General features: G+C 59.6%; 97 protein-coding genes, 10 pseudogenes and 1 riboswitch (2 of these 108 only partly in view). Of the genes and pseudogenes, 56 read left to right on the forward strand and 51 right to left on the reverse strand.

Annotated elements, in window-relative coordinates:
* Positions 1-1,501, reverse strand: the 5' portion of a protein-coding gene (locus tag EB230_RS31435) for a histidinol-phosphate transaminase (RefSeq protein ID WP_172374774.1). It extends 206 nt beyond the left edge of the window; 1,501 of the gene's 1,707 nt are visible here — the first part of the coding sequence; its start codon is at positions 1,499-1,501; its stop codon lies off the left edge, out of view.
* A 166-nt stretch (positions 1,502-1,667) separates the two neighbouring features.
* Here EB230_RS31435 and EB230_RS31440 point away from each other — a divergent pair, with 166 nt between their 5' ends.
* On the forward strand, positions 1,668-2,975 hold the full coding sequence (locus EB230_RS31440) for an alkaline phosphatase family protein (RefSeq protein ID WP_172374776.1): 1,308 nt from the start codon (positions 1,668-1,670) through the stop codon (positions 2,973-2,975).
* A gap of 38 nt (positions 2,976-3,013) precedes the next feature.
* Here EB230_RS31440 and asnB read toward each other — a convergent pair whose 3' ends face one another.
* The 14 genes from asnB to EB230_RS31510 form a co-directional block, all read right to left on the reverse strand.
* Positions 3,014-4,906: an asparagine synthase (glutamine-hydrolyzing) gene (gene asnB, locus EB230_RS31445; RefSeq protein WP_172374778.1), complete on the reverse strand. Its 1,893-nt coding sequence runs from the start codon at positions 4,904-4,906 to the stop codon at positions 3,014-3,016.
* Positions 4,907-4,938: 32 nt separating this feature from the next.
* Positions 4,939-5,853, reverse strand: a complete 915-nt coding sequence (locus tag EB230_RS31450) for a class I SAM-dependent methyltransferase (RefSeq protein WP_172374780.1) — start codon at positions 5,851-5,853, stop codon at positions 4,939-4,941.
* A gap of 30 nt (positions 5,854-5,883) precedes the next feature.
* Positions 5,884-6,483, reverse strand: a complete 600-nt coding sequence (locus EB230_RS31455) for a phosphatidylcholine/phosphatidylserine synthase (RefSeq protein WP_172374782.1) — start codon at positions 6,481-6,483, stop codon at positions 5,884-5,886.
* Positions 6,480-7,298 carry a phosphocholine cytidylyltransferase family protein gene (locus EB230_RS31460; RefSeq protein ID WP_172374784.1) on the reverse strand — a complete coding sequence of 273 codons (819 nt, stop codon included), beginning with the start codon at positions 7,296-7,298 and terminating at the stop codon, positions 6,480-6,482. Before EB230_RS31460 ends, EB230_RS31455 begins: the two co-directional genes overlap by 4 nt.
* Positions 7,299-7,328: 30 nt before the next feature.
* Positions 7,329-8,519 carry an aminotransferase class I/II-fold pyridoxal phosphate-dependent enzyme gene (locus EB230_RS31465; RefSeq protein ID WP_172374793.1) on the reverse strand — a complete coding sequence of 397 codons (1,191 nt, stop codon included), beginning with the start codon at positions 8,517-8,519 and terminating at the stop codon, positions 7,329-7,331.
* Between the two features lie 47 nt (positions 8,520-8,566).
* Positions 8,567-9,475 carry a phosphoenolpyruvate mutase gene (gene aepX, locus EB230_RS31470; protein ID WP_172374797.1) on the reverse strand — a complete coding sequence of 303 codons (909 nt, stop codon included), beginning with the start codon at positions 9,473-9,475 and terminating at the stop codon, positions 8,567-8,569.
* Positions 9,476-9,972: 497 nt separating this feature from the next.
* Positions 9,973-11,028, reverse strand: coding sequence for an LLM class flavin-dependent oxidoreductase (locus EB230_RS31475; RefSeq protein WP_172374799.1), 1,056 nt, complete (start codon positions 11,026-11,028; stop codon positions 9,973-9,975).
* A gap of 13 nt (positions 11,029-11,041) precedes the next feature.
* Complete coding sequence (locus EB230_RS31480; protein WP_172374801.1) at positions 11,042-11,236, reverse strand: hypothetical protein; 195 nt, start codon at positions 11,234-11,236, stop codon at positions 11,042-11,044.
* A 40-nt stretch (positions 11,237-11,276) separates the two neighbouring features.
* The gene (locus EB230_RS31485; RefSeq protein WP_172374803.1) at positions 11,277-12,917 is read right to left on the reverse strand and encodes an SDR family oxidoreductase; all 1,641 of its coding nucleotides are present in this window, start codon (positions 12,915-12,917) and stop codon (positions 11,277-11,279) included.
* 184 nt (positions 12,918-13,101) lie between these two features.
* The gene (locus EB230_RS31490; RefSeq protein WP_172374805.1) at positions 13,102-13,641 is read right to left on the reverse strand and encodes a nuclear transport factor 2 family protein; all 540 of its coding nucleotides are present in this window, start codon (positions 13,639-13,641) and stop codon (positions 13,102-13,104) included.
* 212 nt (positions 13,642-13,853) lie between these two features.
* The gene (locus tag EB230_RS31495; RefSeq protein WP_172374807.1) at positions 13,854-14,099 is read right to left on the reverse strand and encodes a ferredoxin; all 246 of its coding nucleotides are present in this window, start codon (positions 14,097-14,099) and stop codon (positions 13,854-13,856) included.
* A 42-nt stretch (positions 14,100-14,141) separates the two neighbouring features.
* A complete protein-coding gene (locus EB230_RS31500; RefSeq protein ID WP_143976883.1) occupies positions 14,142-15,359 on the reverse strand; it encodes a cytochrome P450 in 1,218 nt (405 codons plus the stop codon).
* Positions 15,360-15,376: 17 nt separating this feature from the next.
* On the reverse strand, positions 15,377-15,562 hold the full coding sequence (locus EB230_RS31505; protein ID WP_172374809.1) for a hypothetical protein: 186 nt from the start codon (positions 15,560-15,562) through the stop codon (positions 15,377-15,379).
* 1,143 nt (positions 15,563-16,705) lie between these two features.
* Entirely contained in the window at positions 16,706-16,867 is a 162-nt protein-coding gene (locus tag EB230_RS31510) for a hypothetical protein (protein ID WP_170136873.1), read from the reverse strand.
* On the opposite strand from EB230_RS31510, the gene EB230_RS31515 reads away from it, so the two are divergent.
* Both EB230_RS31515 and rpoN read left to right on the forward strand, forming a co-directional pair.
* Positions 16,857-17,405 (forward strand): peroxiredoxin, encoded by a 549-nt coding sequence (locus EB230_RS31515; RefSeq protein ID WP_172374811.1) that lies wholly within the window; start codon positions 16,857-16,859, stop codon positions 17,403-17,405. The two genes, EB230_RS31510 and EB230_RS31515, sit on opposite strands and share 11 nt — an antisense overlap.
* A 74-nt stretch (positions 17,406-17,479) precedes the next feature.
* Entirely contained in the window at positions 17,480-18,934 is a 1,455-nt protein-coding gene (gene rpoN / locus EB230_RS31520) for an RNA polymerase factor sigma-54 (RefSeq protein ID WP_109671364.1), read from the forward strand.
* On the opposite strand, the gene EB230_RS31525 is transcribed toward rpoN, so the two are convergent.
* From EB230_RS31525 to EB230_RS31540, 4 genes are all read right to left on the reverse strand, one after another.
* A complete protein-coding gene (locus EB230_RS31525) occupies positions 18,931-19,578 on the reverse strand; it encodes a nitrogen fixation protein NifQ (RefSeq protein WP_109671363.1) in 648 nt (215 codons plus the stop codon). The genes rpoN and EB230_RS31525 overlap by 4 nt on opposite strands.
* Positions 19,575-19,892, reverse strand: coding sequence for a ferredoxin III, nif-specific (gene fdxB / locus EB230_RS31530; protein WP_109671362.1), 318 nt, complete (start codon positions 19,890-19,892; stop codon positions 19,575-19,577). The genes EB230_RS31525 and fdxB overlap by 4 nt, the downstream gene beginning before the upstream one ends.
* A complete protein-coding gene (locus EB230_RS31535) occupies positions 19,889-20,092 on the reverse strand; it encodes a CCE_0567 family metalloprotein (RefSeq protein ID WP_109671407.1) in 204 nt (67 codons plus the stop codon). Before EB230_RS31535 ends, fdxB begins: the two co-directional genes overlap by 4 nt.
* A gap of 627 nt (positions 20,093-20,719) precedes the next feature.
* Positions 20,720-22,615: an ABC transporter ATP-binding protein gene (locus EB230_RS31540; protein WP_246738997.1), complete on the reverse strand. Its 1,896-nt coding sequence runs from the start codon at positions 22,613-22,615 to the stop codon at positions 20,720-20,722.
* Between the two features lie 34 nt (positions 22,616-22,649).
* On the opposite strand from EB230_RS31540, the gene EB230_RS31545 reads away from it, so the two are divergent.
* From EB230_RS31545 to EB230_RS31605, 13 genes are all read left to right on the forward strand, one after another.
* A complete protein-coding gene (locus EB230_RS31545; protein WP_172374815.1) occupies positions 22,650-22,805 on the forward strand; it encodes a hypothetical protein in 156 nt (51 codons plus the stop codon).
* Between the two features lie 523 nt (positions 22,806-23,328).
* Positions 23,329-24,585, forward strand: coding sequence for a cysteine desulfurase NifS (gene nifS, locus EB230_RS31550; protein ID WP_172374817.1), 1,257 nt, complete (start codon positions 23,329-23,331; stop codon positions 24,583-24,585).
* Positions 24,566-24,949 (forward strand): nitrogenase stabilizing/protective protein NifW, encoded by a 384-nt coding sequence (nifW, locus tag EB230_RS31555; RefSeq protein ID WP_172374819.1) that lies wholly within the window; start codon positions 24,566-24,568, stop codon positions 24,947-24,949. Before nifS ends, nifW begins: the two co-directional genes overlap by 20 nt.
* Positions 24,950-25,133: 184 nt before the next feature.
* Complete coding sequence (locus EB230_RS31560) at positions 25,134-25,985, forward strand: electron transfer flavoprotein subunit beta/FixA family protein (RefSeq protein WP_172374821.1); 852 nt, start codon at positions 25,134-25,136, stop codon at positions 25,983-25,985.
* 20 nt (positions 25,986-26,005) lie between these two features.
* A complete protein-coding gene (locus EB230_RS31565; protein ID WP_107652871.1) occupies positions 26,006-27,112 on the forward strand; it encodes an electron transfer flavoprotein subunit alpha/FixB family protein in 1,107 nt (368 codons plus the stop codon).
* A gap of 11 nt (positions 27,113-27,123) precedes the next feature.
* On the forward strand, positions 27,124-28,431 hold the full coding sequence (locus EB230_RS31570; RefSeq protein WP_172374823.1) for an FAD-dependent oxidoreductase: 1,308 nt from the start codon (positions 27,124-27,126) through the stop codon (positions 28,429-28,431).
* 12 nt (positions 28,432-28,443) lie between these two features.
* Positions 28,444-28,743 (forward strand): ferredoxin family protein, encoded by a 300-nt coding sequence (locus tag EB230_RS31575; protein WP_109671357.1) that lies wholly within the window; start codon positions 28,444-28,446, stop codon positions 28,741-28,743.
* 158 nt (positions 28,744-28,901) lie between these two features.
* Positions 28,902-30,662 (forward strand): nif-specific transcriptional activator NifA, encoded by a 1,761-nt coding sequence (nifA, locus tag EB230_RS31580; protein ID WP_172374825.1) that lies wholly within the window; start codon positions 28,902-28,904, stop codon positions 30,660-30,662.
* Between the two features lie 249 nt (positions 30,663-30,911).
* Positions 30,912-32,393 (forward strand): nitrogenase cofactor biosynthesis protein NifB, encoded by a 1,482-nt coding sequence (gene nifB / locus EB230_RS31585; protein ID WP_172374835.1) that lies wholly within the window; start codon positions 30,912-30,914, stop codon positions 32,391-32,393.
* A 32-nt stretch (positions 32,394-32,425) separates the two neighbouring features.
* Positions 32,426-32,620 (forward strand): 4Fe-4S dicluster domain-containing protein, encoded by a 195-nt coding sequence (locus EB230_RS31590; protein WP_027056561.1) that lies wholly within the window; start codon positions 32,426-32,428, stop codon positions 32,618-32,620.
* Positions 32,621-32,710: 90 nt separating this feature from the next.
* Positions 32,711-33,037, forward strand: coding sequence for a nitrogen fixation protein NifZ (locus tag EB230_RS31595; protein ID WP_143976583.1), 327 nt, complete (start codon positions 32,711-32,713; stop codon positions 33,035-33,037).
* Complete coding sequence (gene nifT, locus EB230_RS31600) at positions 33,034-33,246, forward strand: putative nitrogen fixation protein NifT (protein ID WP_097574884.1); 213 nt, start codon at positions 33,034-33,036, stop codon at positions 33,244-33,246. Before EB230_RS31595 ends, nifT begins: the two co-directional genes overlap by 4 nt.
* A gap of 41 nt (positions 33,247-33,287) precedes the next feature.
* Entirely contained in the window at positions 33,288-34,196 is a 909-nt protein-coding gene (locus EB230_RS31605; protein WP_109671353.1) for an SIR2 family protein, read from the forward strand.
* A 1,040-nt stretch (positions 34,197-35,236) separates the two neighbouring features.
* On the opposite strand, the gene EB230_RS31610 is transcribed toward EB230_RS31605, so the two are convergent.
* From EB230_RS31610 to EB230_RS31620, 3 genes are all read right to left on the reverse strand, one after another.
* On the reverse strand, positions 35,237-36,190 hold the full coding sequence (locus EB230_RS31610; protein WP_172374837.1) for a GDP-L-fucose synthase: 954 nt from the start codon (positions 36,188-36,190) through the stop codon (positions 35,237-35,239).
* A gap of 87 nt (positions 36,191-36,277) precedes the next feature.
* Positions 36,278-37,378, reverse strand: a complete 1,101-nt coding sequence (gmd, locus tag EB230_RS31615; protein ID WP_172374839.1) for a GDP-mannose 4,6-dehydratase — start codon at positions 37,376-37,378, stop codon at positions 36,278-36,280.
* A gap of 142 nt (positions 37,379-37,520) precedes the next feature.
* Positions 37,521-38,510 carry a nodulation protein NodZ gene (locus EB230_RS31620; RefSeq protein WP_109671349.1) on the reverse strand — a complete coding sequence of 330 codons (990 nt, stop codon included), beginning with the start codon at positions 38,508-38,510 and terminating at the stop codon, positions 37,521-37,523.
* Positions 38,511-38,972: 462 nt separating this feature from the next.
* Here EB230_RS31620 and EB230_RS31625 point away from each other — a divergent pair.
* Positions 38,973-39,350 (forward strand): annotated as a pseudogene (locus EB230_RS31625) (IS481 family transposase); the annotation flags it as partial.
* A gap of 91 nt (positions 39,351-39,441) precedes the next feature.
* On the opposite strand, the gene EB230_RS31630 reads toward EB230_RS31625, so the two are convergent.
* Together EB230_RS31630 and EB230_RS32885 are read right to left on the reverse strand one after the other, a co-directional pair.
* Positions 39,442-40,608, reverse strand: a complete 1,167-nt coding sequence (locus EB230_RS31630) for an FAD-binding oxidoreductase (protein ID WP_172234410.1) — start codon at positions 40,606-40,608, stop codon at positions 39,442-39,444.
* 133 nt (positions 40,609-40,741) lie between these two features.
* Positions 40,742-40,915 (reverse strand): annotated as a pseudogene (locus EB230_RS32885) (methionine adenosyltransferase domain-containing protein); the annotation flags it as partial.
* Between EB230_RS32885 and EB230_RS32890 the strand changes: the two are divergent.
* Entirely contained in the window at positions 40,881-41,108 is a 228-nt protein-coding gene (locus tag EB230_RS32890; RefSeq protein WP_172370972.1) for a hypothetical protein, read from the forward strand. The pseudogene EB230_RS32885 and the gene EB230_RS32890 overlap by 35 nt on opposite strands.
* Positions 41,109-41,356: 248 nt before the next feature.
* Here EB230_RS32890 and EB230_RS31645 read toward each other — a convergent pair.
* From EB230_RS31645 to EB230_RS31655, 3 genes and pseudogenes are all read right to left on the reverse strand, one after another.
* Positions 41,357-41,950: pseudogene (locus EB230_RS31645) on the reverse strand (IS3 family transposase).
* Between the two features lie 66 nt (positions 41,951-42,016).
* Positions 42,017-43,384 (reverse strand): sigma-54 dependent transcriptional regulator, encoded by a 1,368-nt coding sequence (locus EB230_RS31650; RefSeq protein WP_172374841.1) that lies wholly within the window; start codon positions 43,382-43,384, stop codon positions 42,017-42,019.
* Positions 43,381-45,234 (reverse strand): sensor histidine kinase, encoded by a 1,854-nt coding sequence (locus tag EB230_RS31655; protein WP_172375232.1) that lies wholly within the window; start codon positions 45,232-45,234, stop codon positions 43,381-43,383. Before EB230_RS31655 ends, EB230_RS31650 begins: the two co-directional genes overlap by 4 nt.
* A 276-nt stretch (positions 45,235-45,510) precedes the next feature.
* On the opposite strand from EB230_RS31655, the gene EB230_RS31660 reads away from it, so the two are divergent.
* The 3 genes from EB230_RS31660 (at position 45,511) to nifA (EB230_RS31670) (ending at position 50,668) form a co-directional block, all read left to right on the forward strand.
* Positions 45,511-46,944, forward strand: a complete 1,434-nt coding sequence (locus EB230_RS31660; protein ID WP_172374843.1) for a dicarboxylate/amino acid:cation symporter — start codon at positions 45,511-45,513, stop codon at positions 46,942-46,944.
* Between the two features lie 318 nt (positions 46,945-47,262).
* Positions 47,263-48,294, forward strand: a complete 1,032-nt coding sequence (locus EB230_RS31665) for a LacI family DNA-binding transcriptional regulator (RefSeq protein ID WP_006333923.1) — start codon at positions 47,263-47,265, stop codon at positions 48,292-48,294.
* Between the two features lie 631 nt (positions 48,295-48,925).
* On the forward strand, positions 48,926-50,668 hold the full coding sequence (nifA, locus tag EB230_RS31670; protein WP_172374845.1) for a nif-specific transcriptional activator NifA: 1,743 nt from the start codon (positions 48,926-48,928) through the stop codon (positions 50,666-50,668).
* A 15-nt stretch (positions 50,669-50,683) separates the two neighbouring features.
* On the opposite strand, the gene EB230_RS31675 is transcribed toward nifA (EB230_RS31670), so the two are convergent.
* Together EB230_RS31675 and panB are read right to left on the reverse strand one after the other, a co-directional pair.
* On the reverse strand, positions 50,684-51,199 hold the full coding sequence (locus EB230_RS31675; protein ID WP_209444691.1) for a pantoate--beta-alanine ligase: 516 nt from the start codon (positions 51,197-51,199) through the stop codon (positions 50,684-50,686).
* A gap of 191 nt (positions 51,200-51,390) precedes the next feature.
* Entirely contained in the window at positions 51,391-52,236 is an 846-nt protein-coding gene (gene panB / locus EB230_RS31680; protein ID WP_027056574.1) for a 3-methyl-2-oxobutanoate hydroxymethyltransferase, read from the reverse strand.
* Positions 52,237-52,414: 178 nt separating this feature from the next.
* Between panB and EB230_RS31685 the strand changes: the two genes are divergently transcribed.
* The 4 genes from EB230_RS31685 to nadC all read left to right on the forward strand — a co-directional run bounded on the left by EB230_RS31685 (position 52,415) and on the right by nadC (position 56,834).
* A complete protein-coding gene (locus EB230_RS31685; protein WP_027056575.1) occupies positions 52,415-53,374 on the forward strand; it encodes a membrane protein in 960 nt (319 codons plus the stop codon).
* Between the two features lie 64 nt (positions 53,375-53,438).
* Positions 53,439-54,413, forward strand: coding sequence for a quinolinate synthase NadA (gene nadA / locus EB230_RS31690; RefSeq protein WP_172374847.1), 975 nt, complete (start codon positions 53,439-53,441; stop codon positions 54,411-54,413).
* Entirely contained in the window at positions 54,410-55,951 is a 1,542-nt protein-coding gene (locus EB230_RS31695) for an L-aspartate oxidase (RefSeq protein WP_172374849.1), read from the forward strand. Before nadA ends, EB230_RS31695 begins: the two co-directional genes overlap by 4 nt.
* Before the next feature lies 1 nt (position 55,952).
* Positions 55,953-56,834: a carboxylating nicotinate-nucleotide diphosphorylase gene (gene nadC / locus EB230_RS31700; protein WP_109671345.1), complete on the forward strand. Its 882-nt coding sequence runs from the start codon at positions 55,953-55,955 to the stop codon at positions 56,832-56,834.
* Between the two features lie 118 nt (positions 56,835-56,952).
* On the opposite strand, the gene EB230_RS31705 is transcribed toward nadC, so the two are convergent.
* On the reverse strand, positions 56,953-57,276 hold the full coding sequence (locus tag EB230_RS31705) for a hypothetical protein (protein WP_172374851.1): 324 nt from the start codon (positions 57,274-57,276) through the stop codon (positions 56,953-56,955).
* A 47-nt stretch (positions 57,277-57,323) separates the two neighbouring features.
* Here EB230_RS31705 and bioB point away from each other — a divergent pair, with 47 nt between their 5' ends.
* Genes bioB through panD form a run of 6 tightly spaced genes read left to right on the forward strand, consistent with a single transcriptional unit; the run spans position 57,324 to position 62,856 of the window.
* Positions 57,324-58,319, forward strand: a complete 996-nt coding sequence (bioB, locus tag EB230_RS31710; RefSeq protein ID WP_172234422.1) for a biotin synthase BioB — start codon at positions 57,324-57,326, stop codon at positions 58,317-58,319.
* Complete coding sequence (locus EB230_RS31715) at positions 58,316-59,455, forward strand: 8-amino-7-oxononanoate synthase (RefSeq protein WP_172374853.1); 1,140 nt, start codon at positions 58,316-58,318, stop codon at positions 59,453-59,455. The genes bioB and EB230_RS31715 overlap by 4 nt, the downstream gene beginning before the upstream one ends.
* An 11-nt stretch (positions 59,456-59,466) precedes the next feature.
* Positions 59,467-60,102, forward strand: coding sequence for a dethiobiotin synthase (gene bioD / locus EB230_RS31720; RefSeq protein ID WP_027056582.1), 636 nt, complete (start codon positions 59,467-59,469; stop codon positions 60,100-60,102).
* The gene (locus EB230_RS31725) at positions 60,102-61,367 is read left to right on the forward strand and encodes an adenosylmethionine--8-amino-7-oxononanoate transaminase (RefSeq protein ID WP_109671403.1); all 1,266 of its coding nucleotides are present in this window, start codon (positions 60,102-60,104) and stop codon (positions 61,365-61,367) included. Before bioD ends, EB230_RS31725 begins: the two co-directional genes overlap by 1 nt.
* Positions 61,364-62,347 carry a beta-ketoacyl-ACP synthase III gene (locus EB230_RS31730; protein ID WP_172374855.1) on the forward strand — a complete coding sequence of 328 codons (984 nt, stop codon included), beginning with the start codon at positions 61,364-61,366 and terminating at the stop codon, positions 62,345-62,347. Before EB230_RS31725 ends, EB230_RS31730 begins: the two co-directional genes overlap by 4 nt.
* A 56-nt stretch (positions 62,348-62,403) precedes the next feature.
* Positions 62,404-62,856, forward strand: coding sequence for an aspartate 1-decarboxylase (gene panD, locus EB230_RS31735; protein ID WP_097576706.1), 453 nt, complete (start codon positions 62,404-62,406; stop codon positions 62,854-62,856).
* 989 nt (positions 62,857-63,845) lie between these two features.
* Here panD and EB230_RS31740 read toward each other — a convergent pair.
* From EB230_RS31740 to EB230_RS31755, 4 genes and pseudogenes are all read right to left on the reverse strand, one after another.
* A complete protein-coding gene (locus EB230_RS31740) occupies positions 63,846-64,436 on the reverse strand; it encodes a NodA family N-acyltransferase (RefSeq protein WP_097576708.1) in 591 nt (196 codons plus the stop codon).
* A gap of 483 nt (positions 64,437-64,919) precedes the next feature.
* A pseudogene (gene fabG / locus EB230_RS31745) lies at positions 64,920-65,656 on the reverse strand (3-oxoacyl-[acyl-carrier-protein] reductase).
* 322 nt (positions 65,657-65,978) lie between these two features.
* A pseudogene (locus tag EB230_RS31750) lies at positions 65,979-67,154 on the reverse strand (beta-ketoacyl-[acyl-carrier-protein] synthase family protein).
* A 27-nt stretch (positions 67,155-67,181) separates the two neighbouring features.
* Positions 67,182-67,457 carry an acyl carrier protein gene (locus EB230_RS31755; protein ID WP_097576709.1) on the reverse strand — a complete coding sequence of 92 codons (276 nt, stop codon included), beginning with the start codon at positions 67,455-67,457 and terminating at the stop codon, positions 67,182-67,184.
* Between the two features lie 809 nt (positions 67,458-68,266).
* Here EB230_RS31755 and groES point away from each other — a divergent pair.
* Positions 68,267-68,563, forward strand: coding sequence for a co-chaperone GroES (gene groES, locus EB230_RS31760; protein WP_006333965.1), 297 nt, complete (start codon positions 68,267-68,269; stop codon positions 68,561-68,563).
* Between the two features lie 65 nt (positions 68,564-68,628).
* Entirely contained in the window at positions 68,629-70,293 is a 1,665-nt protein-coding gene (gene groL / locus EB230_RS31765) for a chaperonin GroEL (protein WP_172374857.1), read from the forward strand.
* An 88-nt stretch (positions 70,294-70,381) separates the two neighbouring features.
* Here the strand turns inward: groL and EB230_RS31770 are convergent.
* Together EB230_RS31770 and EB230_RS31775 are read right to left on the reverse strand one after the other, a co-directional pair.
* A pseudogene (locus EB230_RS31770) lies at positions 70,382-70,587 on the reverse strand (transposase); the annotation flags it as partial.
* Positions 70,588-70,789: 202 nt separating this feature from the next.
* Complete coding sequence (locus EB230_RS31775; RefSeq protein WP_097576030.1) at positions 70,790-71,647, reverse strand: sterol desaturase family protein; 858 nt, start codon at positions 71,645-71,647, stop codon at positions 70,790-70,792.
* 609 nt (positions 71,648-72,256) lie between these two features.
* On the opposite strand from EB230_RS31775, the pseudogene EB230_RS31780 reads away from it, so the two are divergent.
* Positions 72,257-72,605, forward strand: a pseudogene (locus EB230_RS31780) (DDE-type integrase/transposase/recombinase); the annotation flags it as partial.
* Positions 72,606-72,904: 299 nt separating this feature from the next.
* On the forward strand, positions 72,905-74,398 hold the full coding sequence (locus EB230_RS31785; protein ID WP_051355484.1) for an NAD-dependent succinate-semialdehyde dehydrogenase: 1,494 nt from the start codon (positions 72,905-72,907) through the stop codon (positions 74,396-74,398).
* Between the two features lie 73 nt (positions 74,399-74,471).
* Here EB230_RS31785 and EB230_RS32520 read toward each other — a convergent pair whose 3' ends face one another.
* The 3 genes from EB230_RS32520 to EB230_RS31800 all read right to left on the reverse strand — a co-directional run bounded on the left by EB230_RS32520 (position 74,472) and on the right by EB230_RS31800 (position 77,554).
* Positions 74,472-74,693: a hypothetical protein gene (locus tag EB230_RS32520; protein WP_133117242.1), complete on the reverse strand. Its 222-nt coding sequence runs from the start codon at positions 74,691-74,693 to the stop codon at positions 74,472-74,474.
* A gap of 465 nt (positions 74,694-75,158) precedes the next feature.
* Positions 75,159-75,848 carry a transposase gene (locus EB230_RS31790; protein WP_109666679.1) on the reverse strand — a complete coding sequence of 230 codons (690 nt, stop codon included), beginning with the start codon at positions 75,846-75,848 and terminating at the stop codon, positions 75,159-75,161.
* A gap of 620 nt (positions 75,849-76,468) precedes the next feature.
* A complete protein-coding gene (locus EB230_RS31800; protein ID WP_109666676.1) occupies positions 76,469-77,554 on the reverse strand; it encodes a cytochrome-c peroxidase in 1,086 nt (361 codons plus the stop codon).
* 787 nt (positions 77,555-78,341) lie between these two features.
* On the opposite strand from EB230_RS31800, the gene EB230_RS31805 reads away from it, so the two are divergent.
* Entirely contained in the window at positions 78,342-78,602 is a 261-nt protein-coding gene (locus EB230_RS31805) for an XRE family transcriptional regulator (RefSeq protein ID WP_027033144.1), read from the forward strand.
* A 1,014-nt stretch (positions 78,603-79,616) separates the two neighbouring features.
* Here the strand turns inward: EB230_RS31805 and EB230_RS31815 are convergent.
* The gene (locus EB230_RS31815) at positions 79,617-81,032 is read right to left on the reverse strand and encodes a mannose-1-phosphate guanylyltransferase/mannose-6-phosphate isomerase (RefSeq protein WP_172374863.1); all 1,416 of its coding nucleotides are present in this window, start codon (positions 81,030-81,032) and stop codon (positions 79,617-79,619) included.
* Positions 81,032-82,465 (reverse strand): phosphomannomutase, encoded by a 1,434-nt coding sequence (locus EB230_RS31820; RefSeq protein ID WP_172374865.1) that lies wholly within the window; start codon positions 82,463-82,465, stop codon positions 81,032-81,034. The genes EB230_RS31815 and EB230_RS31820 overlap by 1 nt, the downstream gene beginning before the upstream one ends.
* Before the next feature lie 520 nt (positions 82,466-82,985).
* On the opposite strand from EB230_RS31820, the pseudogene EB230_RS32900 reads away from it, so the two are divergent.
* The 11 genes and pseudogenes from EB230_RS32900 to EB230_RS31870 all read left to right on the forward strand — a co-directional run.
* Positions 82,986-83,107 (forward strand): annotated as a pseudogene (locus EB230_RS32900) (hypothetical protein); the annotation flags it as partial.
* Positions 83,108-83,191: 84 nt separating this feature from the next.
* Entirely contained in the window at positions 83,192-83,344 is a 153-nt protein-coding gene (locus EB230_RS32905; RefSeq protein ID WP_246707503.1) for a hypothetical protein, read from the forward strand.
* Positions 83,345-83,989: 645 nt separating this feature from the next.
* Positions 83,990-84,688, forward strand: a complete 699-nt coding sequence (gene queC / locus EB230_RS31830) for a 7-cyano-7-deazaguanine synthase QueC (RefSeq protein WP_172374869.1) — start codon at positions 83,990-83,992, stop codon at positions 84,686-84,688.
* On the forward strand, positions 84,688-85,044 hold the full coding sequence (gene queD, locus EB230_RS31835) for a 6-carboxytetrahydropterin synthase QueD (RefSeq protein ID WP_044548957.1): 357 nt from the start codon (positions 84,688-84,690) through the stop codon (positions 85,042-85,044). Before queC ends, queD begins: the two co-directional genes overlap by 1 nt.
* Positions 85,041-85,778, forward strand: a complete 738-nt coding sequence (queE, locus tag EB230_RS31840; protein WP_027033137.1) for a 7-carboxy-7-deazaguanine synthase QueE — start codon at positions 85,041-85,043, stop codon at positions 85,776-85,778. The genes queD and queE overlap by 4 nt, the downstream gene beginning before the upstream one ends.
* A 274-nt stretch (positions 85,779-86,052) precedes the next feature.
* Positions 86,053-86,169, forward strand: a riboswitch (TPP riboswitch).
* 103 nt (positions 86,170-86,272) lie between these two features.
* Complete coding sequence (thiC, locus tag EB230_RS31845; RefSeq protein WP_172374870.1) at positions 86,273-88,108, forward strand: phosphomethylpyrimidine synthase ThiC; 1,836 nt, start codon at positions 86,273-86,275, stop codon at positions 88,106-88,108.
* Positions 88,105-89,106, forward strand: coding sequence for a glycine oxidase ThiO (gene thiO / locus EB230_RS31850; RefSeq protein ID WP_172374872.1), 1,002 nt, complete (start codon positions 88,105-88,107; stop codon positions 89,104-89,106). Before thiC ends, thiO begins: the two co-directional genes overlap by 4 nt.
* Complete coding sequence (gene thiS, locus EB230_RS31855; RefSeq protein WP_019863212.1) at positions 89,075-89,272, forward strand: sulfur carrier protein ThiS; 198 nt, start codon at positions 89,075-89,077, stop codon at positions 89,270-89,272. Before thiO ends, thiS begins: the two co-directional genes overlap by 32 nt.
* 2 nt (positions 89,273-89,274) lie before the next feature.
* Positions 89,275-90,048 carry a thiazole synthase gene (locus EB230_RS31860; RefSeq protein WP_172374874.1) on the forward strand — a complete coding sequence of 258 codons (774 nt, stop codon included), beginning with the start codon at positions 89,275-89,277 and terminating at the stop codon, positions 90,046-90,048.
* Complete coding sequence (locus EB230_RS31865) at positions 90,045-90,650, forward strand: thiamine phosphate synthase (protein ID WP_172374876.1); 606 nt, start codon at positions 90,045-90,047, stop codon at positions 90,648-90,650. Before EB230_RS31860 ends, EB230_RS31865 begins: the two co-directional genes overlap by 4 nt.
* Positions 90,641-91,411 (forward strand): PfkB family carbohydrate kinase, encoded by a 771-nt coding sequence (locus tag EB230_RS31870; RefSeq protein ID WP_172375234.1) that lies wholly within the window; start codon positions 90,641-90,643, stop codon positions 91,409-91,411. The genes EB230_RS31865 and EB230_RS31870 overlap by 10 nt, the downstream gene beginning before the upstream one ends.
* Positions 91,412-91,668: 257 nt before the next feature.
* Here the strand turns inward: EB230_RS31870 and EB230_RS31875 are convergent, their stop codons facing one another.
* From EB230_RS31875 to EB230_RS31885, 3 genes and pseudogenes are all read right to left on the reverse strand, one after another.
* A complete protein-coding gene (locus EB230_RS31875) occupies positions 91,669-92,691 on the reverse strand; it encodes an LLM class flavin-dependent oxidoreductase (protein ID WP_172374878.1) in 1,023 nt (340 codons plus the stop codon).
* 123 nt (positions 92,692-92,814) lie between these two features.
* Complete coding sequence (gene hisC / locus EB230_RS31880; RefSeq protein ID WP_172374880.1) at positions 92,815-93,924, reverse strand: histidinol-phosphate transaminase; 1,110 nt, start codon at positions 93,922-93,924, stop codon at positions 92,815-92,817.
* A 477-nt stretch (positions 93,925-94,401) separates the two neighbouring features.
* Positions 94,402-94,620 (reverse strand): annotated as a pseudogene (locus EB230_RS31885) (GAF domain-containing protein); the annotation flags it as partial.
* A gap of 391 nt (positions 94,621-95,011) precedes the next feature.
* On the opposite strand from EB230_RS31885, the gene EB230_RS31890 reads away from it, so the two are divergent.
* A protein-coding gene (locus EB230_RS31890; RefSeq protein WP_246738999.1) for an IS3 family transposase occupies positions 95,012-96,165 on the forward strand; the annotation gives its coding sequence in 2 pieces (ribosomal slippage) (positions 95,012-95,231 and positions 95,231-96,165; 1,155 coding nt in all).
* Positions 96,166-96,291: 126 nt separating this feature from the next.
* Here EB230_RS31890 and EB230_RS31895 read toward each other — a convergent pair.
* Entirely contained in the window at positions 96,292-97,038 is a 747-nt protein-coding gene (locus EB230_RS31895) for a hypothetical protein (protein ID WP_172374882.1), read from the reverse strand.
* Positions 97,039-97,234: 196 nt separating this feature from the next.
* Here EB230_RS31895 and EB230_RS31900 point away from each other — a divergent pair, with 196 nt between their 5' ends.
* A complete protein-coding gene (locus EB230_RS31900; protein ID WP_172374884.1) occupies positions 97,235-99,406 on the forward strand; it encodes a nuclease-related domain-containing protein in 2,172 nt (723 codons plus the stop codon).
* Positions 99,407-99,427: 21 nt separating this feature from the next.
* On the opposite strand, the gene EB230_RS31905 is transcribed toward EB230_RS31900, so the two are convergent.
* The 3 genes from EB230_RS31905 to EB230_RS31915 all read right to left on the reverse strand — a co-directional run bounded on the left by EB230_RS31905 (position 99,428) and on the right by EB230_RS31915 (position 102,002).
* The gene (locus EB230_RS31905; protein WP_006334038.1) at positions 99,428-100,228 is read right to left on the reverse strand and encodes a TIGR02391 family protein; all 801 of its coding nucleotides are present in this window, start codon (positions 100,226-100,228) and stop codon (positions 99,428-99,430) included.
* 167 nt (positions 100,229-100,395) lie between these two features.
* Complete coding sequence (locus EB230_RS31910) at positions 100,396-101,385, reverse strand: hypothetical protein (protein WP_172374886.1); 990 nt, start codon at positions 101,383-101,385, stop codon at positions 100,396-100,398.
* A gap of 71 nt (positions 101,386-101,456) precedes the next feature.
* Positions 101,457-102,002 (reverse strand): DUF6650 family protein, encoded by a 546-nt coding sequence (locus EB230_RS31915; protein ID WP_006334046.1) that lies wholly within the window; start codon positions 102,000-102,002, stop codon positions 101,457-101,459.
* Between the two features lie 270 nt (positions 102,003-102,272).
* On the opposite strand from EB230_RS31915, the gene EB230_RS31920 reads away from it, so the two are divergent.
* The 5 genes and pseudogenes from EB230_RS31920 (at position 102,273) to EB230_RS33065 (ending at position 108,279) form a co-directional block, all read left to right on the forward strand.
* Entirely contained in the window at positions 102,273-105,035 is a 2,763-nt protein-coding gene (locus EB230_RS31920; RefSeq protein ID WP_246738891.1) for a UvrD-helicase domain-containing protein, read from the forward strand.
* 164 nt (positions 105,036-105,199) lie between these two features.
* Positions 105,200-105,653: pseudogene (locus EB230_RS31925) on the forward strand (MucR family transcriptional regulator).
* An 830-nt stretch (positions 105,654-106,483) separates the two neighbouring features.
* Positions 106,484-106,924 (forward strand): hypothetical protein, encoded by a 441-nt coding sequence (locus EB230_RS31930; RefSeq protein WP_056565892.1) that lies wholly within the window; start codon positions 106,484-106,486, stop codon positions 106,922-106,924.
* Positions 106,925-107,167: 243 nt separating this feature from the next.
* On the forward strand, positions 107,168-107,656 hold the full coding sequence (locus EB230_RS31935; RefSeq protein WP_172374888.1) for a hypothetical protein: 489 nt from the start codon (positions 107,168-107,170) through the stop codon (positions 107,654-107,656).
* Positions 107,657-108,024: 368 nt separating this feature from the next.
* Positions 108,025-108,279, forward strand: a complete 255-nt coding sequence (locus EB230_RS33065; protein WP_171883371.1) for a hypothetical protein — start codon at positions 108,025-108,027, stop codon at positions 108,277-108,279.
* Between the two features lie 49 nt (positions 108,280-108,328).
* Here the strand turns inward: EB230_RS33065 and ggt are convergent, their stop codons facing one another.
* The 3 genes from ggt to EB230_RS31955 all read right to left on the reverse strand — a co-directional run bounded on the left by ggt (position 108,329) and on the right by EB230_RS31955 (position 113,653).
* Positions 108,329-110,068 carry a gamma-glutamyltransferase gene (ggt, locus tag EB230_RS31945; protein WP_172374890.1) on the reverse strand — a complete coding sequence of 580 codons (1,740 nt, stop codon included), beginning with the start codon at positions 110,066-110,068 and terminating at the stop codon, positions 108,329-108,331.
* 98 nt (positions 110,069-110,166) lie between these two features.
* Positions 110,167-111,459: an L-rhamnose catabolism isomerase gene (gene rhaI, locus EB230_RS31950; protein WP_172374892.1), complete on the reverse strand. Its 1,293-nt coding sequence runs from the start codon at positions 111,457-111,459 to the stop codon at positions 110,167-110,169.
* Positions 111,460-111,550: 91 nt separating this feature from the next.
* Complete coding sequence (locus tag EB230_RS31955) at positions 111,551-113,653, reverse strand: bifunctional rhamnulose-1-phosphate aldolase/short-chain dehydrogenase (protein ID WP_056565875.1); 2,103 nt, start codon at positions 113,651-113,653, stop codon at positions 111,551-111,553.
* A gap of 184 nt (positions 113,654-113,837) precedes the next feature.
* Between EB230_RS31955 and EB230_RS31960 the strand changes: the two genes are divergently transcribed.
* On the forward strand, positions 113,838-114,641 hold the full coding sequence (locus tag EB230_RS31960; protein WP_056565871.1) for a DeoR/GlpR family DNA-binding transcription regulator: 804 nt from the start codon (positions 113,838-113,840) through the stop codon (positions 114,639-114,641).
* A 48-nt stretch (positions 114,642-114,689) separates the two neighbouring features.
* Positions 114,690-115,343 carry the 5' portion of a rhamnose ABC transporter substrate-binding protein gene (gene rhaS / locus EB230_RS31965; protein WP_056565868.1) on the forward strand. It continues 342 nt past the right edge of the window, so 654 of the gene's 996 nt are visible here — the first part of the coding sequence; the start codon lies at positions 114,690-114,692; its stop codon lies off the right edge, out of view.

The raw sequence follows: 115,343 nt of genomic DNA on the forward strand, positions 1-115,343 counted from the left end.
TTTCAGGCAGCCGGCACAAGATGAAATTCGTTTGCGAAGGTACGACGTCGAGGCCCGGTACCGTCCGCAGCTCCTCGATGAACAGCTCTCTATCTTCTCGCAACATCTCTAGACTGTGTTCCAGTTCCTCTGCGAATTCGGGAAGCAGGAACAGTGTGTATTCCGCAATACCGTTAATGTTCCACAGCGGCAGTTTCCGGCGCACGGCGGCAACGAGCGCGGGATCGCCAGCCATGAGGTAGGCGAGCCGGATTCCGCCAAGTCCGAAGACCTTTCCAAGGCTCTTCACCACGATCAAATTGGCACAGGACGGCACCAGAGTCTCAACGCTGTTTGATCGGCCATCAGCGGGGAAATCAATGAACGATTCATCCACGATCAGCCGCCGCCCTCGAGATCCCAGGGCCTCCGCCAGCCATGCCACGTCAGCATGATCAACAAGTCGACCGGTCGGATTGTTTGGATTAACAACGATTGCCGTATCCGCGCCTGTCGCCAGTACGAATTCCAGGAAAGCTCGAACGTCGAGATCGAAATAGGGCGGGGTGAGGACGAAGTTGTTCTTTTGTTCGTCATCGAGTGGTGTTTGAAAGCCGGCGAACGTCGGCACGGGAATCGCAATTGTTGGGTTCAGCGTTGAATAGAGCGCCTGGATGAGATCGGTCACCCCGTTTCCGACTGCAATAAAGTCCGGCTGCTGCGAGGTCATCGTGCCAACAACTGAAGCGATATCGATCTGCTGAGAAGGATAGCATGTCAACACGCCTTCGAGCCTCGCCGCCAGCCGATCGTAAAAAGTCTTGGGAGGGAAGCGGGTATTGCAAAGAAGCATGTGCTCGGCGATTGGCTTGCGCCAATAACCTCCGACGCTCGTTTCCAGACGCCGCAGCACGTTCTCCTTGTCACACCGAAATTCCGCGATGGATGCGTCGACACCGTCGCAAATATCGAGCAGCTTGGAGCCAACATTCAGCACATTGTCAGGCAACGCTACGTCCAGCTGGGACAGGCCCGCGACTAACGTACTCAAGGCCTGATGCAGAGATGCCGCGGCGCGGCTTTCGGCCAGAAGATTGCGTAGAACATCAGCACTCAATCGATAAATCCCGGTCGGAGCGTCGGGCCGCCAAGCGGAGCCGCGCAAACCTTTGTTGACATCGATACCGTCAAGAACCTCACTGTCGAAAAGCGGCGTTCCCCATATCAGGAGGGTATCGCCATCATGTTGGCAAAACTTCTCAATGAGATCGCCGTCATGCGCGTCGTGCCACGAAAGCGTATTTGTGCTGTCCTGCAGGCGGAACCCATCGAATGTGCCGCTGCTCAAGTTTTCAACGAGAGTGACATCTTCAATGCCGTTTTCGACACAGGCGTTGACGAGACGGTCCAAGAGCGGCTGACCGTTGATAGGAACCAACGGTGCATCGTAGCTGCCACTCCACAGATGTATTTTTGGCCCTGCGAAATCGAGGATAAAAATAGCACGGGTCGTATCGGCCATCTCGGACTCCTTTCTTCTGAAGGAAACAAAATGAGCGCGTAGAAGCGCCCATTCCCAAAATCAAAACGACCCACTGGCGCTCGAAGTATCCCGTGATGCGTTCATACCGGCGTCATCCGAAGCCTATAGGGGGCTTTGGTTTCGATCGGTCTCTTCCAGGTGCAACATGACCCACACCAATCCATCCAGGCCTACCGCTCGTTTTCAGACGCCTGCCTCGATAAAGCCGCGCGCTCCTACGAAAGCGATTCTGATCCTCATGGACGGCGTAAGCGCGGACTATTTCGAAAAGCACAAACATCGGTTGCCGACGCTTCTTCGTTTGGCAGGAGACGGTCTGTCCATCACTCGCCTGCGCTCAACGGTGCCGGGAACGTCGATGCCGGGGCGCGCAAGCATGCTAACCGGCGCGGCGCCTCAAGCGAACGGGATCTACGGAAACCACATTGTGCGAGATGGCTCGTTTGTCTGCGCCGACGCGTCTGATCTGCGGGTTCCGACCATTGCAAAGCTTGCCAAAAATAGCGGGCTTGATGTCGCGTCCATCGGCGCTGGGTTGATCGACCCAGCCGATTGCGATGTCTTCGTGCCGGCCTGGTGGGAACGAGGGTTTCTCCAGGGAAGCCGGTCATTTAAGAGCCTGCCCGAAAACCGCATCGCTCGCTCGCGCATGATCAAAGATCCAAATGGACGGTTGCGAGCCGCCGGCGTGCTCGATCTCTTCGGCTTCCCGTCCAGTAGTGACACCGTTGCGAGCACTCCTCTCGTTGCGGGCCTGGCCGCGGATCATCTCATGATCGGGGCTGCAGGAGCGCTGGCTTGCTCGGAGAACCCGCCTGATCTCATTTTGACCGAGATCGACATGACGGATTCGATTCAGCATCAGTTCGGATACGAAAGCGAGGCGGCGCATTGGTCTATCGCCGCGGCCGACATGATGATTGGCGCTCTCATCGAAGGACTGAGGCGAGTCGGGCGGGAAGACGATTACGCGATCGTAGTCGCAAGTGACCATGGACATAGCGCCGTCCACACAACCATTTATCCGGATGCGATCATCCCTGACTTGCTTTGGGAAAGTGAAGGAGCGACGCTCCATGTCCTGGTTGACGGAGCTCATGACCGCAGAATCGCAGACGGACTGTTGGCGCGCTTCCAAGTGGAGCCGTGGTCGAGCGACCATGTTCCGGTAAATGAACGTGATTGCATAGCGACCTATGTCGCACCTCCTGGACACTCCTTCGAGGAGACCGTTGGAGACACGCAAGAAGCTGGCCCGACGGGCAGACCTCGATACTTGTCCACCCACGGTTTCCGGCCGGGCAGCGCGGAGGACGATCGGATATGCCTGTTGAGCATCCCTGGAATGCAACCTTGCAATATTGCCTGGGGCTCCGCTGAAGAGTTCACGCCAACCATTGCTCAGATCTTGGGATTGTCCGACGCCCCGTTTTCGGCAAAGGGTCTTCTGTAAAATGCCCGCAAGCGACCGCCTGCGGGCTCGCATATTCGTCATGAGAATACCTCTTTGAAGAATATCCCAAGGTTGGCCAACAGCCAGAACTTCCGGCCAAACGAGTCTGAAGGATTTCGTCGTCCGGCCTCGAACCAACGCCGCAAAGCAGCAGGATCGAACAAATCTCCCAGTGGAGAGTCCTTATCAAACAGCAGCCTTCGATATTCCGTTGCTCCCTCGCCAACGGCCCACTGACCCAGTGGCAGTGGAAATCCCATCTTTTTGCGAGATAGAACAGATCTGGGCAAGACGCTCCGGTATTCCCTTCTTAAGGGGAATTTTGAGACATCGAGACGTTCGCTGAAGGAAGCAACCGGATGCCACAGTGCCTGGACCGAAGCGATTGGAGACCTCCACCTCAACCGCTGTGAGCCGGGCATCGCCATTGCGGCGGTAACGAGCTGGTGATCGGTATAAGGAACGCGAGCTTCAAGCCCAGCCGCCATTGTGGTGTTGTCAACCATTTCCAGCAATGCGGGCAAATGCGTAGAGACGAGAACATATGAGATCTTGCTAAAGAAATCTCCGCCGGCCTCTGCAAATTGAGTCGAGAAGTGATCGAACAGAGCCATCTCGTGCTCCCTTCGTATCCGCCCATCGATGGCAAGCGAGCGGATTTCATCGGTCGGGAAGTAGCTGTAACGCGCCAGGAAGAACTGCAATTGACTGCAATGGACGTCGAGTCCGAGGCGCCAGCGTGCGACCTGGGCAAGAGCACGTGGTAATGCGGCGATGATCTTGCTTCGATTGTAATCATACGGCGTACGGAACAATCGGCTGTAGCCAGCAAAAATCTCATCGGCACCCTCGCCGGTGAGGACGACTTTGTGCTCCTTCGAAATCGCCTTTGCGAGCGTAAACATTGCGATTTCGTTATGCATCCCAAGCGGATGTCCACGCAGGCGAACCAGCTCTGACACAGCGTTGATATCGGAAGGTTCTCCAATTGGAACGACCCGGTGAATGAGCCCGAATTCAGCGGCGACCTCCATCGCATAAGCCGTCTCGTCATAATCGGGGGTGTCGACCTTGCCGGTATAGCAAATCGGACGGATTTGGGAGCGGGCGGACGCCTCATAGGCGAGGATGCTCGAGTCAAGTCCACCGGACAACAATGCGGCGACCGGTACGTCAGCCACCAGTTGACGTTCGACGGCGCTTCCAAGGAGTCTGCTTATGTCGGAATAGTCCGGCTGCGATCGCGAAATGCGCTCGGACAGATTCCACCAACGCTCCGACGTGTGTCGCCCGTTTGTTATTTCGAGGAGATGGCCGGGCTCTAACTTGGAAATCCCGGTAAACAGCGTCCTGGCGCCGACAACCGCGCGATAGGAAAGAAAACTGAGCGCGCCGATCATGTCGGGCCCGCGCATTACGCCCGGCCAGCGAATGAGAGCGTTCGGCTGCGATGCAAACAGAAGCCCAACATCGCAAATCGTGTAGTAGAGGGGTTTTACCCCCAAACGATCTCGGGCGATGAGAACAAGCGAGTTCCGGGGATCGAAAAGCGCGAAGGCAAACATCCCGTCAAGGCGGTTTAAGAATGACTTTCCCCAAGCAATATAGCTAAGAATTAGAACCTCGGTGTCGGACACCGTCGAAAAGGAAAAGCCCATATCCCTCAATTCAGCTTTAATTTCCCGATAGTTGAATATCTCGCCGTTGTACGTTACCACCACTCCGGTATTGTCATCGCGATAGGGCTGATTGGCGCGAGAATGAGCGTCGACAATCGATAGCCGTCGATGCGCGAATGCGACCGATTGATTAATGTATAGGCCGCTGGCATCAGGCCCGCGATGAGCGAGAGCCTCAGCGCAACGCTCAACGGCCTCAGCACAAACGGGTGTTCCCTCGTTTTTGAGGACTATCCCAAAGATTCCGCACATTGGGGTCGCTCTCTTGGCACGAATAACGCCAACTACGTGCTCGGCTTTTCGCCGATCATCTGGATGCAGCCATCGCCGAACCAGAAGCGGGCCAGCGGGTGGTCGTAATAACGGTACATCGGAGCGAGAAAGCGCCGAAGATTATGGAAATTTTTTGTATACCTTGAGATCCTGCGGATCTTCTCGAAGCCGCACTCGCCATACCAGCCTCGGATTTGCAGCTCTGTGAAGGCGAACCCGTGATAGGTCGGCGCCTGGAAACGATCCCGGATCGTCACGAACAAATCATCATCAAAAAGACTCCGAAAGAATTCGTTTTCGCCAAGTATATATTCTTTCTCTTCGCCGTCCTTTATTTGCAACAGCCAGTTGATGGCTTGGCCTGCGGTGGATGCATCCAGATTGTCAATGGAACTGCGGAATTGTTCGTCGCTTTGGTAGAGTTCTCGCAAGTGATTGATGCATCGGTAAATGACGCCGTTGGCGGTACCCATAATCGTCAAAAAGAAGCTGCCGCCGGGGCGGGTTACACGGGCAAGCTCTTCAAAGCCTTTTTTCGGATTGCTGGTGTGCGGCAAAACCCCTGCGCAATGGACAAAATCGAAACTGAAGTCGTCAAACGGCAGATCGAGCACACTGCCAGCGACCAGTTCCGAGCGCGGCCCAAATCGGCTGAGCCGTTTGCGCGCGCAATCCATCCAATCATTGCTCAATTCAAGCGAAACAACGTTTCGTGCCCCCTTGTCGAGAAACGCATAGGACGCATTCGCGTTGGAGCCGCAGCCCGCGTCCAGGACATCAAGACCGCGGAAGCTACCGGTAGGCAGGCCGAAATATTCCTCCTCGATTAGAGAGACCAACCTGTCGAATATGTGGTCGTCATTCTCCTGCTGGCGCTGGTAGCGATCAAAGACGGTGCGAGTTTCGGCCTCGAAAGAGTTTTCCATGTATTCTCTTCCCTATAGCTACAAACTGATTCACTTTGTGAGTAAGGCGACAGATCCGGCTGCGGCGAGTGTAAGGTTACCCAAGCGCAACGCACTGCCGGTACCTGGAAATTTGAAGTTTGAAAGATGCAGGACCGACAGCACAAAACCTGCCCCGATCAATAGGTTGCCCAGGCCTTGCACGGGCAAGTGATGGTCGGCGACGAAGAGGAACGCCAACACGAAGAGATTATTGTTCAACGGCAATCCTCTGCCGAATCCGTCAGCGTCCAGTCCGAACGTCGAAAAATAGCTGAGGCGCAGAGCCCCTGACAGGATGAGGCAGTAGGCAGCCAACAATGCGGGAACGGAGAACGCGTTGAAGGACAAAATCAGAACCGCTGGAAAGACGGCTGCGTAGACCAAATCAAGCAGCCCGTCCAACGCGCCACCCAGCTGTGCCATCAAAGCGGACCGGTTCGGGGAACTCTTCGCGACCATGCCGTCGGCATCATCTGCCAAAAGAGCCCACAAGCCGAAACAGATGCCAATCTCGAAGCGCCCGATCAAAGCAAAGTAGATCGCCGTGGTGGCCAAGATCAGCCCAAGGGCCGTAATGGCATTTGCAGCGTCGAACAGATAGCGGATCATCCTCCTACCCCCGCCACGGCGGCCGGCGCGTCGGCACGATGTCTGTGAGGTCGCTCGAAGGCGAAAATCCTTTCCGCTACCCGCAGGTCCTGTTCACTGTCGATCTCGTACCATCGCAAATCGTCACATCGCGCCGCGGCGAGTTGCAGTCCGCGCTGCTCGATGAGATGCGCGAGCAGCTCCTCGGTATAGGCTTTGATTGCGCCCGAGCCGATCAGGTCGTGGAGGACCGGGACGATCACCGTTTGGAGTTCGGCGCCAGAGAACCGGGTGAGGTTCATCATCTTGAAGAGCACCGGGGTGCCTGATGCCAGATTTGCCGCCGTCTGCTTCAACCGGACTTCGGATATGAAGCCGTCGCTGGAAAGGACGGCCGCGGATCCTTCCATGGATGGCTCGAAGGGCGCGACCGCGGCGGCATTGGGCGCCTCGACCCTGATCAGGTGGCGCAGTGCATCTTCTTCGAAGAAGACGTCACCTTCGAGGAGATAACAGTCGCCGGAAAGAAGCGTGTCGCGTGCCAGCCAGAGCGAGTACGCGCTCCCTGTCTTGTCGAAGACTGAGGACTCGACATAGTTGATGTCAAGTCTGCCGAAGCGTTTGCCACAGGCATGGCGAATGGCATCCTTGCGATAGCCGACAACAATCGTCACCTCTTCGACTCCCACCGCCTGAAGGTTCCACAGTGCATTGTGAAGTATCGGTGTGCCGTTGACTTCGACGAGTGGCTTGGGACACAGATCGGTCAGCGGACGCAGGCGGGAGCCGAAGCCAGCAGCGAGAATGACGGCTTTCCTGGGAGCAGCGGGAGGCATCTCATTCACCTCTTTCGTTGTGTTGCGGTGTCATTTCCAGGCGTTGAGGAATTTGACGAGCCGGGCCAGGCCGGTCGCGAGTTTTTCAGGTGGAATTCCATAGGACAGGCGCAGGCCGGCGGGGTCGCCGAACGCGGTGCCCGACACAGCTGCGACGCCAGCTTCGGCAAGCAGACCCGTCACGATATCGTCGGCTGTCGTTGAGGCGCCGTCTTCCGATCCCGGTCGCAGCAGATGGGAAAGGTCGAGATAGAAATAAAAGCCCCCTTGCGCGCTGGCGACCGGTACACGCGTCAACGAAGCAAGCACGTCGAGACCGACCCGTCTGGCGCTTGTCAGGCGTGAGCGCAGCTTGCCTTCATAGTCCGAGCCACCCCTTTGCAAATGGGCGAGCACCGCGTGCTGGGCAATTACGTTTGGATTCGAGGTGGTGTGCGATTGCAGGGCCTTGACGGCATTGATCACCTCTTTTGGACCCGCCAGATAACCGATGCGCCAGCCGGTCAATGCCAGTGATTTGCTGAAGGAATTGACGATCAGCGCGCGTGCTCGAATTTCGGGAGCGACCGAGACGATTGGATGGTGGGTATGACCCCCGTGCACGAAGTCGCCATAGCACTCGTCGAAAATGATCCACAGGTTGCGGCTTACCGCCAATTGAGCGATGGCCATCAGGGTCTCAACATCGTAGACCGCACCGGCCGGATTGCTGGGCGTGTTGATGACGATCGCCCGCGTGCGCTCAGTGACCGCGTCCTTGATGTGCTCGGGGCGCGGGACGTAACCGTTGGATTTGGTGTCGACGAAGACTGGTGTGCCGCCGGCGATTAGCACCTGGGCCGGAAACGTTGTCCAGTAAGGCGCCGGGATGATGACCTCGTCGCCCGGGTTTAGCAGCACCATTGCGGCATTGAACAAGGCCTGCTTTGCTCCGGACGTCACGGCAACTTCCTCGGCCTTCCAGATCTGTCCGGTATCGAGGGAGATCTTCCGCGCCAGTGCCTCACGCAGCTCCACCATGCCAACCGTATCGGTATAGCGATTGACGCCCTTATTGATGGCATCGATCGCGCCGTCGCGAATCGTGGGAGCAAGCTCGCTCCAGATCTCGCCGGCGGTCAGATCGATGATCTCCTTGCCAGCATCGGCCGCCGCTTTTGCGGCAGCGCGCGCCGCGGCGGTACCCGAAGTGCCAAACAGGTTTGTCCGATGCGCAAGCATGTGCGCTCCCGTTTTCGTTTTGCTTTTCAAAAGACGGGCTGGGCCTGCTACCGCACGCCGGTCGCCGTCTGCGGCAGATATTTCTCTTCCGCCGCTGAGAGTTCCTGGTAATTGAGCAGATCGAAGAGTTCGTCGAGCGTCGCCACCTCGTCCTCGATACCGGCGATACTTTCTTCGCGGAGGATGCGGTCGCAGACCTGGCGCATGGCCGAGATCGCCGCGCGCATGTTATGGTTCGCCCAGATGACTGTGGAGATTCCGGCCGCCCGATACGCGGAGACCGTCGTGCGATAATATTTCGTAGGCACGATCACGACCGGAAGGCGGTTCTGCCAGGCGCGCGTGAAGGCGAAAATCTGCTCAGCGTTGGACTTGCGGGAATGAATCAGAATGGCATCGGCGCCCGCCTCAGCGTATGCTTGCGCCCGCGCCAGCGCCTCATCCTCTCCGTGGCCGGCGATGAGCGCCTCGATCCGGGCGACCAGAACGAACTCCGCATCCGGCACTTGGTCCTTCACTGCCTTAAGCCGGCCGCAGAACTCGGGAATATCGGCCAACGGGTGCCGATCACCGACGAACGAGTTCATTTTCGGGAACGCCGTGTCCTCAAGACATATGCCGCTCGCACCATGTTGGCGCAGCTTGCGGGCGACCATACGGGCATTGTTGAAGTTCCCGAACCCGCTGTCCCCGTCGACGAGGACTGGAATGTCCACCGTGTCGGTGATTCGCTCAACGACATCGACGACTTGGGACCAGGAAGCTTCGTTAGCATCTCGATATCCGAGACTGGATGAAATCGAGAGGCCGGACGCCCAGAGCGCCTTGAAGCCAGCGCGCTCGGCAATCGCCGCCGAAAGGCCGTCATGAGCCTCCATTGCGAAGGCGAGTTCACTGGACGCGATCATTCGGCGCAAGCTCTCGCGCGTCTGCGCACCAGACTGCCTCTCCACCATGCGGTCTCACCTCCACCGACGCTGTCCAGCCGACAAGCCTGTCATCGCCTGCCGCACGAAGTACTTTCAGAGGCGAACCGCTCTGCCCACCGATCGGCGATCTGCCACTGTCGTGCACCCATACAGAATCAATGAAGCAAGGCGCGTGCCGAATTGGCGAACCACCTACGCCGCACCAGTTCTCCATACCGGCGGCCAGGTACCCTCTCGACCATTTGTCGGGCTTCCGACATCCTCGTCCAACTTCGGACACAAGAAGGGTCGCGGGAGTGGCTATTCGTCTACGCCATGGCGGCCGTTCCGAGGCTGCCGGTCAACGGTCTCAAGCGAGATGGCCAGGGAGCGGAAGACCGGCGGTCCGTGCAGGCAAGGACGGACGACGTTGGTCTTCGATCCCGGCAATCACCAGTCGGCTTGATTATTTATCCATGCCTCATGGACGAAGTGTCGAGCATCGGCATGCGAGATTTCAGCTCCCCCAGCGGCCGTTCCGAGCTTCAAGCCTTGACCTGACCAAGCGACTTGTTGATCGCTGGAATGATCTTGTCTCCCCAGAGCTCAATCTGGCGTAGCATCGTCTTTTGGTCGAAATCTCCCAATTGGGTCTGAATTGCGATCTGGTCCGGCTTCAGGATACTTATCTCTTCCAGCAGGCGATCGATGACGCGACTTGCGCTGCCGATCGGCAGGTTCTGGCGCATGGTCTCGAACGACAGATCCTGCTGCGTCGGTGTTTCCTGCAGCAGATAGCCGTCTCGGCTCTGCTGGCGGCGCTGATGAAGTGCTTCAGATAGCCGGCGCTGGAAGCGGGCGTTGTCGAGATAGCTGTCGATCTCCGCCTGATCGTCGCTGGCATAGCAGCAGCGCAGAAGCCCTATCTTGGCCGCGGTGACATCCTTACCCCGCGAAGCCGCTGCTGCCACGATGGTCTCACGCAGCGTTCTCACGTTTTCCAAGCCGTTGTGGAACGCCGTGACGAAAAGATTGTGGCCCTCACGATAGGCCCGGCACATGCTTCGCGCGGACCCGCAGGCGATCCAGATCGGTGGGGCTGGCCTTTGGACGGTGCGCAGCGAAATGGCCGTTAAAGGTATCTTCTCATACTGGCCATTGTGCTCGAAGATCTTCTGGTTGAGGCCCTTGAGAAGGATATCCAGGTATTCCGCAAACACGGCCGGCGCCTGATCGACATCGACACCGAAGCGCTCGAACTCGAACTGCTGGTATCCCGAGCCGACGCCGAGTTCGAGGCGGCCGTTCGAAACGATATCGGCAAAGCCGATCTCGGAGAGCAGGCGCTGCGGTTGATATAGCGGCAGCACACACACGCCGGTGCCAAGCCGAATGGTGCTCGTAAGGCCGGCACAGTGTGCCACCATCATCAAGGGCGAGGGAACCAGGCTGTAATTGTTGAAGTGGTGCTCGGCGAACCAAGCGGTGTTGAAGCCGGCCTGCTCCGAAGCGATTGCCTGTTCTATGGAGTTACCGATGACGCTGTCGCACGATTGATGATAGCCTCGCTGGGCCGCCAAGATGAATGTCGCGAATTCCATGGCGTGTCCTCGTTTACACAAAGTGGGCAATCAAGCCTTCGACTTGTGCCGATTGCGGTGGGCCGCGGTATCGATCCGGCCTGGCGGCGACGTAGTCGACGATCTTGCGCAAAGCCGCTTGTCGTTCGGCGGCCGCAGGCAAGCGCCAAAACTTGGCTAATGGTTCGACCCTGATGACCAGTTTTCCGTCACCGAGGAAGGCGATCACTTGGCAAGCCGCGCTTGGCACGTGCCATCCAGCCGCAGTCTCAATGCTCGAACCTCGTCGGCTTCGACGAACCGCAACCCGTCGCCGGCGAACATTCCGTTGGATCTTCTTGATCGGTTGACTGGGCGTTTCGCGCGTCAGCCAACGAGGTCAAGCCGCCGTCCACGTAGAGGGTCGAGCCGTTTACGTATGAGGCATCAGGCGAGGCCAGAAAGAACACTGCCTCGGCGACGTCTTCGGGCTCTCCCATCCGCCCCATCGGGATGCGCCGTGTGATCGCTGCGGAATCGATGCAGCCGGACTCGACTAACTGAGCCATGTCAGGCGTACGGATGTACCCAAGAGCGACGGTGGCCGTTCGAATGCCGACCGACCCGAGTTCGGCCGCCATGCACCGGGTCAGAATGTTCATAGCCGCCCTGGACGCCCCATAGGCATGGCGCGGCACAAAGGGCAGGAAGCTATTGATCGATCCAAGATTGAGGATTACGCCGCCGGCGTCCATCGACTTGATCGCCTCGCGTGCGCAGGTGAAGGTGCCGGTGAGATTGACGTCCAGCACCCGCTCGATCTGTTGCGGGATTTCGATCCCTCGCACAAACGTATCGGCAACAGCAGCACAGTTGACGAGGGCCTCTATGCGACCGAAGCGCCCCCGTATTTCCTTGAACAGCGCCACCACCTCGCTCTCGACCGCCACGTCGACGGATTTCGCCATGTGCCTGCCGCCCAGCAAACCAGCGAGTTCTGCCGCCCCAGCACCATCTTTATCAGCGATCACGACTGTGTCGGAGTTCGCGGCGAAGCGGCGAACGACGGCGGCGCCTATACCGTTCGCGCCGCCCGTCACGACCACTGTGCGCGCGCCGGTTCGTTCGGCCGGCCGGAAGAGTTCGGCTCGAGGCGTCTCGTCGACCGGCGGGTGCGCGTCGCCCGGCTGGTTGAACGACATCCAACCGCCGTCGACCGTCAGCACCGATCCGGTGATGTAGCCCGTCTGTGGGCTGGCCAAAAAACGCACGGCCCGAGCGATCTCGTCGGGGCGCGCCATTCGACCCATCGGCACGCGGCGGCGCACGGCCGCGAGGTCCATCTTTCCCGCGCGTTCCAGTTCCGCCATCATCGGCGTGCGCACGTATCCTGGCGCTACCGCCGTTACGCGGATGCCGCGCGGGGCCCACTCGCATGCAAGCGACCTCGTGAGAGCGATCAAGCCTGCCTTCGAGCTGGCATAGGCGTTGCGCTTGGGATTGCCGAGCACGCCCGCCAGCGAAGCGACGTTGACAATGGCAGCGCCGGCCTGCATGCGCTTCGCCGCTTCGCCGGCCATGATGAAAGGCCCGATCAGGTTTGTTGCCAGCACGCGTCGGAAGGCCTCGAAACCGGTGTCGACAGTCGCAGCCATGGCGGGTCCTATCGCCGCGTTGTTGACGAGAGCATCGATTTTCACAAACTGCGCTTCGACGCGACCGTATAGCGCGATAATGTCCTCTTTTCGCGAGACATCGCATTCGAGGCCCAGATGCGGATGGCCGAGACCGTCGGCCAGTTCAAGGACGCCGCTGCCAGGAAGGTCCACCGCAACGACGATGTCTCCATCAGCGGCAACGATATCGACCAGCGCACGGCCGATCCCGCCTACCGCTCCCGTAATGATGACGATGCGTCCTGCCTGCTTCATACGAACCTCTCCACAGCCAGCGTCAGCGATCTCGACGCGAGCCAGCCGGTCGCGGCATTGCAAGACGTCCTGGTGACCGCAAGTTTCCATACCGGGCAGACGTGTTGCGTTCCGGGACCGCTCCCGCGATGCGGCTCTCCAGTTGGGGCCCTTGGAAAGCATTGTGGTGACATGCATTGCATTTTCATTTTGATGACGAGCTGCGGCGCTTCCTGAGCGCGTAAACCGGGTCATTGGGATGCGCTGCTCCGATCGGTTGCCGTAAGCCGAACCGTTCTGCCTCGGGGACCGCTGGTGGGGTTTGCTCTTCGAACCAATCGTAAACGACGGTCCGTTCGGCAATGCGCCACGCCCCTTCCCTCTTCTGAAACAGGTCGCAGTAACGGCCGCAGAGAAGCACCTGACGTGCTTCTCCGTCGGTGTCTGGTCCGCGTTGCAGCGCGGTGAAATAGCTTTCAACCACGGCCTCCGCCGGGTCGATGAATTCGATCAATACGTTCGTGACCTGGTGGATTAAGCGCGGTCCGGTCTTTAAGAGACCAAACGCAAACTCAAAGAAGCCCTCGGCTGAGCCACAATAGGCACCGTGATTGTCATGCGCATCGGGCCAATACGCACTGCGCAGCGCAGCCTCATCCGCGCGGTCTATGCCGCGGCAGTACCGATAAAGGCAGTCGCGGATCGCCTCGCGGTCGCGCAGTTCGGTGATTTTTGCCTGGCCCATCGCTCTGTCGCAAATTTTGAGATTGGAAGAGGCGCTTCGTGCCTCTAGGTGCGTGTAAGGACGAACCGATCGGCAACTGAAGAAGCCAGAACGGAGACGAACTTCACGCGTCGCGTGCGTGTCATTGAGGTCTCGATGCCGGAGAGGAGATAAGCAGGGAAGCGGCCGGACATCTTGCCTTGCGGTATGGGGCCACGTCTCGTCGATTCCACCTAAGCTTCCCCAGCTCTTGGTTGCATGTCGGCTGGTTCGAACCGCGCGGCCGATGTGCGATCGATTTCCAGCGCACTTTCGGGGCAGGATCGCACGGCCCCTGACGCGAGCAGTTCGTCCTCTTGCGCGACATTGATGTCGCCAGGCAGGACGTAGCCCTCATCATCAAGCTTGAAGATGTTCGGAGCTTGCGCCCAGCATCGTGCGTGACCCTGGCATTTGGCTTTGTGGACGACGATGTGCATGGCGCTCCTCCATTGTCTGTGCCGTGGCTTAAGGCTGCTTGGTCAGGACCAGTCGACAATCAGATTTTCGATCCCAAACACATGACCGCCATAGGCGATGGGCGCTGTACCCTCCTTGATCCGGAAGGCCGGGAGGCGCGCCAACCATTCCTCCAGGCCAATAACAATCTCTCGCCGGGCAAGGTGTGAGCCAAGGCAGCGGTGGGGACCATAGCCAAAGGCGGCGTGGCGGTTGTCCTCGCGCATGAGATCGATCGTGTCGGGACATTCGAATTCCGCCGGATCGCGATTGGCAATCATCGTGGCGCAGGAAACATAGTCCCCCTTACGGATCGGCGCGCCTTCGAAGTCGATATCTTTTCTTGCCACCCTGATAATCTGCACGGTCGGATAGGCACGCAGCAATTCTTCGGCTGCGAGCACGATTCGGTTCGGTTCGCTCCGCAGCAGTTCCTGTTCTTTGGGATGACGCGCGAGAAAGGCCAGGTCAAAGCCAATCGCTGCAGCGACCGTGTCGAGTCCCGCGACGAACACCAGCACGCCGATGCCACGGACTTCCTCGTCGGTCAGCCGCCGGCCCTCGACCTGTGCCTGCACGATGAAGGTCATGAAATCGTCGACCGGTTCCTCGCGGCGCATGGCCGCGAGCTCGTCGATGAACGCCAGGATCGTCCGAGCCGCCGCCGGTCTTTTGACATCGTCGCCGTGGAGCAGGTCGTTCGCCCAGCCGACAAATGTATGGAGTCGGTGATCGGGTAGCCCAAGAAGGCGAAGGAAGATGCTGACCGCAAAAGGAAAGGCAAAATCCTGCATGACGTCGCAGCTCGTGCCCGATGCGGCAATGCTGTCGATCAGGGCTATCGCTCGCTCACGGACAGCCGGTTCGAGTGCCGTCACCCGCTTGGGCGAGAGCAGCGGATTGAGTAGCGATCGAAAGACGCCATGGGCCGGTGGATCGAGTTCAAGCGGGATCATCGGCCAGTTCTCGCCAAGCGCGGAGGCGAAAATGCTTCGATGGCTGGAGAAGCTATCAGCGTCTTGCAGCACCCTGCGCTGGTCTGTGGCGCGAGTGATGACCCAGGTGCCTCGGCCATCGCGCGTGTTAAAGGGGGAATAAAAGATCGGTGGCCCGGCATGAACGCAAGCAGTGGCGGCCTGCGGGTCCCCGTCGGGCGTCGGCAGCATGCCAGGCGACGTGAACAGGCTGAAGTCCCCCACCATTTCGGGCGGGACATGATCCGGAACCGGGTTGAGCGCCATTGGATTTATTCTGCCGTCTAAAAACTAACCAGGCCGCGCGGCATTGCATCTTGGCCATCCGGCAACTTGTAACCCTCTTGGCCAGACCGCTGCCTGCCCGCCAAAGAGCCGACGAGCGAAATCGTCGGAGGCGCGGCGATTTCCAGCTTCGAACGGCGAACCGGAATGAAGCTCTTGCTCCAAAGCGGTTCGGGGTCGGTCATCTCTTCAAGGATTTCCGCAGCGCGGCACGCGAAAGGCCGGTTGGCCGCCGACGTGCTCGCCGGTCTCCTCGAGCGCCGGCGAGAGAACAGGGGCAAGCACATGCTGGTCGAACCGTATCTCCAGGTCGATCGGTGGCCATTGGCCGGTGCCGGGCGATTGTGACGGTGACGCCAGTCACGCCGGTCGCTATTGCATTCCACGGGCAATGCCCGTTTCGGATAGAATCTGAACTGATGCTGGCCTGACACGTTGTCTTCCTTCATTGCATTGAGCGCGATATCACTGACGAATGGACGCCGGTCGGTATCTCCTGCCGTCTCACAAGACAGCTTCAAAAGTCGTGCCAATGGCGCGGAAAGGAGCCCTGCAGGAGATTTTCTACACATCATTCAACAGCTTGAACGAATGCGCAGCCGCAAAACTGGCGGAGCAGAGCCCGTGTCCCGGACCTGACAAACCCGACAGCAAAGTCGCGGCAGCTTCAAAATGCTCCGAGAGCACAAGGCGGCCTTCCCGTCACTTCGGGACCGTGCCCGCCCCACGCAAGCGCAGTTCAGGAAGATGGGCATGGCCAGCTTGCTAATGGACGTGCTGGCTTCTTGTACCCATTGCCGATTTAGAAGCTGTCTCGCGAGCGTCGATAGGGCGAGGCGTAGGCCCTTCAGCCGTCTCAATCCTGAGAACGGAGGCCATAGGGACCTCGTCAGGTTAACCCCGATCGACTCCTGTCCCTCGTTCCGAGTTTGAGCCCCAGATTTTCGCTTCGAATACGGGCCACCTGTTCTCCGCGCCGGCGATCTGGCGACCCTCCGGTCCGACTTCCGACATTTTTGTCCAGCTTCGGACAAAGAGGGTCGCGGCTTGATACCCATAAAGGGGATCCCCTCCGCCCAGAGCCCACGATCAGGTGATTATAGGCGCGCTCGCTCTCGGCGAAGGCACGGTCCTGGCCGCTCAAGGCAATGAGTGTCGCTGCAAAAACAGTGTGAACCCGAGCCTGAAAATCAAATGGCATGGCGCTTGCGTTGTACCCGGCAGAACCCATCACAAGGTGGCCAGGAGTAAGACCATTGCTGACATCGCGACGCCCCGTACAAGCGCGTACCGTTCTCGTTGCCGCCGCAAATCGAGAGCTCTTTTCTTCAGACGCCCGTGCTTGCGAGCGGTTTTGCCATGGCTGATCCAAGGCCGACACAAAACGCGCGGCGCTCGGCCGAATTGCCGGCCGAGGTCGATGCCGTGTCAGTTTCAACCGAAAAAGCAGCGCAACAGTTTTCCTCCAGGAGCACATTGATGACGGTCAAAAAAAAGGTTCCTTTCGTCACCTTTCGCACGCGTGTTCGCGATGATTCCATCGAGGGGCCAAACCCGTACCGCTGGGAAGACAGGACATCCGACGACTATTTCAGCGGCAAGCGCATCATCCTGTTCTCGCTGCCCGGTGCCTTCACCCCGACCTGCTCGACCTTGCAGTTGCCCGATTTCGAAATGCTCTACGACGAGTTCGTGAAGGAGGGAATTGACGCAATCTACTGCGTTTCCGTCAACGATGCGTTCGTCATGAATGCCTGGGGCAAGGCGCTGGGGCTGCAGAAAGTCCAGCTCATTCCAGACGGCTCGGGCGAGTTCACCCGCAAGATGGGCATGCTGGTTGCGAAGGACAATCTCGGCTTCGGCATGCGCTCCTGGCGCTACGCTGCCGTGATCAACAATGGCGTGGTGGAGCAGTGCTTCGAGGAGAACGGTTTCTGCGACAACTGCGAGGCCGACCCCTATGGCGTATCGTCGCCGCAGAACGTCCTTGAAACGCTGAGAGCCGCCAAAGCCGTGACGGCTGCATGATCTAGACGAGTCAACGTCTCGAAAATCCCCTTGCACAAGGCGAAGGGTCGCTCGGTAGGAGTTTCACGCTAACCATGGAGTCCTCAGCAAGCCTGCTTCAGCGTCAGAAGCAATCGTTGGTTTTGACGCCGCAAATGATGGAATCCATTCGCCTGTTGCAACTGGCGCATCCCGAACTGCATCAGTTCGTCGAGCAGGAAATCGAGAAGAACCCCTTTCTGGAACGGGCATCAAACCGGGCGCCGAAGGACATTCCGTCGATTTCGGCCGGGAACCCGCGCATCGGGCCGACCACGGGCGGAATATCGGATCGGGCCTCGCAGTGGAAATCAATCCGCGGCAAAAACAATGTCCAACCGGGGGGAAACCATGCGTTCGAAGATACCTGGACGTCCATCGAAACATTGCACGACCATGTCGCTCGTCAGATCGCTCTCAGCGCATTCGCGCCGCTGGAGCGGCGAATAGCTGGCGAGCTTGCCGGTCATCTGGAAGACACCGGATACCTTCCGGTGAACCTTTCGGAATTGGCCCGCAGCTTGAATGTCCGGGAGGCTGTTGTGGAACGGGTTCTCGGAACCTTGCAGCAGTTCGATCCACCGGGTATTTTTGCGCGAACTCTCAGCGAATGCCTTGAGATACAATTGCGGCAGCTAGACAGGTTCGACCCGGCAATGGCAGCGCTGGTCGCCAATCTTGAAGCGCTGGCGCGACGCGATTTTCAAACATTGAAGCGCCATTGCGGTGTCGATGAAGACGACCTTCTCGACATGTTGCACGAAATCCGCGCGCTCGATCCCAAGCCTGGAAACCGATTCCAATCCGGAGGGCCTGAATCGATCATTCCCGACGTCTTGGTCCAGCCCTCTCCCGGAGGTGGGTGGCAAATCGAACTCAATCCAGACACGCTGCCCAGGCTGCTGATGAACCAAAACTATTTTGCCCAGGTCTCCCGCCTAAGCGCCCAAAATTCGAAAGACCAGTCATTTCTCAACGAATGCCTCCAAAACGCGAACTGGCTAATCCGCAGCCTTGATCAGCGCGCCAAGACGATCCTCAAGGTAGCGGCTGAAATCATCCGCCAGCAGGACGCCTTTTTTGAACATGGGGTCGCCCACCTGCGGCCTCTCAATCTCAGGACTGTCGCGGATGCGATCAACGTGCACCAGTCGACGGTAAGCCGGGTGACGTCGAACAAGTATATGCTGACCCCGCGCGGCGTGTTCGAACTGAAGTATTTTTTCACTGTCGCGATCGGCTCCTCGGAAGGCGGCGACGCGTACTCCGCCGAAGCTGTGCGCCATCAAATCAAGGCGATGGTTGCCGTGGAATCGCCCGACGAAGTGCTTTCCGACGACGACATCGCCACCCGGCTCAAGGAAACCGGGATCGACATTGCTCGCCGCACCGTTGCGAAATATCGTGAGGCGCTGAACATCCCGTCCTCCGCGCGACGTCGCCGGGAAAAGCGCGTGCGTCTTCGATGCCAATCAAGCCCGGGCGGCGGCGGCGACGAAAGCGGCTCTTAAGCGAGCCCGTTCTTGATCCGTGCCAAGTGGCTTTCGCCTTCCTCCGGGCCAAAACAGCTTTCGAAATCGCCGCATTCCTGACAACTGGGCGCGGTGCATAGCGAAAAGCCTTCAGCCTCGCAGAGCTTACGATAGAAATACTTCTTCCATTTCATGTTTTTGGTGTTGCCGGCCGCCAGCGCCGGGAAATGCCTGGCCATCAAGCGGCTGAGTTCGGCCCGATTGAAAAGGCCAAGGTCCTGCCACAGATGGTCATTGCGCAAACTGCGCCTGGCGATGATCTTGGCGAAGAGGGTGCTCGCCGGATCGCCTGGCCTGGCATGCCCAATAAGCAAGCCGCGCAGAAGCCCTTCCTCCATATCCGGCTCGGGATCGGTCAGTTTTTCCAGCGCGAAGGCGTTGACGGGAACAGCCGGGAAATAGCGTGTCATGACACCTCGCAGGTCGGCACGCGAAAGGCCGGTTGCTTCGGTCGCGGTCGCCTTGCCGGCCTCGACCTCCTCGAACGCGAGGTAGAAAACACAGGCAAGCACATGCCGGTCGAACGCCGCCGCCTGGTCTGTCGGCGGCCATTGGCTGGTGAGAAAACAGCCACGGTGATGGGCGAATGTGGCGCCGTTCTGCTGGTCTTGTCCCCAGCTCATGCAGCAAGCTTGTCGGCCGCAAGGTGGGTCTGGCAGTTCTTCGGGCAGACGCGGCCGCAGGCGCCGCAGCCGATGCAGCGGCCGGCATGGTCGACGATCATGACCATGCGGTTGAGCTCGCCGTCGAAGTCGTCGTCCTCGCCCGCGCAGATGCCGAGGATTTCGCCTGCGTCATCGACGCCATGAAGGTGCATGACCTCGCGCGAGCAGACCTTGAAGCAGCGGCCGCAGCCGATGCAGGTCGCGCCATCGATCGCCGTCAGATAGTGCGGCGTCCAGGGAGCGCCGTCGCGGGTGACGAAAGCGCCCGTCATTGTGAATTCTCCAACGCTGCGAGTTCTTGCTTTGCCGCATCCAACTCGGAAAAAACCTCGAAGGCTTTCCAGGCGACCGCCTTGATCTCGGTCCAGTTGACCGGAAGGTCCTCGGCAAGGTCGTGCAATTCCATCTTGGCGGCTCCCGCGCGCGACTGCAGCTTGCGGACCTTCTTCTGCAATAGCGCAAGGTCTGACATGATCCCCTTCCTCGCAAGCCGGTCGTTACGCCCGCGCCATGTCGGGACGCGCTTCGATGGCCACGACCGCATCGCCGGCGTGCCGGCCTCGGCGGGTTTCCGGAACGTCTCGAAGCCGAACCGGTCATGCCGATGGTAGGCGAGACGCTGCGGCCAGCTTATGCAATCCCGCGCGGCGAGACGCAGGTCCGTATCCTTCGAGCTCGGCTTAAGAGCGGTTGAGCGCAGACGACAATCAGGATCTTGTTCCCGACGTCGACGCGGGCGGTGAGCGCATATTGTGAGGGTGTCGATTTTGGCGACGCCCCTATGCCAGAGAATGCGGATCTCGCGTGGACCCGGCGCGTTGCTTTCCTTGGCTCCATTGATCGCATCAACCAGGATCTAAATGATCGCGCGGCGGCTGCCGCCTCAGGAGGAAGCCTCAAGCGCCGTGCCGGGAACGCAGGACGCAGCTCATAAAAAATTGTCTTCATCCCATTCATTGGTTTGCTCAAGAGCGCGGCAGGAAGACAGGCCGGCACCAGGCGTGTCGTGGATTGGACAAGCCCGACGACAGGTTGCGGCCGCCCGTTCAGGAACGGCCCGACAGGATTGCTGGGGAGGCAAGCTGAATTCACGCCGCGTTCAACCGTGTTGCACATTGGTCTCATCCCACCCCTTTGTCAGTTCCAAGGCCTGCCGCTCGAACAGGCGGCGGTAGATGCCGTCGCGACGGATCAGCGCGTCATGGTCGCCCTGCTCGGTGATGCAACCACGGTCGAAGACAAGCAGCCGGTCGAGTTCGCGCACCGTCGAGAGCCGGTGCGCAATGACGAGCGTGGTGCGCCCGACCATGAGCCGCTCCATCGCTTTCTGGATCAGCACCTCCGATTCCGAGTCGAGGCTCGATGTCGCCTCGTCCAGAATGAGGATCGGGGCATCGGCGAGGAAGGCGCGCGCTATCGCCACACGCTGGCGCTCGCCGCCTGAAAGCTTCACGCCGCGTTCGCCGACCAGCGTACTGTAGCCGTTCGGCAGGCGCGCAATGAAGTCATGCGCGCTGGCGAGCCGCGCCGCCTGCTCGATGTCGGACCGAGAAGCACCCGGCCGCCCATAGGCTATGTTCTCGGCCAGCGAGCGGTGGAACAGAAGGGGCTCCTGCTGTACGATCGCGATCTGCGAGCGCAGCGAACCCTGCGTCACCCGCGAAATGTCCTGCCCATCGATCAAGATTCGTCCAGCATCCAGGTCGTAAAGCCGCTGGATGAGCTTGACGAAGGTGGTCTTGCCGGAGCCAGAGGGGCCGACCAGACCGACCCGCGCGCCGGCCTCAATCGAAATCGACAAGTCGCTGTAGAAGGGCGACCAATGGCTGCCGTAGTGGAAATGGACGCTCTCAAAATCGATGTGACCCTTCGTGATCCGGATCGGCTTGGCGCCCGGAACATCGGCCACGTCGGGCGGCTGGCTGTAGGTTTGGACCAGTTCCTCCATCTCATTTACAGAGCGCTGGATGTTGCGCACGTGTATGGAAACATCACGCAAGTAGCCATATAGGACGGTGAAAGACCCGAGCACCAAGGCGATGTCACCTGGGGTAGCCTGGCCGCGCGACCACAAAAATAAGGCATAGCCGATCAAAGCCGCTCTCAGCGCAAGAAGCATGATCCCCTGGAATGCAGCACTGACCGTCCCGCGCACCCAGGTCCGGAGGGTGCGGTGCCGCCACTTGGAGATGACTTTCGCGAGGCGATGATCTTCCCGCACCTCGGCGCCGAAGCCTTTGACCACCGCGTTACAGCTGATCGCGTCCGCAAGCGAGCCGCCAAGCCTCGTATCCCAGTTGTTGGCGAGGTTTGCGGCTGGCGCCACATAGCCGAGCGACAGGATAATGATCAGCGCCACATAGCCAACCGAGCCGCAAGCGATGATCAGCCCCATCATCGGCCAATACCAGCCGAGCAGAACGCTCGACCCCACGAGCATGATGAGCGACGGGAACAAGGCAAGAAGGATCGTGTCGTTAAGGAGGCAGAACGCCCACATGCCGCGCGTGATCTTGCGCACCGTAGAGCCGGCGAAGGTTTTCGCATGCCAATCGGTCGAAAAGCGCTGGACGCGATGGAACGCGTCGCTGGCGATGTCCGACATCATCTTCAGAATGAAGTCATTGACGGCAATGAAGGCGATGTTGCGCATGACGACGGCGCCAAGTGCGAGCGCGATCAACATTGAAAAGGCCGCAAGAGCCGCATCCCACACGATGGCGTCGGCTGCCGCTGCTTGGGCGACCGCGTTTACGAGCCGTCCGGAATAGAGCGGCGTCAGAACGTCAAGGAGCGTTGCCACCAGCACCGCGATCATAATGATCGCGAGGCGGACCGGCTGCTTGCTCCAGTGGCGCATGGTGAAGGCGAAAACGTCGCGAAAGGCGGCGCCGCGTAGATCGATGTGAAAACGCCGCGTGGCTTTGTACGAGCGCAGCAGGCCGCTCGGTCTCAAGAAACCCGAAATGGAAGGTCTGCGTGAGGACGAAAACATCGCGCGGAATGCGGGTGGCTGATCTGGACCTGACATGTTGCTTTCTTTCCTTCGTTCCATCGATCGCGATGTCACCCGCGAGATGAATATCGGCCGCGGGCACGCGCTGCCCTACGAGGAGAGAACCGCAAAAGCCGCGCCAAAGGCTCGGAAAGAAGCTCAGAAGAATTTTCTGCATATTCTACAATGACAAACGAGATCTCAGCAGGGCAACGGGGCGTAACAGTGCCGTGTCGCGCACTCGACAAACCCGACAGGACGCCTCGGTCGCGCGGGCGTCCTTGGCGAACGGCCCGACAGGATTGCTCCTCACGCGAAGCGGAATTCACGCCCGATTCAACGGCGTTCCGCGTTGAACAATTCCCGCCGATGTCGGAAATGCGACATAGCAGTGTTAGAGCCATCATGTTGTTTTGAAATGATTCCCTTCTTTGGCACGGTCCATGCGTAGCTCTTCGCGAACGTGTCCGGCCTGAAGGAGAGACAGTCCATGATCCAGCGCACCGAAAACGCCGTGGCCTAAAGACCGCGCTTGCCGGGGGCCGAGCCGGCGCAACGCTGGCGCACCAAGGTCGAGGCGGGGTACCGCGCCGGCGCCAAGAAGCGCGCAGGCCGAATGTGGCCGCGGCAACTCCTTCGGCTAACCATCATCATCATCATGACAGACCGGGCGTGCGCCTTGCGTGATTGCGCTCAGGAGAAGGATCACATCCATGAGACCTGTTTATCTGGACAACAACGCAACGACACGGGTCGATCCTGAAGTCGTTCAAGCAATGCTGCCGTTTTTTACCGACCAATTCGGCAACCCTTCGTCGAGCCACGATTTTGGCGCTTCCGCCCGGGCGGCGGTGAGAAAGACGCGCCTGCAGGTGCAAACGCTGATCGGGGCGGAGTTCGACGACGAGATCACCTTCACCTCGGGCGGGACGGAAGGCGACAACGCAGCGATCCTTTCGGCGCTCGAGGTGATGCCTGAGCGCACAGAGATCGTGACTTCCGCAGTCGAGCATTCGGCCGTGCTGACGCTTTGCGCCCACCTTGAGAAGGCGCGCGGCATCAAGGTGCATAGGATCCCGGTGGATCGCCACGGCCGGCTCGACCTCGACACCTATAAGGCCGCCCTCACCCCGCGCGTGGCGATCGTCTCGATCATGTCGGCGAACAACGAGACCGGAACGATCTTCCCGGTGGTCGAGCTTGCTGAGTTGGCCAAGGAAGTCGGCGCCCTTTTCCATACCGACGCGGTGCAAGCGGTCGGCAAGCTTGCGATCGACTTGAAATCGACGGCAATCGATATGCTGTCTCTCTCCGGTCACAAATTACACGGACCGAAAGGGGTCGGCGCACTTTACGTAAAGCGCGGCGTGCGCTTCTGTCCGCTGATCAAGGGAGGAGGCCAGGAGGGCAACCGCCGCGCCGGCACGGAGAACACGCCAGGCATCGTCGGTCTCGGCGTGGCAGCCGATCTTGCCTTGAAATTCATGGACGACGCGAACACACGGGTAAAGGCGTTGCGCGACCGCCTGGAGAAGGAACTTCTCCAGCGCATCCCACACGCCTTCGTGGCCGGCGATTTGCTAAAGCGGTTGCCGAACACCGCAAACATCGCCTTTGGACATATCGAAGGTGAGGGCATACTGCATTTCCTCAATCGCGAGGGCATCGCCTGCTCCTCCGGCTCTGCTTGCGCCTGCGGCTCGCTGGAGCCGAGCCACGTCTTGGTGGCGATGAATATCCCCAATAGCGCGGCACACGGCGCAATCCGTTTCTCCTTTTCGCGCAACAACGGCGAGGAGGACGTCGACCGGGTGCTCGAGGTCATGCCCGGGATCGTGAAGAAGCTGCGTGAGCTTTCCCCATCTGCCAGCCAGGCGAGAGGACTTCAATCAACTCCAGGCCTGGGCGACAAGGCAAACCCGACCACCGTTTCCGGCCCAGGAGAAAGCAATGCGCAGTTGTTTCGCTGAAAGCCGTGCCATCGATGTCACCGACATCCTCGCCCGGCTGAAGAGCCTGTCGGCTGCGGAGGAGTTCTTCGCAGTCCTTGGCATCACTTATGATCCGAAGGTGCTCAATGTCTCACGGCTGCATATCCTGAAGCGCATGGGCCAATACCTCGCTGAAGAGGATTTCGCCGGTCTTCCCGATGGGGTGATCGCCGCGCGGGCGCGTGCGACGTTGGAACGCGCCTATGAGGATTTCGCGACATCCTCGCCACTCACCCACCGGGTCTTCAAGGTGCTCAAAGAGCACGATCCCGACAAACCGGCCACTCGGGACCACGCCTTTGTCCCGTTCGAGTCGATCCTGAGGCGGTTCGGGACAGAATGAACGCGACACTAGTGCGACGCGACAAGGTCGAAAAGCCGACAAACCCGGTCATCACGACGGCACCTTCGGAACAAACCAACCCCATGTCAAAGGGAACAGAGCAACGCAAAACGGTTGGCACGAATGATGCTGCGAAGGAGATGAACGCCAGGGCCGCTTGCGGATTGGAGCCGAGAAAGACGCAATGCACATTGTAATCTGTATCAAGCAGGTGCCGGACTCCGCGCAGATACGTGTCCACCTGGTGACGAACACGATCATGCGCCAGGGTGTGCCGACCATCATCAACCCTTACGACCTGTTCGCCCTCGAAGAGGCACTGAGATTGCGCGACGCCCATGGCGGCGAGGTCACCGTGCTTACGATGGGTCCGCCGATGGCAGAAGATGCGCTGCGAAAGGCGCTCACCTATGGCGCCGACCGCGCGGTACTCTTGACCGACCGCTGTTTTGCCGGCTCCGACACGCTGGCGACGTCCTTCGCGCTTTCTCGCGCAATCGTGAGAATTGGTGAGACCTTTGGCGCGCCGGACATCGTCTTCGCCGGCAAGCAGACGATTGATGGCGATACCGCCCAGGTCGGGCCCGGTATCGCCAAACGCCTCGGCCTCCTGCAGTTCACCTATGTGGCGAAGATCGGCTCTATCGATGTCGATGCGCGCGAGATCACCGTCAAGCGCCGTTCGGAAGGCGGTACGCAGATGCTGAAAAGCAGGCTGCCTTGCCTCGTCACAATGCTGGAAGGCACCAACGAAATCCGCAGGGGCTCGCTCGACGACGCCATGCGCGCCGCGCGCAGCCAGATCGTGAAATGGAGCGCGGCCGAAGCTGGCATTGAGGACCTCAACAAATGCGGCCTGCGCGGCTCGCCGACGGTCGTCAAGCGCGTTTTCGCCCCTACCACGCGGGCGGAAAAGGCGACGCAGATCGACATGACCGATAAGACGCAGCACGACCTCGCTGACGAACTGATCGCCGCAATCTTCACCCGCCAGCCAGCGCTGGAACACGAACTCGCCTTCGACGGCGGCCAGTGACGGGACGGCAAGGAGAGACGATGTCGAACGCGAACCGTGAAGCCCCTCCTTCCGCCGGCCGTGCCGGCATCAAGAGGGAATTGCCTGAGCACTTTAGGGACTATCGGCACGTCTGGGTTTTCATCGAACTGGAACGCGGCGAGGTCCATCCCGTGTCCTTCGAACTGCTTGGCGAAGGCCGCAAGCTCGCCGACAAGCTAGGCATCCAGCTTGCGGGGATCGTGCTCGGACCGCCGGGCGAGGCCACGCAGCATGCCGTTGCCGAGGCCTTTGCTTACGGCGCCGACCTTGTCTACCTGGTCGAGGCACCGCTGCTTGCCGACTATCGCAACGAGCCTTTCACCAAGGCGATGACGGATCTGGTCAATACCCACAAACCGGAGATCCTGCTTCTCGGTGCGACCACGCTCGGCAGGGATCTCGCTGGCTCAGTAGCGACGACCTTGCTGACAGGGCTCACTGCCGACTGTACCGAACTCGATGTAGATGTCGACGGTTCGCTCGCCGCGACCCGTCCGACTTTCGGCGGTTCCTTGCTATGCACGATCTATACGCTCAACTACCGGCCGCAGATGGCCACCGTACGACCGAGGGTTATGGCCATGCCACCGCGGACGGATAAGCCGGTCGGGCGTGTCATCCGGCACAAGCTGTCAATGACCGAGGAAGAGATCATCACCAAAGTCCTTGGCTTCAACCTCGATCGCCAATCGGCAAAGGCAAATCTCGCCTACGCCGACATCGTGGTTGCCGGAGGCCTCGGTCTCGGCTCAGCGGAGAATTTGCAGCTTGTGAAGAATCTAGCGCGGGCAATCGGCGCCGAATATGGCTGTTCGCGCCCGCTGGTCCAGAAGGGCTGGATGCCGGCCGATCGGCAGGTTGGCCAAACGGGCAAGACCATCCGGCCAAAGCTCTACATAGCGGCTGGGATTTCCGGCGCCATTCAGCATCGGGTTGGCGTGGAGGGGGCTGATTTGATCGTAGCCATCAACACCGACCCGAACGCCCCGATCTTCGACTTTGCCCACCTCGGCATCGTCACCGATGCAATCCGTTTCCTTCCGGCATTGACGGAAGCTTTCACCCGGCGGCTGTCGCCGCACAGCCACGACAAGCTTGCGAGCTAAGGGAGAGGGCCATGATCGAGGAAGAATTCGACGCCATCGTCGTCGGGGCCGGTATGTCCGGAAACGCGGCCGCCTACACCATGGCAAGCCAGGGCCTGACGGTGCTGCAGTTGGAGCGCGGCGAGTATCCGGGCTCCAAGAATGTCCAAGGCGCCATCATGTACGCCGACATGTTGGAGCAAATCATTCCGGATTTCCGGGATGATGCGCCTCTCGAGCGGCATCTGGTCGAGCAGCGATTCTGGGTGATGGACGACACCTCCCACACCGGGATGCAGTATCGATCGGACGATTTCAACGAGGCGAAGCCCAATCGCTACACGATCATCCGCGCCCAATTCGACAAGTGGTTTTCGCGCAAGGTGCGCCAGGCCGGCGCGACGGTGCTGTGCGAGACGACGGTGACCGAACTTGTCCGCAGTGCCAGCGGCAAGGTGATCGGCGTGCGCACCGACCGGGCTGGCGGGCCGATCTACGCGGACGTCGTCGTGCTCGCAGAAGGTGTCAACGGACTGCTCGGTACACGGGCCGGCCTGCGCAAGATGCCGAAGCCGGAAAGCGTGGCGCTCGCTGTCAAGGAAATGCATTTCCTACCCGATGAGGTCATTGAGCAGCGGTTCGGCCTCCAGGGCGACGAAGGCTGCGTGATCGAAGCGGCGGGCACGATTTCCCGCAGCATGGCCGGACTGGCCTTCCTCTACACCAACAAGGAGTCGATCTCTCTCGGCATCGGCTGCCTCGTCTCCGATTTCGCCCAGACAATGGAGAGCCCTTACGTCCTCCTCGACAACTTCAAAAACCATGCTTCGATCCGGCCGCTGATCGCGGGCTCGGAAGTCAAGGAGTATTCCGCGCATCTCATTCCCGAAGGTGGCTACAAGGCAATTCCGCAGCTCTTCGGCGACGGTTGGGTGGCGGTCGGTGATGCCGCCCAACTGAACAACGCTATCCACCGCGAGGGTTCGAACCTCGCCATGACTTCCGGCCGCATCGCGGGCGAGGCAATCATTGAGATCAAGGGCCGCAACCAGCCGATGATCAGGAGGAACCTCGCCCTCTACAAGACCATGCTGGACAAGTCCTTCGTAGTCAAAGACCTGATGAAATATAAGGACATGCCGGCCCTGATACACACCAATTCCCGCAATTTCTTCATGACTTACCCGCAGTTGATGTCGCAGGCCGCGCAGAACTTCATGCGGGTCGACGGCACCCCGAAAATCGAGAAGGAAAAGGCGACCACTGCTGCCTTCATCAAGGCGCGTTCGCGCTGGGGGCTGATCAGCGATGTGGTCCGCCTGGCACTCGCGTGGCGCTGAAGGAGAAACAGGATGACGATGGCCGTGACGAAGTTACGTGTCGAGGAGAAGCTTTATCAGAACCGCTATCTGGTCGATCCGGGCCGCCCGCATATCAAAGTGCGACCGCACGAGAGGCCGAGCGCGAACCTGCTCGCGCTGACACACATCTGCCCGGCCAAGTGCTATGAGTTGAACGACAAGGGACAGGTGGAGACGACTTCCGACGGCTGCATGGAATGCGGCACCTGTCGCGTGCTGTGCGAGACCAGCGGTGAGATCGTATGGAATTACCCGCGCGGCGGCTTTGGCGTTCTCTTCAAGTTTGGATAACTGCCGCAAAGAGCGAGAAACGAGAGGCTCGCAATTGCGGACAAGACCGCCAATATTGTTCACAATTGCCCGAAAAGCTGAAAATACTATGTTTCTGGAACTCGAAATACAAAAAAGGGCTTGGGAGGAGCACCTTGGACAACCCTTGAGGTGTTTGCATGGCTCACATGCTTCCAGATCAGGTCGGTGAAATTGTATCTCGGAACACCCCGCCTGAACCTGCGGTCGAAGCGGCGCGCAATGCGGACAGCTTGCTCAGGGGAATCTACGAGATATCGAAGATTCTGACTGCCCCGACCCGGCTGAAGATCACGCTTGCCAATGTCGCGAATATCCTCTCCTCGTTTGTGCAAATGCGTCATGGCGCAATCGTCGTCCTGGACGCTGAAGGAGAGCCGCAGATTAGCGCAACTACCGGCGGCGCTGTACCTCAGTCAGCCATCGGCAGTGTCATACCCCAGGCCGTAATTGACAAAATCGTCGCTACTGGAGTGCCGATCGTCATACAAGACACAAGCACGTCGGAGCTGTTTCAGGCTGATCCTCAATCGACCAGCGGCACGATCGCAACTGCGTTTATCGGTGTCCCGCTAAAGGCTGAGGAAAAGATCTTCGGGACGCTGTCGATCGACCGGGTCAGGAACGGTACCACCGAGTTCCGTTACGAGGAGGACTTACGTTTCCTGGCCATGGTCGCCAATCTGGTCGGCCGGACCATTCGCCTGCATCGCACTTTGAGCACAGCTGGTCAGCGACTTATCGAGAAGCAATCGAGATCAGAGCAGTCGCTCGACGAGGACAGGACCCATCCGGCCCGACATCCGCATGTCAAGGTCGACGGAATCATCGGAGAAAGTCCCGCACTCAAGCAAGTGCTGGAGATCGTCTCGGTCGTGGCCAGGACCAATTCCACCGTGCTTCTGCGAGGCGAAAGCGGTACCGGCAAGGAGTTCTTTGCACAGGCCATCCATAGGCTTTCACATCGGAGGGAGAAATCCTTCGTCAAATTGAACTGCGCCGCACTGCCCGAAAGCGTCTTGGAATCGGAGCTCTTTGGCCACGAGAAGGGCGCCTTCACCGGAGCTATCCTGCAGCGCGCCGGCCGGTTCGAATTGGCGAATGGCGGAACCCTGCTGCTTGATGAAATCGGCGAGATTTCGCCTGCCTTTCAAGCCAAGCTATTGCGCGTCTTGCAGGAAGGAGAACTGGAGCGAGTGGGCGGCACCAGGACCCTAAAAGTTGACGTGCGGCTCATATGCGCCACCAACAAGGACCTCGAGACGGCTGTCCGGAATGGAGAGTTCAGGGCCGACCTTTATTACCGCATCAATGTGGTGCCAATAGTCCTGCCTCCCCTCAGAGAGCGGCCGGGCGATATTCCACGCCTTGCCAAAGCTCTCCTCGATAGATTCAACAAGGAGAACCATCGCGATCTTGCCTTCACGCCGTCGGCGCTTGACCTGATCTCGCAATGCTATTTCCCTGGCAACGTGCGTGAGTTGGAGAATTGTGTGCGACGGACGGCCACACTTGCGCGTTCAATGACAATAACTGCGTCGGATTTCGCCTGCCAGAACAGCCAGTGCCTGTCTTCGCTTCTGTGGAAAGGAGTCGGCCGTTCGCACGGCGCCTATGCCGTCGACGAGTTCGCACGTGGCAATATGATGCCGGTTGGATCGCCGCTGCCTGCCATGCGAGTCGGCCCCTCCCAGAATGAGGCATCGCCCGGCGAGACCTGCGACCCCAACCATCCAGCTTGCCCAGCAATGAACCAGCGTCTGACGGAACGCGACCGACTGATCGATGCGATGGAGAAAGCCGGCTGGGTTCAGGCCAAGGCGGCTCGTTTCCTCGGTCTCACGCCGCGGCAGGTCGGCTATGCTCTGCGCCGGCATCATATCGAAGTGAAGAAGTTCTAACGCCATTGATGACACCACATTTGGGAGCGCGGTTGCTCCCCGCACTGGGCGTAACTGAGACAAGACGGTACCTTTCGCGTTGGTTTTGACCGTTGTCGGCGACCTGACAAAACCGTGTCGCAGGAAACGGACACAATTGGACACAAAAGGCCGACGTAAAGCCAGCATGACGGATAAAGACCGCTTTTCGAGTTGGCATATCTCTTGCGCTCTGAAGTGCGATGTTCACACCACGCACGGAGCCGTTCGATGTCCGCACCGATGATTTCGCTACAGAGCCTTTCCGGCACGACAGTCTTCGATCAGTTGCCGGCGGGAGCGAAATCCGGTGCCTGCGCATCTTCATCCTGCAGCTCCTCCGCAAAGCCGCACGAGATGGACTCGGCTGTCTGGGAGAAGATCAAGGATCATCCCTGCTTTTCAGAGGAAGCGCACCACTATTTCGCGCGCATGCATGTGGCGGTCGCCCCAGCCTGCAATATTCAATGCAACTACTGCAATCGCAAATATGACTGCGCCAACGAAAGCCGACCTGGGGTGGTTTCGGAAAGGCTGACGCCCGACCAGGCGCTGCGCAAGGTGATCGGGGTTGCCAACGAAGTGCCGCAGCTTTCCGTGCTTGGCATCGCCGGACCGGGCGATGCTTGTTACGACTGGAAGAACACAAAGGCGACATTCGAACGGGTCGCCAAGGAAATCGCCGACATCAAGCTGTGCATCTCAACCAACGGGCTCGCGCTGCCAGACCGCGTCGCCGAGCTTGCCGAAATGAATGTCGATCACGTGACGATCACCATCAACATGGTCGACCCGCGGATCGGTGCCAAGATCTATCCGTGGATCTTCTATGACAACCGCCGTTATACCGGCGTTGAGGCAGCCACGATCCTGCACGAACGACAGATGTCGGGGCTGGAGATGCTGACGGCGCGCGGCATCCTCACCAAGATCAATTCGGTGATGATCCCCGGCGTAAACGATGAGCACCTGATCGAGGTGAATAAATGGGTCAAGGAGCGCGGCGCGTTCCTGCACAATGTCATGCCGCTGATTTCCGACCCGGCACACGGTACGCATTACGGCCTGAGCGGGCAGCGCGGCCCCAAGGCAATGGAGCTGAAGGCGCTTCAGGATCGTCTCGAAGGCGGCGCCAAGTTGATGCGCCACTGCCGGCAGTGCCGGGCCGATGCTGTCGGCCTGCTCGGCGAGGATCGTGGCCAGGAATTCACGCTCGACCGGCTTCCCGACAAGGTCACGTACGACGCCAGCAAGCGCGAGACATATCGGGCAGTGGTCGCGCGCGAGCGGGGCGACCGCATGGCGGCCAAGAGCGAGGCGCTCGGGATGGTCAAGACCGCGGGCTCCGGCAAATCGCTTCTGGTCGCGGTGGCGACCAAGGGTGGCGGCCGCATCAACGAACATTTCGGCCATGCGAAGGAATTCCAGGTTTATGAGGCCTCGCCGAAAGGGATCAGCTTCGTCGGTCATCGCAAGGTCGAGCAGTATTGCCTCGGCGGCCGGGCCGAGGACAAGAGCCTCGACGGCGTCATCTCTACGCTCGAAGGCGTAGACATCGTGCTGTGCGCGAGAATTGGAAATTGCCCCGAGGATCGTCTCAAGGAAGGTGGGATCCGAGCAACGGATGCCTACGGGTATGACTACATCGAGACCGCCATCGGCGCGCTTTACGCCGCCGAGTTTGGGAGTGAGCCACTGGCTGCGACGGCCTGAGCCGCCTCATTCTAACCGAACTGGAGTTGAAAATGGCCTTTAAGATCATCGCTTCCCAATGCACCCAGTGCGGTGCCTGTGAGTTTGAATGCCCTTCGGGCGCGATCAAGTTCAAGGGCGAGACCTACGTGATCGATCCGATAAAGTGCACCGAATGCGAGGGGACCTTCGAAACGCAGCAATGCGCCTCGGTATGTCCGGTGTCGAAGACTTGCGTCCCCGCCTGACCTCCATTTCGGCTACCGACACGGTCGAGGCGCCTCCGCAGGACCATTGACCTCCTGTTGGAAAGCTGCAGCCGAGAGAAAGGAACGGCCATGAGCCTCGGACGCGAACAGGACATCGAAATCCGTACACCGCCGCGATTCATGCCGGGTGAGCGGGTCCGCGCCACACGCCACATAAAAAATGACGGCACCTATCCGGGCAAGGAGATCGGTGAAAATCTGGTGCGCAAAGGCGACGAGGGCTATGTGCGCGACATCGGCACCTTTCTCCAGCAGTTCTACATCTATGCGGTCGAATGGGTCGATCGCGGCACCGTCGTCGGCATGCGTGCGCGTGAACTTATGAGCCTTGAGACGGCTGGGATTCGTTGCAGTGCCGAAATCGGTGCTGGGTTTGACGAAGGAACGGCCCGATGAGGGTAATGATCCGCAGGACCGGTGCTGGCTTGTCGGCCTATATTCCCAAAAAGGATCTCGAAGAGCCGATCATCAAGGTCGACAACGAACACTTATGGGGTGGGGCCGTGACGCTGAAGAACGGCTGGCGCTTAGTCCTGCCCGACCTTCCGCGGGATACGCCTTTGCCGATTACCGTCGAAGCAAGGAAGATTTCCGACGAGGACTGACCTTCGGGTTTACACAAAGAGAGCGGCAAAGGGATACGAGCATGAACACAATGACCTCGGGCCATCTCGTCGTCATTCGGGACAGTTTTGCCGAAAGGCAGCTTGACCTTTTGAAGAAAGGGCTCGCGGCCGATCAGGTCATTCCCTATCTCGGCCCGGGTCTGCTTGAGATCCGCTCCGCGGGACCGCCCGTACCCCATACCCCCGAAGCCGTTGCCGCAGCGCTCAACAAGCGCGCGCCAGCCCCTTCGAAGATTCGCACCAACATGTGGTCGGTAGCGCAGTATATCGAACAGCGCCGGCACCGCCGGACGCTTCAAGTTTGGATGGCCGAAATATTCGCGGCCCCGGTGGTGCCGACCATCTTACATGCCTGGCTTGCAACTCTGCCGCTCTCCGTGATCGTCGACAGCTGGTACGACGGTGCCATGCGCGCGGCCCTAATACAGACCCGCCGAACGGACGTCGTCGAAATACAGGGCGTAACACGGGCGCACGAGATCGGTGACATTTGGACAAAAGCCTACGATTTGTCCGGGACGTTACTCGAATCCGCACCAGCGGCGAAGACGGTTCTCTACGCCCCTCACGGCGGTGCCAGGCCGGCCGCAAACTTCCTCGTCGCAGATTCCGACTACGTTGAAGTGCTGAGCGAAATCGACATCCAGACGCCGATCCCTGACCTGGTGAAGGAACGGCGAGCCAGCCGTGGTCTTTTCTTCCTCGGCTGCCGCTTCAATGATCAGATGCTGCGCACCTATGCCCGACAGATCATGAAGCGCTCCCATGGCCCACATTTTGCGGCAATCGATACAGCACAGCTGACCAAGAACGAGCGTCGCTTCCTTGCAGAAAGGGCAATCACGGTCATTGACATGCCGACGGGTCAAGCCGCGGCCCGTCTCGTCGGACTGGGCGAGACATTGCATTCCAAACGGGGAATCGTTTGAGCCATTCCCAGACGCCTCCACATTGCCGAAAAGGTAAAACGGGCAATTGACTTCCGGGTTTTTCAACAACTCCGAGAGGCGCTCTGAAAAGCTACGACGGTTATTGCATTCGAGGCTGCAGCGGATATGGCATTCGATGCTGCGGATGAACACAGCGGCGACGGGCTCGAACCAGCCGAGCAGACCATAGTCTGGCGCCATGGTTGTCGCGGCGACCGGTCGCAGCTGATCGGCTTCACTTGGCCGTAAAGCAGTGGCACGGCATGATGATCAGGGCCGGTTGGGGTCGATGCCAATCGAGCTAAGGCCAAGCGTGCTCACCGCATAGGCGGTCACCTGCCACTGCCATCCCAGAGCGTCAGGATGATCGCGTTGCGCGACAGCTTGGCGCGCTGCACACGCGAGCGATTGGTTCAGGGCAGCCCGCTTCGCCATCAACGAGACCCGCTGCTGCATGAGTTGTAAACGCCCGCACCACGGGCGCCGCGAATCCGCGCTTGTGGCGCCATGACCTTGAGGCGAGTGAGTCCGGCGCTAACAACGCAGACTGAACCAATCCGATCAGCCCGGCCCATGCCGGAGAGCACGGCGACCAATGCCGCCAGCTACACCACGCAGCGGGACAACGGCTAAGCGCTAGTTGAAAAGCATACGTCGACGTCCGCCATTTCCGCATGCACCGCCTTGGATAAGGCCTGCCCCGAGGCATGATGCGGGCCTGGTTGGCTTTCGTGTCGATGCCGGCTTCGTAGGCAGCGGCTCCCGCGAGGTCGAGCAGTTCCAACTGGCGGCTTGAGGACGGCGCTCACGCACAGCCGTTCCAGGTGCGGCCGGTTATGCGGCCTTCCCCCTTCCCATTGGCTTGGGCAAGCTTCTGGGTGATCCTCTGCGTCGCCGGTCGCAGAGAGGTCGGGTCTGCAACGTTAGCACAGGCCAATATTGCGGCCGCCTCGGTATGTATGCGTCCCTCTCTTCTGTTTGGCCTGACTGAACAAGCTTGCACCCGGTCGGACATGCAGTCCAACCAGGATGCGCCCATATCAAGCCCCATGAATGCGAAGAAAATCCTCATACGTCGCTTGCAACCCGGCACCAAGAGACGTTTTGGCTTTCCAGCCAAGGTTACGCAAGCGCGTTACGTCCAGTAACTTGCGCGGAGTACCGTCTGGCTTCGTCGTGTCGAATACCAATTTGCCCTCCCAGCAGACCGCCGCCTTGACGAGTTCCGCCACCTCGCGAATTGTGACGTCCTCGCCAACGCCAACATTAATCAGGGGCGCAGTGTCAGGGGCTGTCAAGGCGTCAAAATCCGAATCTGGCAGGCCAAGCAGGAACGCAATGGCATCGCCTAGATCCGACGAATACATAAACTCTCGTCGAGGCTTTCCGGATCCCCAAATCTCCACCGAGGTGTCGCCGTTTATTTTAGCTTGATGAAAACGGCGTATCAGGGCAGGCAGAACGTGGGAATTTTCGGGGTGATAATTATCGCCGGGACCATATAAGTTGGTCGGCATCAATGCGAGATAGCGTGTCTGGTACTGCCGGTTGAAAGACCAGCATGATTCGACTCCTGCGATTTTTGCCAAAGCGTAGGGACGATTCGTCGCTTCAAGCGGACCGGTTAGAAGGTATTCCTCCCGTATCGGCTGCGGACAGTCGCGTGGATAGATACACGAGGAGCCAAGAAAAATCATCCGTTCGACGCCGGACGCGTAAGCGGCATCAAAAACACTGAGTTGAATCGCTAAGTTGTTATGAAGGAAATCGACAGGGGAGCTAGCGTTCGCCAGTATACCACCAACCTTTGCGGCGCACATAACGACGTAATCAGGCCGCCGCGACATGAAGAACTTGCGCGTCTCGCTCCGGTCAAATAGATCCAGTTCGTCGTGAGTACGTGTTATTATCTCATAGGATCCTAATGCCTCGATGGCTCTCATTGTGGCGGATCCGACAAGGCCGCGATGGCCTGCCACATAGACTTTCTTCATCTTTTTGTTTTCCTTTGATAACGCTCTGGGCGTTCCTTAAGACGGCCACCATAGCACTGACAACAACCCAGCATGGCTCCGCCGTTGTCAGCATAACTCTCGTGGACTGTGTGAATAATAACCCTGCTTCATCAGCACTGCCTCACGCTCTGCCATGCTCAAATCTTCCCGAACCATCTCCCTAACCAATTCGATGAAGGAGATTTTGGGCTGCCACCCAAGTTTTTCTTTGGCCTTGCGGGCATCGCCGAGAAGTGTCTCGACTTCTGCAGGACGAAAATAACGGGGATCTACTTTTACGATCAGAGCTCCCGTCTTTGCATCGTACCCCTCTTCGTCGACCCCTTCCCCCATCCAACGAACATCGATGCCGAGTTCAGCGGCCGCGACGGTGACGAATTCGCGCACCGAATGTTGCTCACCGCTAGCGATCACAAAGTCTTCAGGTTGCTCCTGCTGCAACATCAACCACTGCATCTGGACGTAGTCTCGAGCGTGCCCCCAATCGCGACGCGCATTAAGGTTTCCTAAGAATAGAGTGCGCTGCATTCCAAGCTTAATCCGAGTCAAGGCGCGTGTGATTTTGCGCGTTACAAATGTTTCTCCGCGCGCAGGTGACTCATGATTAAATAAAATGCCGTTACATGCATAAAGATTGTAAGATTCTCGATAATTTACGGTGATCCAGTGAGCATACAATTTGGCAACAGCGTAGGGTGATCGGGGGTAGAACGGTGTCGTCTCGGTCTGTGGCGTTTCCCGCACCAGCCCGTAGAGCTCAGACGTCGAGGCTTGGTAGTAGCGCGTATGCTTGACGAGCCCCAGGATCCGAATTGCCTCGAGAATACGCAGCGCACCCAAGGCATCGGAGTTTGCGGTGTATTCTGGTTCTTCAAAGGAGACTGCAACGTGGCTCTGAGCTGCCAAATTGTAAATTTCGTCTGGCTGAACCAGTTGGATGACGCGCGTAAGGCTGGACGAGTCTGTCAAGTCCCCGTGGTGAAGTGTAAGATCAACGCCACCTTCATGAGGGTCATGATAGAGATGGTCTATACGGCCCGTATTAAAAAGAGACGATCGTCTCTTTATCCCATGCACAGAATAGCCCTTTTCTAAAAGCAATTCTGCGAGGTAGGAACCGTCTTGCCCGGTGACTCCGGTGATTAAAGCGACTTTTCTCTTTGACAAGCTTGAATCCTTTTGATTTTGACGCGCCCATGAAAATGCTCGCCTGCGGCGGGATTGCGTGGCGAGAAAGGTGCGCATTGGGCAGGGCGAACGGGGGCCTCTGCGCGAAGGCAAGGGAGAGTTCGAGCGGGATGCCAGCCTTTCATGGAGCCGGGGAACGTTCGAAAGAGTTGTCGATCAAGATCAAACGACGCGGGTCATTCAAATCGAATTCGACAATTCGTGGCACGAAGAGGCGGGCATAGCGGGTGAAGGCGCTAGTCGGAGGAAAGCGAATAACAGTGTCGCATCGACCGAGGAGATACATCTCAACGAGAGCGGAAAAACCCCCGTCGGTGCCCAGTGCTGCACTGTGTAAGGGGCCGGCCTGATCCGCCTGAAAGCGTTTTGGGACGGTGAAAAGTTCGGGAAATACGCCCGACAGGTGATCAACAACCTTGGCGCTGTCTGTACACAAGAACACCCTTACAGGTCTTGAATGCGGTTGCGCCTTGGCCATACGAATGGCAGTGCATACCTGCTCTAAGGCAACCTTCGGATCAGCCCAGTAAGGTGCGTGATCCATAATATCTTCGCCGTTGCCGTGGCGGACATGGACTCCAATTATGCTGTGCCCGTCAAAATGTTCCTGGTAGAGCGCTTCAATGCGATCCTCAATTTCGACCCTCGGTGTGATGCTCCTAAATATGGTTCGCTCGGCCTTTTCATCGCAGCGCCACATCAAGCAAGCATCACACACTATCGTGTTGGCTTCACAATCATCTTGGGCCTGGAAAAGATCGTTAAGCTCGTCACGTTCTTGGAAAATCTGTTCATCCGGACGGTACACGCAGTCGATGGATGGCTTGTTCCACCACGACGGGAAGAAGGGACCAGGGAATGAGACGTGGTTGATCTGGTCATCGCAAATGACCCGTACACCACCGATATCCTCAATTGGCTTGAAGAAAGCTGGAAAGGCATTCGCAAACGGGTTGTCAAGGTAACAAGAGCCGCGCCAATCTATTGCTAAAGCTCGTCCCGTCCGATGTGCGTAGTCCCAAGCCGACGCGAGAGACCACAGGCAATCACCGAGACCCGTGCGCCGTCGAGAAACAACGAACCGATCGTTCCTTGAGCGATCAACAAGCATCTAAATTGCCTCTCTCCAGAACACCACAAGCCTCAGCTTTGCTGCTGCGTTTGAGGCAAGCGCCTGCGCAATTCGGGGAAGATTGTCGTGCTGTGCCAATGCGATGTAGCTTGCGTCTGTCGCGGAAGTGCCTGGCCGCGATGGACGCGCGCCTGGGCTGGTCTTCCGCGCAGACCAGAAAATGCTCTTCGGAGCCAACGCAAACATCAACCACTTTCCTTAAGGCTGCTACATTCTTGAATTCTTTCTATGCATCGTGCCGTAACATCGGTAAAATCGTCTGTTTCGATGAAACGCATCCACGCCATGGATGGCTAGTGACATGGGTTCCAGAGCGTTGGCTGTGAACCCTCTCGCTGTGCTCGACGCACCGCTAACCCCAGCGGAACCTCACGGTGACAGCACGCAGCATCGACCTAAGTGAGCCGGCCATGAGCGCGGGCCGCGGCCACGAAGTTTCGACTGGGCCAGGTTCTGCATGGGAGCGCCACAAAGAAAGAGGCGATGCGTCGAGCTGTAAGCGAGCCTGAGCTCGCTTTCGAAGCGCTATGCCATCAACCCCAAGACGGTCGCGAAGTGGAGGAGCGGAGTTCGACCGCCGATCTGCCCACCGGCCCCAGGGAGCCGAGATCGAAGGTTCTGTCTGCCGTAGAAGAGGACCGTTGTTGTGGCCTTCCGCCGCAACACACTGCTGCCGCTGGACGATTGCCTCTACGGCCTTGCAGCCGACGATCCCGCATCTGACGCGCTCTTCATTGCACCTATGTCTGCAGCGCAAGCATCGGCTTCTTCCACATTGATATTGCGGAGATCCCAACCGAACAGGGCAAGCTAAACATCAAGGCCTTTGTACCGGGGCACCGCCTGTCGCGAACCTTCGCGCCCCTCTGTCCCGCCGGCACCAAAGGAGACCGTCGCGGCGCCGTTGTTGCTAGATCACATTCAATTCCCTAAACGCCCTCCCTTCGGCGACACGGATGTACCCAAACGCGGAGCAATCGACCGTGCGGTAGCCGCCATGCACGAGAAGCTCGGCCAGCGCCTTGCCGACCGCCGGGGCCTGCTGCAGACCGTGGCCTGAAAATCCGTTGGCGAAGAGGAAATTTTTCACCTTGGGGTGCGGCCCGATCACCGCGTTCTGGTCGAGCGTGTTGTAATCGTAGTGCCCGGCCCAGGCGCGGGTAGGCTTGATGGCCTCGAAGGCCGGAATGCGGGTCGCCAGCACCGGCCAAATCACCTCTTCGAACAGCGGCCAGTCGACCTCGAAATCGGTGGGGTCGGCCGGGCCGTCGCCTTCTTCCGTTTCGGCGCCGCCGGTGAGATAGACCGAGCCTTCCGGCCGGACATAGATGCCGGAGGGATCGACCAGCAGCGGCATATCAGAATATTTGTCGCGCGCCTCGAAGACGAAGACGTTGCGCTTGCGCGGCTCCACAGGCAGCGCCAGCCCGGCCATGGCAGCGACCTTGCCGGCATTCGGCCCGGCGGCATTGATGACGGTGCCGGCTTCGATCGTCTCGCCATTGTCGAGCCTGACGCTGGTGACACGGTGGCCCTGTCGCTCGATGCCGATGACCGAGGCGGTCATAAAGTCCACGTTCTTGCTGCGCAACGCCTTGCGGAACAGCGTCAGCATGGCATGCGCGTCGAACCAGCCTTCGCCGCTGCGGCCATAGGCGCCGGCGGATATATCTTCGGTCGACAGCCAAGGGAAGCGGCGGGTAAGCTGGTCGGCGTCCTCCAGCACGATGTCAGCGCTCTCGGCCTTCTGCGCCTCGTGATTGGCTTTGAGGATCGGCAGACCGTTCTCGCTGGCGAGAATGAGAAAGCCGCCCTCGCGGAAACCGATATCGGCGTCAGCTCCAAAGGTTTCCTTCAGCCGTCGGAACAGTTTCAGCGTGAACTGCGACAGGCGGATGTTCTGCGGGATCGAGAATTGCTGGCGAATGGAGGCGCAGGACAACGTCGTTGCCGCGTGCGCGAACTGCGGATCGCGCTCGATCAGCGCGATCGAGCCGGAAAACCCTTCTTCACGCAGATAGTAGGCGATCGAAGAGCCGACGATGGCTCCTCCGATGATAACGATCTCGTAACGCACTTTTTTGTCGCCTTTCCGGTAACCGCCCGTGTCGATCACACAGCCGTCAGCATGATGTCGAAGCGCGTGCCGCGGCCGGGCGCGGGCCTAGCGAGTTGAAATGGGTTGCCGCATGCGCTTGATCCATCAGCCCTCACGCGGCTGCCGGTCCTGCTTCACGCAGCAAGTCGTCGGCTTTGTCCGTCTTCTCCCAGGTGAGCTCAGGCTCTTCACGGCCGAAGTTTCCGTATGTCCCCGTCTTGCGGTATATCGGGCGTAAGAGATCAAGCATCTTGATGATGCCTTTCGGTCGGAGATCGAAAACATGCGAATCCAAACATGAGGCCCTGATCCCGCCCTTGCTCGAGATCCTGCCATCGTCCTTCATCAACGCCCTGGCTTATGTCGGGCGACTGCCCAGTGAGAGCCTGAACGACGGCGCAACTTCGGCCATCAAAGCCGATGGCATCGTCGTCGTAGCCAATATCGAGTATCGTATGCTGTTTGGCGGCGGAACATAAAACGACACCAGATTTCTGCCGCCACTGATCTCGAAAGTTGTGATGAGCGTACCATTGACAGCGATTTGCGCTCGCAAAGATTCCATGAATTTCTTTGAAGGATCTGTTGCAACGCTAAACAAGAACGCAACGAGATTGGCGGGGGCCTGGTAAGGCAAGCTGGAACTGGTTGGCCAAGAGGGAGGCGATCCGCGCACCGTTCCCCAGGCGACGTGCTAACTTGCATCGTGCACCTCATCCGCCATTTGCTAAATGTTTAGTCCCGGCATTTGCTGGAGCGGATTGAAAGTGAACGCTCGGGCTGGGAAGCCCATGCCTTCCAGATGAACTCGCAGGGCGTGAGGCCCTTGAGGGTCTTCAGCTTGCGGCCGAAATTGTAGGCCGCGACGAAGTCGGCAAGATGCCGACGCAGTTGGTCGCGATCGTCGTAGTGGAAGCGCTTGACGGTTGCGTCTTGATGGTCCGGTTCATTCTCTCGACTCTTCTCGCCGGCCTGTCGCCGTCGACATCTGGCAATCGGCCGATGCTTGCCTGCAGCCAGCGGTGCAATGAAGAGCGCGTCAGATGCGGGACGTCGGCTGCAACGCGTAGAGGCAATCGTCGAGCGGCAGCAGCCTGTTGGGGCGGAAGGCCACAACAACGGTCCTCTTCCTCGGCAGACAGAACTGTCGACTCCCTGGGGCCGGCGGACAGATCGGGTCGAATTCCGCTTCTCCACTTCGCGACCGTCTTGGGGTTGATGCCATAGCGCTTCGAAAGCGACCTCAGGCTCGCTTCACTATGTTGTATCGCTCGACGGATCGCCTCTGTCGTTGTGGCGCTCCATGCAGAACCTGGCCCATAGTGCATCCTTTGAGTCGGACGAGAATGGCGAAATTTCTTTTCCGCGACATGCGAGCAAGAAGGCTTCAGCCAATGGCGGTTTTTCGATAATCGGCCGCGTCTATCCCATGTCGTTTCAGCTTGTCGTAGAAGGTCTTGCGGGGAACTCCCAGGACTTCGATCGTGCGCCTCACGTCGCCGCCGCATTCCTGCAAGGCATCGCGGATGACAGTCGCCTCATAAAGGCTGACCTTCTCGGACAAGGGGAGGCTTGATACCGCTTGTTCCTTTCGACCTGATGCAATGGGCGTGCCTAGCCCTTCAAGTCCCAATGCAACGCGATCGGCGAAATGCACGAGTTCACGGACATTGCCGGGCCAATTGTGGCTCACGAGGCGATCGCGCACGCCAGCGCTTATGTCCGGAACTGGCCTGCTGAAGCGTTTGGAGGCGCGTTCCAGGAAATGCCCAAAGAGCATCGGGATGTCTTCGCGCCTTTCGCGAAGCGGCGGGATGCGGAGCGTCACCACATTCAGCCGGAAATAAAGGTCTTCCCGGAAATCTCCGCGGGCGGCCGGATCGCCGAGATCGGCCTTGGTAGCCGACACGACACGAAGGTCGATGCTGCGGGTTTCGTTCGTGCCAAGCGGCGTGATCTGCCGGGTCTCAAGCACCCTCAGAAGCTTCACCTGGAGTGCTGGCGGCATCGACTCGATTTCGTCGAGGAAGAGCGTCCCTCCGTTCGAATGCTCGATGCGACCGGTCCTGCGCCTCTGCGCGCCAGTAAAGGCGCCTGCCTCGTGCCCGAAAAGTTCGCTATCGATGACGCTTTCGGGCAGCGCTCCACAATTCAGGGCAACGAAGGGCTTCGTGCGTCGTCTGCTCCAGCGGTGAAGCAGATCCGCGACCACCTCCTTGCCCGTGCCCGTCTCGCCTTCCACAAGGACATCCACATCGGTATCGGCGATCTGGCGGAGAGTTTCGCGCAATCGAATCATGGTCGGTGCCTCCCCGATCAGCGGGATATCGCCCGCAGATCGGACAATAGCATCCCTAAGACGTCTGTTTTCCAGGATCAGGCGCCGTTTTTCCGAAGCGCGATGCAGCGTCACGAGAAGCCGGTCGTTCGCATATGGCTTCGAGATGAAATCGTAGGCGCCATCCTTGATGGCGGCAACGGCCAGCTCGACGTCGGCATGCCCGGTGATCAGGACAACCGGAATTTCCGGGTCGATCGCCTTCACTCGCTCGAAGAGCTGAAGTCCGTTCAGCCCGGGCATACGGATGTCACTCACGACAGGGCCATCGAAGTTCCCGTCGATTCTGGCGAGTGCGGCCTCGGCCGAACCGAACACGCTCGGTGAGAACGAGGCAAGCTTCAGCATCTGCGTGGCTGCGCGAAGCACATCCTCGTCATCGTCGATAAAAATGACCGGTCCTGATTCAGCACTCATGCCGCTCGCCTCAGCTCGACCGTGAAGGAAGTCCCTCTCCCGTGGCCGGCATCATCATGCCGCAACGAGCCGCCGAGCTCACGTGCGATCTCTTGCGAAATGACCAGGCCAAGACCGAGACCCTTTTCCTTGTTGGTAACGAACGGCATGAAGAGGCTCCTGCGAATGTCGGGGGCAAGGCCGGGGCCGTTGTCCCGAAGGGAAATAGCGACCATTTCCCCGTTTTCGGCGAGCGCTATCTCGACGCGGGGCTCCGGTTGATCCTTCAGAGCGTCAAGCGCGTTCTGGAGAAGGTTGACGAGTATCTGCTCCAGTCGCATGCGGCTTGCCATGACAATTGGAGACGGATCGATCCGCTTCCGTTCAATCGTCACCCCGGAATCGCGAATTCGGCCTGAAAGAAGCGACAGAGCGCCGTCGATCGCGTCGTCCGCCAGTATCGGTCCCATCGATCCGCTGGCGCGGCGGGAAAAGGACCTTAGCGTTTCAGTGATCGTGCCGATCCTGCCGGTCATGGCGACGATCGAGGTCAGATTCTCGGCGGTGTCTTGCGACCGGCCGATCCCTAGAAGACGCGCGGCATTTTCAGCATAGGTGCGGATTGCGGCGACCGGCTGGTTGATCTCGTGGGCGACCCCGGCCGTTATCTGTCCCAGGATTGACAAGCGGTTCGCCTGGGCGAGTTCGTCGCGCAGGCGGCGCACTCTTGCCTCAGCGTTCTCTCGCTCGGCGATCTCACCGGCGAGCGCTTCGTTCGAGCGCTGGAGCTCCGCAGTGCGCAGTTCGACGCGATGCTCCAGTTCCGCATTCAGCAACACAAGCACTTCTTGCCGCTGCCGGGCCGCCCGCCGCCGTCGAACAATGATGAAAGCGACGAATCCAACGAGAACGAGGGCCAGCAGCGTTGTCACGCGGGCTGTCATGACCGCCGAGGAGATCTCGGTGTCGGCGGGGATGAGCAACGACATGCGCCAGCCCGGAACTGCTTTGCCGAGATCCTGCGAAACCGCAACGAAACCGGCTGATCGACTCTCAGGAGTTGCGGTGACCAGGTTGTCGCCGCGGCGGGAAAGCGGCACCGGCTCGAAAGTCACGCCCGGTAGCTGCAGACGATCGCGAGCGGTTTGCTTCTCCTTTGCGGAAAGCGGTGAGAGAGCGCCAAAACGCCATTGGGGCACGCTCGTGGCAAGAACCACGCCTCGCTCATCGGTCGTGAAGACCACGAAGCCGCTCTCCAGCCAACGCGACTCGACGCGGTCGAGCTCCACCTTCACCACAACCACACCGAGCGGCCCCTCCGGCCCATCGACCCGGCTCGACAGATAGAGACCAGGGCGCGCGCTAACCGTGCCGAGCGCATATTGCATAGCCGCGCCATCCGCCATCGCCTCGGTGAAGTAGTGGCGAAAGCGGTAATCGCTGCCGACGAAACTGGTCGGCTCGCCGGCGTTGCTCGCAGCAACCGCTACGCCCTCAGGATTAATGATGTAGAGTATAGAAGAGCCGGCGTCGCGCGCGATGGCGCGAAGCTTGTCATCAAGCGCGGCTTCGTTGGCAGTGCTCCGACTGAGAAGCATCTCCTGAACGGCACCGTCGCGTGCCAGAACCAGCGGAATCATTCGCTGCTTCTCGATCTCTCCTTTCAAACTGTCGGCTGCAAGCGGGAACGCGGCAAGAGCACGGTCGCGTAGGGCATACTCTGCTCTGGTGCCGGCGATGCGTCCCGTTGCAAAGACGACGAAACAGAGCGCCGCACCAAGAATTGCAAGCAAAACCACAAGCCAGAGAGATCGACCGCCGGATCTACCAGGGAAGACCAAAGGGGCGCGCTGGAAGGCGCCATTACCCATGTCTTCTTCTTCTGCCATCGTATTCTTAAAACCGATCATTGACGAACCATAGTGCGGGGTTCCGCCAGAAGGGAAGGCGATCCGTGCGGAAAACCGCACAATCTTGCTGCGCGATTTGTTGAAGATACCTGAGGCTCCGGCGATTTCCGCGCTCTCTTGGCTTGGCACGGCTATTGCGGTCAACAACGCAGCAGCGTTCGACCGGGGCGCCGCGATGGGAGAAGCCGCGCGGGGAGGAACAGCCCGCCCCAAACCGGTCAGGGAGAGAAAACTTACATGTTGACCCCACTGGCTCCAAGCGTAAAGCGCGCACCCCGCAAGACCCTTTTTGCCAAGCCTTACGTGCAGGTGCTTGTCGCAATCCTCCTCGGAATTGCGGTTGGCCATTTTTATCCGCAAATCGGCGAAAACCTGAAGCCGCTCGGCGATGCCTTCATCAAGCTCGTCAAGATGATCATCGCGCCCGTTATCTTTCTGACCGTGTCGACTGGAATTGCCGGCATGAGCGATCTTCAGAAGGTCGGCCGTGTTGCCGGCAAGGCGATGGTCTATTTCTTCACCTTCTCGACGCTCGCGCTTATCGTCGGCCTCATCGTCGGCAATCTCATTCAACCTGGCGCCGGCCTCAACATCGATCTGACCTCGCTCGACGTCCAAGCCGTCAATGGCTATGCCTCAAAGGCCCATGAGCAGTCCGTGACCGGCTTCCTCATGAACATGATCCCGACCACGATTGTCGGCGCCTTTGTGGAAGGCGACATTCTACAGGTGTTGTTCTTCTCCGTCCTCTTCGGCATCGCGCTGGCGATGGTCGGAGAATCGGGCAAATCGGTTCTTTCCTTCCTTCAGGACCTCACTGCACCCGTTTTCAAATTGGTCGGCATCCTGATGAAAGCCGCGCCGATCGGTGCTTTCGGAGCAATGGCCTTCACGATTGGCAAATATGGCATCGGTTCGGTAGCCAACCTTGCGATGCTGGTCGGGACCTTCTATCTCACGGCCTTCCTCTTCGTATTCGGGGTTCTCGGTGCAGTCTGTCGCTACAACGGCTTCTCGATCTTTTCTCTTATCCGCTACATAAAGGAAGAGCTGCTGCTGGTCCTCGGAACGTCCTCCTCCGAGGCTGCGCTGCCCTCTCTCATGGAGAAAATGGAAAAGGCCGGCGCCAAGCGCTCGGTCGTGGGCCTGGTTATCCCGACCGGATATTCCTTCAATCTGGATGGCACCAATATCTACATGACCCTCGCGGCCCTTTTCATCGCGCAGGCGACGAATACGGATTTGTCAGTTGGCGATCAGGTCCTGCTGCTGCTCGTCGCGATGCTTTCCTCCAAGGGTGCAGCAGGTGTCACAGGTGCCGGCTTCGTCACGTTGGCCGCTACGCTCTCCGTAGTGCCGGCAGTTCCCGTTGCTGGAATGGCGCTGATCCTTGGCGTCGATCGCTTCATGTCGGAATGCAGGGCACTGACGAATTTGGTCGGTAACGCGGTGGCATCGCTCGTCGTCGCCCGCTGGGAAGGCGAACTGGATCAGGCGCAATTGAAAGCTGCATTCTGCGGCCACCAGCCTGCCGAGACATCAACCGGCCAGCCACTGATAACGCCCGCGCCGAGCAACTCGGCAGCATCGCTGCCGGTTGAATCGCCTGGCTGGTCCCAAACGCCGGACGATCGGGCCGCGGGTTCCAAACAAACTCTCGCGGGCCGATGAAATCAAGAAACCCGAAATGCAGTGGGTGCAAAATCATCTGCGCCTTGCGAAGGTCTTGCACCGGTCACGACACACAAGCCATCGATGATGCGCTTAATGCCTCCGAAGTTTGCGACGGTTCGTGGAACCGGGCGCGGAGCTCGATCGGAGCCGTCGGCACGGCTGAACAATTCGCCCACGCTCTACGTTTCGGCTTCTACCTCGCACCACGCCACGACAAGAATTCGGTAGCGAACAGGATCAATGCAGGAATGACAGATTTTACTGAACCGACCTTTGCCGGATTTCTTCTTGATGTCGTTTAATCAGACTCGAACAATGGCGAAGCGACCTATAATTGCTGATATCGCCCGGGAAGCAGGGGTAAGTGTTGCCACCGTTGACCGAGTTCTGAATGCCCGTCATCCGGTGCGGAAGGAGACTGCGCAGCGGGTCTTAGCGGCCGCACAGGCCATCGGATATCACGCCGCAGGTCTTATCAAGCAGCGCCTGCAGCCGGACCTGCCGCAATATCGGCTTGGCTTCATCTTGAGAAAACCGACTCACCACTTCTACCAGGGCTTCGCGCGTGAGGTCGAAGCGGCGGTCAACGCGGCGAAGTGCTTCCATGGCACTTCGCTCATCGAATTCGCGCCGTCGCACATGCCGTGCGACCTTGTTCCACTGCTCAAGGAATTCGGCGCGCGATGTCACGCGATCGCCATGGTGGCGCCGGACCATCCGGCTATCACGGCAGCCGTCCAAGAACTCAAGGCAAAAGGCATCCCCGTTTTCTCGCTGCTTTCCGATTTCGCCGAAGGTGTTCGTGAGGGTTATATCGGCCTCGACAACCGCAAGGTCGGGCGGACGACAGCGTGGATGCTTTCAAAGGTCGCAAGACGGCCGGGCAAGGTGGCGGTTTTTGTCGGCAGCCACCGTTTTCAGGGGCAGGAGCTGCGGGAGGTCGGCTTTCGCTCCTATTTCCGTGAGAATGCACCGACATTCGAGCTGCTCGATCCGCTCGTGAACCTTGAGGCACGGCAGATCACCTACGAGGCCACGCTGGATCTCATGCAACGGGAACCCGAACTCACCGGCTTCTATGTGGCCGGCGGAGGTATGGAGGGAGCGATCTCCGCGCTCCGTGAAGAAGGCGAAAGCCGGGGTCTCGTCGCGATCGTTAACGAGATCACGCCGGAGTCACGGGCTGCACTCGCAGATGGCATGATCACGATGTCGGTCGCCACGCCCCAGCGCCTGCTTTGCCAGGAACTGATGACGCTGATGGCCCAGGCCATCAAGGTCGGCACTTCGGAGACGCTTGGGCAGACTTTTCTTCCGTTCGAGATCTATCTGCCGGAAAACATCTGAAAAACTGATAAAATACTATCATGAGAGCCTAATTTCCTTTCATTCATGAAAGAAAAGCAGCGGGAGTTTGATTGACTCACCTGCCTCATTCCGGTCTCGTTTAACAACGAATGATTGCTGCGCGGCGGAAGCCAGTCAGCCGAGAACGACGACCCGCACTTCATGGAAGAGAAAGGAAAGCCATGCGTCAAGCATCGCTCCGCTTTGCGATCGACCGCATGACGCCGCCCCAACTTGCCAGGACCGCACTTGCCCGCGGCCCGGGCCTGACTGGCATCGACATTAGCTATCATCTCGATGGCAATTTCATTGCTCGCGAAAAGCCGGCTGCAGACGTCCGTCTTGCTGATGGATCAATCGTCACGACTATCTTCATCAACGCCTTTTCGTGCTTCAATGAGTCCCCGCGTGCCAGGTCGAGGCGAGCAAACTCGTCGATTGTGCAGTGGCCTGCGGAGCGAAGACGCCCACGAATGCGATCCGCCAAGGACATCCACGCGCTGGAGGATAGGCGCACTTGCCTCGAGCATCGATTTCATGGCGCGAGATGGATGATCACATGCAACACGCTGCTCGCAACTCCGAGTAAAGTGCCAGGCAGATCTCGTCACGCTGCATATCGCTTCCAAAAATGAAAAGGCCCAATTCAAAGTCCGAGACGAATAACGGGGTCCCTATTGTGCCGTTGCACGAGAGGGCGCTGGACATCTTTGAAACGTCGAAAGCGCTCACCGCTCCGTCTGGGCTGGAAGCCACGTTGGCCAACGTCGTCGATCTCCTGCCATCGTTGGTGCAGGTGCGGCACGGCATCATCTCGCTCTGCGACGGTACCGGCATACCGGACATGACCGTCGGCGCCGGCTGGAGCGAAGACAACGATGAGCGCTACCGGAAGCATCTGCCACGGACGGCGATCGACCAAATCATAACGACGGGCATGGCGCTCGTCGCCGAGAACATAGCGCTGGATCCGGCCTTCAACGCCGCCGACAAGGACGTGCTCGGGGCGTCCGACAACATGAAAGTGTCGTTCATCGGCGTACCCATTCACGTCGATGCGAACGTCGTGGGCACGCTGACCATCGACCGCATCCTGGACAACAAATCAGGTTCCCTTCTCGATCATGACCTCCGCCTCCTTACCACAATCGCCAATCTGGTTGGGCAGACAGTGAAGCTGCATCGCATGTTCGCGTCCGACCGCGAGCGACTGATGGCCGAGAAAATCGGGATGCAAAAGCAATTCGGCGAACTCAAGCAGCCTGGGCATGAGGGCAAGAGGGCTAATGTCAAGGGGATCGTTGGCGACAGCCCGGCGCTGCGCGGGCTGCTCGAGAAGGTCGCGTTAGTAGCCAGGTCCAACAGCACCGTTTTGCTGCGCGGGGAATCCGGGACCGGCAAGGAGCTGGTCGCCAAGGCCGTTCACGAGCTGTCGGGGCGCGCCAAGCGGCCGTTCATCAAGCTCAATTGCGCAGCGCTCCCTGAGACAGTCCTGGAATCCGAACTGTTCGGTCACGAAAAGGGTGCCTTCACCAGTGCATTCAACTCGCGCAAGGGGCGCTTTGAGCTCGCCGACAAGGGAACGTTGTTTCTGGACGAGATCGGTGAGATTTCGGCCTCGTTCCAGGCAAAGCTGCTGCGCGTTCTGCAAGAGCAGGAGTTCGAGCGCGTCGGCAGCAACCAGACGATTAAGGTCGACGTTCGCGTGATTGCCGCCACGAACAGGAACCTGGAAGACGCGGTTGCAAGGAACGAGTTTCGCGCCGACCTTTATTACCGCATCAGCGTTGTTCCCTTGCTGGTGCCGCCATTGCGCGAAAGGCGCGGTGATATTCCGCTTCTTGCCGCTGAGTTTCTCAAGAATTTCAACAGCGAGAACGGCCGTACGATGGTCTTCGATGCGAGTGCGACTGAAGTGCTGATGAACTGTGCTTTTCCCGGAAATGTCCGCGAGCTTGAAAATTGCGTGCAGAGGACAGCGACCCTGGCAGCGGGAGCGTCAATCGGCAGAAACGACTTTGACTGCTGCCACGGCCGATGCCTTTCCGCGATGCTATGGAAGCACGCATCGAAGGAGACTGCGCCGAAATCGGAGCCGATCGCACCATCGCCACTGAACCCGGCCATGCGTTCGTCTGGTGATTTTGCTTCGGCCGCCTTTGCGGCCCCGCCCGTTGACAGCCAGCAGGCACTGCCAGCGCCTGTTCGGGGAGCCCTCGTAAGCGACGCGCAGATGACCGATCGCGAGCGTCTCATCGCGGCCATGGAAAGATCCGGCTGGGTACAGGCAAAGGCAGCGCGCCTGCTTGGACTGACGCCGCGCCAGATTGGCTACGCGCTGAGGAAATACGGTATCGAGATCAAGAATCTCTGAACCGGCTGTCGAACTTCAGTATGTCGGGCCGCGACATAGCGAGCGAGGCGAAGAGCTGGGACAAATCAAGCGTGCGTTGGTTCGGCTCGGTGAGGCGGTGCAGCCTCCTCTCGGCGCCGGCCCGTAATTCGAGATATTCAACGACTCTGTAGCCGGCGGCAAGGATCGCGTCGCCGCGGCGAATACAGCTTCGCGTGGCGGTGCCAACCTCTCGGCCGCTTCAAGAGAATTTCGCTTTGGCGCCGCCACGCTCTGTGCTGTGCGGCCGACAGCCTGAGAGTTGCGCGACGACATCGCCAAGCCATCGGCTTCGCGCCTTGTCGGAAAGGCGATGATCCCGATCGGTATGTCGAGGTCGCGGGCAAGCCGGGGCACTTGCAACGCTGAAAATCCTTCTCCCCGAAGAAGGCGGACGGCGCCGGTCTGGAAAAAGAGCTTCGTCACCAATCTCCCCCACGCCGTCGAAATGGCTTGGGCCGCGCCGCACAGGCCGCCGCTCACCCCTCTCACCGAGACCACGGTGGCAACCACTCTCGTCTGCGTCGTTCAATTGCGACGAGGGTAAGGATCACCCGGTCGGCGCGCTGAAGTGCGGCGCGCACCAAGCTGAGATGGCCTTCATGCAAGGGCGCCCATGGTTGACACGACCGCGACCTTCATGCCCTGCCTGCGCCATGCCGCCACGGATTTGCGCGACTCGGCGGTCCGGACGATCGGTGTGCTCATGTCGCTTCTCCTCCTTTGATGGCTTTCGGTTCATCGCCGAAGACATGTTCGGCCGCCGGAAACCGGCGCTCCTTCACGTCGCACGCGTAGGCCTCGATCGCTGCCGAAGCGGCCTCTCCCAGTTCGACATAGCGCTTGACGAATTTCGGGCGGAAGTCGCCGAACAGGCCCAGCATGTCGTCGACGACCAGGATCTGCCCGTCGCAGGCCGCCGAGGCGCCGATGCCGATCGTCGGGATTGGGATTTTCTCGGTGATGCGGCGGGCGAGCGGTTCGGGCACTTTTTCCAGTACGACGGAAAAGGCGCCAGCCTCGCTGACCGCAAGAGCATCGCGCCAAATGCGCTCGGCATCCTCGCCCCTGCCCTGCACGCGATATCCGCCAAACACGTTGACCGCCTGCGGCGTCAGGCCGACATGCGCCATGACCGGGATTCCGCGCGCTGTGAGGAAGCGAATCGTCTCGGCGATCGTCGCGCCGCCCTCGAGCTTGACCGCAGCGCATCCGGTCTCCGCCATAAGGCGCGCGGAATTGCGGAAGGCCTGCTCTAGGCTTTCCTCGTACGAGCCGAACGGCATGTCGACGACCAGGAGCGCCCGCTCCATTCCCCGCCGAACCGCCTTGGCGTGCATGATCATCATATCGAGCGTGACACTGAGCGTGGAGGGAAGGCCGTGGAGAACCATGCCGACGCTGTCGCCGACAAGAACGATGTCGCAGTGGCCGTCAACCAACCTTGCGACCGGCGTGGTGTAGGCCGTCAGGCAGACCAGCGGCGTGCTGCCCTTTCGCGCACGGATGTTCGGCGGCGTGATCGCCTTGACGACACCTGCGGCGCTCAATCCACGTCTCTCCTCACCCAGCGTCACCCACGGCCAGTGTCGCGTTTGGCATATTTTTGTCGAGGTGCGAAGAGGTAAAATCGCCAGAGCGCGTGGTGTTGACGCGACGAGTGGTATGATAAAGAACAGAACTAAATCGGTTTAGACAGGCGGAGCTCTGCCAAGTAGGTCAGGAACTATGGATCAGGCAAAGGGACCAAGGAAAGGCAGAGCCATAGGCAAGACCAACGACGTCAACGCGGACCTCATCGCAGTCGTCGTTGCCGTGAACGACGCTGGACCTTGTGTTCTGACCATCGAAGAGGGCGGCGCCCTTCCCTCGGGCCCGTTTGAGCTCGCTCATCGTTCGCTCCAGTCGGGCCTCAGGGCATGGGTGGAACTGCAGACCGGTCAGCCTCTCGGTTATATCGAGCAGCTCTACACCTTTGCCGATCGCGATCGGGTCGGCGCCAACCAGCGCGTGATCTCGATCAGCTATCTCGCACTCACCCGCGAAGAAGATACGGGCGCCTCGGGCAGGCGCAGTTGGGCCAGCTGGTACGACTATTTCCCCTGGGAGGATCATCGCTCCGGCAGGCCCCCGATAGTGCTGGAAGAATTGCGGCCGCGCCTTATCGAATGGGCGGACGGCGCGGACGACGGCGCGACGCGCTTCGATCGCCGACGGCGAGCGGCGGTTGCCTTCGCCTTGGACGGCCGGGCATGGAACGAAGAGCTCGCGCTGCAGCGCTACGAGCTGCTCTACGAAGCCACCCTGGTGGAGGAGGCGAAGCGCGGCGGAGTTTCGGCCATCCTCGCTTCGGTGCCGGGCAGATCGATGATCGCCGATCATCGCCGCATTCTGGCAACGGCTATTGCGCGACTGCGCTCCAAAATCAAATACCGGCCTGTTGTGTTCGAACTGATGCCGCCGCTCTTCACGCTTTTGCAGCTACAGCGAACTGTGGAGGCGCTCTCCGGCAGGCTCATCAACAAGCCGAACTTTCGCCGGCTCATAGAGCAGCAGGAACTGGTTGAGAAGACCGGGGCGACGACCGCCGAGACCGGCGGCCGGCCTGCGCAGCTCTACCGCTTCCACCATACTATTCTCGACGAGAGGCCTGTGGCCGGCACAAAATTACCGCTCGCACGGGCTTGACACCCCTTATAGTCACAACGATTATAAACGTCTTATAATCAGGTGGACTATAACTGGAGGCTCGATGAGCGCCGTCCTGCCTTCGAGCGCCTCACTGTACGACCGCGTTCGGCGCGTTATCCCACGGATCGAGTGGTCGGTCTTCGTCGAGGATATCGACGCAATCCTGAATCTGAAGCGACAGCGGAATGCGGTCATCCTGGCGCATAACTACCAGACGCCGGAGATTTTTCACTGCGTGGCTGACATCGTCGGCGACAGCCTGGCGCTGGCCCGCAAGGCGATGACAGTCGACGCCGATGTGATCGTGATCGCCGGCGTGCATTTCATGGCAGAAACAGCCAAGCTGCTCAATCCCGACAAGACAGTGCTCATCCCGGACCTCAACGCCGGCTGCTCGCTGGCGGACTCGATCACCGCCGAAGACGTACGCCTGATGCGGCAGCGATATCCGTCCGTTCCGGTCGTCACTTACGTCAACACCTCCGCCGCGGTGAAAGCCGAGTCAGACATCTGCTGCACCTCGGGCAACGCGCTCGCAGTGGTGAAGTCGCTCCGGGTGCCGCGCGTGATCATGCTGCCCGACGAATATCTGGCAAAGAACATCGCGGCGCAAACCAAAGTCGAGATCATCGCCTGGAAAGGGCGCTGCGAGGTGCATGAACGCTTCACGGCGGCCGACATCCGCGAGCTGCGTGAGACCCATCCCGGCATCAGTATACTAGCCCATCCCGAATGTCCGCCGGAAGTGGTCGCGGAAGCCGACTTCGCCGGCTCGACGGCGGCGATGTCCGACTATGTCGCGCGGCATAGGCCGGCGCGTGTGGTGCTGATGACGGAATGTTCCATGAGCGACAACGTCGCGGTCGAGCATCCGGAAGTAGATTTCGTGCGCCCATGCAATCTGTGCCCGCATATGAAGCGCATCACGCTCGCCAACATCCGGACCGCGCTCGAGGAGAACCGCCACGTCGTCACGATCGATCCTCATGTCGCTGAACGGGCCCGCTGGGCCGTGGAACGCATGCTCTTTGTATGACGGCGAACATCCATCACATTGGCGGAGCGCCGGTCATCATCGGCGCTGGTATCGCCGGGCTCATGACGGCGCTACACTTGGCGCCGCAAACAGTCGTCCTTCTGTCCGGGACCCCGCTCGGAACCGAAGCCTCGAGCACGCTCGCCCAAGGCGGGCTCGCAGCGAGTCTGGGGGAGGACGACAGCCCCGACCTGCACCTCGCCGATACGCTTGCTGCCGGCGATGGGCTTTGCGACGAACAAATGGCCAGGCGGGTGGTAGAGGCCGTACCTCAAGCCGTCGAGAACCTCATTGGTCTTGGTGCTCCTTTCGACCGGTCGCTAGACGGGAGGCTACGGCTGGGCCTGGAAGCGGCGCATTCGCGTCGCCGCATCGTGCACGCCGCCGGCGACGCAACTGGCCGCGAGTTGTTTCGGGCGCTGCTCGGCGTGGCGCGGCGAACCCGTTCGATCACGATCATGGAAGGCATGACAGCGCTTCGCTTGGTTGTCGCGGAAGGCAGCATTGTGGGCTTGCTGACTGTCCTGCATGGCGCCGTGTTCGCATTGCCCACACGCCGCGTGGTGCTGGCCACCGGTGGTATAGGCGGCCTGTTTTGCGATACAACCAACCCGCTCTCCTCATTCGGGCACGGCCTGGCGCTTGCAGCCTGTGCTGGCGCGGAACTAGCCGATCTCGAATTCGTGCAATTCCACCCGACGGCCCTCGACATTGCGCGCCGGCCAATGCCGCTTGTCAGCGAAGCAGTGCGTGGCGAAGGCGCGGTGCTGATCGATGAGCACGGCCATCGCTTCCTGGCAGACACGCCCGGGGCAGAACTCGCATCGCGCGATGTAGTTGCGCGGGCGATCTCGGATCAGCTCGCCGCCGGGCATGGCGTCTATCTCGATGCCCGACATTGTCTCGGGCAGAAATTCGCAAGGCGCTTTCCGGCAATCGACGCTATTTGCAAGCATGCCGGCATCGATCCGGCGGTGGAACCCATTCCCGTGCGTCCCGCTGCTCACTATCACATGGGCGGCGTGGCCGTTGACGCCGAGGGGCGAACTTCCGTTAGCGGCCTGTGGGCCTGTGGCGAAGTCGCATGCACAGGACTGCATGGCGCCAACCGGCTTGCCAGCAACTCGCTGACCGAAGCGGTTGCAACCGCCGCCTGGGTGGCTGAAAGCGTCGCGGCTACCTCTGCGGGTTGGCAGTGGCCTAGGCTTCCGGCAACTGTTCCCATCCGGCCCGACCCTTCACCTATTCGCCCGATTGTGTCCAATGCGCTTGGCATTGTTCGGAATGGGAAATCATTGCGCGACACGGTCGCGACACTGCTGCCGATCTCTGTCGGCGAGACGGCCGCGGCCGATCCGGCCCTGGTGGCACTGTTGATGGCGATCGCAGCTTTTCGACGCGAAGAGAGCCGCGGTTCGCATTATCGGTCCGATTTCCCCGGGCGCGATGCCGCCGCCCTCCCTTCGCGACTGACGCTCTGCACAGCTTTTGAGAATGCCGTCACGCTCAGATGGCAAGCATCCGAACGGAGCCGTTGACATGACTTCACTTGCACCGCTTCCACAGATCATCATGGAGCCCATCGTGCGCTACGCCCTGCTGGAAGATTTGGGCAGAGCCGGCGACATCACGAGCGATGCGATAATCCCCGCCGATTGCAAAGCGACGCTGGCGTTGAATGCCCGGCAGGCCGGCGTTGTTGCCGGGCTCGATTTGGTCATGTTTGCCTTCCTGCTGGTTGATCCCGGGATCAGCATGCAGCTGCGGTGTCCTGAAGGCGGTAAGGTTTCGGCCGGAGAGACGATTGCGATCGTAAGCGGGCCGGCCCGCAGCTTGCTGACCGCAGAGCGCACGGCGCTCAATTTCTTGTGCAAGCTCAGCGGCATCGCGACGGCAACGGCTACGCTCGTAAACGCGGTGCGCGGCTATAACGCAAAGATCGTGTGCACGCGAAAGACAACGCCCGGCCTGCGCGTCCTGGAAAAATATGCGGTGCGAGCGGGCGGCGGCGCCAATCACCGCTTCGCGCTCGATGACGCCGTACTGATCAAGGACAACCATATCGCCATTGCCGGCGATATCCGCACCGCAATCGAGCGGGCGCGTAGCGCCATAGGTCACATGGTCAAGATCGAGGTCGAGGTCGACAGGCTGGACCAGTTGGAGATCGCGCTTACAGCGGGCGTCGACGCCGTGCTCCTCGACAACATGTCGGTCGAGGACCTTGCGCAGGCTGTGGCTATGGTCGGTGGCCGCGCGATCACCGAGGCTTCGGGCCGGGTAACGCGGGCGAGCGCCACGGCAATTGCGGCGACCGGCGTCGACCTCATATCGGTCGGCTGGCTTACCCACAGCGCGCCCATTCTCGACATCGGTCTCGACATGCCGGCCGACCGAAATTGCAACAGGCATCTGAACTGATGGAGAGGACATGAACCGGGATCGCAGGAACTCTTTTGGTGGCAGGCTAACCTGCGTCAGCACGTCCCCGGTTCCACCAACAGCCGACGCAAGCCTTCTCGGCGCCAAGCGACACGCTTCAACAACGGAGGCGGGAGGGACGGGCCAGCAAGGCACAGAAAGCCGCGTCGCAGCCCTTGGCGTCATCATCTGCCGACTCGACGAGATGCGCCAGTTGGCGGCCTCTCACGGGCTGGAACTTCTGGGTTATCTGCTGGACGTCGCCTTCACCGAATCCTGCGACGCGATCAGAAAGGAGCATTCCTGTGCTCAGAGTAAAATAACGGAAACCGTAATCCCCACGGATGACGTGAGTTGAGCCTGCGGGCAGCAGTTGGAGAGTCCGCTCACGCGTTTCGATAGAAGACTTCCCGCTGGCATGCGCCTTGTCTTCAGCATCCACTGCAACGCTCCAGGCCAAGGACGGAAGATTATGGAGAACAAGACCTTATGAACGAACTCAGCCCAGACCTGACCTCGGATCCAATCGGTTGGGCGCTTCCCCCCTGGACGCGAGCGGAAGCCCAGGCGCTCCACGACGCGCCCTTCAACGACCTGCTGTTTCAAGCGCAGACCGTGCATCGCCAGAATTTCGATCCCAACAAGGTCCAGCTCAGCCGGCTGCTCAGCATCAAGACCGGCGGATGTCCGGAGGATTGCGGCTATTGTAGCCAGTCGGCGTATCATGAAAGCGGGTTGAAGGCGTCAAAGCTGATGGAGGTCCGGCGCGTCATCGCCGAGGCGACCAAGGCGCGTGACGCCGGCGCCACCCGCTATTGCATGGGCGCGGCCTGGCGAAACCCCAAGGCGCGCGACATGGATGCGGTGGTGGCGATGGTCGAAGGCGTCAAGGCGCTGGGCATGGAGACCTGCATGACGCTCGGCATGCTCGATCTCGAGCAGGCCGCTCGACTGAAACAGGCGGGCCTCGACTACTATAACCACAACATTGACACGTCGGAGCGCTACTACAGCGAGATCATTTCGACCCGCACGTTTGCCGACCGGCTGGATACGTTGGCCAATGTCCGCGACAGCGGCATCAAGGTCTGCTGCGGCGGCATCGTCGGCATGGGCGAGGAGCCAATCGACCGAATCGACATGCTGGTGACGCTGGCCAATCTGCCGGAGCATCCCGAAAGCGTTCCGATCAACATGCTGATCCCGATCGACGGCACCCCGCTGGCCGAAGCTAAACCCATCGAGCCGATCGAATTCGTGCGCGTGATCGCGCTGGCGCGCATCATGATGCCGAAATCGCATGTCCGGCTTTCGGCCGGCCGCACCGCCATGACCGACGAGATGCAGGCACTGTGCTTCTTTGCCGGCGCCAACTCGATCTTCGTCGGCGACACGCTGCTGACGGCGAACAATCCGGGCGAGGACAAGGATAGCCTTCTGTTCCGCCGTCTCGGCATCGAGCCGATGGAACTCGGGGCGCAATGAACGGGGCACAACTTGCCCGCTATGACGCGACCTTGCAGGGACTGGCGCGCAAGGACCGGCTGCGCACACTTGTGCCGCGCGCCGGGCTCGACTTCTCGTCGAACGACTATCTCGGACTTGCCGCCTCCAAAAGACTTGGCGAGGCGGTTGCGGCGGCGATTGCGCGGGGCACGCCGGTGGGCGCGACCGGATCGCGGCTGTTGCGCGGCCATGCACCGGAGCATGAGCAATTGGAGGCGGACGCGGCGGCGTTCTTCGGAGCCGAGCGCGCGCTGTTCTTCGGCAGCGGCTACATCGCCAACTTCGCTCTGCTGACGACGCTGCCGCAAAAGGGCGACCTCTTGATCCTCGACGAGCTTGCTCATGCCAGCATGCATGAGGGGGCCCGCGGTGGCCGCGCCGAGTTCAAGCTCACCGCGCACAACGACGTCGATGCCGTCGAGGATGCGATCACCCGCTGGCGCGCCGACGGCGGCATGGGCAGCGTCTGGATCGCCGTCGAAAGCCTCTACAGCATGGATGGCGACTGCGCGCCGATGGAGAGCCTCGTCGCGCTTGCCGATCGGCATGAAGCATTCATCGTGGTCGACGAGGCGCACGCCACGGGTGTCTGGGGGCCGGACGGCCGGGGGCTGGCCGCCGCGTTCGAGGGCCGTGACAACATCATCGCGCTCCATACATGCGGCAAGGCGCTTGGCGCCTCCGGCGCGCTTGTCACCGCACCACGAACGCTGTGCGACTATCTCGTCAATCGCTGCCGGCCATTCATCTACGCCACCGCGCCATCGCCACTGATGGCAGTGGCAGTGCGCGAAGCGCTCGCCATGCTGTCCGACGAGCCCGTGCGCCGCGTTCAGTTGCAGGAACGCGTTGCCTTCGCGGGCCGCCAACTGGCCGAGCGTTGCGGCGTGGTACCCAGCGGCTCGCAGATCCAGCCATTTGTCATCGGCGACAACAGGCGCACCATGGCGGTGGCGGCGGCATTGCAGGCTCGCGGTTTCGACATACGTGGCATTCGTCCGCCGACCGTTCCCGAGGGCACGTCGCGGCTGCGCATTTCGCTGACGCTCAACGTCGGCGCAGCCGACATTTCCGCCATGGTCGAGGCGCTCGTTGAGGTGTTGGCCCAAACATGACCGGAGCCGACATGACCAAGCGCATCGTCGTCACCGGAACAGATACCGGAATTGGCAAGACAGTGTTTTCGGCAGGACTCGCCGGCCTGCTCGACGGTTTCTACTGGAAGCCGGTGCAATCGGGCCTCGACGGCGAAACCGACAGCGAGGTTGTGGAACGGCTCGCCGGCCTGCCGATGGGGCGCGTCCTGCCCGAAGTGTATCGCCTGAAGGAGCCGCTGTCGCCGCATCGTTCAGCCGAACTCGACGGCGTCGCGATAGACGTGGCAAAGCTCTCGCTTCCGGACTTGCCGGGTCCGATCGTCATCGAAGGTGCCGGGGGACTGATGGTGCCGCTCAACCGGCGCACCAAGTTCGTCGACATATTCGCACAGTGGCGGATGCCGGTCATTCTGTGCGCCCGCACCACGCTCGGCACGATCAATCACACCTTGCTGTCGATCGAAGCGCTCAGGGCCCGTTCCATCCCGCTCATCGGCATCGCCTTCATCGGCGATGAGGTGGCCGATACGCAGAGGACGATCGTGGAATTCAGCGGCGTGCGCCAGCTTGGCAGACTGCCGCTTCTCGATCCGCTGACAAGTGAGACGCTGAGGGAAGCGATGGTTGCCGGCTTCGACCTCACAGCGATCGCAGGAGGCGAATGATGACGCAGTCTCGAGTCTGGCATCCCTTCACCCAGCACGCGCTCGAGCCGGCAATCCCCGAGATTGTCCGGACGGAAGGCGCCTATCTTCACAAGGCCGACGGCTCCCGCATCCTGGACGCGATTTCCTCCTGGTGGGTCGTCACCCATGGCCACCGCCATCCCCGCATCATGAAGGCCATCGAGACGACCGCGTCGAGCCTCGACCAGATCATCTTCGCCGGCTTCACCCACGAGCCGGCCGAGCAGCTGGCAGAGGCGCTTGTCGGCCTCGCCCCGCCCGGCCTCGACCGGGTGTTCTATTCCGACAGCGGCTCGACCTCCGTCGAAGTCGCGTTGAAAATGGCGCTCGGCTATTTCCGCAACCTCGGCGCGCCGCGCTCGCGCATTGCCGTCATGGAGCACAGCTACCATGGCGACACCATCGGCACGATGAGCGTCGGCGCCCGCGGCGTGTTCAACGCCGCCTACGAGCCTTTGCTCTTTGAGGTCGACACCATCCCCTTCCCGGCCGCCGGCCGCGAGCAGGAAACGCTGGATCGTTTCGAGGCTGTCAGCCGTGACCGGCGCGTCGCCGCGCTGATCGTCGAGCCGCTCGTGCTCGGCGCTGGCGGCATGCTGATGTATCCGGCTTCGGTTCTGGCTGAATTGAAGAAGATCACTGAGGCCTCCGGCACGCTCTTGATCGCAGACGAGGTTATGACCGGCTGGGGACGCACCGGAACCATGTTTGCCTGCGAGCAGGCGTCCATATCTCCTGATATCCTGTGCACCTCGAAGGGCTTGACCGGCGGTGCCATCCCGCTGGCCGCCACACTTGCCACTGACGCCATCTTCCAGGCTCACTATTCCGAGGACCGCAAGAAGACCTTTTTCCACTCGAGCTCCTACACCGCCAATCCGATCGCCTGCGCGGCAGCACTTGCCAATATCGAGATCTGGCAGGACGAGCCGGTGGCCGAGCGGATCGCGGCCCTGAGCGCGAAGCAGGCCGCCGGGCTTCAACGCTTCCGGGACAATCCATATTTCTCCGACAGCCGGGCGACCGGCACGATCGCCGCCCTCGATCTGCGTACCGACTCTGCCGGCTATCTGGCCGAAATCGGGCCAAAACTGCGCGCATTCTTCCTTGAGCGCGGCCTGCTTGTGCGCCCGCTCGGCAATGTCCTCTATCTTCTGCCACCCTATTGCATCACCGGAGACGAGTTGGACGGGCTCTATGACGCCATCGAGGAGGCCGGCGAACGCTTCGGCTCAAAGCCATGAGCCGGTCGTCGCGCATTCTCGGGTTTGGTCATCATGCGCCGGCGCGCAAGGTGGAGAACCCGGAAATCGAAGATCGTCTCGGGCTTGAACCCGGCTGGATCGAGCGGCGCACCGGGATTCGGTCGCGCTTCTGGGCAACGGACGAAGACACGCTGTCGGGCCTTGCCGCGCATGCCGGCGACATGGCGCTGGCAAATGCGGGCATCAACCGGAGCGACATCGGCCTGCTGTTGCTCGCCACCTCGACACCCGATCACCTCCTGCCGCCGAGCGCGCCACTGGTCGCACATCGGCTGGGACTGGGTCGTGCTGGAGCGATCGATCTGACCGGTGCCTGCGCCGGCTTCATCTATGCGCTGATGCTTGCCGAAGGCTTTACCCGCCTCCACGGCAAAGCGAGCCTTGTCATTGCTGCTAACATCCTCAGCCGCCGCATCAATCCGGCCGAGCGCGCCAGCGCCGTGCTGTTTGCCGATGCCGCCGGCGCCGTGGTGATTGGTCCGTGCGATGACCCGGATCGAGGCATTCTCGGCGCTTCGGTGGATTCCGACGGCTCGCGCTACGGGCTGATCCAGATTCCGGCGGGAGGAAGCAACAGACCGTTCCATGGCGACCTCGATCTCGAGCAGATCCGCATGACGATCACCGACGGCCGTGAAGTGTTCGGCAAGGCGGTCGAGATGATGACTGCCTGCTCGGAGGACGCGCTCGCTACAGCCCAAATGCGGCCGCAGGATATCGATCGGTTCGTGCCGCATCAGGCCAACGCCCGCATTTTCGACGCGGTCGGGAGGAACCTAGGCATAGCCGATCACGCGATCGTCAAGACGATCGCCGACTATGGCAATTCTTCCGCCGCAACGATCCCGCTCTCGCTGTCGCTGGCCCATCGGATGCAGCCGTTTCGGCCGGGCGAGAAAATTCTTCTGGCGGCGGCGGGCGCGGGCCTCAGCGGCGGTGCCCTCGTCGTCGGAATTTAGCCGAGCGAACCAGCTGCCAAGATTCACCTTGTATGATGATGAGGACAACAGAACCAATGCGAAAAATAGTGGCCGGCAAGCTGCACGGCATTCACGTCACCGAAGCGAACCTCAACTACCATGGTTCGATAACGCTCGACCCCGACCACTGCGAGGCAGCCGGGATCCTGCCGATGGAATTCGTGGAGATATGGAATAAGAATTCCGGTGCGCGGATTTCGACCTATGTCATCCTCGGCGAGCGCGGTTCACGGTGCTGCATCCTCAACGGAGCGGCGGCTCGCACCTGTCAGCCCGACGACCCGATTATCGTCTGCAGCTCCATCTACCTGGACGAAGCGCATATCACTTCGCTGAAGCCGCGGATCGTCACGTTCGACCAGGATAACCACATACTCGACCGCCTGAGCTACTCCGTCGATATTGACACAGACGGCCGTTACAGTTTCGCGATTCTTGACGAGGCGGATGAGCCTTTGGTCATTCCTGCCCTGGTCTCCGGGGCGTGAGCCGCGCTCCACAGATGTGCGAGCCTCTTCGCCCCGTTGCAACGTGCTCGGCACTGAAGAGCGTCTAGTCTAAGACTCGACGAAGTTGCTGACGCTCAGCTTCGAAAGGCTGATGCCCACTGCGCCTTGGGCACCGTGGGCCTTCGTGGGATGGCGCAATGTCTCGCATCTGCTGATCGGCGAACAGCGGTTTGCATGTCTGACCCTTGTCTCAGGTTACTTGCGGTGGCGGCTTGCAAATTCTTGCTGCCTTCTCAAGCGCCGCGGCTGGGTCCTTGACGACCTGGCTTTTCATGATCTTTGCCGCCGTGTCGATCAAGCAGGCCATCGTCTTCCGCATCGGCAGCGGTGCCAACCATCATCGCGAATATGGCTAGCCGAACGGTCGCAAGCAGCACTGAGGTGGGCCTTCGGCAAAGTGTTTCCCGCCGGCACCATGGGCTCACCAGCCATCTAACGCCTGATCCGGTTGCATATCAGCGTTCGTCGATCGGCGGCTTGGCAGCAAGGCCGAGCCTGGCTCGTTGGCCATCGGCGAAATTTTCGGCGGGAGACTGTGTCTTGAACCGAAGAACTGTCAGTTTGCCGTCCTCAACAGTATGAACGACCCATCCCCCACCGCACCGCTTGACGCGCACGTCATTAGGTTCGCCAGCCACCATTACTGCCCCTCATTTTCGTCGCCCTTAGGATGAGACTGGAAGCCGTTCCCGCACATCGGAAAACATGGGACCTTACGTAACGTCAAGCCCCAATTTTGGGATAGCCGATGCCTCGTCGATTTCAGGGTGACGGCGATTGAGGTCCGCAAAGTCCGTGCGCGCGCAACCTCGTGCTCGGATCGACTTAGATGCGCAGATTTTGCATGTTAATTCAGCCTTATTATCCACAGCTAACGTGAATGGGAACGCGTATTCAGTCCGAGTAGCTCAGCAGAAAATCCGCCGCTCTGGTGCCTCAGCGCCATCACCCGGCACCTTCAAGATGTTTCATAGCTCCGGACCGTTCCGAACGATCAGGGTGCCGGATGGCCACTCGCTCATCGAGCGTCCAATCGGCACAACCACGACGAGCACGTCCTCGACGCGCGTGGGCGGCAGGTCGAGATACACATCTGCGAGAGTGGACCGCACACGAACGCCCGACACAATCGCCGCCAGGCCGTCTCTGCAGAACCTCTCCATATGGTTCCGCATCGCGTGCCGAACGGTGCCGAAAGCGAATGGAACCCCAAGCTGCTGCAACACTGGATATACAAGGCGCATTGAATGACTGATCCCTTGTCCCTCAAGATCCGGTCGCACCCCGTACAACCCCAGGTCGGCCACCAGGAGCTCGACCTCGTCAACTTTGATAAATCGGCGTAGTATGCCGATATGAGCCGCTACGCCGTGCGCGTCGTAGCTGATTGCGCGGAGCTCCGGTCTCGCACCGGCCCAGCTACGGCCGCCTTCGAATGGCTCTGCGTTGAAGGCCCCAGTCGGTCCGTAGGTCTTTCGGAAAAACTCGGAGAGTTCGACATGATCGGCCTGTTGCAACTCATTTTCCCAGCACAACCTCCACCGCACGTCAGAGCACATGGAAAGACCTCATCTTTGTTGCTGTTTTGTTGGGGAAGCGCCTAGCAGGGGGACGCTTGTCGCATCGAGCCGGCTCGATGTAGCTTGCGCAGGTCACCGTAGAAACTAGCCGCAATGAACATGCGACTCCGTTGTGTTCCGAGCACGCCGGAAGGCGTACATCAGAAAAATACAGCTCGGAGCCAATACAAACATCGATAATTACCTTTGGCTTACATCTTTGAAATCTTTCTATGCGACGTTCTGCAGAATGGGCAAAATCCTTTGTTTCGATGAATGCATCCATGCTATGGATAGGAAAGCATGCGTTTCAAAGAGCTTGTCTAGCCGCGGCCCCAAAGGCAGCCTTTATCACGAGGCTTCGACCCGGCCAGTTGCCCCGACCGACCCGCTCGTCAGTTGCCAGACCAACCGACAGCTATCTGGGTGGGAACCTTCCTCCACTGTTGATACGCGTCATCGGGGCGCACTGAACTTTTCAGGCTAAATCATTGCCATGCCGCCGTTCACATGAATGGTCTGGCCGGTGATGTAGGCGGCCTCGTTCGAGGCCAGGTAGACCACAGCCGAGGCGACTTCCACGCCGGTGCCTATGCGCCTGGCCGGAATGGCGGCCATGATCGCTTGTTTCTGCTTGTCGTTCAGCTTGTCGGTCATGGCCGATTCGATGAAGCCCGGCGCCACGCAGTTCACCGTCACGCCGCGTGTCGCGATCTCCTGCGCCAGCGATTTCGACATGCCGATCATGCCAGCCTTTGACGCGCAATAGTTCGCCTGGACCGGATTGCCGGTTACGCCGGACACGGAGGTGATGTTGATGATGCGGCCGTTGCGGCGGCGCCTCATCGAATGGGTCAGTTCGCGGGTGAGCCGGACCACGGCGGTCAGGTTGACCTCGAGTACCGCGACCCAGTCCGCGTCCGACATGCGGATAAAAAGCCCGTCCTTGGTGATGCCGGCATTGTTGACCAGTATGTCGACGCCTTCGAGTTCGGCTTCCGCGTTTGCGCCCCGCGCCTTGACCTCGTCGCGGTTCGAGAGGTTCGCCGGAAACAGTCTTGTCCGCCCGCCAAGCTCGGCAGCCAACATCTCGAGCTTTTCGACACGCGTGCCGTGCAGGCCGACGGTTGCGCCCTGCGCGTGCAGCGCCCGTGCACGGCCTCGCCGATTCCACCGCTTGCTCCAGTGACGAGCGCGTTGCGGCCGGTCAGATCGAACATTTATCGATTCCCTTTTCTAAGGACCGGCTTCGCACGGAAGCGGTGACTGGCGGCCACGCGCCTTCCAGATATTATCGGGTAGAGCTTTGGACAAACCCCCGAGCCGAACTCGAAGGGGCTTCGCTTAACCTTCCGGGTAGCGGTACGTCCACGTCGCTTCAACAGTTGAGAATTTTGCAAAAAATGGGGCCCCGGCTTGTCCAGCTTCCGCTGCCACTTGGCGCATTCACCGAGGCGGTCCAAGGGCAGGTCCTTCACAATCGTAATCCGGCAAGCATTTGGATCCGAGAGATAGAGTTACTGGAGGCATCTCGCATGGCTTCTACACCTGCCTGAACGCCAGAACTGCGTTCATGCCGCCCATGGCGAAGGCGTTGCTCAGTGCCACGCGCACCTTGCGCTCGCGCGCCGCATTGGGCGTGACGTCGAGATCGCAATCGGGGTCTGGCTCGCGATAATTAGCGGTCGGCGGCACGATGCCCTCCCGGATCGCCATCACGGAGGCGATCATTTCAAGTGCGCTCGCTGCGCCCAGGCAATGCGCGTGCATGGACTTGGTGGACGAGACCGACATCGAATAGGCATAGTCTCCGAAGACGCGCTTGATCGCCGCCGTCTCGGTCTGATCGTTGGCCTTGGTGCCGGTGCCGTGGGCGTTGAGGTAGTCCACGTCCTCGGCATTCAGCCCGTCGTCGGCAAGGCAAGCGCGCATCGCGGCCTCCGGCCCCTCGATAGACGGCGCGACGATGTGGAAGGCGTCGCCGGAAAGGCCGATGCCTGCGATCTCGGCAAGCATTGTGGCACCGCGTACGGCGGCATGCTCATAGCTTTCCAGCACGGCCATGCCCGCACCCTCGCCTATCACCACTCCCTTCCTGTCGGCGGAGAAGGGCCGGCAAGTATCCGGAGCGAGCGAGCGCATTGCTTCCCATGCCTTCATCTGAAGGCATACGAGCGGCGCTTCGGCGCCTCCGGCAAGCATCCCGTCGGCCCGGCCGAGCCTGATCTGATCCGCGGCCGAAGCGATCGCATGGTTGGCTGATGCGCATGCGGAGGCGATGGCAAAGACCGGGCCGCGCAGGCCGAGACTCATGCTGACCTGGCTGGCAGCGGCGCTCGGCAACCCCCTTGGTGCAGTGTAAATGCCAGCACGCTTCGCCCCGCCCAAAAGGAGGTCGCGGTAGGTTTCTTCGACCGTTCCCCAGCCGCAGACGCCCACTGTCGCGCCGAAGCGATACGGATTTCCCTCATCGCAGGAAAGTCCGGCGTGTTGCATGGCTTCGCGCGCTGCAAGCACAGCGAGCAAGCTGTGGCGGTCCATGGAGACGAGCTGGTTGCGGCCGATGTCGTGCTTGGGCAGCTCCTTGATCTCGGTACCGACAGTGCCCTTCATCTCATGAAGCGCAGAAGTGACCATCGGGCGGATGGCGGAGCGACCTTCGCGCATCTCTTTTCAGATAGAGGCGGCGTTGTTGCCTAGGCCGCAAAGCCCGCCCATCCCAGTAATGACGACTCGCCTGTCTAATCAGACCCCCTTCGCGAGCAAACCGCGGACAGCTTCCACCATGTCGCCGACATTCTTGAGATTCGACCAGGCATCCGCCGCGTTCATGTCGATCTTGATGTCGTAGGCCTGCTCCACATCCCAGAGGAGATCCGCCAGACCCAGCGAATCGACTCCGAGCGAGGTCAGTTCCGTGGCAGTCGTTATTTCGCCGATGATGGACGCACTCTCGCCGCTCTCCGATTCGACGCGGTTCTTGATCGTGGCAATGATTTCCGTTGCGAGTTGATCAGCCATTGTGTTCCTTTCCATAGCAATGCCTTTTGACGTGGGTGCGGCGCCATACCTCTGCCAGTCACGTCGCAAAAATCGTCCCTGACCAGGCTTGTGCAACCCACCAACACCAATCGGATTATGGAGACCGGATGAGTTCCGGTTGCTCTGAGGCGTTGGCATCCAACTGCAGCTCATTTTCCCGCGGCAACTTCCATCGCACGTCTGAGCTCATGGAAAGATCTTCTCCTTTCAGGCTCTTTTTTCGCAGTTGTCACACGATGAGGGTAGCGGGCAATCAGGACGTGTGAGGTGCTGTCAATGCGAGATTCCGGAAGATTGAGAAAATCGTTTGTTTCGATGAGATGCATCCACCCTATGGATAGAAATACAGTCCAATAAACGGGCAAGCCTCTGGTGCGGGCGATAATGCTACAGGAGACATCCCGCATGGCCACCCCACGCAAAAGCTGGGCACGTCTCGGTCGCTACTAGATGCTCAGCGCCTCACACTCGCTCTCTCCGGTGCAACGAAACGGCGCTTGCGCATCGCTGAAGGCCCAAGGGGTTAGCGATCCGAAAGGGCGGATATTATCTTTCGGGCCGAGCTTCCGAACACCATCGATTCGCTCGAACTCTTTCAGGCCTGCATCGCCCGGAATATCGTGATCGCCCACCTCTTGTCTTGACTAGCCCCAGCCTAGGCCTTATGCCGTCACCATGTTAGCACTCGTCCTTGGTGAGTGCTAACAGTAGGTCCGGCATAGCCGAGCTTTGTAGGTTGTCCGGCGCTGCCGGACGCTTTTCCCACCGTTCTCATCGAGGAAGAAAAAATGGCAAAGTCGAAGTTCCGCCCGCTTCATGACCGCGTGGTCGTTCGCCGGGTCGAATCCGAATCCAAGACCGCCGGCGGGATCATCATCCCCGACACGGCAAAGGAAAAGCCGCAGGAAGGCGAGATCATCGCCGTTGGTTCCGGCGCCCGCGACGAAGCCGGCAAGCTGGTCCCGCTGGACGTCAAGGCTGGCGACCGCATCCTGTTCGGCAAGTGGTCGGGCACCGAAGTCAAGCTCAATGGCGAAGACCTTCTGATCATGAAGGAAGCCGACATCATGGGCATCATCGGCTAACACGCCGCCGCCTTTCATCCGTACCATCCAATCTGAATTTCGGGCGAAATGCCCAGGAGTACAAAATGGCTGCCAAAGACGTAAAATTCTCCCGTGATGCCCGCGAGCGCATGCTGCGCGGTGTCAACATCCTCGCCGACGCGGTGAAGGTCACGCTGGGTCCGAAGGGCCGCAACGTCGTCATCGACAAGTCGTTCGGCGCCCCGCGCATCACCAAGGACGGCGTCACCGTCGCCAAGGAAATCGAGCTCGAAGACAAGTTCGAAAACATGGGCGCACAGATGGTCCGCGAAGTTGCTTCGAAGACCAACGACATTGCCGGCGACGGCACCACGACCGCGACCGTTCTGGCGCAGTCGATCGTCCAGGAAGGCCACAAGGCGGTTGCCGCCGGCATGAACCCGATGGACCTGAAGCGCGGCATCGACCTCGCCGTCACCGACGTCGTCGCGACGCTGATCAAGAACGCCAAGAAGATCAAGACCTCGGAAGAGGTTGCCCAGGTCGGCACGATCGCCGGCAACGGCGACGAGTCGGTCGGCGCCATGATCGCGGAAGCGATGCAGAAGGTCGGCAACGAAGGCGTCATCACGGTCGAGGAAGCCAAGACCGCCGAGACCGAACTCGAAGTCGTCGAAGGCATGCAGTTCGATCGCGGCTATCTCTCGCCCTACTTCGTCACCAACGCCGACAAGATGGTTGCCGATCTCGAGGACGCCTACATCCTGCTCCACGAGAAGAAGCTCTCCAACCTCCAGGCCATGCTGCCGGTTCTCGAAGCCGTCGTGCAGACCTCGAAGCCGCTGCTCATCATCTCGGAAGACGTCGAAGGCGAGGCTCTGGCCACGCTGGTCGTCAACAAGCTGCGTGGTGGCCTGAAGATCGCCGCCGTCAAGGCGCCGGGCTTCGGTGATCGCCGCAAGGCCATGCTGGAAGACATCGCCATCCTCACTGGTGGCCAGGTCATCTCGGAAGACCTCGGCATCAAGCTCGAGAACGTCGGCCTCAACATGCTCGGCCGCGCCAAGAAGGTGTCGATCTCCAAGGAAAACACCACCATCGTCGACGGCGCCGGCAAGAAGGAAGAGATCCAGGGCCGCGTCGCCCAGATCAAGCAGCAGATCGAGGAGACCACCTCGGACTACGACAAGGAGAAGCTGCAGGAGCGTCTCGCCAAGCTCGCGGGCGGCGTTGCCGTCATCCGCGTCGGCGGCGCGACGGAAGTCGAAGTCAAGGAAAAGAAGGACCGCGTCGATGACGCCCTCAACGCGACCCGTGCGGCCGTGGAAGAAGGCATCGTTGCAGGCGGCGGCGTTGCCCTGCTGCGCGCTTCGGCCAACATCAAGGCCACCGGCGCCAATGCCGACCAGGCTGCTGGCATCAACATCGTGCGCCGCGCGCTGCAGGCTCCGGCCCGCCAGATCGCGTCGAACGCCGGTGCGGAAGCCTCGATCGTTGCCGGCAAGATCCTTGAGAACAAGGGCGCGACCTTCGGCTACAACGCCCAGACCGGCGAATATGGTGACATGATCGCCATGGGTATCGTCGATCCGGTCAAGGTCGTACGCACGGCTCTCCAGGACGCGGCCTCGGTCGCCGGCCTGCTGGTCACCACCGAAGCCATGATCGCGGAGGCTCCGAAGAAGGAGTCGGCTGGCGGCGGCATGCCTGGCGGCATGGGCGGCGGCGGCATGGGCGGCATGGGCGGCATGGGCGGCATGGATTTCTAAGGTCCGCGCCTCTCACCAATCTCGAAGGGCGGCAGCAATGCCGCCCCCTTTTTTTGGAATGGAGCCGGTCGGAAAAGGTTTGGGGCTCGCGCTTCAGCTTTGCTTTCTCGTCTTCCAAGGCTTTCAGCCGTTTGGCATCGGAGACGTCCATCCCGTCATACTTCGCCTTCCAGTTATACAGCGTCGCCTCGGAGATCCCATGCTTGCGCGCCAGGTCGCCCGCCTTTGCTCCCGCCTCATGCTCACGCAGAACCGCGATGATCTGCTCTCTTCCGTAAACCGCTTTCTCTTCATCAGTCCGTCCTTCAATCGAGGCCGGACTCCTCAGGTGGGGGAAACTACCCGTGGCAGGCCAGTCGTCCGCGCATTGCCCACCTGTGGTAGTTCCAGATCCTACGTCTCCGATAAGGCCAGCGCCAAGGATCCGTCCCCTTCTAGGTCCAGTTGATGGGTTCCGACCTCGACAATCGGATTAGAAGCGTAAAGCTGCGTTCGTTTAATTCCCAGCCTTTTCACCACTTCCGACTTTAGCTCTACGCCAGCGACGTCGATCAAATGGAAACATAACGAAATCGCGCACGGTGAGCGGCTCGGATTGGTCTCGGAGGCCAACTTCCGGCCACTCGTTCTTTTTTGGCCAGTATGCCGTTGCAAAAATCGTGTCCCAGATAGTTGTAAAGAACCCGTAGTTTCGGCGCTGGTGATGGGGTTCCAACGAGTGGTGAATGCGGTGGAACTTGTTGTCGCCAATGATATATCGAAGCGGCCCAAGATTGATGCGGGTGCTAGAGTGTGAAAGATGGACCTGAAAAGTAATCAGCGTCATGGCAACAAAAGGCACTACGCCAGATTCGAAGTGGAACAGCGTGAGTGGTAGTGACACCAACCCTGCGGCAACGAGTGGCTCGGAAATGTGATGATGGCAATTCCATGCCGTCAATTCGCGGATCGAGTGGTGAGTAGCGTGCATGCGCCAGAGGAATGGAACAGCATGCTGAGCGCGGTGCATCCAGTAGTAGAAGAAGTCGCCGGCAATCGCGACCAAAACGCCTGAAAGGACGGCCAATCCATTATTAATGATTGCGTTGTCAGAGTGAAGCAACGTACCGAAATTGATCGTTACAAGCGGCTTTATCCCTAACCAGCCCACGCTCACAGCGTAGAAGTGCCACATAAAGGCACCACATCCGAGGCGAATAATATAATTTCGCACGCCGCGAGCGTATGAAGCAAAACTGTATCGATAGGCCGGAAAGGTTAGCTCCAGCGCGGCGCATAACGTTGCGAAGATTACAACCATCTCAAGCGAATACACGAAGATCTGGGTCATTTGGTTAATATCGAGAATGTGCATTTCTTTGCTCCTGCGAATCCTTCAAAATGAGGGGCTCTCATCAACGCAGTGCCTTCGTCACGAGGGCGAGACCAATGTTATGCGTCTCCGGCGCAGCCCTAAACTCGAGTCGGCATCCGGACCGATATCCGCGCAGAAATCACGGCGCACGGCAGGGATGTGCTATGCAGTTTTCACAGAGAGTTAAAATTAGTTTTTTGGATAGACCCATCCATCTCCCAAATGGTTGGAGGAGCCCCAGTAGACGAAGTGGTTTGCGCAAAACGACCAGCTATGCGCCAGTGATGAGGCGTGCAGCAGAGGTTGCATAGCCAGCAGCGTTGCGAACGGAGATCGTGTCTCAGGAAGTTCTCTAATCGCCTTCGTCAATAGGCTCCTTCTCTCCTCGTTGGTGCAGCGCCTGCCGGGCTCAGGGTTCTCTCCGAGGTCGATTGCAAGGATCGCCGCATGTTTGCGTTGGAACGGGTGGGGTCGAACTGGTGTTCGCGGTTCCGTAGGACCGCATGCATGGGAGCGACCTCATCCGCGCAGCGTCCCGGCAAGGATGCAACTCGGGAACTGGAGTTGATGATGGAAATCGAAAACTCCTTATTAGAGCATGGACCCAACTATGCGCGTCGTTTACGTCGGAAGGCGCCGGCGAAGGACGATATATGGCATCTCGATGAAGTCGTGGTGCGGCATCAACGGTCAGAAATGCTGGCTGTGGCGAGCAGTCGATCAAGAGGGCTATGTGCTCGACGAGATCGTCCAGACGCGCCGCAACACCAAGGCTGCCAGGCGCTTGCTGATGCGGCTTCTGAAGAACCAGGGCATCGCGCCAAAGCGGATCACCGACAAATTGCGCTCCTACGGGGCGGCAAGACGCCAGGTCATGCCGAACGTGGAACACCGATCGCACAAAGGATTGAACAACCGAGCAGAGAATTCCCACCTTCCGTACCGAAAACGAGAGCGGACGCGACAGGGGCCGTTGCTTATCGGCTTGCCTGAAAAGCCACAGCGGGAACTTGCGCGCCCGTACCTCAAATAACGTGACAGCACCGCAAAAGGGGTTCGCGATGCTCTTCACGAGCCCGTCCCGCGTGTGCCTGTCATGAAGTGAAAGCTTTCCGAAGCGCGAATCGAGATTGAGGCTGTCATTGCTCTCGGCTAATCAGGAAGTGCTTTTGCAAAGACGGAGGGCCGGTCGATCTCGTCCGATCGTCCGGCACAAGGTGTGCTTATTAGTACACTAGCGCAGCTAGTAACTTAGCCATGAAGGGGGACCACGGTTTGACCGTGACACAGTCGCTGACGAGACGTCTCAAAAATCCCGAGCTATTTGACGATCTGGCCGGTGTGCCTGGTCGGAATGCGGAGCAAGCCACGAGGCGCTTTTCGGTGTTCAATCCCTCAACAGGCGAGCTGTTGGCTGAGCTTCCAGATATGGATGTCCGGGACGTTTCCTTGGCAATCGACAAGGCCGAAGCTGCGCAGGAACATTGGGCGGCGCTCACCGCGCGCGAGCGCTCCGACATCTTATGGGAATGGCACCAACTGATCCTCGACCACAGCGAGGATCTTGCAGCCATTTTGACGGCCGAAATGGGTAAGCCGCTTGCAGAGGCGAAGTCTGAAATCGCCCATGCTGCAGCCTACCTCCAATGGTATGCCGAGGAGGCCAATCGCATCTATGGCGAGACGATTTCGCCGCCTTCTAACGACAGGCGTATGCTGGTAATCAAACAGCCGATCGGTGTTGTCGGTGCCATTACTCCTTGGAATTTTCCCGCCTCGATGGTGGCTCGCAAGATTTCGCCGGCGCTTGCCGCCGGCTGCGCGATTGTTCTGAAACCCGCGGAGCAAACACCGCTTGTCGCGGGTGCTATGTTCACGCTTGCCCGGATGGCAGGTTTTCCCGATGGCGTTCTAAACTTGATCTACGCATCGGAAGGCGATGCGGTTGGGCGTGAACTTTGCTCGAACCCGAAGGTCCGCAAGATTAGCTTCACGGGGTCGACCGCGGTAGGGCGGCTGCTCATGAGGGCGTGTTCGGACCAGATCAAAAGAACCAGCTTCGAACTTGGTGGTAACGCTCCTTTCATTGTTTTTGATGATGCAGACGTAGACGCTGCCGTCGATGGTGCGGTACAGGCAAAGTTTCGGAATGCCGGCCAGACCTGCGTTTCAGCCAATCGGCTTTACGTACAGTCCAGCGTGTATGATGAATTCTGCGACAAATTCACCAAGCGCGTCAGTGCATTGCGCGTCGGTGACGGTTTCGAGCCAGAAGTTTCGATCGGTCCCCTGATCGATAAGTGCGCGCTTGCAAAGATTGAAGATCATATTCGCGATGCTGTGCGGCAGGGTGGGAAGATCCGTTGCGGTGGCAACCGTATCGGCGAATCGGGAACCTTCTTTGAGCCCACGGTGATCACCGACGTCGAAAGGACAATGCGGGTTGCTCAGGAAGAAACCTTCGGACCGCTGGCTCCCATAATCCGCTTCAACAATCCCGACCAGGTGGTGCGCGAGGCGAATGACACGATTTACGGTCTTGCAGCCTACTTCTACGCTTCCAATCTAAAGCGTGTGTGGCGCGTGGCTGAAGCCCTCGAATACGGAATGGTCGGCATCAATACGGGACGCATGTCCTCCGAGGCCGCACCCTTTGGCGGAATGAAGCAATCAGGGATTGGTCGTGAAGGGTCGCGCCACGGCCTCGAGGATTATCTCGAAATGAAGTACCTGTGCATGGGTGGGTTATAATCCCGCAGCATCCGCGTCCCATTGACATCGCGCTGACAATCCGCCGCGGCCATCATGGAATGGTGGCCTTCGCTCAAGGCCCAGCGTAAACCTTGATGCCGTCATCGCCGCCGCCATCCTCGCCTTCGGCCGTATTCACCGCTACCTGATTCACCACGTGCTTGCCATGTAATCCGCCAGGAGTGGTTTTCCTGTCTCGGCCGCGATACTGGACCAGATCAACGAGCACAGGGGCGTGCTCGCCACCTGTCGAGCCGTGCTCGCAATAAGGAATTCGCCGCGCTGGATTGATCATTAGTCCGACGGCACGGCGGTCCCCTTAATCCGCCCATTGTTTCCGGAGCTTGGTTTGTCGCCGACACAGCCGCGAGCGTCCCTCGGGTTCGACCGGCCGCCGATGACCGCCGCGAGCCGAATGCGCTTAACAAGATGGCCAATCGCCCGCTCGATTTGACGCATTCACTAGGAGAGTCCCGGCAAGGGCCTGAGATATTGCTGGCTTTCGCGGCGCAGTGACCCATTGAGCCTGATCAGTTCATACTGGCGTAGAACGTACGGGCGCTTTGCGAGGTCCGATGCACGAAAACCTTGTAAAATAGGCAGGCCGAACTGCCCACCTCGCGGAAAATCCACAAGCCCGGTGCCATCCACCCGCACATCAGGGTGCTGGTGCGCGAAATTTCCGTCCATCCGACAGCCGGCGAGCCTTCGATCACAGTTCTACGATCCGTCTGGTCGAATGGCGGCATCTTCTGAAGCCTTATTGCAGCCCTAGCTTCCTCTTCAGTTCCGCGTTCTCTGTGCGCAGGCGTTCCGCGAGCAGGCTCTTCAATCGCTTGTTTTCTTTCTCGAGGGCGACCAGGTCCTTCAGATCGTCGCCATCGGATCTAGGCGCCGCGGCCCTCTTCCAGTGATAATAGGTCTGTTCCGATATACCGGCCTGCTTTACGGCGCTCTTGAGAGTGGTGCCGCCGCTGATCGACGTCTCGACCTGAGCGAGCTTCTGGGCGCGCTCTTCTCCGGAGTAGACCTTCCGGGCGCTCCGCACGGCCGCTGCTGTTGCTGTTGCTTCCTTCGCCGGGGACGCCGTATTGGCGCCATTCTTGCGACCGGGCTCAGTCTTTGCCTTCCGCGACGGTGGGGTTTTCTTCTTCGTTTCAGGCGTCCTTCCTTTGGGAGCGTGTTCGGTTGCAGTTTCTACTGATTCAGCGTCTAGGGGATTTGCCATGAGATACTCCGCTCGCGGTTTGTGCGCGTGTTCAGCATCAAGGGCTATGACATTAGAGTCAATCAGCCGACGATTTGGCAGATCCATGTCTTTGAGCTCCTCCCTTGTTGTGTCGGCTATAGCTGCGGAGAGATCGACATCGCTCCAGATGGAATGGCCCCGTTTTTGATAATTGCGCTTTTGTTTAACCTCCACAGTGAAGGGTCGGGTCTGCCGCCTCATAGTTTCTTCCTTGTTGGAACGAATTGCACAGGAGGTCGCGGCTGACGAAGACTGAACAACTGGCGCTTCCTCTGTTGCGCCGAGCTATATGGATGAGATAGCCCGAGAGCAAGCGGCACTTGCGGTGTGCATTGACAAATGCTCGAGCCACGTCGCTGGCTGGTCGCAGCTTTGTTTTCATATCGGTGCGTTTGCAGAGCTGCAACAGCTGCTCGCGCGTCGCAACGCCATCGAGCACGTTTTGAAGGAGGTGGATCTGAAGGCATCCGGTTTCTGCCGGGCGCACGCCAACGCCGCGCGGAATGTTGTCCGCGATGGCTCGATCAGGTGGTTGCGAGCTTGGCAGCGAATCTAAGGCGGGGGGTGCATGCAGCGACATATCACGACACAGTCGGCTAGTCGGAGCGTCTGATCGACGTGGCCGGCAAGGCGGTCATGCTGTCGTGACGCATGTGGGCGTCGACGGGTCAGGTTTTCATTTGGCGTTTCAATTGAATTCGGAAATGAAAGTCCCCCTAGCTTTCCAGTTGGATAGGCCTCGCCGGAAGTCATGATCGTCTCGTCCCAGTGAAGGTCGCAATCATTCGTGATTGCGACCTTCGCTAGCCAGCTCCGGCCAATCATTGCGGGAGGATATGCAATACAGGTCGAGGCGTTGTCGGCGTTTCGGCGGGTAAGACGGGATAGGCGACCTCCGGTACTTTTCCGGTCAGCGAATTAAGGAAGGCAACGAGCAGGTCGACTTCTTTTTCCGTCAATTCTTGGCCGAGCTGGGTGGTCCCCATAATGGCGACGGCCTGTTTCAGATCCCAAACCTTGCCCGAATGAAAGTATGGCGCGGTGAGTGCTACGTTGCGCAACGGCGCCACGCGGAAAACATAGGAATCGTCGGCTTCATGGGTCACGGCAAATCGGCCTTTGTCGTTTTCCGGCAGGACATCGGTGTTGGGCTTTTCAACGAGGCCGAATGGGGAATAGCCCTCCCCACCCACGTTGATACCGCCGTGGCAGGACGAGCAGCCTTTGTCCATGAAAAGCGTCAGGCCCTGTTTCTGTTCGGAAGTCATAGCGGCGTCATCGCCGTTGAGGAAGGCATCGAAGGGCGCCGGTGTGACCAGTGTCGCCTCAAAGGCTTCGATTGCCCTGGCGACGTTTTCGAAGGTGACGCGATCGGCTTCGCCCGGGAAAGCTGAATTGAACCACTCGACATATTGCGGCATCGACTTGAGCGTGGCGATGAGTTGACCTGGTGTGTTGGCCATTTCGACAGCGGCTTGGATCGGTGCCTTGGCCTGAGCCTTTAGGTCTTCAGCACGACCATCCCAGAACTGCGCGATGTTGAAGACAGCGTTCAGTACCGTCGGCGCGTTGCGCGGTCCCTTCTGCCAACCATGGCCGATCGAGCTTTCATGATTGTCGTCGCCCCCGGTGGCCAAGTTGTGGCACGAATTGCACGACAAGACGCCTGACGCCGAGACGCGTGGATCGAAGAACATTGCCTTGCCCAGGGCTATCTTCTCCGGTGTGATCGGGTTGTTGGCGACTGTCGGCGTGATGGATGGTAGAGCCTTGAAGGTGGCCCGTGCTGTTTCTCTGAGGTATACGGGGATCGTTTGCGCAGCAAAAGCGATGGCCGGCAACGCGACAGCCACCGTAGTGAATAGGATTTTCACAAGTGATCTCCCTGCGTTTTGCACGGAAGCCATTGTTGATATGCGGTTCGTGAACGCTTTGCGCTAAAGGCGGCAATCCTCTTTGCATAAAATCGATTCTGACGCGGACCTGACATATTGTCTTCCTTCGTTGCATTGCGCGATGTCACCCACGATGAACGCCAGTCGGTATCTCCTGTCGCCTCTCGAGAAGCATCAAAAGTCGTGCCAACTGAGCAGAAGGAACCTCCGGGGGATTTTCTGGTCATCATTCAATAGGTTGAAGGAATTCGCAGCAAAGCGCAGCCCTACTCCGGTGTCGCGGATCTGACAGCCAACAGTCGGGCTGAAACAGAGAGATGTTGGTCCCTCAGCGTCTTGTCCGATGGGCACCCGGCCTCCTGCATGGGCGGGAGGGGACCACACGGTATTAAAGCTCAAGATGAACGCCGCCGGCAAGCATCGCTAGACAGTCCCCGCAGATACTTTGACGCTGGTCCGCGAGCTGGTGCGCCTAGTGCCCGACCGCCAGATCGCGGCTCCTCAATCGCGCCGCAAGCCGACGGCGCGTTAAAGCGGCCGCGCAATCATCGATGTGAGCGTGATGACGGCGCTGCACTGTGTCGTCGAATTGTGGCCACTGGAGCAATCCTCGTAAAGCGAGCCAAGGTTCTTGATCTAAACGGCGGCGGCCGCCATATTAGCGTAGCGCCTCTCACACGTTCGAGAGTGATCGCATTTTTGGATGCCGCCGGCTCGGGCTGTTTCGGCATCCTATTCCAACATCGGCCGCCGCTTGTTTCGAGTTATCGAATGGCCGTTCTCTGCATTTGGAGGCAAAATGACCGCAACGCCTTTCGCGCTGCCCGAGGCAGTGCTTACCGCAATCTCAAACGGAAAACCCGTAATTCAGGCATGTCGGGAACATCTTGGCTATTCGACCGAGGACGTTGCCGTGACCAGCGGTCTGACAGTCGAGGAGGTCGGGCTGATCGAATCTGGCCATTGTTTCGACAAGGGCTATCGCGATCGGATCGCTCGGGCGCTTGGCTTGGCTGAGAGTATCTTCGATGAAATCTGGGGTATCCCGAATGCTGCCTGACGTCGGCCTCTGAAGATTACCCGCCGCCTGCTAGGTCGGATCAAAATCCCAAGGGTATATCAATACCCTTACGGCGGCGGGGCGGTGGCAGAATTCTTATTTCTACGGAATCGATTCGCTCTGCGGAAGATCGGCCTCATGCTGGGTGACACGGATGTAACCTTGGCCCGCACGAGAGGCCAGATCTGTGGATAGAGAGAACCGGCTAGCCGGTTGATGGTACGAGGGCATGTGGACAAAATATCCCTACCCGATGGTGGCGCCGAACTACGGCACAACGATCAGCGCTTGCGAAGTCGAGCGCTTAGACGAAAGATTTCGGCGAAACCACCCGAGGCCATCAGGAAGGTTCGTCACGATGAAAGCGATCCCTTGCCCGTTCTGCACAAGCTGCGAGGTTAGGCCATATGAGACGGACGAGGCGCGCGTTGTGATGAAATGCGAGGACTGCGGTGCATCGGGGCCGGTCTGCATCGACGAAGTCAACGCCGTCGAAAGCTGGAATTACCGTCCATCTGCCCAGCCCGAATAGGATTGTCCACGTGGCATGGCGATAGCGATGCGCCTACGCCTAATGGCCCCGGTCCGTCACCGGCGCGCAGGAGCGTATTATCTTCGTCAGCCAGTGCCGCGTTTCTCTTCCGAGCCCGCCAGTCAGGCCCGGCGCATGCTGGCCTACCCCGTCAGAGCGCCAGGCCGCTCATGTCGCGCCTGCCGTACATGGCAACGAACCTTATCGCGCACCTGATCGACTGATTTTGCCGATCACCTTCCGCAACTCGAGCGGCTGTAGCCGCATGCCGTTGCAGCGTATGCGCAAGTGTCGTCTGACAATCTCGCCGGAAAACTGCCATCTCAACAATTCGGCCAGCCTATTGTTCGACATCGCTCACTAGCTATACTCATAAAACCTGTTCTGGTTTGCCCGCCTTGCCTAGCCGCCGGTCGCCTGACAGCCCAGTGCCGACGCAGGTTCGGTCTGCCAGCCACCGTAGGGCATGTAACGTTGGACTGTCAGGTTCGACCGTATACGTCCTCAAGCCGCACGATGTCATCTTCGCCGAGATACTCGCCGCTTTGGACCTCGATCATCACCAGTCCGATATTGCCGGGGTTTTCGAGCCGGTGTTTGTGGCCGCAAGGGATATAGGTGGATTGATTGGTGGTCAGGAGTAGCTCCTGGTCGCCGTTGACTATTTTCGCAGTGCCGCTGACCACGACCCAGTGCTCGGAGCGGTGATGGTGCATCTGCAGGCTCAAGCGTCCGCCCGGCTTCACCTCGATGCGCTTGATCTTGAAGCGCTCGCTTTCCTCCAGAACCGTGTAGGTGCCCCAGGGCCGGTGCACGGTACTGTGAAGCAAGTGCGCTTCATGTCCCGCAGCCTTGAGGCCCTCGAAGAGTTTCTTGACGTCCTGGACGCGATCGCGGGATGCAACAAGCAATGCATCTGGGGAATCCACGATCACCAGGTCGCTGATGCCGACGGTGCCGATGACGCGTTTGTCCGAGCTTATGTAACTGCCCACGGTGTCGACCACATGGACATCGCCGCGAATCCTGTTGCCGCTCGCGTCAGCGGCGACCAGTTCGGCCATTGCGTTCCAAGATCCAATGTCGTTCCACCCCATTTCGCAGGGAACGACAGCGAGATTGTGGGTTTTTTCCATCACCGCATGGTCGAGTGAAATACGCGGCGCCATGGCGAAGTGCTCAGATGAGAGTTCGACGCTGGCAACTTGTTCGCCGTGGCTGACGCGAGCGTTATTATAGCTATCGAGAACGGCATCGATCACCTCCGGGCAATGCGCAGCCATTTCGTCGAGCATGACCTGTGCCTTGAAGCAGAAGATGCCGGCGTTCCAGAAGAAACGTTTGGACGCGACATAAGATTTGGCAGTCTCGGCGTTCGGTTTCTCGACGAACCGGACAACTTTCTCACCGTCGGCCTCGATGTAGCCGAATGCGGTGTCTGGCCTATCCGGGGTTATGCCCAAGGTTGCGATACGCCCCTGCTGCGCCTGTTCGATTGCCCGGTTCATGGCGGTTTGAAATGCGGGCAGATCACCAATCATATGGTCGGCGGGAAAAATACACAGAACAGCATCGGGACCCTGTGTTGCCTTGGCATGGACGGTTGCCGCAGCGACGGCGGCGGCGGTATCCCGACCCTCAGGCTCAAGCAGAAAGGTGCGTGGCAAAACAACGGAATCCAGCTCGTCGAAAACGTCTTTCGTAAGGAAGAGGTGCCCCGTGGACGTCACGGTAACAAGCTCCACTACATGCTGCATCGAAGCGGCGCGCAACACGGTGTGCTGGATGAGCGAAAGTCCATCCGCCACCTTGAGGAAAGGTTTGGGGTGCGATTGCCTTGAGGCGGGCCAGAGCCGCGAACCAGCTCCACCGCTGATGATGACCGGAACCACTTTCATCAAAGGTCCTCTATCTCGTCTGTAAGCGCGAATGCCTGTGCCCCTTGCAGCGTCGAGGCGACGATCGCCATGGCCCTGCTCTCGGTCGAAGCTTCCGAGTAGCAGCGCAGTTCCGGGGCATTGCCGGAAGGCCGCAGATGTATGATCTCACCTGAAAGCATCCGCGCCCTGAGGCCATCGGTTTCGTCAACTTCGGCGACGGTCCCGAACGAGGCAAGAAAGTGCTGCAGTGCGTTCCGGCTTGCGAGATGATCCATCAATCTGCGTGAACTTTCCGCGGGGAAGTTCTGAAGCCGGTCACTGGCGCACACAGGAAGATTCCAAAGCCCGCGCAGTCGCGACAGCTTCTTTTTTGTCGACGCCATGGTACTGAGGACGGCCAGGATCGGGAGGAATGAGTCCCGCGTCGGCAGTGCAGTCAATGTCTTCCCATTCACCGTACAATCCGAGCCCAGCAGAACACCACCATTGGCCTCAAAGCCGACGATGACGCCGCCGGCGCCGTGTAATGCTTCCATTGCTTCTATGACAAATGGGGACCCGACTTTCGTCCTCTGGACCGCGAAACCCAAGGCCTTCGAAATTCCCGAATTGGAGGTCACTGGCGTCACGATCGTGTCTGCCTTCAGGAAAAGAGCCGTTGCAAGCCCAACCAGGTCGCCGCGAAGAAGATCGCCATTTTCATCAGCGATGAGTGGCCGATCAGCGTCCGCATCGGTCGACACGATGGCATCGAGACCGAATTCGCGGACCCACTTCTTCAATTTTGCGATTGTTGCTGCGTCCACGGCTTCGGTATCGACAGGTACGAAGGTCCCGGTTTTCCCGACGGCGACCACGCTGGCACCGAGCGATCGAAGAACCTGTACCAACAGTTCCGCCGCGACCGAACTGTGCTGATAGACACCAAGTCTCATGCCGGAAAGTGAGCCCGGCTCCAGCATGTCATGGGCGCGCTCTCGATAAGAGGCGATCGCTTCTTCACGGTGCATAGGCCACGTCGTTCCCAGACAAGCCGTTGGTAAGCAATACGCAATTGATCTTTCGGCTACAAAGCGCGTAATCGCGGCCTCATCCGCCTTGCTGATTTCACCATTCGGGCCATAGAATTTGATGCCATTGCGATCGGCTGGAATGTGCGACCCGGTGACCATAAGAGCCGCCGCGCCGTGTTTGTATGCATATAATGCCAGGGCAGGCGTAGGTATGGTGCCGCAATCGATCGGCTGGAAACCATTTGCGGCCAACGCCGCCATGCAATTGTCGGCTATCGCCTGACTGCTGTCACGTAGGTCGCGGCCTATGAAGACCGAACTATTCGGCTGAACCCGGCTGGAAATCAAACGCCAAGCGAAAGCTTCGGCATAAAGTCCGCTGGCCTTGCCGACCAATTCCGAAGCCAATCCTCGAACGCCGCTTGACCCGAATTTCATGATTTCGCTTTGCTAGTGGACAGGCAGGGTGGGGTCATGTTGCAATGGGCTAGTACTTTCTATTGCAAGCGCCATCGTTGTCAGCCACCTGCTGTTCAGATATGCGGTCTCTACAACACGGTGTGGCGTAAGGACCCCTCAGAGTTCCGCCGAACAGCAGGGCATCCACTGGCACAGGGGCATCCACAGTTCTCCTTCTATTGGAATCTTTTGGCGCGCTCATCTAATGATCAAAGGCAGTGGAGTGATCGATCGGTGCCTGCCGGTATTTCGCTATGCAGCATCATGGCAGGTCCGTAAACTTGGTTGTTTGGATGGAATGCATCCATGGCATGGATAGGGCTAGAAGGCCGTCTCGATCAGCGCAATGGAACCGTGTGATTCTTAGGTATTTGGATTAAGGTCAGCCAGAGCGCTCGCCGACCATGGCGTCGCCTAGGGCGCTAGGACGTCGCCTAGGGCGCTAGACCCAAGCAGGAACCGATGCTTGGATCAGCTGGGGCGACGATCAGCGCCGACAATGCCTTGCCTTGCGACGCCTTCAGAAAGTTGTTTCTGGAATTGCGTTCGATCAAGCCCAGCGCAAAACCTTGATGCAGTCGTCGCCGCCGCAATCTTCGCCTTCGGCTTTGTCTACATCCATCCGTTCGAGGACGGAAACGGCCGCATTCACCGCTACCTGATCCACCACGTCCTTGCCATGCACCGCTTCAATCGCCGGGAGTGGTGTTTCCCGTCTCGGCCGCGATCCTGGACCAGATCGACGAGTACAGGCGCGTGCTGGAGAGCAATTCGAAGCGCCTTCTGCCATTGGTCGAACGGGAACCGCCGCCGCAATTCAACGTCCGGGTGCTGAATGACACCGCGGATTTCTACTGACACTTCGATGCAACCCCGCACGCCGAATTTCTTTTTGCCTGCGCTCGGCGGACGATCGAACGGTACCTCCCTGACGAAACAGCCTTTTCTGCAGCGCTACGATCAATTCCGGCAATAGGTGAATGCCTTTATCGACATGCCCGAGCGGCTGATCGATCTGCTCTTCCGTTTCCTTAACCAGAATGGTGGCCCCTATCGAGCCGCGCCCTCGGAAAGGAATTCCCAGCTCTGACCAATGACGAGGCGCGGCGGCTCGAGGCGATCTATGCGCAGACCAGAAAACGGCAAAGCACGCGGCAGAAGCCTTTCACTGGACTGCCGGTCGACCCTTGCGTTGTCGCCGAAACTCGGGACGTACAAGTTCTGGGGCAAACCGGACAAGCCGAAGGTGTGTCGGGAATGCTGCTGCGCCACAGCAGTGATTTCTGCATCGTCTATACGCCTACATACGCAGCGCCGGACTCAGCCCCCCAGCGGTCGAAGATGCGCGACAAGTCGCGTGCAAAGTCATCTTGGGGACGCTGACAACAAGGTACGTGCGCTCAATCGCGTCCACCCCATTCACAAAACCGGCTCCGTGGAGTAGTGGGAACGCAGAGAAATCTCCGGTCGCAGCCTTACCCGGTCAAAACAAGGACTCAAACCATGAATGCCCTCGTCATCTGCTCCGGCGGATTGGACTCTGTTTCGCTCGCTCACAAGGTGGCGACCGAGCAGAAACTCATTGGCCTGCTTTCGTTCGATTACGGCCAGAGGCACAAAAAGGAACTCGGCTTTGCCGCCATCTGCGCCAAGCGGCTGGGTGTTCCGCACCAGATCGTCGATATCCGCGATGTTGGCCGGAACCTGAGCGGCTCGGCGCTGACTGATAATGTGGACGTGCCCGACGGGCACTATGCCGAAGACTCCATGAGGATCACGGTGGTGCCGAATAGGAACGCCATCATGCTGGCCATCGCCTTCGGGGTTGCCGCCGCGCAGAAGGCCGATGCGGTGGCCACTGCCGTCCACGGCGGAGATCATTTCATCTATCCTGATTGCCGGCCCGCTTTTATCGACGCCTTTCAGACGATGCAGAACCATGCGCTCGCAGGCTACGCCGATATCCGCCTGTACGCTCCCTATGTGAATATGTCGAAGGCCGACATCGTCAGCGAGGGGGCAAAGTACGCCACGCCATTCGAGGCGACGTGGTCCTGCTACAAGGGCGGCGCACGTCATTGCGGTCGCTGCGGGACATGCGTCGAACGGCGCGAAGCATTCAATCTGGCCGGCATTGCCGACCCGACAGATTATGAGGACGCGGACTTCTGGCTCCACGCTATCCAGACAAGGAGCGCGTGATGTTCCGCATTACCAAAGAGTTCCACTTCTCGGCCTCGCATCAGCTCACCTCCTTGCCACCCGACCATCAGTGCGCACGTCTGCACGGCCACAACTACATCGTCGTCGTGGAGCTTTCAGGTGGCGAACTGGACGAACACGGCTTTGTGCGCGACTACCAAGATCTGGCGGCGTTCAAGCACTACATCGATGGGACGTTCGACCATCGGCATCTTAACGACGTGCTGGGGCATGACCATGCCACAGCGGAATGTCTGGCCAGGCACTTCTACGACTGGTGCAAGGTGCGGCTACCCGAAACCTCCGCCGTGCGGGTGAGCGAGACGCCGAAAACCTGGGCGGAATACCGGCCATGACTTGCGCGTTGCATCCCGGAATCCGGGTGAGCGAGATTTTTGGGCCGACCATTCAGGGCGAAGGCGTGCTGATCGGCTTGCCGACGGTTTTCGTAAGAACCGGCGGGTGCGATTATCGCTGTTCCTGGTGCGACAGCCTGCATGCGGTGGACCGTCGCTTCCGCCATGATTGGGAGATGATGTCTCCCGACGCGGTTTGGCAAAAGGTCATTGCGCTTTCCGGCGGTCAGCCCGTGATGGTATCGCTGTCGGGCGGCAATCCGGCCATCCAGCCGCTTAGCCAGTTGATCGACCGCGGGCATGGTGAGGGCTACCGTTTTGCATTGGAAACCCAAGGCTCGGTGTCTAAGCAATGGTTCGCGGATCTCGACGTGCTGGTACTAAGCCCCAAGCCGCCCTCAAGCGAAATGACGACAGATTGGGCCGCGTTCGACGCCTGCTTAGAGGCGGCGCAGGATAAGCCGCAGATGGCGCTCAAGCTCGTTGTCTTCGACGATGATGACTATGCCTATGCCAAAGACGCCGCGGCGCGCTACCCGCAATTACCCGTCTATCTGCAGCCCGGCAATCACACGCCGCCGCGTCCCGGCGACGAAGACGCGTTCATCGACATGGCCGGTGTGATGAGGCGCATGGAATGGCTAGTTGAAAAGGTGACCCGTGACAGGTGGTTCGAGGCGCGTGTACTGCCGCAGCTTCATGTTCTGCTCTGGGGAAACAGACGGGGCGTCTAGCCGAAGGATTGCCGACGACGAGCAAGACAGACATCTATAGCAATCTCACCCAACTTGGCGGCAGCAGCGTCGTTCCGGAAAGCCCCGAAAACACCGTGCTGGAAAAGGCACCGAATCCGCATGAGGGCTCGCCTTGTTGGGGGCGCTTCACCGCTCCTCTGGAGCGTAACTTGCTCTCGATACTACCATGCTTTTCCGCTGGGTTTGTTTGATCGTCGATCACCGCTGCGGGACGAATGCGCTTGACAAAATAGCGCCGGCCCATTCAATTCGACGCATTCACCAGGGGAGTCCCGGCAAGGGGCTGAGATACTGCTGGCTTTCGCGGCGCAGTGACCCGTTGAACCTGATCCAGTTCATACTGGCGTAGGGACGGTGCAAGCGCTTTGCGGGAGTCCACGCCCGAGATCCTGTTTCGGCAGGTCGGCAGAAGCGTCTTTTCATCCTTCCGGCACAGAACTGGGTCTCCAATGCATGAGCAAAGGAGCCTCAAGATGGATGCCCTCACCCCCGCCGTGTCGACGGGACCACTGCCCGCCTCGCGGAAGATCCACAAGCCCGGTACCATCCACCCGCAGATCAGGGTGCCGATGCGCGAAATCTCCGTCCATCCAACGGCCGGCGAGCCGCCCGTCACCGTCTATGATCCGTCCGGCCCCTATACCGACCCGACTGTCGAAACCAGCATCGAAAAGGGCCTCGCCCGGCTTCGCCATGAATGGATTACGGCGCGCGGCGATGTCGAAGCCTATGACGGTCGCCACGTGCGGCCGGAGGACAATGGTTTCGCGGTGGGCGAGCGCCTGACGCCGGAATTTCCCATTCGCAACCGGCCGCTCAGGGCCAAGGCCGGCAAGGCGGTGACTCAGCTTGCCTACGCGCGCGCCGGCATCATCACGCCTGAGATGGAGTTCGTCGCCATCCGCGAAAACCTCGGCCGCGAGGTCCTGCGCGGCAAGCTGCAACGCGACGGCGAAGCCTTCGGCGCGGCGATCCCCGACTTCGTCACGCCCGAATTCGTCCGCGACGAGGTGGCGCGCGGGCGTGCGATCATTCCCGCCAACATCAATCATCCCGAGAGCGAGCCGATGATCATCGGTCGCAATTTCCTGGTGAAGATCAACGCCAACATCGGCAACTCGGCAGTCACCTCCTCGATGGCCGAAGAGGTCGAAAAGATGGTCTGGGCGATCCGCTGGGGCGCCGACACGGTGATGGACCTGTCGACCGGCCGCAACATCCACAACATCCGCGAATGGATCGTGCGCAACGCGCCGGTGCCGATCGGCACGGTGCCGCTCTATCAGGCGCTCGAAAAGGTCAACGGCATTGCCGAGGACCTGACCTGGGAGGTGTATCGAGACACGCTGATCGAACAGGCCGAACAGGGCGTCGACTATTTCACCATCCATGCCGGCGTGCGGCTGCACTACATCCCGCTGACTGTCGACCGGGTCACGGGCATCGTCTCGCGTGGCGGGTCGATCATGGCCAAATGGTGCCTACACCATCACCGGGAGAGCTTCCTTTACGAGCATTTCGCCGAAATCTGCGACATCTGCCGCGCCTATGATGTGTCCTTTTCTCTCGGCGACGGCCTTCGTCCGGGCTCGATCGCCGACGCCAACGACGCGGCGCAATTCGCCGAGCTGGAAACGCTCGGCGAGCTGACGCAGATCGCCTGGGCCAAGGATTGCCAGGTGATGATCGAGGGGCCCGGCCACGTGCCGATGCACAAGATCAAGGAGAACATGGACAAGCAGCTCGCTGTCTGCGGCGAGGCGCCCTTCTATACGCTTGGGCCGCTGACGACCGACATTGCGCCGGGCTATGACCACATCACCTCAGGCATCGGCGCTGCGATGATCGGCTGGTTCGGCACCGCCATGCTCTGCTACGTCACGCCCAAGGAGCATCTCGGCCTTCCCGATCGCAACGACGTCAAGATTGGCGTGATCACCTACAAGATCGCCGCCCATGCCGCCGATCTGGCGAAGGGCCATCCGGCGGCAAAACTCAGGGATGATGCCCTCTCCCGCGCGCGCTTCGAGTTCCGCTGGGAGGACCAGTTCAACCTGTCGCTCGATCCTGAAACCGCGCGGTCCTTCCACGACCAGACCTTGCCCAAGGAGGCGCACAAGGTGGCGCATTTCTGCTCGATGTGCGGGCCGAAATTCTGCTCGATGCGCATTTCCCACGACATCCGCGCCGAGGCACAGAAGGAGGGCCTGGCGGCGATGGCGGCGAAATATCGCGCGGGTGGCGATCTCTATATGCCGGCTGACAAGACCGGCGTAGCACTCATGACAGGGGCGCCGGAGCCGTCATGAGGGTGCTGGTCAAAGGGGCCGGCGTCGCCGGCCTCACCGCCGCCCTCGAGCTCGCCACACGCGGCGCGGCGGTGACCGTTGCCGAGATAAGGCATGGCCTCGGCGGCAATGCGTCGTGGTTCGCCGGCGGCATGCTGGCGCCATGGTGCGAGCGTGAAAGCGCCGAGCAGCCAGTGCTGGATCTCGGATGCAATGCCGCAGACTGGTGGGAGGCGGCAACGCCTGGCCAGGTGACACGGGCGGGAACGCTGGTCGTGGCCGCGCCGCGCGATATGGGCGAGCTCGACCGGTTCGCCAGCCGTACCTCGGGTCATCGGCGTGTCGATGAAGATGAAATCGAGTTGCTCGAGCCCGACCTCGCCGGCCGCTTCCGCCGCGGCCTGTTCTTCTCCGACGAAGCCCATCTCGATCCGCGCCAGGCGATGGCGGCACTTCATGATAGGCTGGCGGCGATGGGCGTCGAATTCCGCTTCGGCGTCGATGCCCGGCACATTTCCCGTTTCGATCGCCGGATCGACTGTACGGGGATGGCGGCGGAAGACGACCGACTGCGCGGCGTTCGGGGCGAGATGCTGATCCTGCGCACGCCGGATGTGTCGCTGTCGCGCCCGGTCCGGCTGCTTCACCCGCGCTTTCCGCTTTACGTGGTGCCGCGCACCGGCCACCGTTTCATGGTTGGCGCGACGATGATCGAGAGCCGGTCCACGGGACCGGTGACGGCGCGTTCGATGATGGAGCTTTTGGGCGCGGCCTACGCTCTCCATCCGGCCTTTGGCGAGGCCGAGATCGTTGAAACCGGTGTCGGCGTCCGTCCGGCCTTTCCAGACAACCTGCCGCGAGTCGCGACCCACGGAAGCACCGTCGCAATCAACGGGCTCTATCGCCACGGTTTTCTCCTCGCCCCCGCCATGGCGCGCCAGGCTGCCGACCTGGTTTTCAATCAAGACGGAACCAAGGAGCTTGCTCATGAAATTGATGGTCAACGGCGAAGCGCATGAGATTGCGGCCACCACGCTGGCCGAGCTGCTTGCCGCACTCGACTATGAAGGCGAATGGCTGGCGACGGCCGTCAACAGCGACCTCGTGCACCGGGCCAACCGGGCGGAGTTCCGGTTGAGCGACGGTGACCGGATCGAAATCCTCTCGCCCATGCAGGGAGGCTAGACATGTTCGAACTTTTCGGAACGACGCTTCCTTCGCGGCTGCTTCTCGGTACGGCTCAATATCCTTCACCGGCCATCCTTGCCGATGCGGTCAAGGCGTCGGGCACGTCTATCGTGACCGTCTCCTTGCGGCGTGAGATGGCCGGCGGCAGGGCTGGCGAAAAATTCTGGTCGCTGATCGGCTCGCTCGGCACGAGAATCCTTCCCAACACGGCCGGCTGCCACTCCGTCAAGGAAGCGGTCACGACCGCGAAAATGGCGCGCGAAGTGTTTGGCACGAGCTGGATCAAGCTCGAAGTGATCGGCAACCACGACACGCTGCAGCCGGATGTGTTCGGGCTGGTCGAAGCGGCGCGCATACTGTGCGAGGACGGCTTTGCGGTATTTCCCTATACCACCGACGACCTTGTCGTGGCCGAGCGGCTGCTGGAAGCGGGCTGCAAGGTCTTGATGCCATGGTGCGCGCCGATCGGTTCGGCCCTCGGCCCGGTCAACATTACGGCGCTGCGCTCGATGCGCGGACATTTCCCCGATGTCCCACTGATTGTGGATGCAGGTCTTGGCAGGCCTTCGCATGCGGCGACCGTCATGGAACTCGGCTTTGACGCCGTGCTCCTGAACACGGCGGTCGCCAAGGCGGCCGATCCGGTCGGCATGGCGCGAGCTTTCGGCAAGGCGGTCGAGGCCGGTCGTGAGGCTTTCGGTTCGGGAATGCTCGAACCGCGCGACGTCGCCGTGCCATCGACGCCGACGATCGGCAGGGCAGTTTTTTCATGAAGCTCGATCCCTTCTATCTGATCGTCGATAGTGCAGCCTGGATCGAGCGGCTGGTGCCGCTCGGCGTCAAGCTGGTGCAGCTTCGCGTCAAGACCATGGACGAAGCCGGATTGCGCGCTGAGATCCGCACAGCGAAGGCCTTGTGCGCTCGATACCGGTGCCAGCTCATCATCAATGACTACTGGCGACTGGCCATCGAGGAAGGCTGCGACTTCGTTCATCTCGGTCAGGAGGATATGCAAACCGCGGACCGTTCGCGGATACGGGCAGCTGGCGTGAGGCTCGGACTGAGCACGCATGATGGTGTCGAACTGGAAACGGCGATGGCCGCCGAGCCTGACTATATCGCGCTTGGGCCCATCTACCCGACCATCCTGAAGAAGATGAAATGGGCGCCGCAAGGACTCGAACGGATCAGAGAATGGAAGCATCGGGTAGCGCCAATCCCATTGGTCGCCATTGGCGGTCTCAACCCTGACAGGCTCGACGGTGTTTTCGCGGCTGACGCCGACAGCGCGGCAGTGGTCACCGACATCACGCTGAATGCCGATCCCGAAGCGCGCACACGAGAATGGATCGAAAAGACGGAGCGATGGCGCTGAGGCGAGAACCGCATGTGCTTGTCGTTGGCGGGTCGGACTCCAGCGGTGGAGCTGGAATTGCCCGCGATATAGAAACGGTTTCCGCCTTCGGGCTGCGCAGTTGTCTTGCCATCACCGCCGTGACAGTCCAGACGCACTCGGCTGTCGAGCACGTCAAGCTTGTGCCGTCGGAGCTTGTCGCTGCTCAGATGCGCGCCGCGTTCGCTGCCAACGCTGTCGCGGCCGTCAAGATAGGCATGATTGGGACATCGGCGGGTGTTGAGGCAGTCGGCGCTGTTTTGGTCAACCGCCAAGTGCCTGTGGTACTCGACCCGGTCCTGGCCTCTACCTCGGGACGCAATCTGCTGGCGGACGATGCCATTAATATGCTGCGCCAAGATCTGATGCCGATCTGCCGGCTTGTAACGCCTAACCTGGTCGAGCTGGCTGCGTTTACCGGCTCGTCACCGGCCGCGGACGAAGAAGGGGCTTGGCGTCAGGCTGAAGAGCTATCGAGGACGGTGAGGACCGCCGTACTCGTCAAGGGCGGCCATGCACAAGGAACCCGTTGCGTCGACGTGCTTTTGCAGCCGAACCAACCTGCAGTTCGGTTTGAGGCGCCCCGCTTGCCGCGAGAGATGCGCGGAACGGGTTGCATGATGGCCAGCGCAGTCGCCGCCTCGCTTGCTCTTGGAGCGTCGCTGGAAGCGAGCGTGCGCCAAGCCAAGCAACATGTTTTCGATGCGCTTGCCGGATCGAAGGATATCGGGCCGATAAGCTGATCGGCCCGAACGTATCCAACGCTCCGATCAAGTCTGGCAGGCGATCGTGGGTCTACTCCTAGGACATGAAGACCCTATCGGGGTGAGAATGCGGCATACACGGTCGCTTTCGCCTATGAACAACACGCCGCTTCGAGGAGGAGCTGCATGCCTCTGTGCCAACCGGTTGATGGGTCATCCGAAACCCGCACCTAGTCGTCGCTAGCGACAGCATGCCGCTTGGCACGTTGTTGGGTGAGCGAACGTTCGAACCGGGGTTAGCCAACTCGAGCCATAATTGCGGATTGAATCGCCGTTGCGGTATATAGGGAAGCATCTAACGACAGATTCCCAAACGCCGGTTGACAAAGGAGGTAGTTTGCACCCGCCGCTTCCAGCTGATCAAGAAGAGCTTGTCCCGCAGATGCTGCCGTTCCTACTACGCACAATTCCTTCTCGATTGCTGCATCGAAGGTCAGTGGCAGGTTTGGTGGAGTCGGCATGCCATTGAGATCATAAAGGAATTTAAAGCTCTTGAGCCACCGTTCGTAAGCAGGTGCGGCGAGTGAACGTGCATCGGTTTCAGAACGCCCAATCACGACCATTCGGAGCAATCCAAGAAATGGCGTTTGGTCGTCCGCCTCACTTGTGTGCTCTCGACGGAAGGCATCAGTGATTCTTCTAACGGAAGAGGAAGGTCCCACGCACGCGATGTTCATGCCATTCGCAGCGGCCCAGACTGCCGATTCCGGTCGATTGGTGGCGATCCAAGTCGGCGGATGTGGACGCTGATGAGTTCTTAGCGTCAGCGGAACGCTGTTCAACTCAAAGTGGCGACCTTGATACGATAGCGTGCCGCCCTTCAGCGCATTGATAAGAATTTCGCTGGCTTCCGCATAGTGGTTTGGCGCCACGTCCGAGCCAATCCCGAAGTAACCCAATTCGATCGGGAGCGAGCCACGCCCTATCCCAAGTTCGAGCCTGCCACCGCTCAATTGGTCCAGCATACAGATCTCTTCGAACGCACGTAGCGGATGATAGAGGGCAAGCAACATTACCAAAGGTCCGACACGAAGGCGCCGGGTTCGCTGGGCTACGCTCGACAAGAACAGATTCGGTGAGGGACCTCTCCCATGTGGGGTACAATGGTGCTCTGCGAGATGATATGCATAGAACCCAAGGTGATCGCACGCCTCCGCTAACATCAGGCGATCTTCGTACTGTCGGGCGATATCGGGGCCGTCCTCGTCCAGATGATCGAAGATTCCGACAGCTAGGCCTGAAGGAAAGGCCTTATCCATGATATTGTCTCCATTTTTGACGCAACAAGTCCTGCTTGCGTATTCCAAGCAATTTAAAGGTTTCTCGCTTGTGTAATCGCTCGGATTATTGCCTGCGAAATGCTAAAGCAGAGCCTTAACAACCTAATTCGGGGGCCTTGACATATTCAATATTCTACTAATACGACTAGCGGCACGAAGAAACGCATCCATTTGCTCTTTTGTACCGATGCTGACGCGGATGTAATTTTCCAAACCTTTATCGGGAAAGACGGCAACAAGTATTTTTTGCCTTGCAAAGGCTGATTGCCACCATGAGCCGTCCTGTCCCGTTGGCACGCGGGCAAGCAAGAAGTTTGCGTGGGAAGGGATTACGGAAAATCCAAGTTGCGACAGCGCGAGCGTCACTCGCCGTCGTTCATGCCTGATGTGTCTGTGGTTGTCTGCATAGGCGGCGCGGTGCGCAAGGACGCTGATACCAACCGCCTGCCCGATCACATTCATGTTGAAGACGTTCTGGATGTTGCGTAGCCTGCCGATAATTTCAGGGTGACCGAAACCGAAACCGACGCGAACGCCGGCGGCAGCATAGCTTTTCGAAAATGTCCTTAAGACCAGAAGGTTCGAATAGCGATTGATGAGGCGTAGACCATTCTCGGGTGCAAAGTCGACGTAGGCCTCATCCAGCACAATCAAGCGGTCCGATTTCGCTACCAGGCGTTCGATATCGGCCACCGGAACGAACGTTCCAGTCGGATTGTTCGGATTGGCTAACAGAATGAACTTGGCGTCCTTTGCAGGACCGAAGAGCAATTGCTCCATCGGCAAGGAATTATCTTCGCTAAATTCGATTTCGACAAATTGAGCACCCTGCAACGTTGCAAGTTTGCGGTTGAACGAAAAGCCTGGCGACATCATCGCCACGCTATCCCCCGGGGCAAGGAATGCTCTGTAGACAAGTCCAAGCAGTTCAGACGATCCGTTGCCGGCGATCACCTGATCCAGGGAGACGTTGTAGGCGTTCGCGGCTGCTTCCCTCAAGCTGATGTTATCGTCTTCTGGATATAGATACTGCCGTTCGAGAGCTGCAATCGCACTTTGCATTATGATTGCCGGAAGCGGGAAGGGGTTTTCATTCGTGTTTAGTTTTACCCAACTTGAATCCGGCGCTGGTGTATCGGATGGCAGAGCATCTAACTGTCTCGCCACTTGCGAAAGAGACGAAAGCACACTCTGAAGTTTTGCATCGGACATGTTTTTCTCCGTTTCAGTCGCAGAGGGAATCCGGGATGAACTGATGGTCTAGAGCAGATGGCCGACCGACGGTTCGTTCTCACCGCCGTTGTCAGCACATTGATCCCGTGAGGTCGGGCGGGCTGTCCTCCCGGGTCGGATTGGCCCGACCCTCAGGTCCGCATCCACTCGTCATCGGGCCAAGGCTCCGCCAACCACCAATGCTTGATTTGTCCCTGATATTTGCCTCGGTCGGCCTCGTACCTTTAAAGAGGCTGCGCTGGCAGGCGCCAGCGGTGCCTGGTCGCTGAGGACGGACGGGACCGTAGCGGCGGCCGAAGGAGCAGCCTCAGTCGGCCGCGTGGCCAGCCTGTCTGGCATCATCGGCCCCAGTTGCAGCACCTTGTTGCCCGGTCCGCTCTTCCACGGCGCCGCGGAAAAACACTGTCCGTGGCAGCAGTCAAAGTCGTTTCTGCCGATTGACGCTCCCGCTGCCAGGAACATGCGATGCAGCTTCACTGTCTGCCCAAGCAGATTGGCGATTGTGGTGAGGAGGCGGAGGTCGTAATCGAGGAGGGAACCTGATTTGTTGTCCAGGATGCGGTCGATGGTCGGCGTGCCCACGACGTTCGCATCGACGCGAACGGGTACGCCGATGAACGACACTTTCATGTTGTCGGACGCCCCGAGTACGTCCTTGTCGGCGGCGTTGAAAGCAAGCGCGAAAAAAGCCCTGGCCGTAAGTCGGGGCGCTGCAACGTAGTCGAGTGCACAGCGGTGCGATGCCTTGCCATGGGTTTCCTTTCATGAAGCGCGATCGTCGACTGGCTCTGCACGCCGCAACCGCACGTTGATTCACGAGACGGGAATGGGGCGGGAGAGTCAATCGAGCTTTCTTTCATTCGCGAAAGGAAACTCTGCGCTCATGATAGAATTCCATCAGTTTCATATAGCTCCGGTAGATGATGTCGAACGGCAGAATGTCTGCCCCGGCGTCGCCGCGGTGCCGGTGCTGATGGCCCGGGTGACCTTGCCCCTCTGATCTAATCCGGTTTGAAGTTCGTTCTGGCCCATCGAGAGGACCAGGACATGAAACTCTGAAGAGCAGATCATCGGAATTTTGAAGGAACACGAGGCCGGGGTATCGGTTGCCGATCTGTGCCGCAAGCACGGGGTCAGCGACGCCTCGATCTACAACTGGAAGGCCCGTTTCGGCGGGATGGATATCTCCGAGGCTCGGCGACTGAAGGCACTGGAGGACGAGAACACGCGGCTGAAGCGGCTTCTGGCCGACGCCATGCTCGACAATGCCGCGTTGAAGGATCTTGTGGGAAAGAAATGGTGACGCCCGCGGCCAAGCGGAAAGCTGTCACTCGCCTGAAGGAAGGCTTCGGGATGAGCGAACGGCGGGCGTGTAAAGCCATCGGCTGTTGCCGCATGACGGTTCGCTACGAGACCAGCAGGCCGGACGACCGCGAGGTTCGCGAGCGGATGAAGGCGATCGCGCAGGAGCGTCGCCGGTTCGGCTACCGGCGTCTTCTCGTGATGCTGAGGCGGGAGGGCCTGGTCGTGAACCACAAGAAGCTGTTCCGGCTCTATCGGGAGGAGAAGCTCGCCGTTCGCCGCCGTGGCGGCCGCAAACGGGCGATCGGGACCAGGGCGCCGATGCGGGTGCCGCTGAGGCCCGACGAGCGCTGGTCGCTCGACTTCGTGTCGGACCAGCTCACCGACGGGCGCCGCTTCCGCATCATGGCCGTCGTCGACGACTGCACGAGAGAGTGCTTGGCACTCATCGTTGATACGTCTCTCTCGGGCATGCGGGTTGCCCGCGAATTGGACCGGCTCATTACCGAGCGCGGCCGGCCGAGGATGATCGTCAATGGCAGCGAGTTCACCTCGAACGCCATCCTCTCATGGGCGGATCAGAGCCGCGTCGAATGGCATTACATTGCGCCCGGCAAGCCGATGCAGAATGGCTTCATCGAGAGCTTCAACGGCCGACTGCGCGATGAACTGCTCAACGAGACGCTGTTTACCTCGCTGGCTCAGGCGCGCGTAGCCATCGCCCTGTGGCGCGCCGACTACAACACCGCGCGGCCGCACTCCCAAATCGCCTGGCAGACACCGGCCGAGTTCGCCAGCACCTTCAATCCGCGACGGTCGCTCGCGCTGCGCTATGCCAAAGGCTCCGCGCCAGCGCCCGTCGCATCACCCGCCCAGCAGGGCACAACCCACGCCGGAAACGAACTCAAAACTGGATAGAAACTGGGGCAAGGTCAGCGGTTTTGGGGATTGGCTGACCGGGAGCCGGGCGCCGTGATCGACATGCCGTATTGAACGCGGGCCTTAAAAGTTAGGTGGTCGCCACTTGTGGATTCGCAGACCGACCTAACGCGGCGACTTCAACACGCCAGACGCGAGGCAAGATACGCCAAAAAGCTTCATCTCCCGTTGGATGTTCGCCGTTTCAGTGGGGGTTGCATGAGGTGTAATCATCACTTGATTGATGAACGTCTTCGCCTCGATGACGATATAGACACCCTCTCTCAATGCCTGCTTGTCCAGCCAAAGGAGTCTCACTTCGTCTTCGAACTTGAAGGCCCGCCGCTTGTGCAACAGCATGGTCGCGGCCATCCGGGTAACTTCTTTCTTCGATCCTTCTGCGATCGACTGAGCCAGACGAACAAGAGTTCTCTCGCCACGATACTGGACGCGGCCTAGAAAAGCGGAGTCGGCGCTGTTCTCGATGAGGGCTTTTGCCGCGTTCACCATCGCGTCCACACGACAGCGGATACGGACAACAGGAGTTTCTTTTTCGGGACCAAAGCCTGCCATTCGCCAACGCGGTTCGTCATGTGCACCTGTGGTCCAACACGAGCCGTACGATTGAAACCCCGACAAGGGACCGGGGCGATTGAACAGACGATCGCACCACCACCGCTCATAGGGGTCCTGCCAACATCGAACGGGCGAGAGCCGCAGTTTGTTTATTTCGAAAATCAGCTTGGCGTAACGCCATTCCAGCATGTGATAGAGGAATGGTTTTGTGATTGCGGGATCCGTCATCACTTTCCGGCCGTCGGCGCCGCGCTCGACGAGGGACCAAGAGATGGCATGCTTCTGGTCGATGATCATGACAGATTCCCAAGAGCCCGCTTGGCACTCTAATCGGCTCATTCAGTAGCTAAACCAATAATTTTCACGGTGAGCCGTGTAGAGTTCTCAACTGAATGTCGCACGTGCCCTTGCGAAAACACCAGATCTGCGCTCAGAGATTGCAGCCCATTTGGTTGAAAAGGACGCCGGCGCATTCAAGCCGCAGATAAGTCACATGGAAAAGCAACTTAGCGAAGGCGAGATCAAAGACGCCCTCGACGACTTGTCGTGGCAAAAGCTTAAGACTCACCTGGACGCGATCGAGTTCGATGAAGCGCTCGCCGGTGAACTGCTGGGCCACGTAAGGCGATGCGGGCGGTTAGTTCTCAGATATCCAGACCCGAAACGCGAGAAGCTACGAGACCAGCTGCTCGACGGACTGGCCGCATATCTCAAGGAACGCTTGGGAGACGACGCGCTGTCTTGCTTTGAGAGCGTCCGCGCGACGTTTCGGACGATCGAGGATGGCTATCGTGGCATTCTCACATTGCTCGCTCGCGCTGAGGTATCGAAGTTGCTGCCAGACGTAAGGGTAGCCGCCTACCTACAGCGCGCAAACGCTCAGTATAAGGACGTAAATAAGCGCGCCGCTGCAGCCATACGCCAGGGAGAAACCCTTGAGGCCATGGCAGGCGTTCTCCTGAAGGACGACGATGGCAACGACTTTTCGCCTGATGCAGCCTCCGACGCGATCGTCAAGACTCTGACCAGCACCCTGTTGATGGAAGGGTATACCAACGATTGGTTCGACAAGAATGGCCTGCTCGTCGTGCCAGATTTCGAACCTGCGGATGAGGAAACCATCTACAAGGCGGGCTCCACCGAAGTCCTTGGTATCTGCTGGGGTCGGTGGGAACGCACGGAGGAACACCGCAGATTTCTAGAGACGGAGTGGACCGAACTGACGGGCGAGGCCCGTCCAAAGGGGCTGCCCGACAATATTCAGCGCGTAATCGACACAGGCCCGACGGAAACGTGGCTGTGGGATTTCATCGCCAACGAACGGCTGCAGGACCGTCTGGTGCAGACATTCCTGGAGATGTCCTTTGAAACGCGAATGCGTCAGGGATTACGCGGCATCGCCGGCCCTGCTCCTCTGCTTCCGGATGCTTACGTGTCGGCCGAGGAGGCTCATTCGGCCGTATCGTTGTCCGCAATATTAGGCTACGCGGTGGTCGAGGATCTTGCTCGGCCGGGCAAACTCCGCTTGGTCGAATGGCTGCGTGGCTACGCATTCCTGAAAGGCCTGGCGGAGGAGCGCTTCGACAGTAGCCCTGCTGGCGTAATCCTTATCGAAGAGGCCGAGCTGTCCGCCAGATTGCAGCAGGTGGGGCTCTCTGCGGAGGCGACACGGATCTTTCTCGGGCATGTGTCTTTGGGACGGACCAGCCGCGATATGTATGACTGCCCGCTGGTAAGGACCTCTAGCGGCAAGCTTATTCTCTTCGCTCCGGCCGTTCTCGCAACCCATATTGTCAGCGTCGTCCTCTCAAACCTCTCCAGACTCCGCGAGCAGCTGTCACGAAAGGGAGCCGCTTTCGAGACCAGCGTACGCAAGTTTTTCACTGACCGCGAAATGGATTGCCGGGGCTTTAAGGTCAAACGCGAGGCAGAGGTATATGAATTCGATGCCGTTCTTGTCTGGGGCGACCGTGTTTTTCTGTTTGAGTGTAAGAATCGCAGCCTCTCGGGCCGAAACCCCGCACAGGCGTATTACTTCGCGCTCGAAAACCGCTCCAACGCGCGCCAACTGCAGCGCCAAGCAGACGCGCTTCGGCAATATCCAGATATCCTAACCGAGGAATTTGGCCCTGAGGCTGCGAACAAGGAGGTCGTCCCTTGCATACTAAATTCGCTGCCTTTTTCTTTGCCAGGGTTGCAGGATGGCGTCTACTTCACGGACTGGTCTGCTGTTACGAGGTTCTTCCAGGACAGGTATGTGCACGCAAAGACGGCACACCACGTCACCGATGATGTGACTTTGCTGCATCGATCCGCTCTCTACGATTTATGGCTCGGGGATCAGCCGACGCCGGATCGTTTCATCCGGGCTTTGGACAACCCCTTCCAATTGGAAATCGTGGGTAACCACATCGACATCCATCGCAGCATATTTCCCGTTGGACCCGAGATGGCGGTGGTTTCTCGCGAATTCATGCGGGAAAACACCACGGCGGAATCCATAGCTGAGACTTTGGGCGCTTCCCCAGATCGGCTGCGGGCCGATATCGCCAAGGTCGGACGCGCGGTTAAGAACGTGCGTGCAAGGCATAAACAGTCACTCCTACGAAGAGAAGATCGCGCGTGGCGCGAACGTCGAAAGCGGCGCCCGGACTTAGGCGAATAGGGAGAGGCCAACCGCCTTCAATCAGCTCCGCGGAGGCATGCTGGCAGCGTCCAGGCGACGGTGAATCAACGAAACAAGCGACAGCAAGTCTTCGGCGTCTTCCTTTGACATCGCCCAGTTTATTCGCGCCTCGTGTGCGGTGGGATTGCGGAACATCCCGAACGTCCCTTTCAGGAGATTACCGAAGCCCTTCTGCTCGTCCTGCTCGCTTTTCGTAGCGAGGGCATTGATTGCCAGCATCGGAGGTGTCCCCGAGAACGCCCTGTCGACGAGCACGGCGCCGTCGTCATCGAGCCCGGTGCGGAACCGCACCTTGGCGGCGATGCTTTTCACCGCTTCGAGCACAGCGTGGAAATAGTTGTCCTGCAGCAGTTCTTGCCGACAGAACTTCATTACGTCCGGATGCACGCCTCGTGAAGCGAGGTCTTCGCGCAGCTCTCGCGCTCGCCGCTCTGCCTGCCCGAGCGTCTCGACCTTTTCTGCCTTCGATAGCTCGCCAGAAGCGGCGACCGAAAGCCCCGTGAACGCGAGCGCCCGGTTGAGGTTCGCACGCATTGGTTCGAAGCGTTCAGGCTCGCGGACAAACCGCGCCGGCTTCATGGCCTTCCGGATGAACCCAATGATGCGAGTGCGATCGCGGCGCGTATTCTGCTCATGGGCGAAGGCGTTGTAGAGGCGATGTCTTTTCGTGATGGCGGGATCGGTATCCTTGATACGACAGCTCGTCAGAAGGCGACCAATTTCGGGGCCTCTCAATCCCTCCGACGTATCCGCGAGTGCATCCGCAATTGCCTGCAGCTGTTCTTGGGAAAACGAAGCCATAACAACCCCTGTGTTCTGACGTGGTAGCGTATCAGCCCCAAATTGTCACAGAGCATGTAGAATCCCTCGATAGCCAAGCGGCGACTGGTTCGAAGCGGACAACCGCCAAGCCTCAGGACCTGAAGCTGAAAGGCCCAAAAGGGAGGTTATTGATTTATGACGTTCAGTCATCCTCTCCGATTCAGTAACGCAGCCCAGTCGATTGCCGCAGTTCCGCCAGCGAGTGTAGGAGGGGCATCAGCCCGAAAGTAATTTTCGCCCTCTCGAAAATCCACCGCGAGGATCTTCTCATCCGCGAATATGCAATTCGAAAAATCACATTTCTCAAAAGCATATTTATAATTCGCATGAAAATTAACTGAATCAATCGAGTCGACACGAGTGATACCGCAGTTCTTGAACATGGATCTCTCAAATCGACCGTCAACCGTTACGCGCTTCCATCCCACTATTGTTACGCCGTTAAACGATGCATTTTCCAATCTATCAATTTCGTATTCGTCATCGAAGGGAAATTCCCCTCCGAAATATCTTACTGAGGCAAACCCTGGAATGTAGTGCCAGTATACAGGATCATCGTCGTAGTGGTAATCCTGTTCTGGCTCTGCAACGTAGAAGGTGATGCTTCGGCCGGTATTAAAACCGGCCTCGTCTCCCGACCGCATGACGCCGGAAATCTCTTCTCGATGCCGGTTGCCGTGATAGTTACGCATGTGATCTTCGACAAAATCAGCGAGCAGATTCATTGCGCTCCGCGCGTAGTCCCCTTGCCCGCTATGAATGAGCACACTTAGAGTAGCGACACCGGCAGACACATGGGATGGTTTGCTTGGCTCGCTCAAAAGTTTAGCTCCCTCCTGAAGCAGTTTTGCGCGCCCTTCGTTCTCAGCTTGATTGGCATGCCTAACGCTAATGGAACCCCGCCAGCTAACCGTGCAGAAAGTTACGAGCGCGAACAGTGCAACACCGAAGGGGGCGAGCGCTTGGGCCAAGCGGGTATCATGCTCGCCATCGAAGCCGTCACTGAAAATGAACAGAAAAGCGATTACGATAGCTACGGCCGTGAACGTCGCACTGACGATCGACAGCACATACCAATGCTTTTCGGCGATAGTTGGCCATTCGCCGGTTGAATCCTTGCCCCTACGTTCGATCACATAGTCCCCCAGCCTTGACGTTTATCCGCACTCACATGTCAGCGTGGCGTTAGACTTATAGCGCTACCGATTCAATCATGGCGCTCGATAGCCACGGGGAAGATCGATGCAAGGTCTTCCTCCACGTCTATCTCGAATTCGGCGGCGAGCGCCGAAAGCTGCAATCCGAAGATTGCCCGCAACTCCCCTAACGCCACGAAATAGCCGGGCGTCAACGGGCGGTAGCCATGATCATGCCACCGGATCGATGATCCACTATCGACGTCGTTGCGCAGGCGATAGGCGATGTTTCGGTAGTCCGGCAGCGCATCCTCCAGAAAACGCCGGGAGGCTGTGCGCAGATGCCGGACACGGCGTGCAGCTGGCGAATGCTCGGGAAGGTCGTTCAAGATTTGCGTGAGCTCATTGCGAATCTGAATCACCGACTGATCTACTTGGTCCGGAACCTCGAAATGCATCGGCACGTAGAGCACACGCCGATTCTCTAAGAAATTGAACAGCCGCAAGATCACCGTCCGTTGTGCGACTGGCGGATTCCAGCTCGCGCTAATACTTAGGAACCCGATGCCGGTGAGCCTGCTTCGAATGGCATCGAAGCTTCGCCGAACGATTGCCATCTACTACCCCCACTCCAGTTCTCATCATTGGCGCGGTAGGATGTAAAAGGAAAGCCCGGCGGTTGGCACGGCGTAACTCGCCGCAACCATCTAATGAGATCGTTGACGCGCCGACGCGCTTGCGCTGTTTCCTGTGAGAGGAGACGAAAGAGAGCCACGACCTACATTGCGGCCCGAGCAATGCCCTCCACGATGATTTGGAACATTTCAATCTGTTGCTGATATTCGCCCTCCAAGACCTCTTGTTTAGCGGGCGTATTGAATGTGGCCTTGACCAAATTGCTATCTGGCCGCTCGCGGACCTATCGCCCAGGTTTCTTTGCGCGGATGTTTCCCGCGGGAAAATGGAAGCTGACCCTTGACCCGAAAATCTCAGGACATTTCCGGCTGGCTCAAGATGGCGAGGTGGAGCTTAGCTGCCTTGATATCGTGTCGATTTCGACCAGCAAGGCGCTTCTGTGGCACACCGTCGAGATACGAGCTCGTGGCAGAACAGGCACCCTTTCGGCATTGTCGGGTGACGCGGCCACACAACTGGCCGCAGACCTTCATGCCTTCATCAACACTCACCTGTTTGGGCTTATCGCCACCGAGAAGGATCGCCTGCTCGATGTCGACGAAAGGCTTCGCGAGCTTACCGAAGGCAACAGACAGTATCTTGCACAGGCCGATCTGGGCAGGGCTGTTGCCGGCGTCCCCGGCGCCGCAGCGGCCGCCCTCTCTCACCCGCTTCTAAACCCAGACATGATGCCGGTAGGACTTAAGGCCTCCCTTCCGGCCTCGTTCGCTATGATAACGGACCCGGCCGTTCGCCATGCCTACAACGAGGCGTTCGTCAGCTCGGAACTGACGAGGTTCCAGCCGTTTTTCGAAGATCTCGACCGGCGATCGTTTTCCGATCAGCAGCGCGAGGCTTGTATCCGCCTTGAGGACAACAACCTCCTGGTGGCCTCGGCAGGATCCGGCAAATCCGCGACGATGGTCGGCAAGGTCGCCTACGTCCTGGAGAAACAACTCTATCGGCCCGACGAGATCCTGCTCCTGGCCTTCAACAGAAACGCAGCCGATGAACTCAGGACGAGGATCGCGGCTCAGTTGCAGGTCGCGGAGGACGCCTTGGAGTGTCGCGTCACGACATTTCATGCGCTCGGGCGCGGAATCATTGAGGAGGTCGAGGGTCGGCCACCGCAGCTCGCCAATTGGGTGGATCATCCCGCTGGCGAAACCAGGGTCATCGAGGCGATAATCCAGAACCTTGTCGAGAGCGATCCGGAATTTGCCCGGATGTGGGCCGAGCTTCTCGTCGTGCATCCCAAAGCCGACATCCCGATTGAGGTATTTGGCGGGGAGGCCGACTATCAGCGCTACGTATCGGACACCCTTAGAAAGGGTAGCGCCACGATCGCTTCCTTGTCCGCCGTGATCGTAAAGTCGTTGCAGGAGAAGAAGATCGCCAACTGGCTTTGGCTGCATTCAGTCGCCTTCGAATATGAACGGCAAATTGCGGTGGAGGAAGACGGTGGCAGCGTCCGCCATCTGCATCCGGATTTCTACTATCCGCAGACCGAAACTGTGCATGAGCATTTCGCGCTCGATGCGGACGGAAGCTCACCCTTTGCGGACTACGCCGAGCACGCCGAGAACAAGCGGCAGGCATATCGCCGCAATGAGATCGATTTCTTCGAGACCACTTCCGCTCAAGCCAGCGACGAGACGCTGCTCAGCACGCTCGAGTCTGAACTGACGCGTCGCTCAATACCTTTCGAGCGAAAGAGCTACGCCGAAATCACCAAGGCGCTCGATCCGGTCGTTATCAAGCACTATCACCAGCTGATATCCACCTGCTTGAAGCACATACGTGCCAGTCACCTCACGCTCGACATGCTGCTCGAACGTGCCAAAACCTTGCATGACAAGGAGCGTGGGAGGCTGTTCGCGCGCGCGGTCTGGCTGATCACTCAAGGGTACTCCCGAAAGATTGAGGAAACCGGGCGGATCGACTTCGATTCGATGATCGCGGATGCGGTGCGTCTGGTCGAGACTGGCCGATATCGAAGCCCCTATTCCCTCATTCTCGTGGACGAGTTTCAGGACATTTCCGAGCCGCGCGCTAACCTCATCAAGGCGCTCAAACAGCAGAAAGCGTTCAGCAAGGTGTTCGCGGTCGGAGACGACTGGCAGTCGATCTATCGCTTTGCCGGATCGGACATCACGATCTTTACGCGGTTCGAAGCGAACTTCGGGACCAGTTGGCAGGGGCGCCTGGAGCAGACATATCGCTGTAACCAGCTCATTGCCGAGACGGCCGCCAAGTTTGTCCAGCGCAATCCCGAACAGATCAAGAAGTCGGTCCGCTCGACGCGCCCGGCCGTCTCGCGATCAATCCGTGTCATTCCCATCGATGATCAACGCGACAAGCCGGACTTTGCGGTGGCATGTCAGCGCCTGCTCGAACGGCTTGATGCCGCTCTGGGTACCATCGCCGACCGGTGGCGCGGCGAAAAGCGCGGCAAGCTCAAGGTTCTGGTTTTGTGGCGCTACAACGTCCTTGATCCATTCGAGGGGCGGCCGCCGTCCTTTGCCAACATCGAGGTGACCGGGCTGTCGTTTCACAGGGCCAAGGGCCTCGAGGCCGACTACACGGTGCTGCTCGATGTCAGCGAGGGCAACTACGGCGTACCAAGCCGCATCGAAGACGACGAGCTGTTGAACCTGGTGATTCCTCGCCCCGAGACCTTCGCTTACGCGGAAGAACGGCGCCTGTTTTACGTGGCGCTGACGCGTGCCAGCCGAGGGGTCTATATGCTCACCAATCGCCGTCAGCCATCCCGCTATATCCACGAGCTTTGCGAGATCGCCGGCGATGAAGTCCGCTTCGAGACGATTGAGGGAGCCGAATTGAGCCAATGCCCGGCCTGCCTCGTCGGCCAATTGGTGGAGCGGCGCAACAAAGACGGATCGATGTTTCGTGGATGCAATCAGTTTCCGGACTGCAAACACACTGAACCGACGAGTGTAGTGCGAAGACGGTAACCGTCTTCACCCATTGTGACGGCGAACTTGGATCCTCTACGACTCACGCCAACGAGCATTGAGCCGAGCTTTGGCCTGACAGGTAGATTTATCTCGGCATCGCCCAAAATTACGGTATACGAAAATGGGCGATGCGGATTTGACCCCATACCAGGAGCGAATACTTGAGTGATCAAAACGAAGCCGTGACGGCTGATCTGGTCGGGCTGACGGCAGACATTGTCTCTGCCTATGTCAGCCAAAACCCTCTGCCCGTCGCTGGGTTGCCAGACCTCATCGCGTCGATCATTCGTCGCTTACAGGCCTTGGTCAGCCGAATGTGCCTGGGCCGTCTCAGCAGGAACCCGCCGTCAATCCAAAAAGGTCGGTAACACCGGATCACATCATCGGCCTGGAAGACGGGAAGAAATTTAAATCGCTGAAACGTCATCTTGCGGTTCACTATGGGCTGGCTCCGAACGAATACCGCGAAAAGTGGGGATTGAAGCCAGACTACCCGATAGAGCACCGAACTACGCGGCCCAAAGATCTACGCTCGCGAAGGCTGCGGGGCTCGGACGCAAACCGCAACCAACGCCGGCCAAAAAGGCCCCTGCCAAACGCAAACCCAGGGCTTAGTGAAGCCAAGCTGTCGGAACGTCCACTCGGGCGCTTCAACAGGTGCGGGTAGCCAATCGAGACCACCCGCGCGTCCACCATCATTCCGGGCGATCTTCGGCGACGTTTGCGCTTTAGACTGAGCGTCGCCGATAGCAGAAGAGTGCTTCCTCGATAGTGGGTCTCGCGATGTAGCGGTCTCCCGACTCGACCCCCCGCATCATGGGATGTCATTGAGGGGGACGAACTGGGCCACCCCAAGTAGCAACCGCTATCGGCTTGTGAGATAAGGTGCAGGTATGCCGGCGTCGTAGCGTGCAGAGCGAGGTTTGGGAACCAAACTAATCCACAGAAATATTTTGTTGGTAGTCCTGTTGGTAGGTGCCGTGGCTATGCGAACCACAAACATTTGAAAGCAAAACCAGATTTCATTTACTTGGAATCCGCCTCTGGGCACCATCAGCTTTAAATTGTATTTTCCTCTCGCAACTTGGTTTTTCGTCATAGGTTTTGACGCAACCATTGCGCCTGTCACAACTCTCTCTCGGTGGTGGTATTCTTGATGGTATCCAGCCACCGAGGTGATGCGAGAGCGCGATTTTCACCACGAATCCCCATTCGTCTCTCAAATCAACGCACAGGCTTGCTTCCGGGCCCTATCCGCCTCCGGCCACCATCTACCAACTCACTTCATCGTCCTGCGGCCCATTCCAGCCGATCGGCCGAAATCAGCGACGTCGCGACTCGCCAGACGAAATGACTTTGCTCTACTCGGCCCTTCAGTGGAATTGATTTGCTTGGTGATCCCCCATCCTTAGGGCAAACTTCCCGGAGGGGCTGCAGGAGGTGATATGAGAGCACGTGCAGCGACGCTTGGGGATCTCGAGGATGTCTTCCATGGCCTGTCCAAGCGGATGTCGGACGAATACGCGGCGGCCGGCAAGGACAGCAAGATCGCCTACGACAATCTGATGATGAATTTGAAGGAAGGCCGTGCGCACGCGCTTGTCGAGGGCGACAAGGCCGTGGCGATCATCGCCTGGCATGAGAACAGCGACGCCGCCGATACGCTGTTTGCCGCGCAGGAGGATTTCTTCCGCGCCTCGACCGTCCGTTTCTGCAAGCGGCACATCCGCCACATCCAGGCGCTCGCCGGCAACCTTCCCATCCACTCACGCAGCTGGCTGCAGGGCCCCGACGTCGCCAGGTGGTTTAGCGTCATCGGCTATGTCGAGCGCGGCCAGGAGAACGGCGCCAATCTGTTCGAACTGCCGCCGGCGCGCGCCAGCTGAGGATCCCCGGCTGGTGGCAAGTCTCCTCCTTGCCGCAACGCCGGCTGTACCTCGCTATCGCCCGCGCAATTCTTTGATGCGGGTCACTTTTTCGAGCGCTTTAACTCAGGGGCCTTGCGAATTGCAGACTCGGCCGCCTTATGGACCGTTTAGCCGAGCGGCTTGCGCAGGGCGACGATTGGCGGGATGTTACAGGGGGGCACCGGGCAAACCGGCAGGCCGGGATCGATATGGCTGCTGAAAATGTCGCGAGCTTTCTTCGCCCTTCTTACCTTTGTTGCCTTGCTGGGGCCGGTAGAGGCAAGCAAGCGTGTATCTCATCTGCTTGACCGCTCCAACCTGCCGATCTCCTATCTTCGCGAATCGGACCTCGTGACCGCATACACGACTGCAATGGCGCGCTTCCGTCTGCAGTTCGCGGGACGTGCGGGCGAAACCAATCTTGCGGTCTCTCTCGAGCCGTTACTTCTGCGGGCGGAATTCCGTGCGCGAACATGGCGCTCGGCGGACGGCAGCTTGTTGCAAGGCTTCGCCGGCAAGGGCGGCTTCCGGTTGACTATCGGCAACTGCCTGGCACGTATCTGCGCTGCCAGCGAATGCAGCGATGCCGGTTGGCCGGTTTACGCCTGCAGCGACGGACGCAAGCGCAAGATGTCCGTCACCGATTTTGTGACGGCAAGCTTCGACGGCGTCCCCTATCGTCGATTGAGCGCCTCCCCTTCACGGGAATGATGGCGCAATGGCGGGTACTGCGACTCGCCGCCGCAGCCGTGCAGAACCCTCAGCGTGCCGAATTGATCGGCGACATCATTTTTTTCCGCGAACACGGTCCAAATGGCATGAGATGGCGGCGTTCCCCGGGCGCGGACTCGTGTCGCATTCGAGCCAGATGGCCGAAAAATCGATGACAAGTGCCGCCGGAACGTGTTGAAGACGGCGGTCAACATGGAGAGGAACGTGCGATCGGGTTGCACTCGGCAAGTGTTGATGGTTTGTTGCCGGTCAGCGGAGAACGAGTGATGCGAGAATCCATCGGTCAAGACGAATACGGGTCTTTCGATCCGGACGACCTGCCGAATCTGAATGCAATCGGCCCGGCCATGGGCGGCGGCAACGACTTCGAAAAATACGCGGTCGCCGTGATCATCGTATTCGGCGCCCTGATCATTGGCGGGCTGATGGCCGCGTCGATGACCTTCGGCCATCGCAACGGGTTCCTCTTCGCGCTTGGCGGCGCTACCTCGGCCTGGATATCGGGAAACGCGCTTCTGCTCGACCGGCCGCGCATCTATGCGCTGTTCGTCGGCATCGCCGCGCTGATGCTGATTGCATCGACCATCACGCTGGTTACCTGACGGCCCGGCCGGCCATGAGCCGGCGCTTGTCCAAGGGTTTACCCGGATATCAATATCCGAGAGCCTCCCCCGATGCCGCGCGGCTGTCGATGGCGCCATTGTAGCGCGCGCCGCCGCCTTTCTCGATTTCCGCCAGGCTCTTGCCTCCAACGAGAATGCCGGCCGCCTGGCCCCAGGTCTGGCCACCGAGATCAAGGTGATAGCCCATGCCCGCCAGCAGCCTTTCGGTATCGGGCGAAAGTCCGAACGGCTCGACATAGACCGTATCAGGCAGCCATTGGTGGTGGATGCGCGGCGCGTCGATCGCCTCCTGGATGTTCATGCCATGGTCGATGACGTTGACGATCGCTTCCAGCGTGATGGTGATGATGCGCGAGCCCCCGGGGCTGCCGATGACCATGAACGGCTTGCCATCCCTGGCCACGATGGTCGGGCTCATCGATGACAGCGGCGTCTTCTTCGCCTGGATGGCGTTGGCCTCGCCCTGGACCAGGCCATAAAGGTTCGGCACGCCGGGCTTCTGGGTAAAATCGTCCATCTCGTTGTTGAGCAGGATGCCGGTGCCGTCGGCGACGACGCCTGCGCCGAAGGACCCATTCAACGTATAGGTCACTGCAACCGCGTTGCCGTCCTTGTCGATGATCGAATAATGCGTGGTCTCCTTCGACTCGCCAAAACCCTTCGGCATCAGGTCCTGCGACACACCGGCCCGGAACGGATCGATCTTGTCGCGGATGTCCTTGGCATAGGCTTTATCAAGCAGTTTCGAGACCGGATTGTCGACGAAATCGGGATCGCCGAGCGCCGAATTGCGGTCGACATAGGCATGGCGCATCGCCTCGACCATGACATGCACCGTCTCGGCCGAGCCGGCGCCGAGATAGGACAGCGGATAGCCCTCGAGCACGTTGAGGATTTCGCAGATGATGACACCGCCTGAGCTCGGCGGCGGCGAGGACGTGATCTCGTAACCGCGATAGGAACAGGTCACCGGCTTGAGTTCGCGCACCGCATATTGCTCGAAGTCGGCCTTGGCCAGAATGCCGCCCTTGGCGCTGCTTGCCTTGACGATGGCGTCGGCGATGGCGCCTTTGTAGAAGGCATCGGGGCCTTTGTCGGAAATCGCCGAGAGCGACGCGGCAAGGTCAGGTTGAACCAGCTTCTCGCCGATGGCGTAGGGCTTGCCGCCAGGTTTCAGGAAGGCGGCCGCCGCCGCCGGGTCCTTCGCCAGCCGGCCCGCATTGCCGGCAAAAGAGGCGGCATCGCCCTGATCGAGGATGAAGCCATCCTTGGCGTAGGCGATCGCTGGTGCCATCAGATCCTGCCTTGAAAGCGTGCCGTATTTCTCGCGCGCCATTTCGAAACCGGCCACCGAGCCCGGCACGCCGACCGCGAGATAGCCGTCAAGGCTGGCGCCCTTCACCGGGTTGCCATCCTTGTCGAGATACATGGTCCTGGTTGCCGCCAGCGGCGCGCGCTCGCGGAAATCGAGGAAAGTCGATTTGCCGTCGGCGAAACGGATGGTCATGAAACCGCCGCCGCCGATATTGCCGGCATTGGGGTAGACGACGGCCAGCGCATAGCCGACCGCGACAGCCGCATCGACCGCGTTGCCTCCCTTCTTCAACACCTCGACGCCGACTTCCGACGCCAGATGCTGGGCCGTCACCACCATGCCGTGTTCGCCTTTGGCGGGCGCCGGCGACGCCGCAAACGTCACCTGAAGTGGTGCTGTCGCAAACGCAAAAGAGAGGCTGAGGGCGATCAGGGTTTGGCTGACATGGCGCATGGCGGTACTCCTGGGCGGGGTGCCCAGAAGACCCTGTCGCTGCCGTCAAGTCCACCATCAATGGTGGGCCGGAAGGATCAATTCAGATGTCAGGCGTGTCAGACAATCCCGCCCGAGCCGCCGGCGACGGCAGGGCGCTCGGCCGCGACCTTGGCGCGGTAGCCAGCCGCCCGGTAGGCGGCGACGGGATCGATGGCGCCGCCGGCTTTCAGCCGCGCCATGGCCAGGATCGGCTCGACATCGGTGCGGTAGGCCGCCTTCAGCGTCTGCGTCGCCATCAGCGCGTCATTGCCGTCCTGGAAACCTTCGAGTGCCCTGCGGTCGACCAGCAGCGCCTGCGCATAGGCGCGCTGCACCTCGACCGCAGACAGCATCAGGCTTTCGATCGGATCGGTGACGTTGTGGCTCTGGTCGAGCATGTGGGCCGGGTCAAAGCCGCCGGCGCCGGAAAGCTCGGCATCGACCAGTTCGTTGAAGACGAGAAACAGCCTGTAGGGATCGATCGAACCGGCATCGAGATCGTCGTCGCCATATTTCGAATCGTTGAAGTGGAAGCCGCCGAGTTTCTTGAACTGAATCAGCCGCGACACGATCATCTCGATGTTGACGTTGGGCGCGTGGTGACCGAGGTCGACGAGGCAGAACGCCTTGTCGCCAAGCTCTTTCGCTATGATGTAGTTGGTGCCCCAGTCCTGCACGACGGTTGAATAGAAGGCCGGCTCGTACATCTTGTGCTCGGTGAACAGCTTCCAGTCGGCGGGCAGCCCGGCATAGACCTGCTTCATCGCATCGAGATAGCGCTCGAATGCCTTGGCGAAATTGACCTGGCCCGGAAAATTCGAACCGTCGCCGATCCACACCGTCAGCGCCTTGGAGCCGAGCGTCTTGCCGATCTCGATGCATTCGAGATTGTGCTCGACCGCCTGCCGGCGCGTACCGGCATCGGCATGCGAGAGCGAGCCGAATTTGTAGGAAAGCGCTTGGTCCTTCGCGTCGGAGAAGGTGTTGGAATTCATGGCATCGAACCCGAGACCGAAACGCGAGGCCGCCTGCTTCAGCCGGTTCGGGTCGGCCTTGTCCCAAGGGATGTGCAAGGAAACGGTCGGTGTCGCCTGCGTCAACTGGCTGATGACGGCGCAATCCTCGATCTTGTCGAAGATGTCGCGCGGCTCACCGGCTCCGGGAAAGCGGGCAAAGCGGGTGCCCCCGGTGCCGACGCCCCAGGAGGGGATGGCCACGGCGAATTTCTCGACCTTGTCGCGGATAGCGTCGATGGCGATGCCGCGACGGTCGAGTCGCTCGCCGAGCGAGGCGTAGTCGTGCTCGAGGTCAGCCTTGCGGGCGATGTTATTTCTTTCGACGACGTCGGCGGAAATGATCGTTTCGGACAACTGCTATTCCTCCCAAATGCCAGTTGGCGCTGCCCCTCATCCGGCCCTTCGGGCCACCTTCTCCCCGTGAACGGGGAGAAGGAGAGAAGGCCTAGCGCGTAAAGCTCTGCGCGTTGCCGGCGTCGACGTTGATGATGTTGCCGGTCGATTTGGCTGACATGTCGGAAGCAAAGAAATAGATCGCTTCGGCGATATCTTCCGGGAAGACCGAGCGCTTCAGCATGGAGCGCGAACGGTAATGTTCCTCGAGGTCGTCCGTGGACATCTTGTAGGCGGCCGCACGCTGCTCTTTCCACTCGCCGGTCCAGATCTTGGAGCCGCGCAGCACGGCGTCCGGATTGACGACATTGACCCTGATCTGCGCTTCCGCGCCCTCCAGCGCGAGACACCGGGCGAGATGGATCTCGGCGGCCTTGGCGGTGCAATAGGCGGCGGCGTTGGGCGAGGCGGCAAGGCCGTTCTTGGACGCGACGAAGACGACATTGCCGCCGATCTTCTGCACCCGAAACAGCCGAAACGCTTCTCTAGAGACCAGGAAGTAGCCGGTCGACAATATGTCCATGTTCTTGTTCCACAGCGCCAGCGACGTCTCCTCGATCGGCGCCGAGGAGGCGAGACCCGCGTTGGACACCAGGATGTCGATGCCGCCGAACTCGACCGCCGTTTCGGCGAAACCGGCTACGACCTGATCCTCCGAGGTGACGTTGATGACCACCGGCCGGACGAAATCCTTGCCGTACGCCTTCGCCAGTTCATCATTGGCGCTGGCGAGTGCTGCCTCGTCGATGTCGGCCAGCACCACACAGGCGCCTTCGCGCAGCAGGCGGTTGGCCGTAGCGCGGCCGATGCCGCCGGCGCCGCCGGTGACCAGCGCGATCTGGCCGGCCAGCGACTTAGGCTTCGGCATGCGCTGCAGCTTCAGATCCTCCAGCAGCCAGTATTCGATATCGAAGGCTTCCTGTGCGGGCAGGCCGACATAGGACGACACGGTCGAGGCGCCGCGCATGACATTGATGGCGTTGACGTAGAATTCGCCGGAGATCCGCGCCGTCGCCTTGTCGCCAGCGAAGGTGAACATGCCCACACCAGGCATCAGATAGACCACGGCGTTTGGATCGCGGATGGCAGGCGAGTCCGCATGCTTGCAGCTGTCGTAATAGGCCTGGTAGCCGACGCGGTATTTGGCGACGTCGTCGGCGAGGCGCGCGATCACCGCATCGACATCGGGCTTGGCCGGATCGAACTCGATGACCAGCGGGCGGATCTTGGTGCGCAGGAAATGGTCGGGGCATGAGGTGCCCAGTGCCGCCAGCGGGCGCAGATCTCTGGAGTTGACGAATTCGAGCACGGCGGCCGAATCGTCGAAATGGCCAAGCTTGTGGCTCTTTTCCGAGATCAGGCCGCGAATCCTGGGCATCAGTTTCGCGGCGATGGCGCGACGCTCAGCGGCGTCGAGCGACTTGACCACTTCGCCGCCGAAAATGGCGAGGCCTTCGGAGCGGCGCTCGAACCACTCGATCGCCTGGTTGATCACCGAGATCGTCGTCTCGTAGCATTCCTTGGGCGTGTCGCCCCAGGTGAACAGGCCGTGGCTTTCGAGGATGACCCCCTTGGCTGCGGGGTGTTCGACACAGAATTTCTCCAGCCACAGGCCAAGTTCGAAGCCGGGCCGCTTCCACGGCAGCCAGCCGATGGCGTCGCCGAAGATCTCCGTCGTCAATGCCTTGGAATCCTTGGCCGCCGCGATGGCGATGATGGCGTCGGGATGCATGTGGTCGACGAAAGGCTTCGGCACATAGGCATGCAGTGGCGTGTCGATCGAGGCCGCGCGCGGATTTAAGTTGAAGGTGCAGTGGGGAAGATACCCCACCATCTCGTCCTCGTGCTCGACGCCGCGATAGAGGCTTTTGAGCGCGCGCAGTTTGTCCATGTAGAGCGTGGCGAAACCGTCGAGCTTGATCGAAGCGCTGTCGCCGCCGGAGCCCTTGACCCAGAGCACTTCGACATCAGCGCCGCTGAGCGGATCCTTCTGCCAGATCTTGGACGACGTGTTGCCACCGCCATAGTTGGTGACGCGCTTGTCGGAGCCGAGCGTGTTCGAGCGATAGACCAGAAGCTCAGGCCCGCTCATCCCCTGGGCCTTCGTATCGTCCCACAGATTGGCAAGGCGCGAGCCGGAGCGCTTGTCGAGCATAGGTATCCTCCCTGGGACGCAAAAAGCCGCGGTCCATTTTGCCCGGAATGTCTACGCAAGAGGCTCGCTTGTCAATCACAAACGATCAATATCGATCATATTGCGCTGCACAATGAAATTATGTGATCGGAAATGATTGACAGTGCTTGTTTTGAGTGCCTAGATGGCAATGCAGGGAGGAACCATGCACGAAAAAGAGCGCCACAGGATCATTCTGTCCGCCGTCCAGGAAAAGCCTGTGGTGACGGTGCAGGAGATGGTCGACCTGACGGAGTCCTCCGAGGCGACGATCCGGCGTGACATCGCGGCTCTTCACGTGCAAAAGCGCCTGCGCCGGGTGCGCGGCGGCGCCGAGGCGATCTCGCCGCCGCAATTCATCGGCCTGGCCGGCCGGCCCTTTTCCGTCAACGAAACGATCAACGCCGCGCAGAAGCGGGCCATCGCCCGAGAAGCCGTGGAATTGTGCGGGGACGGCGAGCCGATCATCATCAATGGCGGCACCACCACCTTCCAGATGGTGCATTTCCTGACCGGCCGCCGCATGCCGATCTTCACCAATTCGTTCCCGATCGCCGAGCATCTGCTCAAGCATTCCAAGAACACGGTGATGCTGTCGGGTGGCACCATCTACCGCGAGCAGAACATCATCCTGTCGCCCTTCGACAATGACGTGACGCGCAATTTCTACGCGCGCCGCATGTTCATGGGGGCGCAAGGCCTGGGACCGCTCGGCCTGATGGAAGGCGATCCGCTGCTGATCCAGGCCGAGCAGAAGCTTATCGACCAGGCCGACGAATTGGTCGTGCTGGTCGATTCCTCGAAATTCCGCAAACGCTCCAGCCTGATCCTGTGCGGGTTGTCGCGCATCGCCACGGTCATCACCGATGACGGCATCGAGGATCGCGAAGCCAAGATGTTGGAGACCGCCGGCGTGACGCTGATCGTCGCCCGCAAATCGGCAAAGGAAGAATCTTCACTGCAGGCCTGAGACGCCCGCAGCGGCGATGGAAATGCAACGCTCAAGGGAGGATATACGATGAGCTTCTTGAAGAAATTGATGGTTACCGCGGCCTTTTCCGCCGCCATGTTCGTGAATGCGGCCTATGCCGAGAATGTCAAGATCGCGCTGGTGGTGAAGTCGCTCGGCAACGGCTTCTTCGACGCGGCCAACAAGGGCGCCGAAGAGGCGGCCAAGGAACTCGGCGACGTCGACATCATCTACACCGGCCCGACCAAGGCGACCGCCGAAGCGCAGATCGAAGTGGTCAACTCGCTGATCGCCCAGAAGGTCAACGCCATCGCCATTTCCGCCAATGACGCCGACGCGCTGGTGCCGGTGCTGAAGAAGGCCATGGAGCGCGGCATCACCGTCATCTCCTGGGATTCCGGTGTCGCCAAGGAAGGCCGCCAGCTTCACCTCAACCCGTCCGATACCGGCCTGATCGGCGAGACCATCATCAAGCTTGCCGCCGACTACCTGCCGGAAGGCGGCGATGTCGCCATCCTGTCGGCCTCCTCGACCGCGACCAACCAGAACGCCTGGATCGACGCGGCAAAGAAAGTCCTGCCGGAGAAGTTCCCCAAGATCAAACTCGTCGCCACCGTCTATGGCGATGACGACTCGGCCAAGAGCACCGACGAAGCCAAGGGCCTGCTAAAGTCGTACCCGAACCTCAAGGCGATCATCGCG

Source organism: Mesorhizobium sp. NZP2234 (assembly GCF_013170765.1).
GTDB lineage: Bacteria > Pseudomonadota > Alphaproteobacteria > Rhizobiales > Rhizobiaceae > Mesorhizobium > Mesorhizobium loti_D.

Bases quoted from the DNA above. Each gene is read 5' to 3' on its own strand.
- EB230_RS31440 (WP_172374776.1), top strand. From the start codon at position 1,668: ATGACCCACACCAATCCATCCAGGCCTACCGCTCGTTTTCAGACGCCT.
- asnB (WP_172374778.1), bottom strand. From the start codon at position 4,906: ATGTGCGGAATCTTTGGGATAGTCCTCAAAAACGAGGGAACACCCGTT.
- EB230_RS31450 (WP_172374780.1), bottom strand. From the start codon at position 5,853: ATGGAAAACTCTTTCGAGGCCGAAACTCGCACCGTCTTTGATCGCTAC.
- EB230_RS31455 (WP_172374782.1), bottom strand. From the start codon at position 6,483: ATGATCCGCTATCTGTTCGACGCTGCAAATGCCATTACGGCCCTTGGG.
- EB230_RS31460 (WP_172374784.1), bottom strand. From the start codon at position 7,298: ATGCCTCCCGCTGCTCCCAGGAAAGCCGTCATTCTCGCTGCTGGCTTC.
- EB230_RS31465 (WP_172374793.1), bottom strand. From the start codon at position 8,519: ATGCTTGCGCATCGGACAAACCTGTTTGGCACTTCGGGTACCGCCGCG.
- aepX (WP_172374797.1), bottom strand. From the start codon at position 9,475: ATGGTGGAGAGGCAGTCTGGTGCGCAGACGCGCGAGAGCTTGCGCCGA.
- EB230_RS31475 (WP_172374799.1), bottom strand. From the start codon at position 11,028: ATGGAATTCGCGACATTCATCTTGGCGGCCCAGCGAGGCTATCATCAA.
- EB230_RS31485 (WP_172374803.1), bottom strand. From the start codon at position 12,917: ATGAAGCAGGCAGGACGCATCGTCATCATTACGGGAGCGGTAGGCGGG.
- EB230_RS31490 (WP_172374805.1), bottom strand. From the start codon at position 13,641: ATGGGCCAGGCAAAAATCACCGAACTGCGCGACCGCGAGGCGATCCGC.
- EB230_RS31495 (WP_172374807.1), bottom strand. From the start codon at position 14,099: ATGCACATCGTCGTCCACAAAGCCAAATGCCAGGGTCACGCACGATGC.
- EB230_RS31500 (WP_143976883.1), bottom strand. From the start codon at position 15,359: ATGGCGCTCAACCCGGTTCCGGATCATGTCCCGCCCGAAATGGTGGGG.
- EB230_RS31505 (WP_172374809.1), bottom strand. From the start codon at position 15,562: ATGACCGACCCCGAACCGCTTTGGAGCAAGAGCTTCATTCCGGTTCGC.
- EB230_RS31515 (WP_172374811.1), top strand. From the start codon at position 16,857: ATGACGGTCAAAAAAAAGGTTCCTTTCGTCACCTTTCGCACGCGTGTT.
- rpoN (WP_109671364.1), top strand. From the start codon at position 17,480: ATGGAGTCCTCAGCAAGCCTGCTTCAGCGTCAGAAGCAATCGTTGGTT.
- EB230_RS31525 (WP_109671363.1), bottom strand. From the start codon at position 19,578: ATGAGCTGGGGACAAGACCAGCAGAACGGCGCCACATTCGCCCATCAC.
- fdxB (WP_109671362.1), bottom strand. From the start codon at position 19,892: ATGACGGGCGCTTTCGTCACCCGCGACGGCGCTCCCTGGACGCCGCAC.
- EB230_RS31535 (WP_109671407.1), bottom strand. From the start codon at position 20,092: ATGTCAGACCTTGCGCTATTGCAGAAGAAGGTCCGCAAGCTGCAGTCG.
- EB230_RS31540 (WP_246738997.1), bottom strand. From the start codon at position 22,615: ATGTTTTCGTCCTCACGCAGACCTTCCATTTCGGGTTTCTTGAGACCG.
- EB230_RS31545 (WP_172374815.1), top strand. From the start codon at position 22,650: ATGTTGCTTTCTTTCCTTCGTTCCATCGATCGCGATGTCACCCGCGAG.
- nifS (WP_172374817.1), top strand. From the start codon at position 23,329: ATGAGACCTGTTTATCTGGACAACAACGCAACGACACGGGTCGATCCT.
- nifW (WP_172374819.1), top strand. From the start codon at position 24,566: ATGCGCAGTTGTTTCGCTGAAAGCCGTGCCATCGATGTCACCGACATC.
- EB230_RS31560 (WP_172374821.1), top strand. From the start codon at position 25,134: ATGCACATTGTAATCTGTATCAAGCAGGTGCCGGACTCCGCGCAGATA.
- EB230_RS31565 (WP_107652871.1), top strand. From the start codon at position 26,006: ATGTCGAACGCGAACCGTGAAGCCCCTCCTTCCGCCGGCCGTGCCGGC.
- EB230_RS31570 (WP_172374823.1), top strand. From the start codon at position 27,124: ATGATCGAGGAAGAATTCGACGCCATCGTCGTCGGGGCCGGTATGTCC.
- EB230_RS31575 (WP_109671357.1), top strand. From the start codon at position 28,444: ATGACGATGGCCGTGACGAAGTTACGTGTCGAGGAGAAGCTTTATCAG.
- nifA (WP_172374825.1), top strand. From the start codon at position 28,902: ATGGCTCACATGCTTCCAGATCAGGTCGGTGAAATTGTATCTCGGAAC.
- nifB (WP_172374835.1), top strand. From the start codon at position 30,912: ATGTCCGCACCGATGATTTCGCTACAGAGCCTTTCCGGCACGACAGTC.
- EB230_RS31590 (WP_027056561.1), top strand. From the start codon at position 32,426: ATGGCCTTTAAGATCATCGCTTCCCAATGCACCCAGTGCGGTGCCTGT.
- EB230_RS31595 (WP_143976583.1), top strand. From the start codon at position 32,711: ATGAGCCTCGGACGCGAACAGGACATCGAAATCCGTACACCGCCGCGA.
- nifT (WP_097574884.1), top strand. From the start codon at position 33,034: ATGAGGGTAATGATCCGCAGGACCGGTGCTGGCTTGTCGGCCTATATT.
- EB230_RS31605 (WP_109671353.1), top strand. From the start codon at position 33,288: ATGAACACAATGACCTCGGGCCATCTCGTCGTCATTCGGGACAGTTTT.
- EB230_RS31610 (WP_172374837.1), bottom strand. From the start codon at position 36,190: ATGAAGAAAGTCTATGTGGCAGGCCATCGCGGCCTTGTCGGATCCGCC.
- EB230_RS31620 (WP_109671349.1), bottom strand. From the start codon at position 38,510: ATGCTTGTTGATCGCTCAAGGAACGATCGGTTCGTTGTTTCTCGACGG.
- EB230_RS31650 (WP_172374841.1), bottom strand. From the start codon at position 43,384: ATGAGTGCTGAATCAGGACCGGTCATTTTTATCGACGATGACGAGGAT.
- EB230_RS31655 (WP_172375232.1), bottom strand. From the start codon at position 45,234: ATGGGTAATGGCGCCTTCCAGCGCGCCCCTTTGGTCTTCCCTGGTAGA.
- EB230_RS31660 (WP_172374843.1), top strand. From the start codon at position 45,511: ATGTTGACCCCACTGGCTCCAAGCGTAAAGCGCGCACCCCGCAAGACC.
- EB230_RS31665 (WP_006333923.1), top strand. From the start codon at position 47,263: ATGGCGAAGCGACCTATAATTGCTGATATCGCCCGGGAAGCAGGGGTA.
- nifA (WP_172374845.1), top strand. From the start codon at position 48,926: ATGAAAAGGCCCAATTCAAAGTCCGAGACGAATAACGGGGTCCCTATT.
- EB230_RS31685 (WP_027056575.1), top strand. From the start codon at position 52,415: ATGGATCAGGCAAAGGGACCAAGGAAAGGCAGAGCCATAGGCAAGACC.
- nadA (WP_172374847.1), top strand. From the start codon at position 53,439: ATGAGCGCCGTCCTGCCTTCGAGCGCCTCACTGTACGACCGCGTTCGG.
- EB230_RS31695 (WP_172374849.1), top strand. From the start codon at position 54,410: ATGACGGCGAACATCCATCACATTGGCGGAGCGCCGGTCATCATCGGC.
- nadC (WP_109671345.1), top strand. From the start codon at position 55,953: ATGACTTCACTTGCACCGCTTCCACAGATCATCATGGAGCCCATCGTG.
- bioB (WP_172234422.1), top strand. From the start codon at position 57,324: ATGAACGAACTCAGCCCAGACCTGACCTCGGATCCAATCGGTTGGGCG.
- EB230_RS31715 (WP_172374853.1), top strand. From the start codon at position 58,316: ATGAACGGGGCACAACTTGCCCGCTATGACGCGACCTTGCAGGGACTG.
- bioD (WP_027056582.1), top strand. From the start codon at position 59,467: ATGACCAAGCGCATCGTCGTCACCGGAACAGATACCGGAATTGGCAAG.
- EB230_RS31725 (WP_109671403.1), top strand. From the start codon at position 60,102: ATGACGCAGTCTCGAGTCTGGCATCCCTTCACCCAGCACGCGCTCGAG.
- EB230_RS31730 (WP_172374855.1), top strand. From the start codon at position 61,364: ATGAGCCGGTCGTCGCGCATTCTCGGGTTTGGTCATCATGCGCCGGCG.
- panD (WP_097576706.1), top strand. From the start codon at position 62,404: ATGCGAAAAATAGTGGCCGGCAAGCTGCACGGCATTCACGTCACCGAA.
- EB230_RS31740 (WP_097576708.1), bottom strand. From the start codon at position 64,436: ATGTGCTCTGACGTGCGGTGGAGGTTGTGCTGGGAAAATGAGTTGCAA.
- EB230_RS31755 (WP_097576709.1), bottom strand. From the start codon at position 67,457: ATGGCTGATCAACTCGCAACGGAAATCATTGCCACGATCAAGAACCGC.
- groES (WP_006333965.1), top strand. From the start codon at position 68,267: ATGGCAAAGTCGAAGTTCCGCCCGCTTCATGACCGCGTGGTCGTTCGC.
- groL (WP_172374857.1), top strand. From the start codon at position 68,629: ATGGCTGCCAAAGACGTAAAATTCTCCCGTGATGCCCGCGAGCGCATG.
- EB230_RS31775 (WP_097576030.1), bottom strand. From the start codon at position 71,647: ATGCACATTCTCGATATTAACCAAATGACCCAGATCTTCGTGTATTCG.
- EB230_RS31785 (WP_051355484.1), top strand. From the start codon at position 72,905: ATGAAGGGGGACCACGGTTTGACCGTGACACAGTCGCTGACGAGACGT.
- EB230_RS32520 (WP_133117242.1), bottom strand. From the start codon at position 74,693: ATGATCAATCCAGCGCGGCGAATTCCTTATTGCGAGCACGGCTCGACA.
- EB230_RS31790 (WP_109666679.1), bottom strand. From the start codon at position 75,848: ATGAGGCGGCAGACCCGACCCTTCACTGTGGAGGTTAAACAAAAGCGC.
- EB230_RS31800 (WP_109666676.1), bottom strand. From the start codon at position 77,554: ATGGCTTCCGTGCAAAACGCAGGGAGATCACTTGTGAAAATCCTATTC.
- EB230_RS31805 (WP_027033144.1), top strand. From the start codon at position 78,342: ATGACCGCAACGCCTTTCGCGCTGCCCGAGGCAGTGCTTACCGCAATC.
- EB230_RS31815 (WP_172374863.1), bottom strand. From the start codon at position 81,032: ATGAAAGTGGTTCCGGTCATCATCAGCGGTGGAGCTGGTTCGCGGCTC.
- EB230_RS31820 (WP_172374865.1), bottom strand. From the start codon at position 82,465: ATGAAATTCGGGTCAAGCGGCGTTCGAGGATTGGCTTCGGAATTGGTC.
- queC (WP_172374869.1), top strand. From the start codon at position 83,990: ATGAATGCCCTCGTCATCTGCTCCGGCGGATTGGACTCTGTTTCGCTC.
- queD (WP_044548957.1), top strand. From the start codon at position 84,688: ATGTTCCGCATTACCAAAGAGTTCCACTTCTCGGCCTCGCATCAGCTC.
- queE (WP_027033137.1), top strand. From the start codon at position 85,041: ATGACTTGCGCGTTGCATCCCGGAATCCGGGTGAGCGAGATTTTTGGG.
- thiC (WP_172374870.1), top strand. From the start codon at position 86,273: ATGGATGCCCTCACCCCCGCCGTGTCGACGGGACCACTGCCCGCCTCG.
- thiO (WP_172374872.1), top strand. From the start codon at position 88,105: ATGAGGGTGCTGGTCAAAGGGGCCGGCGTCGCCGGCCTCACCGCCGCC.
- thiS (WP_019863212.1), top strand. From the start codon at position 89,075: ATGAAATTGATGGTCAACGGCGAAGCGCATGAGATTGCGGCCACCACG.
- EB230_RS31860 (WP_172374874.1), top strand. From the start codon at position 89,275: ATGTTCGAACTTTTCGGAACGACGCTTCCTTCGCGGCTGCTTCTCGGT.
- EB230_RS31865 (WP_172374876.1), top strand. From the start codon at position 90,045: ATGAAGCTCGATCCCTTCTATCTGATCGTCGATAGTGCAGCCTGGATC.
- EB230_RS31870 (WP_172375234.1), top strand. From the start codon at position 90,641: ATGGCGCTGAGGCGAGAACCGCATGTGCTTGTCGTTGGCGGGTCGGAC.
- EB230_RS31875 (WP_172374878.1), bottom strand. From the start codon at position 92,691: ATGGATAAGGCCTTTCCTTCAGGCCTAGCTGTCGGAATCTTCGATCAT.
- hisC (WP_172374880.1), bottom strand. From the start codon at position 93,924: ATGTCCGATGCAAAACTTCAGAGTGTGCTTTCGTCTCTTTCGCAAGTG.
- EB230_RS31895 (WP_172374882.1), bottom strand. From the start codon at position 97,038: ATGATCATCGACCAGAAGCATGCCATCTCTTGGTCCCTCGTCGAGCGC.
- EB230_RS31900 (WP_172374884.1), top strand. From the start codon at position 97,235: ATGGAAAAGCAACTTAGCGAAGGCGAGATCAAAGACGCCCTCGACGAC.
- EB230_RS31905 (WP_006334038.1), bottom strand. From the start codon at position 100,228: ATGGCTTCGTTTTCCCAAGAACAGCTGCAGGCAATTGCGGATGCACTC.
- EB230_RS31915 (WP_006334046.1), bottom strand. From the start codon at position 102,002: ATGGCAATCGTTCGGCGAAGCTTCGATGCCATTCGAAGCAGGCTCACC.
- EB230_RS31930 (WP_056565892.1), top strand. From the start codon at position 106,484: ATGAGAGCACGTGCAGCGACGCTTGGGGATCTCGAGGATGTCTTCCAT.
- EB230_RS31935 (WP_172374888.1), top strand. From the start codon at position 107,168: ATGTCGCGAGCTTTCTTCGCCCTTCTTACCTTTGTTGCCTTGCTGGGG.
- EB230_RS33065 (WP_171883371.1), top strand. From the start codon at position 108,025: ATGGGCGGCGGCAACGACTTCGAAAAATACGCGGTCGCCGTGATCATC.
- ggt (WP_172374890.1), bottom strand. From the start codon at position 110,068: ATGCGCCATGTCAGCCAAACCCTGATCGCCCTCAGCCTCTCTTTTGCG.
- EB230_RS31955 (WP_056565875.1), bottom strand. From the start codon at position 113,653: ATGCTCGACAAGCGCTCCGGCTCGCGCCTTGCCAATCTGTGGGACGAT.
- EB230_RS31960 (WP_056565871.1), top strand. From the start codon at position 113,838: ATGCACGAAAAAGAGCGCCACAGGATCATTCTGTCCGCCGTCCAGGAA.